This is a genomic window from Pseudomonas sp. URMO17WK12:I11, assembly GCF_007677725.1.
Taxonomy (GTDB): domain Bacteria; phylum Pseudomonadota; class Gammaproteobacteria; order Pseudomonadales; family Pseudomonadaceae; genus Aquipseudomonas.
In genome coordinates this window covers 57672-173014 of sequence record NZ_VEDF01000006.1, presented here as the reverse complement: position 1 = coordinate 173014, position 115343 = coordinate 57672, and the positions used below count along the sequence as shown (strand labels likewise).

Genomic DNA, 115343 nt, shown 5'->3' with positions numbered 1-115343 from the left:
GCGATGGCTTCTGGGTCGGCAAGCACTTTCTGCGCGTCAGCCGCGCGGGTGATGCCCAGGGCGGGGTACTCGCCCGCAGCCAGGAAATCGAACGCCTTGGCCAGCAGCAGCTGGAGTCCGAAGCGGCGCTGGAGCAGGTCGAACAGCACCTGCAGGCGACACGCGAACAGCAGCTGGAGCTTGAAGAGCAGCGTGAGCAACTGCGCCGTCAGGCTCAGGAAGAAGCCCGCCGGCAGGCCGAGCTCAAGGCCAGCCTCAGCGCCAGCCGTGCCCGCGCCGAACAACTCGAGCTGCGCCATCGGCGCTTGCAGGAAGAGCTCGGCGAACTCGAACAGCAACAGGCGCTGGAGCAAGAACAGCTCGGCGAAGCCCGTCTACTGTTGCAAGACGCTTTGGAACTGATGGCGCAGGACACCGAGCAGCGTGAGCAACTCATGGCGCGCCGCGACACCTTGCGCGAAGGCCTCGACCGCATCCGCCAGGAGGCCCGTCAGCACAAGGACCACGCCCATCAACTGGCTGTGCGTCTGGGGTCGCTACGCGCCCAGCACGACTCCACCCGGCAGGCGCTCGAACGCCTGGAGCTGCAGGCTGCGCGGCTCAGCGAGCGTCAGGAGCAGTTGAACTTGAACCTGGAGGAGGGTGAGGCCCCGCAGGAAGAGCTGCGCCTGAAGCTTGAAGAGTTGCTCGAGCGGCGCATGGGCGTCGATGAAGAAATGCGCTTGGCCCGCCTGCACATGGACGAGGCCGACCGTGAGCTGCGCGATGCCGAGAAGCGCCGTACCCAGGCCGAACAGCAGGCGCAGATGCTGCGCGGCCAGCTCGAGCAGATGCGTCTGGAAAGCCAGGGGCTGGATATTCGCCGCAAGACCCTGCAGGAACAACTGCTGGCTGACGGTTACGACTTACAGGGTGTACTGGCCACGGTCGCCGCCGATGCCAGCGAGCAGAGCACCGAGCAGGCCCTCGAGCAATTGGAAGCGCGTATCCAGCGCCTGGGCGCCATCAACCTGGCGGCCATCGAAGAGTATGAACAGCAGTCCGAGCGCAAGCGCTACCTGGATGCCCAGAACGACGACCTGGTCGAGGCCCTGGATACCCTGGAAAACGTCATCCGCAAGATCGACAAGGAAACCCGCAGCCGCTTCAAAGATACCTTTGATCAGATAAATGCCGGATTACAGGCACTTTTTCCAAAAGTTTTCGGTGGCGGCAGCGCTTATCTGGAACTGACGGGCGAAGATTTACTCGATACAGGGGTGACAATCATGGCGCGTCCACCGGGTAAGAAGAACAGCACCATCCATTTGCTGTCCGGTGGCGAGAAAGCATTGACCGCATTGGCGCTGGTGTTTGCCATTTTCAAGTTGAACCCGGCACCGTTCTGCATGCTCGACGAAGTCGATGCGCCGCTGGACGATGCCAACGTCGGACGCTATGCACGCCTGGTCAAGGAAATGAGTGAAAGCGTGCAGTTCATCTACATCACCCACAACAAGATCGCCATGGAAATGGCCGATCAGTTGATGGGGGTCACCATGCATGAGCCGGGTTGCTCGCGGCTGGTGGCGGTGGATGTGGAGCAGGCACTGGCCATGGTCGATGCCTGATGCGGGAAGAGAGGGTGAAAACTGTAGGTAAATGCCCCTGTCATGTGCGACAGACGGTGTAAAGTTGTCTTTGGTCGTGCTAGCTTAATGTCACTCGTTTCTAACGTGGATAAAACGCCTGTCAGAACATAGAGTTGGCGCCACGTGTTAAAGGGCTTTGAAGCCTTTGTTTTCAAGCATATTTTTATAGAGGCACGGGATTACATGGAAATCGGTCTGCGCGAGTGGCTGATCGTCATCGGCATCATTGTCATCGCCGGGATTCTTTTCGACGGCTGGCGCCGCATGCGCGGCGGCAAGGGCAAGTTGAAATTCCGTCTGGATCGCAGCTACTCCAACCTGCCTGATGAAGAGGGCAGCGCCGAAGTGCTCGGCCCGTCGCGAGTGCTGGAAGGCCAGAAGGAACCTGAGTTGGATGAAGCCGACCTGCCTTCGATGAGTGCGCCAGCACGTGATCGCGAACGCGAGCGCGAGCCTAAACCGGCCAAGGTCAACAAGCGCGCCAAGCGTGGCGTGCCGCCAGCTGCCGACCTGGGCCTGGCCGCCGAACCGCGCGAAGCGCAGCTGTATACCGAGACCGAGGACGACTTCGCCGCCGACAATACCCGCAACAGTTTTGCCGCCAGCGGCAACGCTGCCAAGGAACTGCCACCGGTTGACGAAGTGCTGGTGATCAGCGTCATTTCCCGTGATGAGGGTGGTTTCAAAGGCCCGGCGCTGTTGCAGAACATCCTCGAAAGCGGCCTGCGCTTCGGCGAGATGGATATCTTCCATCGCCACGAAAGCATGGCGGGTCACGGCGAGGTGCTGTTCTCCATGGCCAACGCGGTCAAGCCCGGCATCTTCGACCTGGACGATATCGACCACTTCAGCACCCGTGCGGTGAGCTTCTTCCTCGGCCTGCCTGGCCCACGTCACCCGAAGCAGGCCTTCGATGTGATGGTGGCGGCAGCGCGCAAGCTGGCCCATGAGCTCAACGGCGAATTGAAGGATGATCAACGCAGTGTCCTGACTGCCCAGACCATCGAACATTATCGCCAGCGCATCGTCGAGTTCGAGCGCCGTGCGCTGACGCAGAAACGCTGATAGATCCAGACTAAAGAGCAGCCTCTGGGGTGTGCTGGTGGGTTCGGGGCGAGGTCTGCCCAAACCCCAGGCAGTCCAGGGGCTGCTTTTTTGCTTTGCCAGAGAACCTGAACCATGACCGCCGAAACCCGAATCCACGCACTGCGCGCCGAACTCGACCAGCACAACTACCGCTACTACGTGCTCGACGAGCCGAGCGTGCCCGATGCTGAATACGACCGCCTGTTCAATGAGCTCAAGGCGCTCGAAGCGCAAAACCCGCACCTGGTCACCCCCGATTCACCGACCCAGCGTGTCGGTGGCAGTGCCTTGGCTGCCTTCAGCCAGGTGCGTCACGAAGTGCCGATGCTGAGCCTGGGCAATGCCTTCGAAGAGGCCGACCTGCGTGAGTTCGGCAGGCGCGTTACCGATGGGCTCGATCAGCCGGGGACCGTGGATTTCAGCTGTGAGCCGAAGCTCGATGGCCTGGCGGTCAGCTTGCTGTACCGCGACGGCCAACTGGTGCAGGGCGCTACCCGTGGCGATGGCACAACGGGCGAAGACATCAGCGCCAATGTGCGCACGGTGCGTAATATCCCGCTGAAGCTGCAAGGTACGGGCTGGCCAGCTGTGCTTGAAGTGCGTGGCGAGGTGTTCATGAGCAAGGCCGGCTTCGACCGTCTCAATGCCGCCCAGGCCGAAGCCGGGGGCAAGACCTTCGCCAACCCACGCAACGCCGCTGCCGGCAGCTTGCGCCAGCTGGACTCGAAGATCACGGCCAGCCGCCCGCTGGAGTTCTGCTGCTACGGTGTCGGGCAGGTGTCGGAGAGCATCGGCGACAGCCACATCGCCACCCTCGAGCAGCTCAAGCAGTGGGGCCTGCCGATCAGCCGCGAGCTCAGGCATGCTGCCGGGATCGAAGAGTGCCTGGCCTACTACCGCGATATCGGCGAGCGGCGTAACAGCCTGCCCTACGAGATCGATGGCGTGGTGTTCAAGGTCAATAGCCTGGCTTTTCAGCGTGAATTGGGTTTCCGTGCCCGCGAGCCACGCTGGGCCATCGCCCACAAGTTTCCGGCCATGGAAGAGCTCACCGAAGTGCTCGACGTTGAGTTCCAGGTCGGCCGCACCGGTGCGGTGACGCCGGTGGCGCGCTTGAAGCCGGTCAAGGTGGCGGGGGTGACGGTGTCCAATGCCACGTTGCACAACATGGACGAGATCGCCCGTCTGGGATTACGCATTGGCGATACAGTGATCATTCGCCGGGCTGGCGATGTGATACCACAGGTGATGCAGGTAGTGCCCGAGCGCCGTCCCGAACATGCACGCCAGGTCGAAGTGCCGAGCCAGTGCCCGGTGTGCGGCTCGCAAGTCGAACGGACCCAGCTGGTCAAGCGCAGCAAGGGCAGGGAAACCACCAGCGAGGGCGCGGTCTACCGCTGCGTTGGCCGCCTGGCCTGTGGTGCCCAGCTCAAGCAGGCGATCATTCACTACGTGTCGCGTCGCGCCATGGACATCGATGGCCTGGGTGAGAAGAGCGTCGAGCAGTTGGTGGACGAGGGCCTGATCGCTTCGCCCGCAGACCTGTACAAGCTGCAATTCGAGCAGGTGGTCGGGCTGGAAGGCTTCGCCGAGGTGTCGAGCAAAAAACTGCTCGATGCCATCGAGGCGAGCAAGCGGCCAAGCCTGGCGCGGTTCATCTATGCCTTGGGTATCCCGGACGTCGGCGAGGAAACCGCCAAGGTCCTGGCTCGCTCGCTGGGCAGCCTGGCGCGCGTGCAGCAGGCGCTGCCGCAGGTACTGACGTACCTGCCGGACATCGGTCTGGAGGTGGCCTACGAGATCCACAACTTCTTTGAAGACGAGCACAACCAGAAGGTCATCGAGCAGTTGCTGGGCAGCGGCATGCAACTGCAGGACGAAGGCGAGCTGGCGGCCGAATTCGCCGCCAGCACCAGCCTCGCCGGCCTGATCGCCAAGCTCGATATTGCCTCGGTCGGCCCGACTGGCGCGGAAAAACTGGTGGCCAAGCTCGACAGCCTGGACAAGATCATCGCTGCCGATGGCATCGACTTGCGCCAGGCCCTGGCGGCCAAGCAGGCCGATGCGGTGCGTGAGTTCTTCAAGGACCCCGCCAACCAGCAGTTGGCGCGCAATATCGAGGCGCAACTGCTGGCGTTCGGCATGCACTGGCACAGCGAGAAGAAAATCGCCGAAGGACTGCCGCTGGCCGGCCAGACCTGGGTCCTGACCGGCTCGCTGGAGCGCATGAGCCGCGACATCGCCAAGGACAAGCTGGAAAGCCTTGGCGCCAAGGTGGCCGGCTCCGTCTCCGGCAAGACTCACTGCGTGGTAGCCGGGCCGGGCGCTGGCTCGAAACTGGCCAAGGCCAGTGAGCTGGGGGTCAAGGTGCTCGATGAAGACGCCTTCGTCGCCTTCCTGGGCGAGCATGGCATTGCCGTGGACGCTTGAAGATGGCCTGGCTGGGGCGAGGGGCGATGGCCAGAAACCGCCCTGGCCAGACAAGTCATTGAGAAATGATGACTTTTTCTGCTTCAGAGGTTGTATCTGCGTTCAGGACCGGTACAATGGCGCCACTCGCTGCTCAGCGAGCTCTGTAGTGGTGGCCCCATCGGTCCCCCCGCATTGATTACCCGTTAACCTGGTCAGGCCCGGAAGGGAGCAGCCATAGCGGGAACATCGAGTGCCGGGGTGTGGCTGGTGGGGCCGCCTCCATTTCGCGATCCGTCATCGCCATCCCATTGCCCACACGTGCGCATCGCGCAACACTCGCCAGTCCAGCCATTCGCTGCGCTTGCTGTATACCGCCTGCAATTCCACGCGCAGCAATTCGCCGCTGTGCTCATCATGCTCGAGGTCAGTCACCAGGAAGTGCTTTTCGCGGTTCTGCGGCTGCGTCGCGGTCCATTTCGACAGCTTGAGTTTGGCGGGGTTGAAGCGGTTCATGGGACACTCCTCGGAAATCTTTTCGGCCTGCCTTCGCTATGACAGTCGCCGCGGTCAGACGTCCGCTGCACGACGCAGCCTGTCATCACCGGGCACCCGCCGCCGTGTAGTCGGCCGCCCCATACCGCTGCACGATGCGGTCGATCTGCCCCGATTCCTTCATCCGCACCAAGGCCCGCAGAAGCCGCTGGGTCGGCACCGCCGGGTCGTTGCGCACCAGGCAGCCCAATGCCTGTTCCTCGAGCACGGCTTGCTGGGTCAGACGTTGGCCCGGCGGCACTTGCTGGTTGAACCAGCGCAGCGACAGCTCGTTGCTCACCGCATGCTGATAGCGCCCGGCCTGCAGTTTCTGCAACGCCAGTTGCTGGCTGCGGCTGTCTTCGCGCAGCAAGCGGCCTTGGTCGAACAACGGCTCGAGGGTGTCGTAGGCATACCCCAGCACGGTGCCGATCGCCTGCGTGGGCAATTGCGCGGCAACCACAGGCTGGGTATCACCCGGCCGGCCGACCAGCACATCGCGCTGTGCGATCAGCGGAATGCTCCAGACGAAATTGCCGGGGCGATCATTGAACCAGCGTGTGCTCACATAGCAGCGCACGTCGATGTCACCGTCATCCATCGCCTGTTGCAGGCGCAGCCGGGCCAGCACGTGGTATTGCGGGCGCACCTCGGCCTCGCGGGCCAGGGCCTGCATCAGATCGAACAGCAGGCCTTCAACGGGCTGGTCGTCTACCACCCGCACCAGCGGCATGCTCCAGCTCTCGGCCACGGAGAAACGCAGCACCGGTTGCTCGGCCTGCGCCCAGGTGCAGTACAGCATCAGTGCGGTCAACAATCGTCGCAATGCGCATCCTCCCTGATCAGCGCGCTCTTTGCATAGCGTAGACGAGCCACGCAGGGTGCAATTTTGCCCTCGCTCCGCTAGCATTAGCGATCTTTGGGCTGGATCAGGCTGCGATGGTTTTTCGATGAGTTATCAGGTTCTTGCACGTAAATGGCGTCCGCGCTCGTTCCGCGAAATGGTCGGCCAGACCCATGTGCTCAAGGCCTTGATCAATGCCTTGGACAATCAGCGCCTGCACCACGCCTACCTGTTCACCGGCACGCGTGGGGTCGGCAAGACCACCATCGCCCGTATCATCGCCAAGTGCCTGAACTGCGAAACCGGCATCACCTCGACCCCCTGTGGCACCTGCTCGGTGTGCCGCGAGATCGACGAGGGCCGCTTCGTCGACCTGATCGAGATCGACGCCGCCAGCCGCACCAAGGTCGAAGACACCCGCGAACTGCTCGACAACGTGCAGTACGCACCCAGCCGTGGGCGCTTCAAGGTTTATCTGATCGACGAAGTGCACATGCTGTCCACGCACTCGTTCAACGCGCTGCTCAAGACCTTGGAAGAGCCGCCGCCCTACGTCAAGTTCATCCTCGCCACCACCGACCCGCAGAAACTGCCGGCCACCATCCTGTCGCGCTGCCTGCAGTTCTCGCTGAAGAACATGAGCCCTGAGCGGGTGGTCGAGCACCTGAGCCATGTGCTGCAAGCCGAAAACGTGCCGTTCGAGGCCGACGCGCTGTGGCTGCTGGGTCGCGCGGCGGACGGGTCGATGCGCGATGCCATGAGCCTGACCGACCAGGCGATCGCCTTTGGCGAAGGCAAGGTGCTGGCCGCCGACGTGCGCGCCATGCTTGGCAGCCTCGATCACGGCCAGGTCTACGGCGTTCTGCAAGCGCTGCTCGAAGGCGATGCGCGGGCCTTGCTCGAGGCGGTGCGCAACCTTGCCGAGCAGGGGCCCGACTGGAGCGGTGTGCTGGCTGAAATGCTCAATGTGCTGCACCGTGTGGCGATTGCCCAGGCACTGCCTGAAGCGGTGGACAACGGCCAGGGCGACCGTGATCGCGTGCTTGCGCTGGCAGCGGCGCTGCCGGCAGAAGATGTGCAGTTCTATTACCAGATGGGCCTGATAGGCCGGCGCGATCTGCCATTGGCCCCAGACCCGCGCGGTGGCTTCGAGATGGTGCTGCTGCGCATGCTGGCGTTCCGCCCAGCTGATGCCGAGGACGCGCCAACCCCTGTGCTAAAGCCAGCGGGGATCAGCCAGGCCACAGCTGACCCAGTAAAGCCGGTGGCCCCAGCAGTTCAGGTTGAGCCGGTTGCGGCCCAGGCGCCTGCGCCCGAGGCGCCGCTGGCTGATGCTGCGCCGCTGGAAGTGCCGCCTCCGGCAACTGCCGACCATGAGCCGGAAACCAAGGCTGACGTGCAGCTCAAGGCCGAGATCGAGGCCATTTCGGTGCCCGAACCGGCTGCCGACGTCATCGACCTGCCTTGGGACGAGCCGCAAGGCGCGCCTGCGCCGTTGCCAGCCGCTGCCCCGGCACCGCAACTGACCCCGTTGCCAGCCCCTGCTGCGGCGCCCGCAGCGGCACCGGCAGTGCACGACGAGCCGCCGTTCGACCCGACCGCCTACGTCAGCGCCGGCATGGAACGTGACGACGAACCACCGTTGGACGAGGACTACTACGGCGGCGAAAGCGACCCGGTGGGCTTCACCTACCTGGACGAACTGGCCGAGCATGTGCAGGAGCAACCTGCGGCCGCCCCCGAGCCGCTGCCAGCCGCGCAGCCAGCCACGGGCCTGGCCTTGCAATGGCTGGAATTATTCCCACAATTGCCTATCTCCGGGATGACAGGCAACATCGCTGCAAACTGTACATTGATAGCCGCTGACGGTGACGACTGGTTGCTGCACCTGGATCCGGGGCAGGGCGCGCTGTTCAATACCACACAGCAACGGCGTTTGAACGAGGCGCTCAATCAGCATTTGGGGCGTACCCTGAACCTGCGCATCGAGCTGATCCGCCCGGAGCAGGAAACCCCTGCCCAGGCGGCCTCGCGCAAGCGTGCCGAGCGTCAGCAGGATGCGGTGTCGTCGATCGAGCACGACCCGTTGATCCAGCAGATGATCAAGCTGTTCGGCGCCACGGTGCGACAGGATACTATTGAGCCTGTAGACGCCCTGGTCAGCCAGGGCCAGTAATCGATAACCATGCGCCCGGACCCGTGCCGTGGCGCAGCACATGACCCAATCGAGGTATACCCCATGATGAAAGGTGGCATGGCCGGCCTGATGAAGCAGGCCCAGCAGATGCAGGAAAAAATGCAGAAGATGCAGGAAGAACTGGCCAACGCCGAAGTCACCGGCCAGTCCGGTGGCGGCCTGGTGAGCGTGGTGATGACCGGTCGTCACGATGTCAAGCGCGTCAGCATCGACCAGAGCCTGATGTCGACCGAGGAAGACGACAAGGAAGTGCTCGAAGACCTGATCGCCGCCGCGTTGAACGATGCCGTGCGCAAGATCGAACAGAACAGCCAGGACAAGATGGGCAACATGACCGCAGGCATGCAATTGCCCCCAGGCTTCAAGATGCCGTTCTAAGGCATCGGCCTGCACCGAACCGCCGCTGCCCCACAGCGGCGGTTTTTTTCGCCTGTGCACATTGCGCTGCGCCAAGGTCTACCGATTTGACGCCCATGCCTGTGCTGGGTATAAACCGCCCCTCATTGATTTTCAGGCCATACCCATGAGCTTCAGCCCCCTGATCCGCCAACTGATCGACGCCTTGCGCACCCTCCCAGGCGTGGGCCAGAAAACCGCCCAGCGCATGGCCCTGCAGCTGCTCGAGCGCGACCGCAGTGGTGGTCTGCGCCTGGCCCAGGCGCTGGGCCAGGCGATGGAGGGCGTTGGCCATTGCCGTCAGTGCCGCACGTTGACCGAGCAGGAGCTGTGCCCGCAGTGCAGTGACCCGCGCCGCGACGACACCCAGTTGTGCGTGGTGGAGGGGCCGATGGACGTGTATGCCGTGGAGCAGACCGGTTATCGCGGCCGCTACTTCGTGCTCAAGGGGCACTTGTCTCCCCTTGACGGGCTGGGGCCAGAGGCGATCGGTGTGCCGCAATTGATGGCACGCATCGAAGAGCAGGGCAGCTTCACGGAGGTGATCCTGGCGACCAACCCTACGGTCGAGGGTGAAGCCACCGCGCACTACATCGCGCAGCTGCTGGCCGAGAAAGGCCTGGTCGCCTCCCGCATCGCCCACGGCGTACCCCTGGGCGGCGAGCTGGAACTGGTAGACGGCGGCACCCTGGCCCATGCCTTCGCAGGTCGCAAGCCCATCGCGCTCTGAGCTGCAAGCTGCAAGCTGCAAGCCAAAGCAAATCTGCTTTTTCTCGCCGCTCGCAGCTGGTTCTCTCAGCGCTCGCTGAGGGAAAACGCGGTGAGGCAGAAGGTGGGCACGCCGGCCGCTTGCAGGCGGCGTGAGCCGTCGAGTTCGGGCAGGTCGATGATCGCGGCGGCCTCGAAGACCTCAGCGCCTGTGCGGCGCACCAGGTTGGCGGCAGCCAGCAGGGTACCGCCGGTGGCGATCAGGTCGTCGAAGATCAGCACCGAGTCGCCCTCGCAGAGGCTGTCGGCGTGCACCTCGAGGAACGCTTCGCCATATTCGGTCTGGTAACCTTCGCTCAGCACGTCAGCCGGCAGCTTGCCCTGCTTGCGGAACAGGATCAGCGGCTTGTTCAGTTGGTGGGCGATGATCGAGCCGATCAGAAAGCCCCGCGCGTCCATGGCGCCGATATGGCTGAACTGCGCCTCGACATAACGCTCGATGAACTGGTCGGCCACGTAGCGCAGCCCCCGCGGCGACTGGAACAGCGGCGTGATGTCGCGAAAGATCACACCCGGCTTGGGGAAATCCACTACCGGGCGGATCAGGGCTTTGAGGTCGAAGGCGTCGCTGTGCATTATTGCGGGTATCCTGGAGTAACGAATGCGCCAGTATACCTGCTAATGCCAGCTGTCAGGCCTCCATCGCCCCACCGGCCAGCGCGCACAGCTGGATGGGGTCGAGAATGTGCACTTCTTTGCCCTCGGCATGCAGCAGGCCGTTCTGCTGGAAGCGGGTGAACACGCGCGAGACGGTTTCGACTGCCAGCCCCAGGTAATTGCCGATTTCGTTGCGCGACATGCTCAGGCGGAACTGGTTCGCCGAATAGCCGCGGGCGCGGAAGCGTGCCGAGAGGTTGACCAGGAACGTCGCGATGCGCTCATCGGCGGTTTTTTTCGACAGCAGCAGCATCATCTGCTGGTCATCGCGAATCTCGCGGCTCATGACTCGCATCAGCTGGCGACGCAGCTGCGGCAGCTGGACCGACAGTTCATCGAGGCGCTCGAAGGGAATTTCGCAGACTGACGTGGTTTCCTGGGCTTGGGCCGACACCGGGTAGGTTTCGGTGTCCATGCCGGAGAGGCCGACCAGCTCGCTGGGCAGGTGGAAGCCGGTGATCTGCTCCTCGCCGCTGTCGCTCAGGCTGAAGGTCTTGAGGGCGCCGGAGCGTACTGCGTAGACCGAGCCGAAATTGTCACCCTGGCGGAACAGGAACTCGCCTTTTTTCAGCGGTCGACCGCGTTTGACGATTTCATCCAGTGCATCCATGTCTTCCAGATTGAGTGAAAGAGGCAGGCACAGGGGCGCCAGGCTGCAATCCTTGCAATGGGCCTGGGCATGGGTGCGCAGTTTGACTGGCTCGGACATTTGGATCGATCCTTGTGGGAAAGCACACATAAGTCGTAAGGGTAACCCACGACATAGGGTGTAGGCCAGCGTCCGCTAGACGTGTGCGAATCGACAAAGCCCCGGCAGGATGGTTGCCGGGGTGCTTAAAGGGCCTTGGGTGCCTGGCAGGCGTTAACGGCCAAGGGCAGTATGGCGCGTGATCAGATCACCCGCGAGAAACGCTGTTGGTTGTGCAGCGTCAGATAGGCATCGAACACCATGCACACCGAGCGGGCCAACAGGCGGCCGGCTGGGAGAATGCGGATGCCCTTGTGATCGAGGCTGATCAGGCCGTCGCGCTGCAGGGTCTGCAATTGCGGCCACAGGTCGCTGAAGTAGCCACGAAAATCGACGGTGAAGGCCTCTTCGATCGGCTCGAAATCCAGCTGGAAATGGCAGATCAGCTGCTGGATCACCGCGCGGCGCAGACGGTCGTCATGGCTGCAGATCAGCCCGCGCTGGGTAGCCAGTTGGGCATTGCTCAAGCTTTCCTGGTACGTGTTGAGGTCGCTGCTGTTCTGACAGTACAGGTCGCCGATCTGGCTGATTGCGGAAACCCCCAAGCCGATCAGGTCGCAATGGCCATGGGTGGTGTAGCCCTGGAAATTGCGCTGTAGCGTGCCTTCTTCCTGGGCCATCGCCAACTCGTCATCGGGCAGGGCGAAGTGGTCCATGCCGATGTAGCGGTAGCCCGCGGCGGTCAACTGCTCGATGGTGTTGTGCAGCATTTCCAGTTTTTGTGCGGGTGGCGGCAGGTCCTGGCTATCAATGCGCCGCTGGGGCATGAAACGCTCGGGCAAGTGGGCGTAGTTGAACACCGACAGGCGGTCGGGCTGCAGGCGGATCACTTCATCGACAGTGCGTGCGAAGCCTTCGACGCTCTGTTTCGGCAGGCCGTAGATCAGATCGAGGTTGATCGAGCGAAACTGCAGCGTGCGTGCCGCGTCGATCAGGTTGCGGGTCTGCTCCAGGCTTTGCAGACGGTTGACCGCCCGCTGCACGGTCGGGTCCAGGTCCTGCACGCCAAGGCTGACGCGGTTGAAGCCCAGCTCGCGCAACAGCCCCATGGTCGACCAGTCAGCCTCGCGCGGGTCCAGCTCGATGCCGTAGTCGCCGGAATCGTCATCCAGCAAGGTGAAATGATGACGCAGGGTGGCCATCAATTGGCGCAGCTCGACGTGACTGAGGAAGGTGGGGGTGCCCCCTCCGAAATGCAGCTGCTCGACACGCTGTTTAGGGTCCAGGTGACAGGCGATCAGCTGGATCTCCTGCTCCAGGCGTTGCAGGTAAGGTGCGGCGCGGCCACGGTCCTTGGTGATGACCTTGTTGCAGGCGCAGTAGTAGCAGATGTTGGCGCAGAACGGCACGTGCACGTACAGCGACAGCGGCCGCACTGCGCGGCGGCTCTCGCGCAAGGCATGCAGCAGGTCGAACGAGCCTACCTCGCTGTGCAGTTGCACCGCGGTCGGGTAGGAGGTGTAGCGTGGGCCGGCCAGATCGTAGCGACGGATCAGGTCAGCATCCCAGCGTAGGTCGTCGAGCATGTGGGCGTTCCCCGGAGAATGCAGCGGTAGCCGCAGTCTAGGGATGTCTGTAGGAAACTGTGTTGATTTGTATCAAGGCGCGCAGGGGCGAGGATGGCGTGCCGATCAATGCCCCATTAGCCAATGCTGGTGCGGGCCGGGTAACGTCCACAGGCCAAACAGCATGATCAGCACGCCACTGACGACCCGTACCCGGCGTTGCCTCAACAGCGTGTTTAGCCGCCGGGCGGCGAGCCCGGTGAGCAACAGCAGCGGCCAGGTCCCCACACCAAAGGCCAGCATCAACGCTGCACTGTAGCCGGCGTTGCCTTGGCTGGCCGCCCACAGCAAGGTGCTGTACACCAGGCCGCAGGGCAGCCAGCCCCACAATGCACCCAGCAACACTGCGCGCGGCACGCTCGATACCGGGAGCAGGCGCGAGGCCTGTGGCTGAATGTGCCGCCACAGCCCCCGGCCCAGGGCTTCGATACGGGTCAAGCCGCTCCACCATCCCGCCAGGTACAGGCCCATGGCGATCAGCAAGAGTGCGGCGATCACCCGCAGGAGCATGGCGCCCGGGCTGTTGGCCAGCGCCACCCCGGCTATGCCCAGCAGCAGGCCGGCGCCGGCATAGCTCAATACCCGTCCCAGGTTGTACGCCAGCAGCAGGCGCCAACGCCGAGCGCGTTGTTCGGGCGGAATAGCCAGGGTCAGGGCGCCCATCAGCCCGCCGCACATGCCCAGGCAATGGCCGCTGCCCAGCAGGCCAAGGATCAGCGCTGAGCCCAGCAAAGGCAGCAGGTCATGCACGGGGCGGTCGTTCCTGTTCGTCGGTCGAGACAGTTTCGTCGTTTTTGACCGCAGCCTGATGCCGCGGATCCTGGTCATCGAACAGGATGCTGTGGGCAGGGCTCTCGAGGTCGTCGTATTGGCCGCTGTCGACCGCCCAGAAGAAGATATACACAGCCACGCCGACCAGCAGCAGGGCGGCCGGGATCATCACATAGAGGGCGGGCATGGTGATTTCCTCGCAAAGGGCGCCGGATCGCGCGCGGGTAACCACGTGCTTGCCGCCTTGGGCAGGCGGGTCAGACGCAGGGCATTGAGTACCACGATCAGCGAACTGACCGACATGCCGATGGCTGCCCACACCGGGGTGACCCAGCCCAGGGCGGCGAACGGCAGCATCAGGCCATTGTACAGGGTTGCCCAGAGCAGGTTCTGGTGGATGGTGCGGCGGGTGCGGCGGGCCAGGACGAAGGCCTGTATCAGAGCCTGCAAGCGGTTGGACAGCAGCACGGCATCGGCGCAGGTCTTGGCCAGGTCGGTGGCGCTGCCCATGGCGATGCTGATATCGGCCGCCGCCAGCACTGGCACGTCGTTGACCCCGTCGCCCAGCATCAGCACCTTGCAACCGGACGACTGCAGGGTACGCAGATGCTCCAGCTTGTCATCCGGGCGCAGACCGCCAATGGCTTGGTCGATGCCCAGTTGCACAGCCACTTCGGTGACCATCGGCGAGCTGTCGCCGGACAACAGCAGGGTACGCCAGCCGCGTGCCTGGCAGGCTGCAAGCAGGGCGGGGGCGTCATCGCGCAGGCGGTCGTCCAGGCCGAACCAGGCCAAAGGGCCATCAGCGTCGCCGAGCAACAGCCATTGGCCGCGTGGCTCGGGCGCAGCGGGCGCCGCGGCGCCGCTCAGGGCGCAGACGAAGGTGGCTTGGCCGATACGCAGCGATTGCCCCTCAACCTCACCTTGCAGCCCCAGCCCTGGCACGTTCTGTACCTGCCCGGCCTGCGCAGCTGTACGGCCGAAGGCGCGGGCGATGGGGTGCTCTGAGCGCTGCTCGAGGGCGGCGGCCAGGGCCAGGCAGCGGTCGGCGGGTAGGGTTGCCAGTGGACGGATGCTGTGCAAGGTCAGGCGGCCTTCGGTCAGAGTGCCGGTCTTGTCGAAGACCACCGTATCGATCTGGTCGAGGCCTTCGAGCACGTGGCCGCGGGTCACCAGCAGGCCGAGCTTGTGCAAGGTGCCGGTGGCGGCGGTCAGTGCGGTCGGCGTGGCCAGCGACAGGGCGCACGGGCAGGTCGCCACCAGCATGGCGAGGACGATCCAGAAGGCCCGTGCCGGGTCCAGGTGCCACCACCACAGGCCAATCGCCACGGCAGCCAACAGCGAGAAGAGCAAGAACCATTGCGACGCGCGGTCGGCGATTTGCGCCAAGCGCGGTTTTTCCGTCTGCGCCCGTTCCAGTAAGCGCACGATGGCCGACAGGCGCGAGTCGGGGCCCAGGGCCTCGACGCTCACGTTCAGGGTGCTTTCGACATTCAACGTACCGCCCGTGACGCGCTCGCCCCTCTGTCGCGGTTGCGGCAGGTATTCGCCGGTCAGCAGTGATTCATCGACGCTGGAGCGACCTTCGACGACACGTCCATCCGCCGGTATCACTGCCCCGGGCAGCACTTGCACGGTGTCGCCGCGCTGCAATTCACTGAGCAGGATGCGTTCGGTTTGACCGTGACTGTCCAGGCGCAGGCACGATGCCGGCAGCAGGTTGACCAACTGCGCAGTGGCGGCGGCGGTGCGTTCGCGTGCGCGCCGCTCCAGGTAGCGACCGCTGAGCAGGAACAGGGCGAACATGCCCACGGTGTCGAAGTACAGCTCACCGCTACCGGTGACGGCGGTCCAGATGCCGGCAGCGAAGGCCAGAGCGATGGCCAGCGAAACCGACACGTCCATGGTCAGGTGGCGGGTGCGCAGATCACGGGCGGCACCTTTGAAGAAGGGCGCACAGCTGTAGAACACGATGGGGATGGTCAGAAACAGCGCAACCCAGCGCAGGATGGTGTGCAGCTGTGGTGACAGGTCGATGTTGAATTCAGGCCAGGTGGCCATGGTTGCCATCATCGCCTGGAACCACAACAGCCCGGCGACACCCAATCGGCGCAAGGCGCTGCGATTCTCCTTGGCCAGCTGTTCGGTGGCCTGGTCGGGTTGGTAAGGGTGGGCGACATAGCCGATCTGGCGGAGCTCGTCGAGCAGCTGCGAAAGCGGCAGTTGCTGGTCGTCCCACCTGAGCCGCAAACGGTGGTTGGACAGGTTCAGGCACGCCTCGGCCACACCGGGCAGGTTGCGCAGGTGCTTTTCGATCAGCCAGCCACAGGCGGCGCAACTGATGCCCTCAACCAGCAGGGTGGCTTCGGCCAGCGCGTCGGCGTGGCGCACGAAGCGTTGCTGCACGTCATGGCGGTCATACAGCGCCAGTTCGTCGCGCAGCTGCTTAGGCAGCGCTTCAGGGTTGGTGCTGCTTTGGCTACGGTGCTGGTAGTAATGCTCCAGCCCACTGGCGACGATCGATTCGGCCACCGCCTGGCAGCCAGGGCAGCACAGCGCCCGCGGTTGGCCGAGCACCACGGCACTGAAGCGGCTGCCGGCCGGGACCGGCAAGGCGCAATGGTAGCAGGGGGTGGGTTGGGTCATTTTGCAGCGCTCTCATATCGTGACGGCGCGCGAGGCTCGCGAGGCGCCCTGAGTCATCACAGGCTTCATGGCTGATGTTCGGCACCTTGCAGTGCTTCATCGCCAAGCTGCAACGTGACGCCATGCGCGACCTTCTCTTCCTCGAACAGGCGCCAGACCTGACCGTCCTGGTTGCCCAGCAGCTCGACGAAACGCCGTCCTTCGACCTGGTCGTCCAACTGCCCGACGTAGCGCCCGGCTTCGATCCGATTCAACGACACCTTGCGGTCCTTGTCCGGCTGGGTCGGCGAAATCAGGTTCAGTTCCAACTGCTGCGGGTCGCTGGCGCCAGTCAGCCGCAGTTGCACCTCGCCAGTCACTTCGTCCAGGTGCACGCTGGCTTTCAGGCCAAGGCCCTGGGCCAGCCATTCGCGGTCCAGCGAGCGGTTGATGCCCTTGCCGGCCTCGTAATAGTTGTCGTTCACCAGATTATCCGGGTTGTGCACGGCAATGCTCACCATGGTCAGGCTCAGGCACACCGAGGTGGTGAGGATGGCGATGATGATCCAGGGCCAGAGGTGCTTGTACCAGGGGCTGGCGGCGGTAGCGGCAGGCATGTTCAGGGTTTCTCTCTGTCAGCGGATCTGGGGGCCGATGAAACGGCTCTGGGCTTGCACCTCGGCAGCGCTGTCGTCCGCGCTCTTGAGGGTGAAGGTGATGTCGTTGGTGGTCGAGGGCAGCTGCTCGGGCGCAACCGAGAGCTGTACCGGCAGGCTGACGATATCGCCGGCGGCGACGCGGATCTCGCGCTGACCGTCGAGGCGCAAGCCCGGCAAGCCGCTGGCGTCGAGCACGTAGACGTGGTCGCGCTGGTCCTTGTTCATGACCTTGAGGCTGTAGACGTTTTCGATCCAGCCTTGAGCGTTCTCACGGTACAGCACGCGATCCTTGCTGACGTCGAAGCCGACCAGCGAGCGGGTAGCGAAGGCCGTGGCCAGGGCGATGATCATCACCAGCAGCACCACGGCGTAGCCGATCAGGCGCGGCCGCAGCATGTGGGTCTTCTGCCCCGAGAGGTTATGCTCGGTGGTGTAGCTGATCAGGCCCTTGGGGTAATGCATCTTGTCCATGACGTTGTCACAGGCATCGATGCAGGCGGCGCAGCCGATGCACTCGATCTGCAAGCCATCGCGGATGTCGATACCGGTGGGGCAGACCTGCACGCACAGGGTGCAATCGATGCAGTCACCCAGGCCCTGAGCCTTGTAGTCGGCGCCTTTCTTGCGCGGCCCGCGCACCTCACCGCGGCGCGGGTCGTAGGAGACGATCAAGGTGTCCTTGTCGAACATCACGCTTTGAAAACGCGCGTAGGGGCACATGTGCACGCACACTTGTTCGCGCAGCCAACCGGCATTGCCATAGGTGGCCAGGGTGAAGAAGCCGACCCAGAAGTACGCCCAGCCATCGGCTTGGCCGGTGAAGAACTCGATGACCAGCTCGCGAATCGGCGAGAAATAGCCGACGAAGGTCATGCCGGTGACGAAACCAATCAGCAGCCACAGGCTGTGCTTGGCGAACTTGCGCACGAACTTGTTGCCGCTCATGGGGGCGCGGTCGAGCTTGATGCGTTGGTTGCGATCACCCTCGGTGATTTTCTCGCACCACATGAAAATCCAGGTCCACACGCTTTGCGGGCAGGTGTAACCACACCACACGCGCCCGGCGAACACGGTGATGAAGAACAGGCCGAAGGCGGCGACGATCAACAGGCCCGACAGCAAAATGAAATCCTGCGGCCAGATGGTGGTGCCGAATATGTAGAACTTGCGCTCCGGCAGGTTCCACCACACCGCCTGATGGCCACCCCAGTTCAGCCACACGGTGCCGAAATACAACAGAAACAGCAGCGCGCCGCCGACCATGCGCAGGCGGCGGAACAGGCCGGTAAAAGCCCGGGTATAGATTTTCTCGCGCGAGGCGTAGAGATCGACGGATTCCTTCCCATTGCTGGCAGGCGGGGTAACGTCATGTACCGGAATGTGTTTGCTCATCATCAAGTCCCACGGCAGTGGAAAAACTGCCGCGGCCAGTACATGCCGGCCGCGGTCGTATCAAGCTGGCGCCTGCGGGCATGATACGCCTGTCAGGTCGCTCCAAGTTGCAGTGCGGCATTCAGTCGCATTGGTGCCGAATGCATTTTGCTGTAAGCGCGTGCGCCTTGACGCAGGTCAATTGACAGGCCGCTAAGCGCCTGTCAGGCAGCGGCCAGCGCGCTCAGTAAAGCTTGATTCGGCCTATTTGCGGCGCGGCGGCCCAGTCATTGTCGCTGGCCAGCTTGATGCTGAGAAATTCGGCGTGGTCGTCCAGCTCGGCCAGCAGGTAGGTGCGCTGTGAGGCAGACCCGCTCAGGTACACCGGCACGTTGCCGTAGTGGCCGACAGCGAAGGAACAGCGGCCCGCTTCCTTGTGATAATGACCAGCAAATACGGCATTGACCTGGTAATGCTCGACCATGGCCTTGAAACGCTGCTGCTGCTCCTTGCTACCGTGCCACTGATCATGTTGATGCAGATTCAGCAGCAGCACCTGGCCATGTTCGTAGCTTTCCTGGAGCTGCGATTCCAGCCAGTCCAGCGCATCTGTGATGACGAAGCGGGCGCGCTGTGCGAGCAGACCGCTGTTGAACGTCACGCGGTAGGTCGGCTCGTTGTTCAGCTGAATCAGCCGCACCCTGCCAAAGCTGACGCTGTAGGCCAGAGAGCCCTCATAGCGGATTTCATCGGCGCCCCGGGCGATGTGTAGTTGCATCGCATCGGCCCGCTCCTTGTGATGATCGATCAGGGCGAGCACGCTGTCGCGGGCGGCGCCATCGTTCAAGGTGTCGTTGATGTTGTTCTTGTAGTCATGATTGCCCAAGCCGAAGTAGTAGTTTTCCTGCAGATGCTCGCGCAGGATCGGGTATAACACCTTGCGTTGCCAGTCGTGGCCAAAGGCGGTCATGTCGCCGTTGATCATCACCGGGATGGCGTTGCCGCCTCGGCTGGCACGGTATTGCGCAATGCTCGCGTACTGCTGCTCGATCAACTGCCGCGACTCACGGTCACGCTCGGCGCTGGTTTGTTCCAGGCCATCGTCGCTGGCAGGCGTCCACGGGTACTGCGGATCTGATGCGAATACAAAGGCTCTGGGTGTGCCTCGATTACCGAAATGTCCGGGCTGTTTGGCGGGCAGGGCATCGGGATAGATAGAGGTAGTCATCGCTTCGAGTGTCTCCATGAACAGGCGGGCTGCCTGTTCACGGAGCATTGCCGAAGGACTGCGCGCGCGGCACGCTGCACTGCTTCCAGTCTGGGTAAGCGGACAACGGCCTGCCCACTCGCCAGCGTAGCCGTTGCTGATCAATCACTGGCCTGCGGTGGTGGCTGCCGGCTGCTGCGACAGGCTGTAGACGTAGGCGGCGAGCAAATGCACTTTGTCGTTGCCTTGCAACTGCTCCTGGGCCGGCATCTGGCCCTGGCGGCCGTAGCGGATGGTCTGCTGCAGCTGGGCGAAGCTCGAACCGTAGATGAACGCCTGTGGGTGGGTCAGGTTCGGCGCACCCATCGCGGGTGTACCTTTGCCCTCGGGGCCATGGCAGGCCACGCAGTTGGCCGCGAACAGCTTCTGGCCATTGGCTGCATCGGCTTTGGCGTGCTCCGGCAGGCTGCGGCCATCGAGCTGACTGAGGACGAAGGCTGCCACGTCGGCCACGCCTTGTTCGCCCAGCACTTCGCCCCAGGCCGGCATCACGCCGTGGCGGCCGCCCATGATCGAGGCCTTGATGGTTTCCGGCTCACCGCCCCAGCGCCAATCATTGTCGGTCAGGTTAGGGAAGCCGTAGGCGCCCTTGGCGTCGGAGCCGTGGCACACCGAGCAGTTGGAGGCGAACAGCCGTGAGCCCATTTTCAGCGCCTGCGGATCCTTGGCCACCTCTTCGATGGGCATGGCGGCGAACTTGGCGAAGATCGGGCCGAAGCGCGCCTGGGCCTTGGCCATTTCCTTTTCCCATTCGTGGACACCGGTCCAGCCGGCCTGGCCATCACCGAACTCGGTCTGCTTGTCGTTATCGACATAGCTGTAGCCGGGCAAAATACCCTTCCAGTTACCCAGGCCCGGGTACAGCACCAGGTAGCCCAGGGCGAACACGATGGTGCCGATGAACAGCCAGAACCACCACTTTGGCAGTGGGTTGTCGTATTCCTCGATGCCGTCGAAGGCATGCCCGACGGTTTCGTCCGTGGCCTCTTCACGCTGGCCCTTGCGGGTCGACAGCAGCAGCCAGGTCAGGGCGAAGATGGTGCCCAGGGTCAGGACGGTGACGTACAGACTCCAGAAGATTGTCATTGTTGTTTGCTCCCAGACGCTTTGGCTTTGTCGACGTGCTTGCGGTCCTGCGGATCATCCGCGAAAGGCAGCTGGGTCGCTTCGTCGAAGTCTTTCTTGCGCCGCGGGCTGAACACCCACAGGGCCAGGCCCACGAAGGCCACCATCACCACCACGGTGCCGAGGCCGCGAATCATCCCGATATCCATCAGCGTCACCGTTTGCTCTTGATGAGGGTGCCTAGACCCTGCAAGTACGCCACCAGGGCGTCCATCTCGGTCTTGCCCTTGACCGCGTCCCGCGCGCCGGCGATGTCGGCATCGGTATAGGGGGTGCCGAGGGTGCGCAGCACTTCGAGCTTTTTCGCCGTGTTCTTGCCATCGAGGGCGTTCTCGACCAACCAGGGGTAGGCCGGCATCTTCGACTCCGGCACGACATTGCGCGGGTTGTACAGGTGCGCCCGGTGCCAGTCGTCCGAATAGCGCCCGCCGACCCGGGCAAGGTCTGGCCCTGTACGTTTGGAGCCCCACAGGAACGGGTGATCCCAGACGCTTTCACCAGCGACCGAGTAATGCCCGTAGCGCTCGGTTTCGGCGCGGAACGGGCGGATCATCTGCGAGTGGCAGCCCACGCAGCCTTCGCGGATATAGATGTCGCGGCCTTCGACCTCCAGTGCGGTGCGCGGCTTCATGCCTTCGACCGGTTTGTTGGTCACGTCCTGGAAAAACAGCGGGACGATCTGGGTCAGGCCACCGATGCTGACGGCGATGACCATGAAGAAGGCCAGCAGGCCGATGTTCTTCTCGACGGCTTCATGCTTCATCAGTGCGCTCCCACGACGACGATCTTGGCGGCTTGTTCAGCCTCTTGCGGGTTGGCGGCACGCACCGTGCGCAACACGTTGTAGGCCATCAGCAGCATGCCGCTGGCAAAGAACGCACCGCCGACGGCGCGCACGATATAGCCAGGATGGCTGGCCTGCAGCGCCTCGACGAAGGAGTAGGTGAGCGTGCCGTCATCGTTGATGGCGCGCCACATCAGGCCTTGGGTGATGCCATTGACCCACATCGAAGCGATGTACAGCACGGTGCCGATGGTCGCCAGCCAGAAGTGTGCGTTAATCAGGCCGATGCTGTGCATCTGCTCGCGGCCATACAGGCGCGGGATCATGTGGTACACCGCACCGATCGAGATCATCGCCACCCAGCCCAGGGCGCCTGCGTGCACGTGGCCGATGGTCCAGTCGGTGTAGTGGGAGAGGGCGTTGACCGTCTTGATGGCCATCATCGGGCCTTCGAAGGTGGACATGCCGTAGAAGGCCAGCGACACCACCAGAAAGCGCAGGATCGGGTCGGTGCGCAGTTTGTGCCAGGCACCGGAGAGGGTCATCATGCCGTTGATCATGCCGCCCCAGCTCGGTGCCAGAAGGATGATCGACATCACCATGCCCAACGACTGGGCCCAGTCGGGCAGGGCGGTGTAGTGCAGGTGGTGGGGGCCGGCCCAGATGTACAGGGTGATCAGCGCCCAGAAATGCACGATCGACAGCCGATAGGAGTAGATCGGCCGCTCGGCCTGCTTGGGCACGAAGTAGTACATCATGCCCAGGAAGCCCGTGGTCAGGAAGAAGCCCACGGCGTTGTGGCCGTACCACCACTGGATCATCGCGTCAGTGGCGCCGGCGTAGGCCGAATAGGACTTGAACAGGCTCACCGGCAACGAGATATGGTTGACGATGTGCAGCATCGCGGTCACCACGATGAAGGCGCCGTAGAACCAGTTGCCGACATAGATGTGCTTGGTCTTGCGCTTGACGATGGTGCCGAAGAACACCATGGCGTAGGTGATCCAGACGATGGCCAGCAGGATCGCCAGCGGCCATTCCAGCTCGGCGTACTCCTTGGTGGTGGTGTAACCCATCGGCAGGGTGATCAAGGCGCCGACGATCACCGCTTGCCAGCCCCAGAAGGTGAACGCCGCCATGCTGTCGGAAATCAGCCGTGTCTGACAGGTGCGCTGGACCACGTAGTAGCTGGTGCCGAACAGCGCACAGCCGCCGAAGGCGAAGATCACCAGGTTGGTGTGCAGCGGACGCAGGCGACCGAAGCTGGTCCAGGGCAGGTCCAGGTTCAGTTGCGGCCACACCAGCTGCGAGGCGATGAAGACGCCCAGGCCCATGCCAAGGATCCCCCAGACCACCGTCATGATGGCGAACTGGCGGACGACCTTATAGTTATAAGCAGTCGGACTGATAGCTGTGCTCATGCTAAGGTTCCACGGTTTTATGTTCTTGTTGGTTTGGCTGTCGCGATTGTACACAAATAAATATTTGTTATGTGTACCGTTTTTCGCCTTTTTCTGATCGATCGGTCAAGCTTTTTTTTGCCGCTGGCGACGAGCGATACACCAACACGGCTACGCCTCGCCGCTGGCAGGCGCACTGTGGCAACAAGCTTAGTTAGGTTCGCAGGGGAGGCAAGAAGGGGCGGTTAGGGGCGGGCAGCAAAGCGGGGCCGCGAGGCGGCCCCGGCGGGGTTAACGCTGAACGTTGCGGGTGTCGGCCTCCTGCGACAGGCTGTACACGTAAGCGGCCAGCAGATGCACCTTGTCGTTGCCTTGAATCTCGGCCTGGGCTGGCATCTGCCCCTGGCGGCCGTAGCGGATGGTCTGCTGCAACTGGGCGAAGCTCGAGCCGTAGATGAAGGCGCCCGGGTGGGTCAGGTCGGGTGCACCCATGGCGGGCGTGCCTTTGCCTTCAGGGCCGTGACAGGCTACGCAGTTGCTGGCAAAGATCGCCCTGCCGTGCTCGGCGTCGGCCTTGGCGCCCTCGGGCAGGCTGCGGCCATCGAGGTTGACCAGCAGGTAGGCCGCGACGTCGGCAACCCCTTGCTCGCCGATCACGTCGGCCCATGCCGGCATCACGCCATGGCGGCCGTTCATGATCGAGGCCTTGATCGTTTCCGGTTCGCCACCCCAGCGCCAGTCCCGGTCGGTCAGGTTGGGAAAGCCGTAGGCGCCCTTGGCGTCGGAGCCGTGACAGACCGCGCAGTTGGAGGCGAACAGACGGCTGCCCATCTTCAGCGCCTGCGGGTCCTTGGCCACCTCTTCGACAGGCATGGCCGCGTACTTGGCGAAGATCGGGCCGAACTTGGCCTCGGCCTTGTCCATTTCCTTCTGCCATTCGTTGGCGCCGGTCCAGCCGTTCTCATAACCGGGCAGCAGGCCCTTCCAGTTACCCAGGCCGGGGTACAGCACCAGGTAACCCGCGCCGAATACCAAGGTGCCGACGAACAGCCAGAACCACCACTTTGGCAGCGGGTTGTCGTATTCCTCGATGCCGTCGAAGCTATGGCCCATGGTCTGATCGGTGGTGCTGTGGCTCTGGCCCTTGCGCGTCGACAGCAGCAGCCAGGTCAGGCCGATCAGGCTGCCGATGGTCAGCACGCTGATATAGATACTCCAGAAGGTGGTCATGGTGCGTCGCTCCTAACAGCAGCAGTCATCCCAGCAGGATCCTGCCCGGCGGGGGGCAGGCGATCGTCGACGAACGGCAGCAGCCGTGCCTCGGCGAAGTCATTGTCGCGGCGACGGTTGCACACCCACAGTGAGAGGCCGATGAACGCGACCAGTACCACCAGGGTGCCGAGGCCGCGGATCATGCCGATGTCCAGTTCCATCGTCAGTTACCTCTTGTTCTTGATCGCGGTGCCGAGCACCTGCAGATAGGCGACCAGGGCGTCCATCTCGGTCTTGCCGCTGACCGCCTCGCGGGCGCCGGCGATGTCCTCGTCGCTGTACGGCACGCCCAGGGTGCGCAGCGCGCGCATCTTGGCGTCGGTATGGCTGTTGTCGACTTTGTCCGCCACCAGCCAGGGGTAGGCCGGCATCTTCGACTCGGGCACTACGTTGCGCGGGTTGTACAGGTGCGCACGGTGCCAGTCGTCCGAGTAACGCCCGCCCACCCGTGCCAGGTCTGGCCCGGTGCGTTTGGAGCCCCACAGGAACGGGTGGTCCCAGACGCTTTCGCCGGCCACCGAGTAATGGCCATAGCGCTCGGTCTCGGCGCGGAACGGGCGGATCATCTGCGAGTGGCAGCCCACGCAGCCTTCGCGAATGTAGATATCGCGGCCTTCGAGTTGCAGCGCGGTGTAGGGCTTCATGCCCTCGACGGGCGTGTTGGTGACGTCCTGGAAAAACAGCGGGACGATCTGCGTCAGGCCGCCGATGCTGACGGCCAACACCATCAGCAAGGCCAGCAGGCCGACGTTCTTCTCGATGACTTCATGTTTCATCAGGCGGATCTCCTCAAGCCAACTGGGCGTTCGCAGGGACGGCGTCGAGCGCCGGCGAACGCACCGTGCGCCAGGTGTTCCAGGCCATCAGGAGCATGCCGGCGAGGAAGATCGCGCCGCCGACGAAGCGCACGATGAAGCCTGGGTGGCTGGCCACCAGGGTTTCCACGAACGAGTAGGTGAGCGTGCCGTCGCTGTTGACTGCGCGCCACATCAGGCCCTGGGCGATGCCGTTGACCCACATCGAGGCGATGTACAGCACGGTGCCGATGGTCGCCAGCCAGAAGTGCGCGTTGATCAGGCCGATGCTGTGCATCTGCTGCTTGCCGAACACCTTCGGGATGGTGTGGTACAGCGCGCCGATGGAAATCATCGCTACCCAGCCCAGGGCGCCGGCGTGCACGTGGCCGATGGTCCAGTCGGTGTAGTGGGAGAGGGCGTTGACGGTCTTGATGGCCATCATCGGGCCTTCGAAGGTGGACATGCCGTAGAACGCCAGCGATACCACCAGGAAACGCAGGATCGGGTCGCTGCGCAGTTTGTGCCAGGCGCCGGAGAGGGTCATCATGCCGTTGATCATGCCGCCCCAGCTCGGGGCCAGGAGAATCAGCGACATCACCATGCCCAGCGACTGTGCCCAGTCAGGCAGGGCGGTGTAGTGCAGGTGGTGCGGGCCGGCCCAGATGTACAGGGTGATCAAGGCCCAGAAGTGCACGATCGACAGGCGATAGGAATACACCGGCCGTTCGGCTTGCTTGGGCACGTAGTAGTACATCATGCCCAAAAAGCCTGCGGTGAGGAAAAAGCCCACGGCGTTGTGGCCGTACCACCACTGCACCATGGCATCGGTCGCGCCGGCATAGATCGAGTACGACTTGGTCAGGCTGACCGGCAGTTCCAGATTGTTGACCACGTGCAGCATCGCCACGGTCAGAATGAAACCGCCGAAGAACCAGTTGCCTACATAGATATGCTTGGTGTTGCGCTTGATCAACGTGCCGAAGAACACCACGGCGTAGCTCACCCAGACGATGGTGATGAGGATGTCGATCGGCCATTCCAGCTCGGCGTATTCCTTCGAACTGGTGTAGCCCAGCGGCAGGGTGATGGCGGCCAGGAGGATCACCAGTTGCCAGCCCCAGAAGGTGAACGCGGCCAGGCGCGGGGCGAAGAGGGTGGTCTGGCAGGTGCGTTGCACCGAATAATAGGAGGTGGCGAACAGCGCGCAGCCGCCGAACGCGAAGATCACCGCATTGGTGTGCAGCGGTCGCAGGCGGCCGAAGCTGGTCCACGGCAGGTCGAAGTTGAGGGACGGCCAGGCGAGCTGGGCGGCGATGAAGACGCCGAGCCCCATCCCGACGATTCCCCACACCACCGTCATGATGGCGAATTGGCGGACCACCTTGTAGTTATAGGCGGTACTGCTGGTTGTGTTCATGTATGGGTTCCCATCCACGGTTATTTGGCAGGCTTTGAAGCGAGGCAAGAATGAGAGAAGGGCAAAGTGCCGGTATTGACGGGGATCAATGGGCGCAAGTCGGAAATGTCCCAGGCTTGCATTGCGATCCGCCTGCCGCACCGGCAGCCAATGGCGCGCAACCGTGCCTGATCCTGGCCCATGGCGCGGGTGCGCCGATGGACAGCGGGTTCATGGCGGAAATGGCGCTAAGGCTGGCGGCGCTTGGGGTTGGCGTGGTGCGCTTCGAGTTTCCATACATGGCCCAGCGGCGCCATGGAGGCGGCAAGCGCCCGCCGAATCCGCAGCAGGTGCTGCTCGAATGCTGGCGTGAGGTGTATGCCCAAGTGCGACCATTGGTCACGGGCAAGCTGGCCATTGGCGGCAAGTCCATGGGCGGGCGCATGGCCAGTCTGCTGGCCGACACGTTGCAGGCCGATGCCCTGGTGTGCCTGGGCTATCCGTTCTACGCCGCGGGCAAACCCGAGAAGCCGCGGGTCGAACACCTGGCTGAGCTGCGCACCCCCACGCTGATCGTTCAGGGCGAGCGCGACGCGCTGGGTAACCGCGAAACCGTGCAGCAGTATGCGCTGTCGGCGTCCATCGAGGTCAGCTGGTTGGTGGCGGGAGATCACGATCTGAAGCCGTTGAAGGCCTCGGGGTTCAGCCATGAGCAGCATCTGCAGGCGGCGGCTGAGCAGGTCGCGCGGTTTCTTGGGCAATGATGCCGGCTTCTTCGCAAGGCGCGTGCGGCGAAGAAGCCGCTAACGCCGGTGCTTAGTCGACGTACTCGCACAGGTAGGCGGTGTCGACCTTCACCTGCAGCTGGAACTTGCTCTCGGCCGGGACATTGAACGAGGCGCCGCTGGTGAAGGTTTCCCAGCTGTCGCTGCCTGGCAGCTTGACGGTCAGCGCACCGGCCACGACGTGCATGATTTCGCGCTTGGCGGTACCGAACTCGTATTCGCCCGGGGCCATGACACCGACCGTGGCAGGGCCTTGCTCGCCTGCGAAGGCGATCGATTTGACGCTGCCGTTGAAGTACTCGTTGACCTGGAACATGCGCGACTCCTGAAACAAAGCAAGTGGAAAAATGGGCTGGCCAGTATGCCCAAGCCCATTGTCTGCGTCATCTGCTTTCAGGTGCCCGCGGCAGGCAGGCTCAAGGGCAACAGGCGTGCTGTGTTGCGGGCATCTTCCAGGGCCCGGTGCTGTTGCCCGCAAAAGTGCATGCCCGCCAGTTGCAGGGCGCCGTTGAGGCCGGTCGGGCGCTGCAGGTGACGCGCCTTGGCAAAGCGCTGCTTGAGATTGATGTGCGGCACGTGCAGCAGCAGGCTGTCGAGGGTGTGCTGCCGCCACTCCTGCAGCAATTGCTGGCGGTCGTAGTCGCCCCAGCTCACCCACGCCTGCAATTGCCCACGGTGGTGCCCGAGCCAGCGCTCGAAGCGTGCCCATACCTCGGGGAACACCGCCGCGCCGTCCACGTCGGCCTGAGTGATATGGGTCAGCTCACGGCAGAACGGCGTCAACTGTGGTCGCCGGCGCGGCCGCACAAAGCGCTGGAAGTGGTCCACCTCGCGTCCTTCGCGGGTCACCAGACTGGCGCCGATTTCGATGATTTCCATTTCCGTGACCGGCCAGCCACCGTCATCGGTGGTGGCTTCCAGGTCGATCACCAACCAGTGGCCCATACCAGGCTCCTCGCCATGTCTGCTCAAGCAGCGTAGTCAATCCGCAGCCATACGGCATCCTGTGGCAAAATGCCGTCACTTGGACTTAAGCAGCAGTTGTGCACCGCTAGGAAAACGCCTAGCTTAAGCGCATCCAGGTATGACCGTATGAGCATCCGTTTTGACTCCAGCGCCGGGCCGCAAGGCCATTTTCACTTTGTCGATGCTGACAGCAGCCTGGCTGGGAGTGCCAGCGTGGGCCGCCGACGCCATTGACGTCAAGATCGGTGCTGCGCATTTCCCGCCCTATACCGTGCGCCCCGAGCAGGGCGCCGACACCGGCTTGTTGCCGCAGTTGGCAGAGGCCTTGAATCGCCTGCAGACCGATTACCGTTTCATTCTGGTGCCCACGTCCATCCAGCGGCGCTTCGGCGATTTCCAGCAAGGCCGCACCGACATGGCGATCTTCGAAAACCCCCAGTGGGGCTGGCAACAAATCCCTCACCAGCAGGTGGACATGGGCCTGGAGGACGCCGAGGTTTTCGTCGCGCGCCGGGCCAATGGCCGCACGCCCGGTTATTTCGACAGCCTCGGCGGCAAGCGCCTGGCGCTGTTCAACGGTTACCACTATGCCTTTGCCGGGTTCAATTCCGACCCTGGTTACCTGCGCCAGGTGTACAGCGCGACATTGACCTACTCCCACGACAGCAATCTGCTGATGGTGCAGGCCGGGCGTGCCGACATCGCCCTGGTCACCCGCTCGTACCTGAGCGACTTTCTCACCCGCCATCCCGACAGCCGCAACCAGCTGATCGCCTCGCAGCGCATCGACCAGGTCTATCATCACTATGCCTTGCTGCGCCCGGCAGCGCCGATCAGCGGGCGCGAGTTCGCCAAGCTGTTGGGGCAACTGCGCGAGTCGGGCGAGCTGACGCGGATCTTCCAGCCTTATCGGATCAGCGTCGCGGTGCCGAGCGACTAAATTGCGCCAGTAGGGGCACGTCTTCACCAGTGAGCCTTTCCTCCCTAACGTGAGCCCAGACCATGCCGTTCGATGCCGCTTCGCCGCCCCTGTCCTTACCCCGCTGGCCGGGCCTGTGCGCCGAGGAAGGCGAGGGCAGGTTGAACCTGACGCTGGACGATCGAGCGTTGGCGCAGGCTCAGGTGATAGCTGATGACCCCTTGCGCGTCCAGGTCCAGCACGTGTGCCCGGAGCGCGTGCAGCAGGCGCTGTGGGCGTTGTGCTACTGGTTGCTGGCCCGCGAACCGTCGCGCCAGCGCCTGCAGGTAGAGCTGAGCGAACCTGCACCGCAGGCCGTGGCCAGTGGCTTGCTGGTGGCCACCGAGCAGGCGCGGGTGTACCTGTGCGAACGTGCGCTGTTCTGGCAACTGCCGCAACCGTGGCTGAGCCAGCCGGCTGCTCCTGTCTACCCGCAGCAGATGGTGATGAGCGAGGGCAAGCGCCACCCGCGCCGGGCGCCGAAACCCCTGGGTGAGGTGTACCGCCGTTTCGATGCCCGCCTGGGCGCCTGGGTGTCGTTGCGCACCTTGGATGTCGAGCACGACCTCGAGCGTTTCAGTCGTTGGCAGAACAACCCTCGGGTCGAGCAGTTCTGGCAGGAGGGCGGCTCGCTCGACCAGCACCGCGCCTACTTGAGCAAGCTTGAAGCCGACCCGCACACCGTAACGTTGATCGGCTGCTTCGATGACCAGCCGTTCGCCTACTTCGAGGCCTACTGGGCCAAGGAAGACCGCATCGCACCGTTCTATCCGGCCGGTGATTACGACCGCGGCATCCACATGCTGGTCGGTGAAGAGGCCCACCGCGGCCCGCACAAGGTCGCCAGCTGGCTATCAGCGCTGGTGCACTATCTGTTCCTGGACGATCCGCGCACCCAGCAGGTGGTTGCCGAGCCGCGTGCCGACAATGCCAAGATGATCGGCTACATGCACAACCAGTGCTTCCACTGCGAGAAGGAATTCGACTTCCCGCACAAGCGCGCGGCACTCATGCTGCTGGGCCGCGAACGCTTCTTCGACCACTGCCGCCTGGGTTGAGGCAGCTCGCAGTTGCAGCTGGAGGGAGCCAGAGGCTCCCGCACCTCTCAGGCTCCCGAGCGCTTGCGGCAATGAATCAGGGCGTCGCGGATCATGAAGTTGACCAAGGTCGGCGATACCCCCAGCTCCTTGGCGATGTCTTTTTGCGGCACGCCATGCAGGCGGTACATCTCGAAGGCGTAGCGGGTGCGTTGCGGCAGCTCGTTGAGGGCCTGGGCAATGTGCTCGAGCGCCGCCAGGTTGATGTGCGTGGCTTCCGGGGACGCGTTGGGGATGACCACGTTCAGGCCTTCCTCCTCGCTGCCCGAGTACTTGAGCTCCATCGCCTGCTTGCGGTAGTGATCGATGGCCAGGTTGCGCACGATCTGGAACAGATAGCTGAGCTGCGCCTTGAACGACGAGGTGATCTGCGGGGCGGCACTGAGCCGGAAGAAAGCGTCCTGCACCACATCCTCGGCACGCGAGCGGCAGCCGGTGATGCGCGCCGCGATCTTGACCAGAATGTTGCGATTGTCGACGAACGCCTGGAGTAACGGTGAATCGCACTTACTTGTGGATAGTTGTTCCGCCATGGAAATCACCTTGTCACGAAAGGGGAAGAAAGCTCAGCGATTGATGAAGCTTCCTACGACGTGCGACAAACTATTCATAATGATAATGATTGTCAAATACGAAAGTTAATGAGTTTCCATTGGTTTCAGTTCTAAGCCACTGCGACCTACCCTGCGCCGCCGCGCCAGGCCGCTGGGGCTCAGGCGTGCCGGTAATTTCTTCTCACCTCCATCCGTTCCCCTGTGTACATCCGGCTGCAGCCACTGCTCCGACCCGGCGTCGGACAGCAGCCCGCCCCATCCAGACACTGGCAGGAACCCCCCATGACGGACGCCTTCGAACTCCCGCTCTCGCTGGTCCAGGCCCTGGCGCAACGCGCCGCCTCGACTCCGCACCGCATCGCCCTGCGCTTTCTGGCAGATGCGCCGGGCGAGCAGGCCGTGCTCAGCTACCGCGACCTGGACGCGCGTGCGCGCACCATCGCCGCAGCCTTGCAAGCGCGTGCCGGGTTCGCCGAGCGGGCAGTGCTGCTGTTTCCCAGTGGGCCTGACTATGTCGCGGCGTTCTTTGGTTGCCTGTACGCCGGTATCATCGCCGTGCCAGCCTATCCGCCGGAATCGGCCCGTCGTCATCACCAGGAGCGTCTGCTATCGATCATCGACGATGCCGAGCCGCGTCTGCTGCTGACCGTTGCGGCGCTGACCGACAGCCTACGCGAGTTGGAGGCCCTCAACGGCGCTGACGCCCCACAGTTGCTCGCCGTGGACCAGCTCGACCCGAGCCTGGCGGCGGATTGGCGCGAACCTGCGCTGATGCCCGACGACATCGCCTTCCTGCAGTACACCTCAGGCTCGACCGCGCTGCCCAAGGGCGTGCAGGTCAGCCATGGCAACCTGGTGGCCAACGAGCAACTGATCCGCGCAGGCTTTGGGATCGACCTGAACCCGGATGATGTGATCGTCAGTTGGTTGCCGCTGTACCACGACATGGGCTTGATCGGCGGGTTGCTGCAGCCGATCTTCAGCGGCGTGCCCTGCGTGCTGATGTCGCCGGGCTACTTCCTGGCGCGTCCGCAGCGCTGGTTGCAGGCCATCAGCGAATACGGTGGCACCATCAGCGGCGGGCCGGACTTCGCCTACCGCCTGTGCAGCGAGCGCATCAGCCAGGCAGCCATGGCCGGCCTCGACCTGAGCCGCTGGCGCGTGGCCTACTCGGGCTCTGAGCCGATTCGTCAGGATAGCTTGAGCAGCTTCGCCGACAAATTCGCGGCCTGCGGTTTCCAGCCAAACAGTTTCTTCGCCAGTTACGGCCTGGCCGAGGCGACCTTGTTCGTCAGCGGCAGTCGCCGCGGCCAAGGCATCCCGGCCTTGGAGGTGGACGCCCAGGCGCTGGCGGCCAATCGTGCCGAGGCTGGATCCGGCAGCGTGCTGATGAGCTGCGGCTATCCGCAACCTGGCCACCGCGTGCGTATCGTCGAGCCGCAGCAGTTGCAGCCGGTGGCGGACAACTGCATCGGCGAAATCTGGGCCGCAGGCCCCAGTATCGCCCTGGGTTACTGGCGCAACCCGCAAGCCACGGCGCGCACCTTCGTCGAAAGCGACGGCCAGACCTGGCTGCGCACTGGCGATCTGGGCTTCATGCGCGGCGGTGAGGTGTTCGTCACCGGGCGCTTGAAAGACATGCTCATCGTCCGTGGCCAGAACCTCTACCCTCAGGATCTGGAAAAGACCCTGGAGCGCGAGGTCGAGGTCCTGCGTAAGGGCCGCGTGGCGGTGTTCGCCGTCGACGATCAGGGCGAGGAGGGCATCGGCGTGGCGGTGGAAATCAGCCGCAATGTGCAGAAGTCGGTGCTGCCTGACGAGCTGATCAAGCGCCTGCGTCAGGTCATCGCCGAGGCCTGCCGGCAGGCGCCGGCGGTCGTGCTGCTGCTCAACCCTGGCGCCTTGCCCAAGACCTCCAGCGGCAAACTGCAACGCTCGGCCTGCCGCCTGCGCCTGGAAGACGGCAGCCTGGATTGCTATGCGCGCTTCCCGACGGCTGCCTCGCGCGCGGTGCCCGCAGCGGCTGGTGATGACCTGCAGGCCCTGGTCGCCGCCACTTGGTGCGAAGTGCTCAAGCTCGAAACGGTCGCTGCGGACGATCATTTCCTATTGTTGGGGGGAAACTCGATCGCCGCCACCCAGGTCACGGCGCAGCTGGGCGAAACCCTTGGGGTGGCGCTGAGCCTGCGCACCCTGTTCGAAACCCCGATCCTGGCCGAATACAGCGCGGCGGTCGCCGCCAGCGTTGCGCAAGGCGGCGGCGAAGCGGCAGCCATCGCGCTGCACAGCCGCGATCAGGCCCTGCCGCAGTCATTGGCGCAGAACCGTTTATGGCTGACCTGGCAACTGCAACCGCAGTCTGCCGCCTACAACATTCCGGCTGGCCTGCACTTGCGCGGCGAGCTGGACCAGTCCGCCTTGGAAGGCGCCTTGCAGGCCTTGGTGGCGCGCCATGAGTCGTTGCGCACGCGCTTCAGCGAAGTGGATGGCCAGGCGCTGCAGCACATACTGCCGGCCCAGGCGCTGCACGTGCAGCGCCTGGATCTGCATGGCCTGGATGCGCAGCACGTGGCTGCGCGCCGTGAGCAGGAGGCGCAGCAACCGTTCGACCTGATCCAAGGCCCGCTGCTGCGTGTGACCCTGGCACGCCTGGACGATGAAGAGCACCAACTGTGGCTGACCCTGCACCACATCGTCGCCGACGGCTGGTCGCTGAACATCCTGCTCGAGGAATTCGCCCAGCTGTATGCCGCCCATTGCCAAGGCACGGATGCCAAGCTGGCGCCGCTGGTCCTGGGCTACGCCGACTATGGCAGCTGGCAGCGCCAGTGGCTGGCCGAGGGCGAGCGCGCACGGCAACTGGCCTACTGGCAAGCGGCGCTCGGCGACAGCTTGCCGGTACTGGACCTGCACACCGACCAGCCGCGCGCCAGCCAGCGCAGCCACCGCGCTGCCCGCCTGAGCGTGAAGGTGCCCGGCGGACTGGCCGATGCCCTCAAGGCCCTGGCCCGCGAGCAAAATGCCAGCCTGTTCATGGTGCTGCTGGCCGGTTGGCAAGCATTGCTGCATCGCCACACGGGCCAGCAGGACATCCGTGTCGGGGTGCCCAACGCCAACCGCCCGCGCCAGCAAACCCAGGGCCTGGTCGGCTTCTTCATCAATACCCAGGTCCTGCGCGCGCAGTTGCACGGGCGCATGCCGTTCGCCCAATTGCTTAGCCAGGTGCGCGAAACCACGCTCGATGCCCAGGCCCACCAGGACCTGCCGTTCGAGCAACTGCTCGAAGCGCTGCCCGAGGCCCGTGAGCAGGGCCTGTTCCAGGTCATGTTCAACCACCAGCAGCGTGACCTGTCGGCGCTGCGCCGCTTGCCCGGGCTGTTGGCTGAAGAGCTGCCCTGGCACAGCCGCGAAGCCAAGTTCGACCTGCAACTGCACAGTGAGGAAGACCACCACGGCCGTTTGCGCCTGTCGTTCGACTACGCCGCCGAACTGTTCGACCGCGCCACCATCGAGCGTCTGGCCCAGCAGCTGCTGGCACTGCTCGAGCAAGTCAGCACGCAGGCGCGATTACCCCTGGCTGAAGTGCAATTGCTCGATGAGCAAAGCCGTGCGCAGTTGCTTGACTGGGGCCAGGCGCCGATGCCTGGCGCGCAGCGCCTGCTGGTGGAGCAACTCAACGAGCAAGCGCGCCTGACCCCGCAGCGCACGGCGCTGGTCTGGGACGGGGGCAGCCTCGATTATGCCAGCCTGCACCAACAGGCCAACCGCCTGGCCCATTACCTGCGCGATAAAGGCGTCGGCCCCGACACCTGTGTGGCGATCGCCCTCGAACGCTCGCCGCAGTTGTTGGTCGGCGTGCTGGCCATTCTCAAGGCCGGCGGCGCCTATGTGCCATTGGACGTCGACTACCCGGCAGAGCGCCTGGCCTACATGCTCGGTGACTGCCAGGCCGCGCTGCTGCTCAGTCACAGCAGCTTGCTCGGCACGTTGCCGCAGGTGGACGGGGTCAGTGCCATCGCCCTGGACCAGTTGCACCTGGACAGCTGGCCCAGCCATGCGCCAGGCCTGCGCTTGCACGGCGAAAACCTGGCTTATGTGATCTATACCTCCGGCTCCACCGGCCAGCCCAAGGGCGTGGGTAACACCCATGCGGCGCTGGCTGAACGCCTGCAATGGATGCAGGCCACCTATGCGCTGGATGCCAGTGATGTGCTGATGCAAAAAGCGCCGATCAGCTTCGACGTGTCGGTGTGGGAATGCTTCTGGCCGTTGCTCAGCGGCTGCAAGCTGGTGCTGGCCGGCCCTGGTGAGCACCGTGATCCGCAGCGAATCGCCGCCCTGGTGCAAGCCCACGGCGTGACCACGCTGCACTTCGTGCCGCCGCTGTTGCAGGTGTTCGTGCAGGAGCCCCAGGCCGCTGCGTGCACCAGCCTGCGCCGCCTGTTCAGTGGCGGCGAGGCACTGTCGGCGCCACTGCGCGACCGTGTGCTGCAGCTGCTGCCGCAGGTGCAATTGCACAACCGCTACGGGCCGACCGAAACCGCCATCAACGTCACCCACTGGCACAGCCGCGCTGAAGATGGCGCGCGCGCGCCGATTGGCCGCCCGCTGGGCAACGTGCTGTGCCGGGTGCTGGACGATGAACTGCAACTGAGCGCGCCGGGTGTGCCCGGCGAGCTTTACCTGGGTGGCGCCGGCTTGGCCCGCGGTTACCTGGGGCGCCCCGGCTTGACCGCCGAACGCTTCGTACCGCAGACCGATGGCAACGGCGCCCGCGTGTACCGCAGTGGCGACCGCGCTCGCTGGCTGGTGCCAAGTCAGGCCTTGGAGTACCTGGGTCGTCTTGACCAGCAGGTGAAAGTGCGTGGTTTCCGGGTCGAGCCCGAAGAAGTGCAAGCGTGCCTGCTGGCCCAGCCGGGTGTGGAGCACGCTGTGGTGCTGGTTCATCAGGATGCCCTCGCGGCGCAGCTGGTCGGCTATTTCAGTGGCGTTGCCCAGGCGCAGACGCTGCTGGCGGCCCTGGCCGAGCAGCTCCCGGCCTACATGGTACCGGCGCAGCTGATCAGCCTCGCACAGATGCCGCTCGGACCCAACGGCAAGCTCGACCGTAACGCCTTGCCGGCGCCAGTCTGGCAGCAGCGGGCGCATGTCGCGCCGCAGACCGCGCTGCAGCAGCAGGTCGCCGGCATTTGGCGCGAGGTGCTGGGCCTGAACGAGATCGGCCTGAATGATGACTTCTTCGCCCTCGGTGGACATTCGTTGCTCGCTACCCAGATTGTCTCGCGGACCCGCCAGGCGTGCGATGTGGAGCTGCCGCTGAAGGTGCTGTTCGAGGCCAGCGAGCTGGGCGCATTCTGTGCCCAGGTCGAACGCATACGCGCGGCAGGTGAACACGATCGGCAAGGCCCGATCGCCATCGTCGACCGCCGCCAGGCGGTGCCGCTGTCGTATTCCCAGCAGCGCATGTGGTTCCTCTGGCAGATGGAGCCGGACAGTCCCGCCTACAACGTCGGTGGCATGGCGCGGCTGCGCGGGGCACTGCATGTGGATGCCTTCGAACGCGCGTTGCAGGCGTTGATAATGCGCCACGAGACCCTGCGCACCACCTTCCCGAGCATCGACGGGGTGCCTTACCAGTGTGTGGCCAGCGACGCCGGCCTGCAGCTGCACTGGGAGGACTTCACCGCCTTGTCCGACGCGCATCGCCAGCAGCGTTTGCAGCAGCTGGCCGACGACCAGGCGCACCAGCCTTTCGACCTGGAGCGTGGCCCGCTGCTGCGCGCCTGCCTGGTCAAGGCGCAGGAGCGCGAGCACTACTTGGTCCTGACCCTGCATCACATCGTCACCGAAGGCTGGGCCATGGACATCTTCGCGCGCGAGTTGGGCGAGCTGTATGAGGCCTTCGTCGACGACCGCGAGTCGCCTTTGCTGCCGCTGCCCGTGCAGTACCTGGACTACAGCGTGTGGCAACGGCAATGGCTGGAGGGCGGCGAGGGCGCACGGCAGTTGGCCTACTGGCAGGCGCGCCTGGGCGATGAGCACCCGGTGCTGGCACTGCCTGCCGACCGCCCGCGTCCAGCGGTGCAGAGCCACCAAGGCGAGCTGTACCGCTTCGATCTGGATCCGGCGCTGGTGGCCCGCGTGCACGCGTTCAACCAGCAGCACGGGCTCACCTTGTTCATGACCATGACCGCCACCTTGGCCGCGCTGCTGCACCGCTACAGCGGCCAGCGCGACCTGCGCATCGGTGCGCCGGTGGCCAACCGCATTCGCCCGGAGAGCGAAGGCCTGATCGGCGCCTTCCTCAACACCCAGGTGCTGCGCTGCGAGCTGGACGGGCAGATGAGCGCCGCTGCCTTGCTCGAGCAAGTACGCCAGGCCGCCATCGAAGGCCAGTCGCACCAGGACCTGCCCTTCGAACAACTGGTCGAAGCCCTGCAGCCACCGCGCAGCAGCGCCTACAATCCGCTGTTCCAGGTGATGTGCAACGTGCAGCGCTGGGCTTTCCAGCAAAGCCGCACGCTGGCCGGCATGCAGGTCGATTACCTGGTCAACGATGCCAGTGCGACCAAGTTCGACCTGTACCTGGAAGTCACCGATCTGGATGGCCGTCTGGGTTGCTGCCTGACCTACAGCCGCGACTTGTTCGACGCACCCCGCATTGCGCGCATGGCCGAACACTGGCAGCAGCTGTTGGTGGGGCTGCTCGATGATCCGCAGCGACGCCTGTGCGAGTTGCCGATGCTCAGCGAGGCCGAACGGCACGTGCTGATCGGTCAGCTGCAAGGCGAGCAGGGCCTGTCCCTCGAACACACCGTGCATGGGCTGTTCGCCGCCCAGGCTGCACGTACCCCGCATGCCCAGGCGCTGACCTTCGCCGGGCAGCACATGAGCTATGCCGAGCTCGATCAGCAGGCCAACCGCCTGGCCCGCGCCCTGCGCGAGCGTGGTGTCGGCCCGCAAGTACGGGTGGGCTTGGCGCTCGAGCGCTCGTTGTCGATGGTGGTGGGCCTGCTGGCGATCCTCAAGGCCGGCGGTGCCTACGTGCCGCTCGACCCCGAGTACCCGCTCGACCGCTTGCGCTACATGATCGAGGACAGCGGCATCGGCCTGCTGTTGAGCCAGCGCGGGCTGCTGCAGGCTTTGGGCGAGTTGCCGTCCGGCGTGACCCGCTGGAGCCTGGAAGACGATGCGCCAGCGCTTGAGGCCTACAGCGCAGCGCCGCTGGATAACACCAACCTTGCACAGCATCAGGCGTACCTGATCTACACCTCAGGCTCGACTGGCCAGCCCAAGGGCGTGGTGGTCAGCCACGGTGAAATCGCCATGCACTGCCAGGCGGTGATCAAGGCATTCGGCATGCGCAGCGATGACTGCGAATTGCATTTCTATTCGATCAACTTCGATGCCGCCAGTGAGCGCCTGCTGACGCCGCTGCTGTGCGGTGCGCGGGTCGTGCTGCGCGGCCAGGGCCAGTGGGGCGCCGAGGAAATCTGCCAGCTGGTGCGCGAGCAGCAGGTGAGCATTCTTGGTTTCACCCCAAGCTACGGCAGCCAGTTGGCGCAGTACCTGGCCAGTCAGGGCGAGCAGTTGGCGGTGCGGCTGGTGATCACCGGTGGCGAAGCATTGACCGGCGAGCACCTGCAGCGGATCCGCCAGGCCTTTGCCCCGCAGCAGGTGTTCAATGCCTACGGCCCCACTGAAACCGTGGTCATGCCGCTGGCCTGCCTGGCCCCGCCGACCCTGCCTGGCGACGCTGGCAGCGTGCCGATCGGCCGGGTGATCGGCGCGCGCAGCGCCTACATTCTCGATGACGACCTGGCCTTGCTGGCGCAAGGCGGCATCGGCGAGCTGTACATTGGCGGTGCAGGCCTGGCCCAGGGTTATCACCAGCGGCCTGGCCTGAGCGCCGAGCGTTTCATTGCCGACCCGTTCAGCCGCGACGGCGGGCGGCTGTACCGCACCGGCGATCTGGTGCGCCTGCGCAGCGATGGCCTGGTCGAATACATCGGCCGCGCCGACCAGCAGGTGAAGATTCGCGGTTTCCGGATCGAGCTGGGGGAAATCGAAAGCCGCTTGCAGGCCCATGCCGAGGTCGATGAAGCCGTGGTTCTGGCCTTGGATCTGCCGGGCGGCAAGCAGCTGGTGGGCTATCTGGTGTGTCGGCACGCCAACGCCGCAAGCGAGCGGCAAGCGCAGCTGCGTGAAGCGGTGAAGGCCGAGGCCCGCTTGCATTTGCCTGACTACATGGTGCCCGCGCACCTGGTGCTGCTCGACAGCCTGCCGCTGATGGGCAACGGCAAGCTCGATCGCCGGGCCTTGCCAATGCCTGACCTGGAACAGGCGCGCTGGCATTACCAGGCCCCGACCAGCGAGCTTGAGCGCCAGCTGGCCCACGTCTGGGCCGAGGTGCTGAATCTGCCGCGGGTGGGTGTGCAGGACAACTTCTTCGAATTGGGCGGCGATTCGATCCTGTCGATCCAGGTGGTCAGCCGTGCCCGTCAACTGGGCTTGCAGTTCACGCCCCGCGACCTGTTCCAGCACCAGACCATCCAGGCCTTGGCGGCGGTGGTCAGCGTCAGCGTGGCGCCCAGCAGCATCGACCAGGGCCTGCGGGTCGGCAGCAGCGCATTGACACCGATTCAACACTGGTTCTTCGACAGTGATGTGGTGCAGCCGCAGCACTGGAACCAAGCCGTGCTGCTGCAAGCCGTGCAGCCACTGGACGCGGCGACCCTGGAGCGCGCGCTGGACGCGCTGGTGGCGCATCACGACAGCTTGCGCCTACGCTTCCACGGCCGTCAGGCGACCTTCACCCAGGCTGCCACCGAGCAATTGCTGTGGAGCGCGACGGTGAGCGACTTCGACAGTTGCCAGGCGCTGTACACCGATGTGCAGCGCAGCCTCGATCTGCAGCGCGGCCCGCTGCTGCGCGCGTTGCTGGTGAGCGACGCCAGCGGCGCCCAGCGCTTGCTGTTGGCGATTCACCACCTGCTGGTCGATGGGGTTTCCTGGCGGGTACTGCTCGAGGATGTGCAGGCGCTGTACCGTGGCCAGGCGTTGGCGGCCAAGAGCCACGCCATGGCCGACTGGGCCGCGCGCCTGCACAGCTATGCGGGCAGCGATTCGCTGCGCGACGAGGCGCGGTGGTGGCAAACGCAGCTCGCCGAGGTCGGTTTCGAGCTACCGTGCGACCACCCCCAGGGCGGTAATCTGCAGCGTCATGCCCAGACCCTGAGCATCGGCCTGGATGCCGAGCAGACCCGGCAACTGTTGCAACAGGCGCCTGCGGCGTATCACACCCAGGTCAACGACCTGCTGCTGACCGCACTGGCGCGCACCCTGTGCCGCTGGAGCGGGCATTCGCAGGTGCTGGTGCAGCTCGAAGGCCACGGCCGCGACGGTCTGTTCGAAGACATGGACCTGACCCGCAGCGTTGGCTGGTTCACCAATGCCTATCCCCTGCGCTTGAGCCCCCTGGCCGGCGACGACGATGGCGCACGTGCCAGCTCGATCAAGGCGATCAAGGAGCAATTGCGCCAGGTCCCGCACAAGGGCCTGGGCTATGGCGTGCTGCGCTACTTGGCCGAGGCCCCGGTACGTGAGCAGATGGCGGCGCTGCCCCAGGCGCGTATCACCTTCAACTACCTCGGGCAGTTCGACCAGCAGTTCGCCGAGGATGCCTTGCTGCTGCCGTTGGACGCCCCCGCCGGGCTTGCCCATGATGCGGATGCTGCGCTGCCCAACTGGCTGAGCGTCGACGGCCAGGTCTATGGCGGGGCGTTGCAACTGCGCTGGACCTACAGTGGCGAACGCTACGAACACAGCACCATCGCAGGCTTGGCCGACGCCTACCGCCTGGAGTTGCTGGCGTTGATCGAGCATTGCCTGGCCGATGGCAATGGCAGTTTCACGCCCTCGGACTTCCCACTGGCGCACCTGACCCAGGAGCAGATCGATCAACTGCCGGTAGCGCCGGCCTGCATCGAAGATGTCTATCCGCTGACGCCCATGCAAGAGGGCATGCTGCTGCACACCCTGCTCGAACCCGGCACAGGCCTGTACTACATGCAGGACCGTTATCGCATCAACAGCGCCCTGGACCCTGCACGTTTTGCCCAGGCCTGGCAGGCCGTGGTGGCGCGTCACGAAGCCTTGCGCGCCTCGTTCAGCTGGAACGCCGGGCAGACCATGCTGCAGATCATCCACAAGCCAGGCCACACCGAGGTGGATTATCAGGACTGGCGTGAGCTGGACGACGCTGCGCAGGAAGCGCGTTTGCAAGCGCTGCACCAGCAAGAGCGCGAAGCCGGTTTCGACTTGCTGCGCGAAGCGCCCTTCCACCTGCGCCTGATACGTGTTGCCGACGCACGCTACTGGTTCATGATGAGCAACCACCACATCCTCATCGATGCCTGGTGCCGCTCGCTGTTGATGAACGATTTCTTCGAACTCTACCAGGCCCTGGGCGAGGGCCGTGCGGCGCAACTGCCGGCGCCGCCACGCTACCGCGACTACATCGGCTGGCTGCAACGCCAGGATCTGGCTGAGGCGCGCCACTGGTGGCAAACCAACCTGGCCGGTTTCGAGCGGGCCACGGCGCTGCCCAGTGACCGTCCGCTGCGCCACGACCACGCCGGTGACGGCATGCGCGTCGGCGACTGCTACACCCGCCTGGAGGTCAGCGATGGTGTGCGCCTGCGGGAACTGGCCCAGGCGCACCAGCTGACCGTCAACACCTTCGCCCAGGCCGCTTGGGCCTTGGTCCTGGCGCGCTACAGCGGCGAGCGCGACGTGGCCTTTGGGGTGACCGTGGCCGGACGACCGGTCAGCATGCCGCACCTGCAGCGTACTGTCGGCTTGTTCATCAACAGCATCGCCCTGCGTGTGCAACTGCCGCAGCTGGGCCAGCTGTGCAGCGTCCGGCAATGGCTGCAAGGACTGCTGGAGCGCAACATGGAGCTGCGCGAGTACGAGTACCTGCCGCTGGTGGCGATCCAGGATTGCAGCGAACTGCCCAAAGGCCAGCCGCTGTTCAACAGCCTGTTCGTGTTCGAGAACGCCCCGGTGGAAACCGCCGTGCTCGACCATGCCCAGCACCTGAACGCCAGCTCCGATTCAGGGCGCACGCACACCAATTTCCCCTTGACCGCCGTGTGCTACCCAGGCGACGACCTGGGCCTGCACCTGTCGTTCGACCAGCGCTATTTCGACTACCCGACGGTCGAGCGCCTGCTGGCTGAGTTCAAGCGCCTGCTGCTGGCGCTGGTGCACGGCTTTGACGGCCAGGTCAGTGCCTTGCCACTGCTTGGCGAGGCGGAACAGCGCTTTGTGCTCGAACACTGCAACCGCACCGAGCGCGTCTACCCCCTGACGCAGAGCTACGCCGCGCTGTTCGAAGCGCAGGTCGCGGCGCATCCGCAGCGCACCGTGGCCCGCTGCCTGGAAGGTGCCTACGATTACGCTGGGTTGAACCTGGCCGCCAACCGTCTGGGTCATGCCCTGCTGGCAGCGGGCGTCGCTATCGATCAACCGGTGGCGCTGCTGGCCGAGCGCGGTCTGTCGTTGCTGGGCATGATCGTCGGCAGCTTCAAGGCCGGCGCCGGCTACCTGCCGCTCGACCCTGGGCTGCCGTCAGCGCGCCTGCAACGCATCGTCGAACTGAGCCGCACACCGGTTCTGGTGTGCAGTGCCGCTTGTGCCGAGCAGGCGCGGTCGTTGCTCGATGAGCTGGCCGGAGTAGCCAGGCCGCAGTTGCTGGTCTGGGAAGACGTCCAGGCAAGCACGGTCGCCAGCCATGACCCCGGCATCTACAGCGGGCCGGAAAACCTCGCCTATGTGATCTACACCTCCGGATCGACCGGGTTGCCCAAGGGCGTGATGGTCGAGCAGCGCGGCATGCTCAACAACCAACTGAGCAAAGTGCCGTACCTGGCCCTGAGCGAGCACGACGTGATCGCCCAGACCGCTTCGCAAAGCTTCGACATCTCGGTCTGGCAGTTCCTGGCCGCACCGTTGTTCGGTGCGCGGATCGAGATCGTGCCGAATGCCATCGCCCACGACCCGCAAGGCCTGCTGGCGCATGTGCAGGCCACCGGCATCACCGTGCTCGAAAGCGTGCCGTCGTTGATTCAAGGCATGCTGGCCAGCGATCACCAGGCGCTGGGGGGCCTGCGCTGGATGCTGCCGACCGGCGAAGCGATGCCGCCTGAGCTCGCCGCCCAGTGGCTGCAGCGATATCCGCAGGTCGGCTTGGTCAACGCCTATGGCCCGGCCGAATGCTCGGACGACGTGGCTTTCTTCCGTGTCGACCAGGCCTCGACCCAGGGCAGCTACCTGCCGATCGGCACGCCGACCGACAACAACCGCCTGTACCTGTTCAGCGAGGCGCAGACGCTGGTCCCGCTGGGTGCGGTGGGTGAGCTGTGCGTGGCAGGCACCGGCGTGGGCCGTGGTTATGTCGGCGACCCGGTGCGCACCGCCCTGGCCTTTGTGCCGCACCCGCACGGTGCCCCGGGCGAGCGTCTGTATCGCACCGGCGACTTGGCGCGTCAGCGTCCGGACGGGGTGTTCGAGTACGTCGGTCGCATCGACCATCAGGTGAAGATTCGCGGCTATCGCATCGAGCTGGGCGAGATCGAGGCGCGCCTGCATGAGCATGCGCAAGTCCGCGACGCCGCGGTGGGCGTGCAGGAGGGCGCCAATGGCAAGCACCTGGTCGGCTATCTGGTCGCTCATTGCGCGGCGGGCGAGCAGCCCGTGTTGCTGGAGCAGATCAAGCAACGCCTGCGCGCCGAGCTGCCGGAGTACATGGTGCCGCTGCATTGGGGCTGGTTGCCCGCTCTGCCGCGCAACGCCAACGGCAAGCTCGACCGCAAGGCGCTGCCCGCACTCGCCATTGGCGCTCAGCACGGCCAGGCTTATCTGGCCCCACGTGATGAGCTCGAACAGACCCTGGCCGAAATCTGGGCAGAAGTGCTCAAGGTCGAGCGGGTCGGGGTGCACGACAATTTCTTCGAACTGGGCGGGCATTCGCTGCTGGCCACGCAGATCGCCTCGCGCGTGCAGAAACAGCTGCAACTGAATGTGCCGCTGCGGGCGATGTTCGAATGCAGCACCGTGCAGGAGCTGGCCGAGTATGTGCGCGGCATGCAGGGCGCCGGGCTGGATGAAGCCAAGGCGGATCGGCTCAGTGACTTGATGGCCGAGTTGGAGGGGCTTTAAACACGTAGGGGCGCTTAGCGCCCCAGTGCCGGCGAGCGTTGCTGCTCGATGTCAGGCTTGAGCTGGCGATTGGCAGCTCACCGCTTACCGAGAATCTTCTCCAGGGCCTCAGGCCGCGGCGCGCCTTGCTGGCTCTGCAGGTTGCCCTGCTCATCTTGGTAGAAAATGGCGGGGGTAGCCTGCAAGCCCATCTCCTGCATCAGCGCCATGTTCGCCGCCAGCTTTGCTTGTACGGCGGGCGGCACTTGCTGCAGCGCTTTGAGGCTGCTCGCCTTGCCCGCCTTTTCATGCTCGTGCAGGGCCTTGGCGGGATCTTTGGCGGCCAGCAAGGCGGCGGATTTGCCAGGGCTGTCCTCGCGAATGATGCCGACCATGATGTGGCGCAGCTGCACCTTGCCCGACTCGACCCACGGGCGGGCCTGTTCCCAGAACATGTTGCAGTACGGGCAATTGGGGTCACTGAACAGATAGACCTTGCGTGGGGCGCTGTCCTTGCCGTCGGCGATCCAGGCGGTCTTTTCCATCTTGGCCCAGATTTCCTTGCTCATCGGCGCATAGACCAGCTTTTGCAGCGGTTCGGCGCTCAGGTCCTTGCCCTGTTCATCGAACAGGTTACCCACCAGCACGTGCTTGCCGTCGGCGGTGAGGTACAGCGCCAGGGCGTTGTTGTGGTATTGCGCGGCGTAGCCACGCAGGCCGTTGGGGGCATCGAAGCTGCCTTTGATCTCGGCACCCTTGGCTTGCAGTCGCTGGATAGCCATGGGCAGGTCTTCGGCCTGCACCAGCGGAGCGGCCAGCAGGGCCAAGGTCAGGGGCAGCAGAGCAGTCAATCGCATGTCAGTTTCCTTGTGCGGCAGAGGCGGGCGACTTGGCCCGTTCGAAAGGTTCCAGGGCATGGCGCAGGCTGGCCCGGGACAGCTCGCCGAGATGGCTGCCGATCAGGCGGCCATCGGCGTCGTAGAACAAGGTGGTTGGCAAGGCCATCGAACCCACCCGCTGGGCCAGAGAGCCCGTGCCGTCGAACAGCACATGGGTCAGGCTCAGGCCGGTGGTGGCGAGGAAGGTGCTGACGTTTTCCGGGGTTTCGCCCTGGTTGACGAAGATGAACGTGACGTGGGGGTATTCGCCCTGGGCTTGCTGCAGCACCGGCATTTCCCGTCGGCAGGGCGGGCACCAGGTGGCCCAGATATTGATCACCAACGGCTTGCCGCGGTAATTGTGCAGCGCCACCGATTGGCCGGCAGCGTCGCGCAGGCTCAGCGCCGGCAGCTCGGTACCCTTGCTGTACAGGTGGCTGCCCAGGCTGGTCATGCCCCAGAACAACGCTCCGCTGAACAGCGCCCAGGCCAGCGGGCGGCGCAGGCCGGGCTGGCGCCAGCCTTGCCACAGGCTGGCCAGGACGATGCCGAGCAACCCGGACCACAGCAGGAAGCCGCCATCGCGGATGTCGATCATCTGCAGCGGATCGTTGCGGTACATCGGCCAGTAGGCCAGCACAAAGCCCAGGCGAGCGCACAGCACACCGATCACGAACAGGTTGAACAGGGCCGACTCAGGGCTTTGCCCGCCGCGCCGGGCGACCCGCCAGCCCACCAGGGTCGCGACCAGCAGGGCGCTGAGCATCAGCAGATGATTGAGGGCCAGGGTCAGCGGCCCGAGGGTTACGGTGAGCATCAGCCTTGGCTCCGGGTGGCGGTCCAGTGTTGCAGGAATGCATCGGCATCGACTTCCCCGGTGATGCGTCGAGCGCGACGCTCATCGCCTTCCGGGCCCAGCCAGACGATGCTGGGTGGGCCGGGTACTTGATAACGCTGCAGCAGGGCGCGGCTGGCGGCAGAGTCGGCGGTGACGTCCAGGCGCAGCAAGCGCACGCCGGTGAGGCTGGCCTGTACGTCCGCGCGGCTGAACACCTGCTTTTCCATGACTTTGCAGGATACACACCAGTCTGCGTAGTAATCGACCATGACCCATTGCCCGGCGGCACGGGCGGCATCGAGTTCGCGTTGCAGCGCCTCGGGGCTGTCGAGGGTGACGAAACCGTGCTCGCCAGGCGTGCGTGCAACCGGGGACGGCCCCCCGGCAAAGGGTTGCAGCGGTTGCCAGAGGTTGTCACCCCCAGCCGCTGCGCCAACCAACAGCAAGCTGCCCCACAAGCCGGCCAGCACGGGCAGCGCGCGTAACGCTGGCAGCCGCTGCAGCGCTGGCCACATCGCCCAGGCCAGGGCGATCAGCCAGGCGCCGCTCAAGGCCAGTACCAACGGTTCAGCAAGCAGGCTGCGCACGGTGTACAGCGCCATGGCGAGGAACACGAAGCCGAACACGCCCTTGACCCGGTTCATCCACGCGCCCGGGCGCGGCAGATATCGATTACCCAACGTCACCAACAGCAGCAGCGGCACGCCCATGCCCAGCCCCAGGCTGAACAGCACCAAGGCACCTTGTAGGACGTCGCCGCTCTGGGCGATATACAGCAGTGCCCCTGCCAACGGTGCGGTCATGCACGGCCCGAGCAGCAGGCCAGACAGCGCACCGAGCAGCGCTGCGCCGTACAAATTGCCGCCGCGGGTGCCTTGCCCGGCACGGTCGAGCCGATCGCGCAGGGCAGCCGGCAGTTGCAACTCGAAGGCGCCGAACATCGGCAAGGCAAGCAGGATGAACAGCGCCGCCAGGCTGCCGAGCAGCCACGGTTGCTGCAGCCATGCCTGCAGGCTGGCGCCGAGCAGCGCGGCCACTACACCCAGGCCTGCATAGACCAGGGCCATGCTCAGCACATAGACACCCGCCAGCAGCCAGCCGCGCCGGGCACTGGCGCCATTGCCCAGTACCAGCCCGGCCAGGATCGGCAGCATCGGCAGCGAACAGGGTGTGAAGGCCAGCAGCAGGCCCAGGCCGAAGAAGGCCAGCAGGCTCCAGGCCAGGCTCGCCCGTTGCAGGTCGCTGGCCAGCGCCTGGTCACTGGCCTGCTCGGCCACCGCAGCCGGCTTACCGCCCAGGTCGATCACCGTGGTCTGCGGCGGATAGCACAGCCCGGCGTCGGCGCAGCCCTGCCAGCCCAGGCGCAGCTGGCCTTGAGCAGTGGCCGGAATCACCAGCTCGAGCTGCTCGCGGTATACGGCGCTGTCGCCGAAGAATTCGTCGTTATGGTTCAAGGCAGGGGGCAACTGCGGCTGTTGATCGGCTGACAGGCCGTCGAATTTCAGGCGTTTCTGGTACAGGTAGTAACCGGGCTTGATCTGGAAATACACGCGCATCTGGCCGTCGGCCTGACGGTCGTGAGTCAGCACGAAGGCCTGTTCCACGGGCAGGAAATCAGGCTTGGTCTCGAACGGATTGGCCTGCAACGGGCCGATCACGAACAACGTCAGCAACAGCAGGAAAATGCGCATGTCTCCGCCTTGGCAGTTCTTCAATGCTGGCCATGCTGGCGGGCATCGATTAACCCATGGTTAACCATGGACATCGAGTGCAAGCGCGGTGCTGCAGACACACCGCGACATAATGTCGACTTGACTTTGCTTATCGCCCCCCACTTGCGTTAAAGTTGACGCACAAGTCAGATTTTACTGACCCGCGTGACAAGATTCGCACCCTTCCGAGTCCCCGCACAAGAATCAGAAAAAAAGTGGGCAGACCCTCTCTGCCCAGAGGAACAAGCATGTCCAACCGTGATATTTCCCGGCGCGCCTTCTTGCAGGGCGGCCTGATCGCTGGTGTCGGCGTGACCATGGCGCCGCTTGGCAGCCAGGCCTTCGCCGCTCTGATGGAGGAGCGCGTCACCACTTCGCCGCAAAAATGGATGAACCATGATGGCAAGGCGCGTTTTCGCAATGACGCGTTGTCCAAGGTGTGCGGCCACAAGGTGTTCGCCCGCGACATTCGCGCCAAGGACATGCCCGGCTGGCCGACCCAGCAAGGTCACGCCCTGTTGCTCAAGACCACCAAGGCCGACCGCATTTATGCCGGGCATGACCTGAGCCTGCTGGGCGCCGATCTGCAGCCCGACCGCATCGTCACGGCAGCGGACCTGGAAAACGACGGCATCGCCTGGCCCGAGGCGCATTCGCCTGATCCGCTGCTGCCGCCTGGCAAGGTGCCGATGTTCATCGGCCACCCGGTGGCGATCTTGATCTGGCACGACTTCGAGCGCTTCCGCCAGGCCAAGCGCAAGTTGCAGTTCAACGACCAGGCGATCCGCTATGGCGCCCAGGCGGCGTTGTACCAGCGCGACCCGTATGGCAGCTTCCGCTTCGTGCGGGTCGGCGGCGCCACGCCGTTCGACGAGGATGAATTTTCCAGCCTGAAGAATTCCATGCTGTTCCCCACCATCCTCAACCGCAAGCCGGTGTGGTCCAAGGCGCCCAACCAGCATGGCGATCTGACCGAGCAAGGGCTGTTCTACGCCAAGCGCATGGCCGAGCAGCTGGAAAACCCGCCAGAAGACTGGCTGGTCTTCGATGAGCGCTACAAGACGCCCTCCATCGAGCCGGCGGCGCTCGAACCGGACAACGGCAATGGCTGGTACGACGCCGCCAGCGGCACCCTGCATTTTGTGGTCGCGACGCAGTGCCCGTTCGAGGCAGCGCAAGAATGCGTGCACATGATCAAGCCGTCGCGCTTCGCCTTGAAGTCGTTGAACATGCATCCTGGCTACACCGTTGGCTACGGCTCCAAGGACAACAACATCTTCGTTTTCTATGCCGCCGTGGCGGCGCTGTACGGCGCCGGGGTCCCGATTCGCCTGGCCAACGACCGCTACGAGCAGTTCCAAAGCGGTATCAAGCGCCACGCCTTCGATATCCGCTACCAACTGGCCGTGGATAAGAAGGACAACAGCTTCAAGATCTTCCGCGCCGACATGAGTTGCGACGGCGGCGGGCGCATCAACTACAGCCCGTCGGTGGCCGCAGTGGGAGCGACGGCGGCGCAGTCGATCTACTACATGCCGCAAAACGACCTCGCGGTCACCGCCTACCATTCGCGCGCTGTCGAGGCCGGCTCCATGCGCGGGTACGGCACGTTGCAGAGCATGGCGGCCACGGAAATGATGGTCGATGAAATCGCCGGTCGCCTGGGTGTCGATGCCATCGACCTGCGTCGCGCCAACGCGCTGAAGTCGGGCATGAAAAATACCCAGGGCGCGGTGCCTGCCGGGGCCTTGCGCTTGTACGAGATTCTCGACAAAGCCGCCGTCGACGAGCGTTGGCGCAACCGCGACGCGCGCAAGCGGCAAATGGATGCGCAGGATCAGGATCACTGGTACGGGGTGGGCTTCGCCATCTGTCAGAAAGACTTCGGCACCGGCGCCGAAGCGCCGATGGCCAGCGTGGAGTTCAGCCGCGATGGGCGCATCAGCCTGCGTCACATCGGTACCGAGCTGGGCACCGGCATGTCCACCTCGCAGGCGCTGGTGGTCAGCGATTTCCTCGGCCGCTCGGCCGATGAAGTGAAGACCGCGGTCACCGAATGGCCGGAACTGCAACTGGCCACCAGCGGCAATCCCTACCTGATCAGCCAGGCCGACCAGGATGGCGCACTGCGCAATCCGCGTTGGGTCGGCAAGCTGGCTTCGCCGTCGTCGGCGACCAACTCGGCTTTCTATTTCAGCCATGCCACGCGTGAAGCGGCGCGGGTGCTGTTCCACCATGGGCTGTGGCCAGCCGCGATGGCCATCTGGAGCCAGGGGCCGCATGGTGGTTCGGCCAACCCGCTGGTGGTGCGCCGCGAAAATGCGCGGTGGGTCAACGGCGAACTGACTGGCAATGGCATGGCGCCGATTCCGTTCGCCCAGCTTGCGCAGAAAGCCCATGACATGGGCCTGGTAACCGGCGTCAGCGTGCATGGTTTCAACCGCTGGAGCTGGGCCGAGGCCGACTTCGTCATCGACGGTGTGCGCGAGCGCTTCCCGCTCGATGCACTGGCGGTGAAATACGGCGACGGCGCGGTGAATGCCAAGAAAGCGCAGATGAACAGCCACGGCTATCACCTGCTCGATCGGCAGAACGCTGCCTATCCGGTCACTCAGTTGAACAACGCCATGGTGACCTATTACAGCCCGGTGGCGACCTTGGTCGAGGTCAAGGTCAACAAGGGCACCCACGCCGTGCAGGTGCTCAATCACCACAGCTGGATCGAGTGTGGCCGGGTGCTGGTACCGGAGCTGGTCAAGGGCCAGCTCGAAGGCGGCATCGCCATGGGCATCGGTCACGCCTTGACCGAAGAAATGCCGTTGTACGAGGGCGGGCCAGGGGAGGGCGACTGGAACTTCAACCGCTACCGCCTGCCGCATGCGCGGGATGTCGCGGTGTGGACACAGACCAGCGAAATTCTCCCGCCGCTGTCATCGACCGACCCGTCCAAGGGCATCGCCGAAGTGGTGATGATTCCGGTCGTCGGTGCCATCGGCAATGCCGTGGCACATGCCATTGGCAAGCGCGTGCGCGACCTTCCCATCACTCCAGCCCGTATCAAGGAGGCCCTCAATGGCTAACCGTCCACTGCAACTGACCCTCAACGGTCAACCGGTCGGTCCGGTCGAGGTCCCCGACGACCTGGCAATGATCGACTACCTGCACGAGCACCAGAACCTGACCGGCTCACGCCTGGGCTGCGGCCAGGGCATCTGCCACGCCTGCGTGGTGATCGTCGACCATCCCGACGGCACCAGCGAGGAAGTGCGCACCTGCATCACCGGCGCTCATTACTTCGAAGGCAAGACCGTGCGCACCATCGAAGGCCATGCCCAGGTCGATGAAGCCGGCAACCTGACGCTGAACCCGATCCAGCAGAAGTTCGTCGATCTGTTCGCCTTCCAGTGCAGCTACTGCGCGCCGGGCTTCGTCAATGCCGCCACGGTCCTGGTGGAAAGCGCCCAGCGTCAGCCGTTGAAGCAAAGTGAAGTGGAACAGCACATCGAGACGAGTCTGGGGCATCACATCTGCCGCTGCACCGGCTATGTGCGGTATTACGAAGCGACGCGCACCGTGCTCAACGATCTTGGCCTGGTCAAGGAGGGTTGAACATGGGCTTCGTTCGTAACGCCCTGGCGCTGGCCTTGGGGCTGACCTTGGCTGCGGCTGCCCAGGCGGCCGATCAGGATCAGGTCAAACGCGGTGAATACCTGGCCCGCGCGGCCGACTGCATGGCCTGCCACACTGCCGAAGGCGGCGCCCCTTATGCCGGTGGGCTGCCGATCCACTCGCCGTTCGGCACCATCTATGGCAGCAACATCACCTCGGACAAGCAGTACGGCATCGGTACCTATAGCGCCGATGAATTCTTCGCTGCCGTGACTCAAGGCAAGCGCAAGGATGGCGCCAATCTCTACCCGGCCATGCCATACACCTCGTACCACCTGATCAAGCGCGAAGATTCAGATGCCATCCTGGCTTACCTGATGACCACCGCGCCGATCAGCCGCCCGGCGCCGCGCACCCAGTTGAGCTTTCCGTTCAATGTACGCCTGGGCCTGACCGGCTGGAACATGCTCTACGGCAAGAGCGTGCAGTTGCAGCCGAGCGAGGGCAACAGCCCGGCCTGGCAGCGGGGTCAGTATCTGGTCGAAGTGATGGGCCATTGCGGCGAGTGCCATACCCCGCGCAACGCCATCGGCGCGCTGCAGCAGGACCAGCGCCTCAGCGGTGGCCTGCTGCTGGGCTACCTGGCGCCGAGCCTGTTGGCTCATGATTTGGCCGAGCGCGGCTGGAGCCAGCCGGACCTGACCACCTTCCTCAAGCACGGCATCAGCGCCCAGGGCAGCATGTTCAACGAGATGTACCCGGTCGTGCACCACAGCACCCAGCACCTAAGCGACGACGACCTGGGCGCCATGGCCACCTACCTGCTGGGCGACCAGCCGCCGGCGGCCAAGGTCATCGAGGCGGTAGCGCTGACCGGAATGAGCGACAGCGCCCGACGTGGCCGCCAGCAGTACCTGAACGTCTGCGCCGGCTGCCATGGGGTCGAGGGCGAGGGCAAGCCGCATATCGCCGTGGCCATGCGCGGCAACACCGTGCTGCGCCAGGGCGACTCGCGTAACTTGGTCAAGGCGATCGTCGACGGCATTCGTGAGCAGCAATTCACCGGCTTCGAGCGCATGCAACCGATGCCAGGCTTTGCCGACAAGCTCAGCGACGCCCAGGTCACCGACATGGTCAATTACCTGCGTCAGGCCTGGGGCGGCTTGCCGGGTGATCTGCAGCCGCAACAGGTTGCGGAGCTGAAAGCGGAGTAAGCCATGCAGCATCTGGATCTGCAGGTGATCCGCCAGGCTTTGCAGTGGTCGTGCAACGGCCAGCGCGTGTGGTTGTGCAGCGTTCTTGCCACTTATGGTTCGGCGCCGCGTGCTCCGGGTTCGCTGCTGGCGGTCAACGATAGCGGCCAATGGTTGGGGTCGTTGTCGGGCGGGTGCGTCGAGGATGACTTTCTCGAGCGCGTGGCCCACGGCGAATTCCCCGAGCCCGTTGCCATCGTGCGCTACGGCGATGGCAGCGACACGCGCACCAGCATTCGCCTGCCCTGCGGCGGTGTGCTCGAGGTGCTGGTGGAAAACCTGCCGGCCGACTGTGACGTACAGGCGCACCTGCGCGAGCTGGAAGGCGCGCTGCGGGGCCAACGCCGATTGTTGCGCGAGGTGAGCCTGCCGAATGGGGAACGCCACTTGCGCGACGGCCCCAGCCAGGGTTCGCGTGTGGAGCGCGAAAGTGGTCGCGTGCGCTTGCGGGTTGGCGCTGCCCAGCGGCTGCTGCTGGCAGGCTACTCGAGCGTTGCGCATTTTTGTGCCGAATTCGGTAAAGCCATGGGCTTTGAAGTCATCCTCTGCGACCCGCGCGACGAAGTGCTCGAAGGCCTGGTGCTGGACGGCATCGAGGTGCGCCGCGAGCTGCCGTCGGTGTTTATCGCCAATGGCGGTTGCCATGCCGACACGGCAGTGGTTGCATTGACCCATGATCCGAAAATCGATGACCTGGCCATGCTTGAAGCGGTGCGTACCGAAGCGTTTTACATTGGCGTGATGGGTTCCAAGGCCACCTCCGACAAGCGTCGCGAACGCTTGCAGCGCATCGGCGGCCTGGACCCCGAGGCGCTGGCGCGGATCCACGCCCCGATAGGCCTGAACCTGGGCAGCAAGACCCCGGCCGAGATCGCCCTGGCGGTACTCGCCGATATTCTGCGCCTGCGTAATGGCATCGGGCGGACGGCGCTGTGAGTGTGGTGGCGTTGGTATTGGCGGCTGGCAGCAGCGTGCGTTTCGGTGCTGACAAGCGCCGGGCCCTGATGGCCGATGGGCGCAGCTTGCTGGTACACAGCGTCGAACGTGCCTGTGCCGTGTTCGATGATGTGCGGGTGGTGCTGCGTGACGGCGAGCGGGGCGAGGCACTCGGCTTGCCATCGGCGTGCCGGGTCATCTGCAGCGCGGATCACGCGCAGGGCTTAGGTCATAGTCTGGCGGCGGGCGCCGCGTCGCTGCTGGACAGCGACGCGCAGGCGGTGGCGATCGTGCTGGGCGACATGCCCTGGGTGGAACTCGGTACCCTCGATCTGCTTGCGCGCGAGGCCTGCGTGTCGACGATCGTGCTGCCTTGTCTTGCCGGGCAGCAGGGCCATCCGGTGTTGTTCGGACGGGAGTTCTGGCCAGCGCTTGCGCAGCTGACGGGTGATGAGGGAGCGCGTTCGGTAGTGAAGGCGCATCCGGACCGTTGCATCAGGCTGGCCGTCGAAGATGCCGGAGTGCTGCGCGATGTCGATACGCCTGATGCACTGCGCCAGTGAACGCTGCTGTCGCAAGGGTTGGGCGGGAGGGTGGTGCCGTCCTTGAGATCGAGCGCCGCCCGTGCGGCGCATCGCGAGCTGCGCTCGCTCCTACGGTTGTTTCGGGCCAATAACGTTTGTGACAGGCGCGCGCGACCGCCTTGTTGGTGCGACGCGATAGCGCGTCAGGCGCCAAGGCGTATGCGCGCAAACGCCACAGGAATAATTGGCCCGAAACAAACGTAGGAGCGAGCAGAGCTCGCGATGCGCCGCGCGGGCGGCGCTCGATCTCCCAGGCGCTGAAAGCATCAAGGCAGCCACAAAAAGGTCCATAATTCCCCCTTAATCCCCCCATAGTGCAATACCAGCCACACCACTCCGGGAGCCTCACCATGCACGTTCTGCTCTGCGAGGACGACGACCTGATCGCCAGCGGCATCTGTGCAGGCCTCACTGCCCAAGGCCTGATCGTCGATCGCGTGGCCAACGCCGCCAGTGCCCGGGCATTGCTGCAGGCAGCGCGCTTCGACGTGATGATTCTCGACCTGGGCCTGCCCGATGAAGACGGCCTCAAGCTGCTGCGCCGCCTGCGCCAGCAAGGTATCGACCTGCCCGTGCTGGTGCTCACCGCACGCGATGCGGTCACCGACCGGGTCGACGGCCTGCAGGCCGGTGCCGACGACTATTTGCTCAAACCCTTCGACCTGCGCGAACTGGCAGCGCGGCTGCACACCTTGCTGCGCCGCGTGGCAGGACGGGCCGTCAACGTAATCGAACACGGTCCGCTGCGCTACGACCCCAGCAGCTGCGAAGCGACTCTGGCAGGGCAAACCGTGGATTTGTCGCGGCGTGAACAGGCGCTGCTCCAGGCATTGCTGCACAACCCCGGTCGCGTGCTGTCCAGCGAGCAACTCAAAGACTGCGTCTACGGCTTCAGTGACGAGGTCGAAAGCAACGCCCTCAACGTGCATATCCATCACTTGCGGCGCAAGCTTGGCAACGGCATCGTCGAAACCGTGCGCGGCCTGGGTTATCGGCTGGGGCCGGCGCAGGCCCAGCAGGACCCAGCACCATGAGCCTGCGGGTACGCCTGAGCCTGATCCTGGGCAGCGCGTTCATCATCATCTGGGCCCTGGCGGCAGCGTGGATGCTGCGCGACCTGCGCCAACAGATGATGTTTTCCCTCGACCAGCGCCTGGTGGCGTCGGCGCGCATGGTGGCCGGGTTGATCGACCAGCTGCCGCAACCGCTGACGGCCAAGGGCGAAGAGGCCCACATCGCTGCCGACCAGCTGAGCGTGCCTGACGGCATGGCCTGCCAGGTCAGTTCACTGCGCGGCGAAATCCTGGCCAGCAACCACAAGCACGATGGCGCCATGGATGACCAGCGCAGCGGCTTTGGCGACCAGACCATCGATGGCGCGTTGTGGCGCACCTTCACCTACAACCATGCCGACGTGCGCATCACCACCGCCGACCGGCACCTGGAGCGTGAGGCGCTGAACCAGTCGATCCTGCTGGCCGCCTCGGCCCCGGTGCTGATGGCCTTGCTGGGTAGCCTGGGCCTGCTATGGATCGGCCTGGGCAAGGGCCTGGAGCCGCTCAATCGCATGCGTGACGCCCTGCGCAGGCGGCGTGCCGACAGTGTCGAGCCGCTGCAGGTGGCGGGCTTGCCCAGCGAATTGCAGCCCTTGCTCGATACCCAGAACCAGCTGTTCCTGCGCATCGCCCAGACCCTCGAACGCGAGCGGCGCCTGACCGACGATGCCGCCCACGAGCTGCGCAGCCCGCTGACTGCGATCAAGACCCACCTGCAGGTGGCCCAGATGACCGATGGCGCAGTGCGCGAGCAGGCGCTGGCGCATGCCGAGCAGGGCGCCGACCGCATGCATCGCACCCTTGAGCAGTTGCTGATGCTGGCGCGGGTCGAGGGCAGCCTGTCGTTCGAGGACGGCGTGCAGTGCAGCGCTGAACAAGTCGTGCATCAGGCGCTACAGGATGCCGGCGCAGGAGACGACCGGCGTATCGTCCTGCGCCTGCCCGAGCAGGCTGCGCAAGTCTACCTGGCCATGCCCGCGCCGCTGGCGGTGGCGGCGCTGCGTAATTTGCTGGACAACGCCCTGCGCCATGGCGGGGACAGCGAAGTGGAAGTGCAGGTGCAAATGGCCGAAGGGCAGGTTGGATTCCTGGTGCGCGACCATGGCCCAGGCATTGCCGAGCACGACCTGCAGCATTTGACCCAGCGCTTCTGGCGCACCGGCCAGAGCAGCGGTTGCGGCTTGGGTCTGGCGATTGTGCAGGCCATCGCGCAACGCTGCGCGGGTAGCCTGCGCTTCGACAGCGACGACAGTGGGCTGCGGGTGCTGCTGCAGGTGCCGGCACAGTTGGGCAAAATCCCGTAACAACGGCTAAATCCTCTGCGCACTCAAGCGTTTTTCAAGCGATAACTGCCCATTCGCTTGCTTGCGAGGATTCACCCATGTCCACCGCCACCAGCCTGGCTCAGGTTGCACCGCCCGGGGCGCCGCAGCCGTTGTACGAATTCAGCGAATCGCCGCTGCTGCAGCGTCAGCAGCAACAGGAGTCGAACGCCCGGAGCTACCCACGGCGCCTGCCGCTGGCGCTCAAGCGCGCCCGCGGCATCTACGTCGAGGACGTCGAAGGCCGGCAGTTCATCGATTGCCTGGCCGGCGCCGGGACCCTCGCGCTGGGACACAATCATCCGGTGGTGATCGAGGCGATCCAGCGGGTCTTGGCCGACGAGTTACCCCTGCATACCTTGGACTTGACCACGCCGGTCAAGGACCGCTTCGTCCAGGACCTGTTCGGCATCCTCCCAGAGGCCCTGCGCCGCGAAGCCAAGGTCCAGTTCTGCGGCCCCACCGGCACCGATGCGGTGGAAGCGGCGCTCAAGCTGGTGCGCGGCGCCACCGGCCGCAGCACTGTGCTGGCCTTCCAGGGCGCCTACCACGGCATGAGTCAGGGTGCGCTGAGCCTGATGGGCAGTCACGGCCCCAAGCAGCCGCTGGGGGCACTGCTGAGCAACGGTGTGCAGTTCATGCCGTACCCTTACGATTACCGTTGCCCGTTCGGTCTGGGTGGCGAGGCGGGGGTCAAGGCCAACCTGCATTACCTGGAAAACCTGCTGCTCGACCCAGAAGGCGGCGTGCCATTGCCCGCAGCGGTGATCCTTGAGGTGGTGCAGGGCGAGGGAGGCGTGATCCCCGCCGATATCCAGTGGTTGCAAGGCGTGCGGCGCATCACCGAACAAGCCGGGGTGGCGATGATCGTCGACGAGATCCAGAGCGGCTTTGCCCGCACTGGGCGGATGTTCGCGTTCGAGCACGCCGGCATCGTGCCGGATGTGGTCACCTTGTCCAAAGCCATTGGCGGCAGCCTGCCACTGGCGGTGGTGGTCTACCGTGACTGGCTGGACACCTGGAAGCCGGGCGCGCACGCCGGCACCTTCCGCGGTAACCAGATGGCCATGGCCGCAGGCTCGGCGGTGATCGATTACCTGCTCGAGCACCGCCTGGCGGCGCATGCCGAGGCCATGGGGCAGCGTCTGCGTGAGCACCTGCTGCGCCTGCAGCGCGACTACCCACAGTTGGGCGATGTACGGGGCCGTGGCCTCATGCTGGGCGTGGAGCTGGTCGATCCGCTCGGCCAGCCCGACACGCTGGGCCATCCGCCGGCGCACCGCCTGCTGGCGCCGAAGGTGCAGCGCGAATGCCTGCGCCGTGGGCTGATTCTCGAGTTGGGCGGGCGCCACGGCGCGGTGGTGCGTTTCCTGCCACCGCTGATCATCAGCGCCGAGCAGATCGACGAAGTCGCACAACGCTTCGCGCAGGCGCTAGCCGCCGCCATTTGAGTGACAAGGGCCGCTGCGCGGCCCTTTTTTGCGTTCGCCAGCGCCTATTTTCGCCCCTGACCTACCGAGCCACACCCGCCAGTTGCCAACCGCCACCCAAGGCCTTGTACAACGCCACACTGGCTTGCAGGCGGGCCAGGCGCAAGGTGGCTTGCTGATCCTGGGCCTGGTACAGCGTGCGTTGGGTTTCAAGCACGCTGAGCAGGGTTTCGGCGCCAGCGGCATACCGCCGCTGGGCCAGGTCAAAGGCGACCTGCGCCTGTTCGACTTGCCGATCCTGCCACTGGCGCTGCCGATCGACCCCGTGGATGGCGTTGAGCGCTTTTTCCACATCGGCAAAGCCCGCCAGAATGCTCGCCCGGTAGCTTTCCAGCAGCTCGCTCTGCTCGGCCTCGGCGAGTTGTTGCGCCGCCCGCAGTCGACCATTGTTGAACACCGGCGCCACCAGCCCGGCAGCCAAGGTGTAGAAAGCGCTGTCAAAGACGTGGGGCAGGGTAGGGGCGCCGGTGCCCAGGTTGGCGCCCAAGGTCAGCTTTGGCAGCAGCGCGGCCCTGGCCACGTGGATGTTGGCGTGGGCGGCGGCCAGCCGCGCTTCAGCGGCGGCAATGTCAGGCCGGCGCGTCAGCAACTGGCTGGGTACACCGCTGCCGATGCCCGGCCAGTGCAAGGCGGCCAGGGTATCGCGGCTGGCAGGCAGCGCCTGCACCGGGTCCCCGAGCAGGGTTGCCAGGGTAATGCGGTTGTCTTGCCACTGCTGCTCGAGCAACGGCAGCTGGCGCTGCTGGGCCGCCACCAGGCTGCGCTGCTGGGCCAGCTCGAGACGGGTCGCCGAGCCTGCGCCTTGGCGGGTTCCGACCAGCGCCAGTACGTCACGGGCATTGCTCAGGTTGAGGCGGGCGATGCGCAGTTGTTCTTGCACGGCCAGGCCCTGCAGGTACGTGTTCGCCACGCTGCTGATCAGGGTCAGCTCGACCGTCTGGCGCTCGAAGCGACTGACCTCGAGGCTGTGCAAGGCGCTCGCCCGCGCAGCGCGCAGACTGCCCCAGAAGTCGATCTCGTAGCTGGCAGCCAGCTGCAGGCCGAACGAGGTGCTGGTGCGCTCGTAACGGCTGACGTCCAGCTGATCGTAGCCCTCGCCATGCAGCAGGCGCTGACGACTGCCGTCGAATTCGAATTTCAGCTCTGGTAGCAGTGGTGCGCCGGCGATCACCGCGCGCGCTTGCGCTTGGCGCACCCGCGCGGTAGCAGCGCCAAGGTCATGGGCATTGGTCCTGGCGCGCTCGACCAGCCGGCTTAGTTCGGCACTCTCGAAAGCCTGCCACCACTGGGACGAGGGCAGCTCGCCCGCGGCCTTGGCGCTGCCGCTTTGCCAGGCGGGCGGCGCGGTGATGCCGCTGGGTGGCGCGGGCGAGAGGCTGCAGGCGGTGAGGCCCAGGCACAGGGTCAACAGGCTGATGCGGCTTGGCAGGGTCATGGACTATTCGCTGGTAAGGGCTTTGACCGGGTCGAGTCGGGCGGCTTTGCGTGCCGGCATGAAGCCGAACACCACGCCGGTGAGCACGGCGCAGGAAAAGGCGCCGAGCATGGCGGGCAGGGTGAACGCCACCGCTACCTTGCCCAGCAGTAGTGCGCCGCCGATCAGCAGCGCCAGGGTGATGCCGGTGATGCCGCCGACCATCGACAGCAGCACCGCTTCGCTGAGGAACTGGCGCAGGATGTCGTGCTGGCGCGCGCCGGTGGCCATGCGGATGCCGATCTCGCGGGTTCGTTCGCGCACCGTCATCAGCATGATGTTCATCACCCCGATGCCGCCGACCAGCAAGGAAATGGCGGCGATGGCGCCGAGCATCAGCGACAGGCTGTTCTGGGTGCGCGCCTCAGCCTGGATCAGCGCTGCCGAGTTGGTCAGCTCGAAGTCGTCGCGGCCCTGGTGGCGTTGACGCAGCAGGCGGCCGACGGCGGCTTCGGTTTCATCGACACGGGTGGCGTCGGCTGCGGTGATGGTGATGTAGTCCGGCGCCCGTTGCCCGAACAGGCGGATCGCGGCGGCGGCGTAGGGCACCACGACGCGTCCGTCGGCATCGGTGTCGCCAGAGCTTGCGCCCTTGCCAGCCAGGATTCCGATTACCTGAAACGGCACATTGCCGATCAGAATGTACTGACCGAGCGGATCGCGATCAGGCGCCAACATCTGCTGGCGGACTTTTTGTCCGATCACTGCCACCGCTGCGCCGCTGGCTTCGTCGTCCTCGCTGAAGAAGTCTCCCTCGACCGCTGGCCAGTTGAAGATCGACGGGAACTGATTGTTGTTACCGCCCACGTAGTACTGCTGGCTCTGGTTGCCATTGCGCACCATGACCTTGGCGCCCAATACCGGCATGATCTGCCTGACTTGCGGCAGCTGGCCGATGGCGGCCACATCGTCGAGGGTGATGATGCCGGCCGGCTCGCCAAGGCTGGCCGGCTTGCCATCGAGGTAGAGGATGTTCGAGCCGAAGGCAGCCATCTGCGCCATGACCTGGCGCTTACTGCCTTCGCCGACCGCCAGCATGACCACCACCGACGCTACGCCGATGACGATGCCGAGCAAGGTCAGGGCGGTGCGGAAGCGGTTGACCCACATCACCCGCCAGGCCGCTTGCAGCGCTTCGAACAGCTCGCCTTTCCAGGCTCCGCGTTGCGTCGCACCGCAGTCCAGGCGCTGGCGCAGTTCGTCGGCCTGTAGGCCAGGATGCGGCGCGCCGGGTGTGGGTTGCTCGCCGGTGTCGCTGAGCAGTTGGCCGTCACCGATCTCGATCACCCGTTGGGCCCGGGCTGCGACCTTAGGGTCGTGGGTGATGAGGATGATGACGTGGCCCTGGCTGGCCAGCTCGTCCAACAGCGCCATGACTTCGGTGCCGCTGTGGCTGTCGAGTGCGCCGGTGGGTTCGTCGGCCAGGATGATATGCCCGCCATTCATCAGCGCGCGGGCGATCGACACCCGTTGCTGCTGCCCGCCCGAGAGCTGGTGCGGGCGGTTGCCACTGCGACTGGCCAGGCCCAGGCGCTCGAGCAGGGCGGCAGCCCGCGCGTGCCGCTCGGCGGCGGGGGTGCCGGCATAGATGGCCGGCATTTCGACGTTTTCCTGGGCCGAACCCGAGGCGATCAAGTGGTAGCCCTGGAACACGAAACCGAAGGCCTCGCGGCGCAGCCAGGCCAGCGCATCGTTGTCCAGCGCCGCCACATCCTTGCCGGCGAAGCGGTAACTGCCGGTGCTTGGGCGATCGAGGCAACCGAGGATGTTCATCAGGGTCGATTTGCCCGAGCCGGAAGCGCCGACGATGGCGACGAACTCACCGGGGTAGATGCTCAGGCTGATGCCGCGTAATACTTCGACTTCGGGGGTGTCGACCCCGCCGTAGCGCTTGCGGATATCAACCAGCTCGATCAATGGCGCCGTCATTCAGCCCCCACTGGCGCTGGGGGCGCCCATCAGCAATTGCTCGCCTTCGCTGAGCCCATCCACGACCTCGATGCGCAAGCGGTCGCTGATGCCGGTGCGAACCGGGCGTTGCACCACCTTGCCATGCGGTTCGAGCACGCGGGCCACGTAATGGCCGTCGACCTCCTCCAGCGCGGCCATCGGCACGTTGAGCACGGCGCTGGCCTGGCCGGCGACGAAAAACACCTGGGTGGTCATGTCGGCCATCAGTGCGCCGTCCGGGTTGTCGACGTCCAGCAGCACGGTGTACTGCACCACCTGGCTACCTGCGCTACCCGCGTTGGCCGGGCTGCCGCCGCCCTGACTGGCCTGCTCCAAGGGCTTGGGCGGCAGCGGCAGAATCTGCCGTACACGGCTGTGCCAGCGCCGTTTGCCGCCCGCCAAGGTGGTGAAGTAGGCGCTCATGCCGGGTTTGACCTTGCCGATGTCGGCTTCCGAAACCTGGGCCCAGACGGTCATCGGCGACAGCTTGGCGATGCGCAGGATCAGCGGCGTTTGTTGCTGGGCATTGAGGGTCTGGCCCTCGCGGGCATCGACCGCCACCACGGTACCGTCCATGGGTGCGTAGATACGCGTGTAGCCGAGCTGCGCCTCGGCGCTGCGCAGGCTGGCCTGGGCTTGCCGAATCTGTGCCTGGAACATGTCTATACGCGCCTGGGTAACCTTCGCCTGGGCCGCTGCGGCCTGCAGGTCTTCCTCGCGGGTTGCCCCGGCGGCGGCCAGGTCGCGCTGGCGTTTGAGCTGCTGGCCAGCCAGCTGGAACTGTGCGCGCTGTTCGGCGAGCTGGGCCTTGAGGTTGTCGATGGCGAAGCGCCCGGCATCGAGCTGCGCCTGCTGGGTGGAGGGGTCGATTTCGACCAGCAATTGGCCTTCGCGCACGGCGTCGCCGGCTTCCACGTGCAATTTGCGAATTTGCCCGGACGCCTGGGCGCCGACATCCACGTAACGGCGTGGTTGCAACGTACCCAGCGCGGTCACACTGCTCTCGATGTCGCCGCGTGTCACGGCGATGGTATCGAGCGACTGCTCAGCGAACGGCGAGGATTGCCAGGCAACCAGGCCGGCCAGGCTGAGCAAGCCCACGCTGGCAAGCGCCCAGCGGCGACGGGGGGAGGGTAAGCGGCTCATGCGGACTTCCAGCCTGGGTGGTGATGATGCGCGGTCTGTAGCGGTGCGCAGCGAAGTCCCAGATAAACGAAGCCTGGGCAAGCGGATTTAGCCTCAGGCCTGTTGATGGCGGCTGCGCGGCAGGGGTAAGGCTGATGCTCAGGTTAAATGCGCGTGAAAATTCTGTGTGATGGCCGCTTGATTTCTCGCAGGTTCACGACAACTATCTAGTTTGACCCCGCCAGGCAGCGCCCTGGTGTCTGCCTGTTGCTTGGGCGCGTGGTCAGGTAGCTGTGCTGACATTGACCCCAAGGCCCAGGTCCGACCATGACGAACAAGACCTTGCGCATCCTGATCGCCGACGAGCACCTGCACCAGCGCTTACAGCTGGAAAAGCTGCTCAACGGGCTGGGCTATTACCGAATCGCCCCGGTCGAGTCCTTCGACGAGTTACAGCGTTTGGTGCACTCGGCCTTGCAACCATTCAACCTGCTGCTGGGCAACATCGAGCTGGCCAGCCACGTGGGGGTCGACCTGGAGCGTTTTTGCCGGGTCAGCGCGCAGATTCAGCACGCCCTGCTGTATCACACCCAGCACCTGAAGGTGCCCGCAGTGCCGGCAACCGAGCGCCAAGCGGTCAGCGTGAGCCTGCCCCAGGCACCCGACAACGATGCCTTGCAGTCCTTCATGGCGATCATCGACAGCCCCGTGCTGGTGGGCAAGATCGCCCTGCCAGCAGGGCTGGCGCCAGGTGCCACACAGCGGCGCCGGTCTGGTCATTTCGCCCCCACCGTGTTCAGCCGTTAACCCCCGCGCTGGGGCAAGCCCCCGGGCATTTGGTATCCTCATGCCCTTTGCCGATTCGCGGAACCTGTCATGACTGCCATCGATACCGCTCGCCCGCCCCGGTTCAGCCGCGGCGATCACCGGACGCTGGGCCTTGCGGCCTTGGGCGGCGCGCTGGAAATCTATGATTTCATCATCTTCGTGTTCTTTGCCCTGACCCTCAGCCAGCTGTTCTTCCCGCCGCAGATGCCCGAATGGCTGCGCTTGCTGCAGAGCTTCGGCATCTTCGTCACCGGCTACCTGGCGCGACCGCTGGGCGGCATCCTGATGGCGCACTTTGCCGATCACCTGGGCCGCAAGCGGGTCTTCAGTCTGAGCATTCTGATGATGGCGCTGCCCTGCCTGTTGATCGGGGTGATGCCGACTTACGCCGAGATCGGTTATGCGGCGCCGTTGATCCTGCTGGCGTTGCGCATCCTGCAGGGCGCTGCGGTGGGCGGCGAGGTGCCAAGCGCCTGGACCTTCGTCGCCGAGCATGCGCCACCCGGGCGTCGTGGTTACGCACTGGGCTTTCTGCAGGCGGGGTTGACCTTTGGTTACCTGCTCGGTGCATTGACCGCGACACTGCTGGCGCAGCTGTTCACGCCGCAGGAAATCCTCGACTACGCCTGGCGCTACCCGTTTCTGCTGGGTGGCGTCTTCGGGGTGATCGGCGTCTGGCTACGCCGCTGGCTAAGCGAAACGCCTGTGTTCCTGGCCCTGCGCGAACGTCGCCAGGAGCCGGTCAGGTTTCCGCTGCGCCAGGTACTTGGGCAACACCGCTCAGCCTTGATCCCGGCCGCCTTGCTGACCTGCGTGCTGACCTCGGCGGTCGTGGTGCTGGTGGTCATCACCCCGACGGTGATGCAGCAACGTTTCGCCATGAGCGCAGGGCACACGTTTGCCCTGAGCAGCGTCGGCATCGTTTTTCTCAACGTAGGCTGCGTGCTGGCCGGGCTGCTGGTCGATCGCCTGGGCGCCTGGCGCGCATTGATGATCTACAGCGCGCTGCTGCCGCTGGGGATCGGCGCGTTGTACGCAAGCCTGGTGGGCCAGTGGGGCCTGACGGGGCTGGCCTACGCCCTGGCCGGGCTGGCCTGCGGCGTGGTCGGGGTGGTGCCGTCGGTGATGGTCGGGCTGTTTCCGGCGCAGATTCGGGTGTCGGGCATCTCGTTCACCTATAACGTGGCCTATGCCCTGTGGGCGAGCACCACGCCCTTGGCGTTGATTGCGCTGATGCCATGGAGCCCGTGGGTGTGTGTCGGCTTTTGCTTGATCATGGGCCTGGTCGGCGTGGTCACGGCGCTTCATTACGGGCGCCGCGAGCCGCTGGCATTCGCTGCCGAGCCAGGCATCGCACTGTGCGCTGACAAATAAGGCGCTGCAAAAAAAGCCCCCGGTTCTTGCGAGCCGGGGGCTTTTTCATGCCTTGCGAACGGCAGGGGCCTTACATGTTCGGGTAGTTAGGCCCACCGGCACCTTCAGGCGCGACCCAGGTGATGTTCTGCGCCGGGTCCTTGATGTCGCAAGTCTTGCAGTGCACGCAGTTCTGCGCGTTGATCTGGAACCGCTTGCTGCCGTCTTCCTGGGTAACCACCTCATAGACCCCGGCCGGGCAGTAGCGCTGGGCCGGCTCGTCGTACAAAGGCAGGTTGCTGGCGATCGGCACGCTCGGATCGGTCAGCTTCAGATGGCAGGGCTGCTCCTCTTCATGGTTGGTGCTGGAGAGGAACACCGAGCTGAGCTTGTCGAAGCTAAGCTTGCCGTCGGGCTTGGGGTAGTCGATCTTCTTCGAGTCGGCCGCAAGCTTGAGGCAGGCGTAGTCGGGCTTGTTGTCATGCAGGGTGAACGGCAGCTTGCCAGCGAACCAGTTCTGGTCGATGTAGTTGAAGGCGCCGCCAAGCAATGGACCGAACTTGTGGATCGCAGCGCCGAAGTTGCGGCTGGCGAACAGTTCCTCGTACAGCCAGCTAGCCTTGAAGGCGCTGACATAACCGTCGAGCTGATCACCCCCATCGCGGCCGGCGAACAAGGCATCGGCGACCGCCTCGGCGGCAAGCATGCCCGACTTCATTGCGGTATGGCTGCCCTTGATCTTGGAGAAGTTCAGGGTGCCCAGGTCGCAGCCGATCAGCGCGCCGCCGTCGAAAACCATCTTGGGCAGCGAATTCAGGCCACCTTTGCTGATGGCACGGGCGCCGTAGCTGATGCGCTTGCCGCCTTCGAGGTACTGGCTGATCACCGGATGGTGCTTCAGCCGCTGGAACTCGTCGAACGGCGAAAGGTAAGGGTTGGCGTAGGACAGGTCGACGATCAGGCCAACCACCACCTGGTTGTTTTCCAGGTGATACAGGAACGACCCGCCGGTGTTGTCCTTGCTGGTGACATCGAGCGGCCAGCCAGCGGTGTGGACCACCAGGCCCTGCTCGTGCTTGGCCGGATCGATTTCCCAGATTTCCTTGAGGCCGATGCCGTAGTGCTGGACGTCGGCGTCGCTGTCGAGGTTGAAGCGCTGGATCAGCTGCTTGCCGATGTGGCCGCGGCAGCCTTCGGCGAACAGGGTGTATTTGGCGCGCAGTTCCATGCCGGGGGTGTACAGACCCTCTTTGGGATTGCCCTCACGGTCGACACCCAGATCACCGGTGACGATGCCGCGGACCACGCCGTTATCGTCGAACAACGCTTCCTGGGCGGCGAAGCCCGGATAGATTTCCACGCCCAGGTTCTCGGCCTGCTGGGCCAGCCAGCGGCACAGGTTGCCCAGGGAAATGATGTAGTTGCCGTGGTTGTGCATGGTCTTGGGCACAAACAGGTCAGGGACCTTGGTCGAGCTGCCGGCATCCTTGAGCACATAGATGTCGTCACGCTTGACCTCGGTGTTCAGCGGTGCGCCGAGCGCCTTCCAGTCAGGGAACAGCTCGTTCAGCGCGCGCGGTTCGAACACGGCGCCGGAAAGAATGTGAGCACCGACTTCGGAGCCTTTTTCCACCACGCAGACGCTGATCTCGTTACCGGCTTCGGCGGCCTTCTGCTTCAGGCGGCAGGCGGCGGACAGGCCCGCGGGGCCTGCCCCGACGATGACCACGTCGAATTCCATGTATTCGCGTTCCACAGGTTCTCTCCTACTCATCAAGGCTCGTGCTGTTGCTTGGTCTTATGGGTGCTTGCGTGCGGCGGCGCTGCGAGGCGCAAAGCTGTAGCAACGCAATGGACGGACTACACCGCTTTGTCTTGGCGCGCATTATATCTACACCACTTGGCGGGTCCAATACAAACGTTTGTTTGAATTTGCCGCAGCCCAGTAAAATCACAGGAGTGCGGCTAGAAGGTGACCGATATGCCGTATTGACCGGATGGGGTGATCCGGTCAAGATACGAGCGGTTTTACGTTCGCCGTAGGCTTGCAGCCGGGTGCAGGTACACCTCTAAAGACAGGTGCGGAGCAGGCTGGCGTTCGATGCAGAGCGGTACAGGCCGGTTTGTAGTGGAGTTTACACTTCACGACAGCAAATGACCCGTGGGGATTTGCCGCAACAGTCGTGAAAGGACTGTTCGGTCACCATCAATTTTCCCGATGCCGGTACGTTTTTCAGAGGTGCCCTTGTACCCACGCGCATCGCAGGGCTTTGCCCCAGGCGACTATCTATTCACCGGAGAGTAACGAGGAATCCATGAAGGTTCTTGTAGCTGTCAAACGAGTGGTCGACTACAACGTCAAGGTTCGCGTCAAGGCGGACAACTCCGGCGTCGACCTTGCTAACGTCAAGATGTCCATGAACCCCTTCTGCGAAATCGCCGTGGAAGAAGCCGTACGCCTGAAGGAAAAGGGCATTGCCAGCGAAATCGTCGTGGTTTCCATCGGCCCGACCTCCGCCCAGGAGCAACTGCGCACCGCCCTGGCCCTTGGCGCCGACCGCGCCATCCTGGTCGAAGCGGCAGAAGAACTGAACTCCCTGGCGGTGGCCAAGGCGTTGAAAGCGGTTGTCGACAAGGAGCAGCCACAGCTGGTGATCCTCGGCAAGCAGGCCATCGACAGCGACAACAACCAGACCGGCCAGATGCTGGCTGCGTTGACCGGCTATGCCCAGGGCACCTTCGCCTCCAAGGTCGAAGTGGCGGGCGACAAGCTCACCGTCACCCGTGAAATCGACGGCGGCCTGCAGACCGTAGCGTTGAACCTGCCTGCCATCGTCACCACCGACCTGCGCCTGAACGAGCCACGCTACGCGTCGCTGCCCAACATCATGAAGGCCAAGAAGAAGCCACTGGAGACCCTCACCCCCGACGCACTGGGCGTTTCCCTGGCTTCCACCACCAAGACCTTGAAAGTCGAAGCCCCGGCTGCCCGCAGCGCTGGCATCAAGGTCAAATCGGTGGCCGAACTGGTCGAGAAGCTGAAGAACGAAGCGAAGGTAATCTAAATGACTATCCTGGTTGTCGCTGACCTTCTACAAGGTCCTGAGAACGTTGCCGTAGCCCCGGCCACCCTGAACACTGTTGCCGCCGCGGCCAAGATCGGTGGTGATGTCCACGTGCTGGTCGCAGGCGCAAATGTCGGCGCTGCTGCCGAAGCCGCTGCCAAGATCGCCGGTGTGGCCAAGGTGCTGGTGGCCGATAACGCCGCCTACGCCCACGCGCTGCCGGAAAACGTCGCGCCGCTGATCAAAGAGCTGGCCGGCGCCTACAGCCACGTGCTGGCTGCGGCCACCACCAATGGCAAGAACATCCTGCCGCGCGTGGCTGCACTGCTGGACGTCGACCAGATCTCCGAGATCATCTCGGTCGAGTCGGCCGATACCTTCAAGCGCCCGATCTACGCCGGTAACGCCATCGCCACCGTGCAATCGAGCGCTGCGGTGAAGGTCATCACCGTGCGTACCACCGGCTTCGACGCCGTGGCCAGCGAAGGCGGCTCGGCTGCCATCGAAGCCGTGGGCGCGGCTCACGATGCAGGTGTGTCGGCATTCGTCGGTGAAGAGCTGGCCAAGTCTGATCGTCCTGAACTGACCGCTGCCAAGATCGTGGTCTCCGGCGGCCGTGGCATGGGCAATGGCGACAACTTCAGCCACCTCTACAGCCTGGCCGACAAGCTCGGCGCCGCTGTCGGTGCCTCGCGCGCTGCGGTTGACGCAGGCTTCGTGCCCAACGACATGCAGGTCGGCCAGACCGGCAAGATCGTCGCGCCGCAGCTGTACATCGCCGTCGGTATCTCCGGTGCGATCCAGCACCTGGCTGGCATGAAGGACTCCAAAGTGATCGTTGCGATCAACAAAGACGAAGAAGCGCCGATCTTCCAGGTGGCCGATTATGGCCTGGTCGCCGACCTCTTCGAGGCCGTGCCAGAGCTGGAAAAGCTGGTCTGATCTGCCTGCTTCACTTATAAAGAAGCCCGGCCCTCGCTTCGAGGGCCGGGCTTTTTTCGTTGCAGGGCAAGGAGTGAGCGATGCTGTTACGCAAAGCGGGCAGAGGGCTGGCGTGTATGCTGGCGCTGCTGCCAGCGCTGGCCATGGCGGCTGGCAAGTGCGAGCGACTGGTGGCCACCGGCAGCCCGGACGCGCCGCCGTATGCCTGGCAAGATCCACAAGACCCCAAGCACCTGATTGGTGCCAACGTCGATCTCTTGCGCCAGGTGCTTGGCGAGCTGGGTATCAGTGTCGAGGTGCTCAACGCCGGACGGCGCGATGTGGCCTTGCAGGAGGTGCGCAGCGGGCGCATGGACCTGCTGCTCGACATGCCACTGCAGGTCGAGCAGCTGACCGCGATGGATTACCTGCACCCGCCATTGCAGCTCAACGAATACCTGGTATGGACGCGCCATGACGCGAGCCTGGTCTACGATGGCCCGGCAGATCTGGCCAAGTACCGCGGCAGCCTCTCCGAGCGTGCCCGCCTGACGCCTGCATTTTCTGCCTTCGCCAAGGCGCAACTGGACCTGGCGCCTGCGCAGAATCTCACCCAGGCGTTCCAGAAACTGATCCTGGGGCAGGTCGACTACGTACTGGCCGGGCGCTTCTCGGGCATGGCCATGACCCAGGGTCTGGGCATGAGCAATGACCTGATCGCCCGGGGTCTGCCTGTAGACCGCCCAGGGCTGTATCTGGCCTTGTCGCACAATTCAGCCTGCAATGACGCGTGGTTGCGTGGGCAACTGGCGAAAAAGCTGACAGAATTGCCGATCTCCGGCGTGTCCGAAGCTGTGCTGCAACGCAATGTCGAGCGCTGGGAAGCGCAAATGCAGGCGCAGGCCGACGCCCCAAAACAGTAGGAAGAATGCGTGAGAACCCAACCCTTTATCCTCGCCATGGTCATGCTCGCCATGGCCGGCTGTGCCAACGACCCGGCGCCTAATGAACAGATGCGTATTTCCGAGCAGGCCCTGGAGCAGGCCAGGGCGGTTGGTGCTACCGACCAGGTCGAAGCGCTGAAGTTGGCAGAAGACAAATTCGCTCGAGCCAAGACCAACATGCTGACCGCCGACTACCGTGACGCGCGCATGCGTGCCGAGCAGGCCGAGCTGGATGCGCGCCTGGCCGAGGCGCAGGTGCTGAACCAGAAGAGCGATGAGCAACTCGAGCTGCTGCAGGCGCGGATCAAGCGCTTGCACAAGCAGTTGGAGGTGCAGCCATGATGCGCTTGCAGCGTAAGGCGCTGCTGGCCCTGTTGGTCCTCAGCGCAGGCCTGCAGGGTTGCGCCAGCCAGCGCAGTTCGGCGGCGCTGGAAGACGCCAGCGCGGCCTTCCAGAAGGTCAAGGACGATTCCGACGTGCTGCGCAGCGCGCCGCGCGATGTGATACGCGCCGGTGAGTCGCTGGCGCGGGCCGAACGGCTATCGAGCTATATCGGCAGCGGGAGCGACGTGCGTCATTATGCCTACCTGAGCCAACGCTACAGCGAGATTGCCGGCGAGCATGCCAAACTTGCAGCGAACCAGGAGCGCCTGGCCAAGCTCGACCTGGAGCGTCAGCGTCTGCAGCTGGCATTGCGTGAGGCCAAGCTCGCCAGCGTGCAGCAACAGGGCAAATGGATCGAGAACCAAATTGCCGCATTGGCCTCCGAGCAGGCTGACCGTGGATTGGTGATGACCCTGGGCGATGTGCTGTTCGACACAGGCCGCGCCGAGCTGAAAAACTCGGCCAGCCGTACCGTGCTGAAACTGGTGCAGTTTCTGCAGTTGAACCCACGCCGTGTAGTGCGCATCGAGGGTTACACCGATAGCACCGGTACGCCTGAAGACAACCTCGCGTTGTCCCGCGACCGGGCCCAGTCGGTCGCCGACATGCTGGTCGACCTTGGGGTGGACGAGAAGCGTTTGCAGGTCGAGGGTTATGGCGACCAGTATCCCATCGAGGCCAATGCATCGGAGCGAGGCAGGGCGCAGAATCGCCGCGTGGAGATTGTTTTCTCCGACGACAAAGGCAAGCTGGCGCCTGCGCGCTGATGATGTGGGAGCGGGCTGGCGTCGCTTGAGGAGTGTGCAAAGCCCCCATGATGACAGCTTCGCCGCCGATAATGCCGGGGCCGCGTCGCGGCCCTTTCGCGACACGAGGCCGCTCCCACGGTGACCTCGCTGTGGGGGAGATCAATTAATCATTTCGCAAGGTCTCACGCCGCTGTATCGTTGTTTGAGCTGCAAACTGTCCCAGTACACTTTGCAACTGTTACGGTATGCTTAGCCGTCAGTCAGTCTTACAAGAACAACACGCCGCGCCGAGACTTCGCCATGACCAACCTGCTGCTGTACCAGCGTATCGCCCAGCAACTGGCCGATGATATTCGTCGCGGTGTCTACCAGCCCGGCGAGCGCGTGCCATCGGTGCGCAAGATGAGCGCCCAGCTCAACGTCAGCCATGCCACGGTGTTGCAGGCCTACGCCAATCTTGAAGACCAGGGGCTGATTCGCGCTCGGCCGCAGTCCGGCTACTACGTCCATCAGACACCCGCCCTGACCGCGCAGACCCCTGATATCGCGCGGGTCGAACGCCCAGGCTTGGTCACCCGCGCCAGTATCATCCAGCAAGTGCTGACCGAAGCGCGTCGCGATGGCGTATTCCCCTTTGGCGCCGCCGTGCCGCATGTCGACTATCTGCCCGTGAGGGCGCTGCATCAGCAGATAGCCAAGGTCACGCGGTTTCACAGCCCGCGGGCATTCAGCTACATGTTCAGCCCCGGTTTCGAACCCCTGCGTCGACAGATTGCCATCCGCATGCGCGACGCCGGTGTGTTGGTCGATCCGCGCGAAGTCATCGTCACCCATGGGTGCGTGGACGCCTTGCAGATGTCACTGCGCGTATTGACCCGCCCTGGTGACCTGATCGCCGCCGAGTCGCCGACTTATTACGGGTTGTTGCAATTGGCCGATTTGCTGGGGCTGAAAGTGATCGAGATCCCCAGCGACCCTGCGACCGGCATCAGCCTTGAGGCCCTGCAGCTTGCTGCCAACCAGTGGTCGATCAAGGCGCTGGTGTTGACCTCGCGCTTGAGCAACCCGCTGGGCGGCACTGTGCCCGAAGAGCGGCAGAAGCAACTGTTGCGCCTGGCCTCGGACTTCGATATCCAGATCGTCGAGGACGATATCTATGGCGAATTGATGTTCGAGCAAGGCAAGACCAAGGCGCTCAAGGCCTTCGACCGGCTTGACCGGGTGATCTACTGCTCGAGTTTCTCCAAGACGTTATCTCCTGGCGTGCGTGTCGGCTGGATGGTGGCGGGGCGTTATCAGGATGAGATTCAGCGTCTGCAGACCTTCACGACCCATTCGGCCTGCAGCGTCACCCAGATGGGCGTGGCTGCCTACCTGGAAAACGGCGGTTATGACCGGCATCTGCGCTTCATTCGTCAGGAGTACCGGAAAAACCTCAGTGCCTATCAATTGGCAGTGCAGCAGCATTTCCCCGAAGGCACGCAGATGACTCGGCCTACGGGCGGCTTCATTCTCTGGGTCAGCCTGCCTGGCCGGGTCAACACCCAGGAGCTGCACGTACGGGCCCTGGAGCAAGGCATCAGCATCGCGCCGGGGCTGATTTTCAGCAATACCGAGCAATTCAACCACTGCATTCGCTTGAACTGCGGTATTCCATGGAACAAGGAGGCCGAGCGGGCAGTCATTACCCTGGGGCTGCTGGCTCAGCAATTATGCCGGGAGTCACAGTCCTCACTAATGTAGGCTTGCCAGCGACCGATGGAGCGGTGAGCATATGCCTTCTTTTCGCTTGCGCCTTTCGTTGATGTCCATGAACCTTTTGCGTAGTGTCGCCCTGATTGTCCTTGCCATGCCGTTGTGTCTGCCTGCTGCCGTGGCGCAGGCCGCGCAGCCTGCCGTGCAGGCGGGGCAGGGCGGGACGGGCAACAAGCCTGCGGCAACGTCCAAGCCTGCAGCTAAGTCCAAGCCTGCCGCCAACAAGCGCAAGGGCAAGGCCAAGACCGTCAGCAAAGAGGTCAAGCAGCCGCTGCCCAAGGCCAAGCTCGACCTGAGCTTGCCAACCCACATGGTCGAGGAGCTCGACCCCGCCGTGGGTGACGCGACGCTGCGGCGCAAGCCTATCCTGCCGGCCATGTTTCCTGACAAGGCAGGCGACTCTGATAGCCCGTTTCAGCTCAATGGCCGCTTGATCAGCAATGAAATGCAGTTACAACTGCGCAATGACAGCCGGCGCGATGTAGAGGGTGCGGCCATTGAGTTTCAATTCCGCAATTGAGCGAGCGCAACTGACTGCAAAGTCACGGCAGATTTCATCCGCCTGGCAATTTCAAACGTCTGTTTGAGCGGTTACTATCCCAGGGCGTCCGCCCCATCCTGTTCCACGGAGTCTGTTTGACCATGAAGTGTCGTGAAGGCTGCGGTGCCTGCTGCATCGCCCCATCCATCTCTTCGGCGATGCCGCGCATGCCTGATGGCAAGCCCGCTGGCCAGCGCTGCCTGCACCTGACGGCGGACAACCTCTGCGAGCTGTTCGGCTTGCCCGAGCGGCCAGCGGTGTGCGGGGGCTTCAAAGCCGATGTCGAGGTGTGTGGCAGCGACCGTGACGAGGCGATCAGGATTCTGGGTTGGTGGGAGCAGATGACGGCGGCGTGAAAGGCTGGATCTTCGACAACAAGGATAAGCATGATGAGATCGTTCAAGCGTATTGCACTGCTGTGTGGCATGGGAGTTCTGCTGGCGCCGGCGGCCTGGGCCGAGAACTGGCAGGTGGCCAAGGACGAGGATGGCATCAAGGTTTCGCTCAGCGAGGTGCCGGGCTCCAAGTACAAGGCTTACCAGGGCATCACCCTGATCAAGGCGCCGCTGGCCAAGGTTCAGGCGCTGCAGGAAGACGTGGCGGGGGCTTGTGCCTGGATCCACGAGTGCAAGACACAGAAACTGCTCAAGCACGAAGGCGACCAGAGCTGGACCTACACGCAGTTCAACACGCCGTGGCCAGTGACGCCGCGTGACTCCGTGCTGCGGGTGACCACGGTCAAGGGTGCCGATGGCAGCCTGACCCGCAAGCTTGAGGAAGAGCCGACCTACATTGCGGAAGAAAAAGGCTTCGTGCGCGTGGCCAAGGTGGAGGGCTTCTGGAAGCTGGTGCCCAAGGGTGACGCTACCGAGGTGACTTACCAGGTGCACACCGAGCCTGGTGGCAGCGTGCCGGCGATGGTGGCGAACAAGTTCGTGGTCGATGCCCCGTTCAACACCCTCAAAGGGCTGCGCGAGCGCGCCGAGAAGCGCCAGTAGTCAGTCTCGTTGCGCAATGAAAAAAGGCTGCCCGAGGCAGCCTTTTGCGTTCGCGGTGGTGCTTACGCGCGGTCTTTCAGCTCGACGATATCGCGCTGCAGTTCGCCGGTATACAGCTGGCGAGGGCGGCCGATCTTGTACGGGCTCGAGAGCATTTCTTTCCAGTGCGAGATCCATCCGACGGTACGCGCCAGGGCGAAGATCACGGTGAACATGCTGGTTGGAATGCCGATCGCCTTGAGGATGATGCCCGAATAGAAGTCAACGTTCGGGTACAGCGAGCGTTCGATGAAGTACGGATCGGTCAGGGCGATCTCTTCAAGGCGCATGGCCAGTTCCAGCTGCGGGTCATTCTTGATGCCCAGCTCGCCGAGGACTTCGTCGCAGGTCTGCTTCATCACGGTAGCGCGTGGGTCACGGTTCTTGTAGACGCGGTGGCCGAAGCCCATCAACTTGAACGAATCGTTCTTGTCCTTGGCCTTGGCGATGTAAGTGTCGATGTTCGAGACATCGCCGATTTCATCGAGCATGGTCAGCACCGCTTCGTTCGCACCGCCGTGGGCAGGGCCCCACAGCGCAGCGATGCCGGCGGCGATACAGGCGAACGGGTTGGCGCCCGAGGAGCCGGCCAGACGCACGGTCGAGGTGGAGGCGTTCTGCTCGTGATCGGCGTGGAGGATGAAGATCCGGTCCATCGCCTTGGCCAGCACCGGGCTGATCGGTTTGATCTCGCAGGGGGTGTTGAACATCATGTGCAGGAAGTTTTCCGCGTACGACAGGTCGTTGCGCGGGTACATCATCGGCTGGCCCATCGAATACTTGTAAACCATCGCGGCCAGGGTCGGCATCTTGGCGACCAGGCGCACCGCGGAAATTTCGCGGTGTTGTGGGTTATTGATGTCCAGCGAGTCGTGGTAGAACGCCGACAGCGCACCGACCACGCCGCACATCACTGCCATCGGGTGGGCATCACGGCGGAAGCCGTTGAAGAACGATTTCAGCTGCTCGTGAACCATGGTGTGGTTCTTCACGGTGCTGACGAACTGCGCCTTCTGCTCGGCGTTGGGCAGCTCACCGTTGAGCAGCAGGTAGCAGGTTTCGAGGTAGTCCGATTTCTCGGCCAGTTGCTCGATCGGGTAGCCGCGGTGCAGCAGCACGCCCTGGTCGCCGTCGATGTAGGTGATCTTCGATTCGCACGAGGCAGTCGCCATGAAACCAGGGTCGAAGGTGAAGTGACCAGTGGCCCCCAACCCGCGGACGTCGATTACATCAGGACCAACGGTGCCGGTTAAAATGGGCAGCTCGACGGGGGCAGCGCCCTCGATGACCAACTGCGCTTTTTTGTCAGCCATGTGGCCTCCTATTAATGCTTGAAATCATCAGACAGCCCCCCACGCAGGGCCCGCACCACTATAGAGAAGTAAATTCGAATGTCAATTTGCCTAAAGGCTGCTTGAAACCGCTCCCCAGCCCTGATTTTTCACGAATTTCTCGCCCATTTACGCCTTTTGCTCGCTAAAGGCAATGCGCTATTTGGGCTACCCCCTCACGTTGTCATAAGCAGCCTAACTGTCTATACTCGGCACCCGACTCCCTGGGGCTTGCAAGCCCGAACTACTGGGGGTCGCCGTTCCCTGGGTGGTGGGTACCTGACCAGTACACTTACCAACAACTTTGCCCTGATTCGCTAGGGGCTCTTCAGTGTGAAAAAAGCCGTGAAAAGCCAACGACCTGTAAACCTAGACCTAAGGACCATCAAGCTTCCTGTCACCGCGTACACGTCCATCCTGCACCGTATCTCCGGCGTCATCCTGTTCATCGGCCTTGCCATCATGCTTTACGCACTGGGCAAGTCGCTGGGTTCGGAAGAAGGCTTCGGCGAGGTGAAGGCGTGTCTGACCAGCCCGCTGGCCAAGTTCGTGACCTGGGGCCTGCTATCCGCCCTGCTGTATCACCTGGTGGCCGGTGTACGCCACCTGATCATGGACATGGGCATCGGTGAGACGCTGGAAGGCGGCAAGCTGGGCTCGAAAATCGTGATTGTCATCTCCGTGGTGGTGATCGTTCTGGTGGGAGTTTGGGTATGGTAACCAATGTCACGAACCTGTCGCGTTCGGGCCTCTATGACTGGATGGCGCAACGCGTGTCTGCGGTCGTTCTCGCGGCTTACTTCCTCTTCCTGATCGGTTGGGTCATCGCTCACCCAGGTGTCGACTACGCCCAGTGGCATGGTCTGTTCTCCAATAACGCGATGCGCATCTTCAGTCTGCTGGCCCTCGTTGCCCTGGGCGCACACGCCTGGGTCGGCATGTGGACCATTGCCACCGACTACCTGACGCCGATGTCGTTCGGCAAGTCGGCGACTGCGATTCGTTTCCTGTTCCAGGCGGTATGCGGCGTTGCGATGTTCGCTTACTTCGTCTGGGGTGTGCAGATTCTCTGGGGTATCTGATCCATGGCTAGCATTCCAACCATTTCCTTCGACGCCATCATCATCGGTGGCGGCGGTGCCGGCATGCGCGCAGCGCTGCAGCTGGCCCAGGGCGGTCACAAGACTGCCGTCGTGACCAAGGTGTTCCCGACCCGTTCGCACACCGTATCGGCCCAGGGCGGCATCACCTGCGCCATCGCTTCGGCCGACCCGAACGATGACTGGCGCTGGCACATGTACGATACCGTCAAGGGTTCCGACTACATCGGTGACCAGGACGCTATCGAATACATGTGTCAGGAAGGCCCGGCCGCGGTCTTCGAGCTGGACCACATGGGTCTGCCGTTCTCGCGCACCGAAACCGGTCGTATCTACCAGCGTCCGTTCGGTGGTCAGTCCAAGGACTTCGGCAAGGGTGGCCAGGCGGCCCGTACCTGCGCCGCTTCCGACCGTACTGGTCACGCGCTGCTGCACACCCTGTACCAGGGCAACCTGAAAGCCGGTACCACGTTCCTCAACGAATACTATGCAGTCGACCTGGTGAAGAACCAGGACGGCGCGTTCGTGGGCGTGATCGCCATCTGCATCGAAACCGGCGAAACCGTCTACATCAAGTCCAAGGCCACCGTACTGGCCACCGGCGGCGCCGGGCGTATCTACGCCTCGACCACCAACGCCCTGATCAATACCGGTGACGGTATCGGCATGGCCCTGCGTGCTGGCGTACCGGTGCAGGACATCGAAATGTGGCAGTTCCACCCGACCGGCATCGCCGGCGCCGGTGTTCTGGTCACCGAGGGTTGCCGTGGTGAAGGTGGTTACCTGATCAACGCCCATGGCGAGCGTTTCATGGAGCGCTACGCGCCTAACGCGAAAGACCTGGCTGGCCGCGACGTGGTGGCCCGTTCCATGGTCAAGGAAATCATCGCTGGCAACGGCGTGGGCCCGAACAAGGACCACGTGCTGCTCAAGCTCGACCACCTCGGCGAAGAAGTGCTGCACAGCCGCCTGCCTGGTATCTGCGAGCTGTCCAAGACCTTCGCCCATGTCGATCCAGTGGTCGCGCCGGTGCCGGTCGTACCGACCTGCCACTACATGATGGGCGGCGTTGCCACCAACATTCATGGTCAGGCGATCACCATGGACGCCGACGGCAAGGATCACATCATCCCGGGCTTGTTCGCCGTGGGTGAAGTGGCCTGTGTATCGGTTCACGGCGCCAACCGCCTGGGCGGTAACTCGCTGCTCGACCTGGTGGTCTTCGGTCGTGCGGCCGGTCTGCACCTGGAGAAGGCACTGAGCGAAGGCGTAGAATATCGCGACGCCAGCGATACCGACGTCGATGTCGCGCTGAACCGCCTGAACAAGCTCAACGAGCGCACCACCGGCGAAGACGTCGCCAGCCTCAAGCGTGAGCTGCAAAGCTGCATGCAGAACTACTTCGGTGTATTCCGTACCGGTGAATACATGCAGAAGGGTATCGAGCAACTGGCTGGCCTGCGTGATCGCATCGCCAACGTCAAGATCAACGACAAGTCCCAGGCCTTCAACACCGCGCGTATCGAAGCGCTGGAGCTGCAGAACCTGCTGGAAGTCGCCGAAGCTACCGCCATCGCGGCCGAAGCCCGTAAAGAGTCGCGCGGCGCTCACGCCCGTGAAGACTTCGAAGACCGTGACGACGAGAACTGGCTGTGCCACACCCTGTACTACCCGGGTGAGAAGCGCGTGGCCAAGCGTGGCGTCAACTTTGCGCCGAAGACTGTTCCAGCCTTCGAACCAAAAGTCCGGACTTATTGAGGATGGCTGCTATGTTGAAAGTCGAAGTTTATCGTTACAACCCGGATACCGACTCGGCGCCCAAGATGGAGTCGTTCGACGTCGATACCGGCGGCAAGGACCTGATGGTGCTGGACGTCCTGGCGCTGATCAAGGAAAAGGACGAAGGGTTCTCCTACCGTCGTTCCTGCCGTGAGGGCGTTTGCGGCTCCGACGGCATGAACATGAACGGCAAGAACGGCCTGGCCTGCATCACCCCGCTGTCCGGCGTGGTCAAGGGCAACAAGCTGGTGCTGCGTCCGCTGCCTGGGCTGCCGGTCATTCGCGACCTGGTGGTCGACATGAGCATCTTCTACAAGCAGTACGAGAAGGTGAAGCCGTTCCTGCAGAACGACACGCCGGCACCGGCCATCGAGCGCCTGCAGTCGCCGGAAGACCGCGAGAAGCTCGACGGCCTCTACGAGTGCATTCTGTGCGCCTGCTGCTCGACCTCGTGCCCATCGTTCTGGTGGAACCCGGACAAGTTCCTGGGCCCAGCCGCGCTGCTGCAAGCCTACCGTTTCCTGGCCGACAGCCGTGACACCAAGACCCAGGAGCGCCTGGCGTCCCTGGATGATCCGTTCAGCGTATTCCGCTGCCGCGGGATCATGAACTGCGTCAACGTTTGCCCCAAGGGTCTGAACCCGACCAAGGCAATCGGTCACGTACGTAACATGCTGCTGCAAAGCGGCACCTGATTCAAAGCGTTGTACCTGCAGTAAGCCGAGGTGCGGGTGGTGAGCCCGCACTGAGGTAAAACCTGAGCAAGGGTTCACAAAGCCCGCGCTCGATACCTATGAAGATATGAGACCAGCAGGGGCTTTCCGGGCTGGTACCCGGAAAATCAGCAGGATCCAAGTGGCGTGGTTCAGTCGCTTTATTCGGACTTTTCCAGGTTTGCTGTGGCTCTCGCCGATCAGTCCCCTAACCGAGGGTGACCAAGCATGCAAGAAAGCGTGATGCAGCGCATGTGGGAAAGCGCCCACCTTTCAGGTGGTAACGCTGCATATGTGGAAGAGCTCTACGAGCTCTACCTGCACGACCCTAACGCTGTGCCAGAAGAGTGGCGCACCTACTTCCAGAAGTTGCCCGCCGACGGCAGCACCGCTACCGACGTATCGCACTCGACGATCCGCGATCATTTCGTACTGCTGGCAAAGAACCAGCGCCGCGCCCAACCGGTTTCAGCCGGGAGCGTGAGCACAGAACACGAGAAGAAGCAGGTTGAAGTACTGCGACTGATCCAGGCCTATCGTATGCGCGGCCATCAGGCTGCCAAGCTCGACCCCTTGGGGTTGTGGCAGCGACCAGCGCCCGTAGACCTGTCGATCAATCACTACGGCTTGACCAATGCCGATCTTGATACGACCTTCCGTGCCGGCGACCTGTTCATCGGCAAAGAGGAGGCGAGCCTACGCGAGATCATCGAGGCGCTCCAGAAGACATATTGTCGCACCATCGGCGCCGAGTTCACCCACATCGTCGATTCCGAGCAGCGCAGCTGGTTCCAGCAGCGCCTGGAGAGCGTGCGCGGCCGTCCGGAGTTTTCCGTCGACGTGCAGACCCACCTGCTCGAGCGCGTGACCGCCGGTGAGGGCCTGGAGAAGTACCTGGGCACCAAGTATCCAGGCACCAAGCGCTTCGGCCTCGAAGGTGGCGAGAGCCTGATTCCGATGCTGGACGAGATGATCCAGCGCTGCGGCTCCTACGGCACCAAGGAAGTCGTGATCGGCATGGCCCACCGTGGTCGTCTGAACGTGCTGGTCAACACCTTCGGCAAGAACCCGCGCGAGCTGTTCGATGAGTTCGAAGGCAAGAAGATGAACGAGCTGGGCTCCGGTGACGTCAAGTATCACCAGGGCTTCTCCTCCAACGTCATGACCCCGGGTGGCGAAGTGCACCTGGCCATGGCGTTCAACCCCTCCCACCTGGAAATCGTCTCGCCAGTGGTTGAAGGTTCGGTGCGCGCCCGTCAGGATCGCCGCAACGATACCGTGGGTGACAAGGTGCTGCCGATCTCGATCCACGGCGACGCTGCCTTCGCCGGTCAGGGCGTGGTCATGGAAACCTTCCAGATGTCGCAGACCCGCGGTTTCAAGACCGGCGGTACCGTGCACATCGTGATCAACAACCAGGTTGGCTTCACCATCAGCAACCCGGAAGACTCGCGTTCCACCGAGTATGCGACCGACGTCGCCAAGATGATTCAGGCGCCGATCCTGCACGTCAACGGCGATGATCCGGAAGCCGTGTTGTTCGTGACCCAGCTGGCCATCGACTATCGCATGCAGTTCAAGCGTGACGTGGTCATCGACCTGGTCTGCTACCGCCGTCGTGGCCATAACGAGGCCGACGAGCCGAATGGCACCCAGCCGTTGATGTACCAGCAGATCACCAAGCAGCGCACCACCCGCGAGCTGTACGCCGACGCACTGCTGCAGGCCGGACGCATCGACGCCGAGCGTGCCCAGTCCAAGATCGACGAGTACCGCAACGCGCTGGACAACGGTCTGCACGTGGTCAAGAGCCTGGTCAAGGAGCCGAACCGCGAGCTGTTCGTCGATTGGCGTCCATACCTGGGCCATGCCTGGACCGCGCGTCACGACACCCGCTTCGACCTCAAGACCCTGCAGGATCTGTCGGCCAAGCTGCTCGAGCTGCCCGAGGGCTTCGTCGTCCAGCGTCAGGTCGCGAAGATCTACGAAGATCGCCAGAAGATGCAAGCCGGTGGCTTGCCGATCAACTGGGGCTACGCCGAGACCATGGCCTACGCCACGTTGCAGTTCGAAGGTCACCCGATCCGCATGACCGGCCAGGACATCGGCCGTGGCACCTTCTCCCACCGTCACGCGGTGCTGCACAACCAGAAGGACGCCAGCACCTATGTGCCGCTGAAGAACCTGTTCCCAGGTCAGCCGCAGTTCGAGCTGTACGACTCGTTCCTCTCCGAAGAAGCGGTTCTGGCCTTCGAATACGGCTACTCGACCACCACGCCGAATGCGCTGGTGATCTGGGAAGCCCAGTTCGGCGACTTCGCCAACGGTGCCCAGGTGGTAATCGACCAGTTCATCACCAGCGGCGAGCACAAGTGGGGTCGCCTGTGCGGTCTGACCATGCTGCTGCCGCACGGCTATGAAGGGCAGGGCCCGGAGCACTCCTCCGCACGTCTTGAGCGTTACCTGCAGCTGTGCGCCGAGCACAACATCCAGGTGTGCGTGCCAACCACTCCAGCGCAGATCTATCACCTGCTGCGTCGCCAGGTCATCCGTCCGCTGCGCAAGCCGCTGATCGTCCTGACGCCGAAGTCGCTGCTGCGTCACAAGCTGGCCGTGTCGACCCTCGAAGACCTGGCCGAAGGCTCGTTCCAGACCGTGATCCCGGAAATCGACACCCTCGATCCGGCCAAGGTCGAACGCCTGGTCCTGTGCAGCGGCAAGGTCTACTACGATCTGCTGGAAAAACGCCGTGCCGAAGGCCGCGAAGACATCGCGATCCTGCGTCTTGAGCAGCTGTATCCGTTCCCTGAGGACGACTTGGTCGAAATCCTGGCGCAGTACAGCAACCTCAAGCATGCGGTGTGGTGCCAGGAAGAACCGATGAACCAGGGCGCCTGGTACAGCAGCCAGCACCACATGCGCCGTATCCTGGGCCGCCACAACAAGGCGCTGGTCCTGGAATACGCCGGCCGCGACGCCTCTGCTGCGCCAGCCTGTGGTTACGCATCGAAGCACGCCGAACAGCAGGAAAAATTGCTGCAAGACGCCTTCACCGTTTAATGCCTTCGCGCACCTGAAACCGAATTTAAGGAAACACAGATAATGGCTATCGAGATCAAAGCCCCAACCTTCCCGGAATCGGTTGCCGATGGCACCGTTGCCACCTGGCACAAGCAGCCAGGCGACGCCGTCAAGCGTGACGAGCTGATCGTCGACATCGAGACCGACAAGGTCGTCCTGGAAGTGCTGGCCACCGCCGATGGCGTGCTGGGCGCGATCGTCAAGGGCGAGGGCGACACCGTTCTGTCCGACGAAGTGCTGGGTTCGATCGTTGAAGGCGGCGCTGCCGCCGCCGCGCCGGCCGCCGCTCCTGCTGCTGCCGCGCCGGCTGCCGCCGCCGCCGGCACCGATGCCGCCGCCGCCGGCACCGATGCCGGCGAAGACGACCCGATCGCTGCACCGGCTGCGCGCAAGCTGGCCGAGGAAAGCGCCATTGACCTGGCCAGCATCACCGGCACCGGCAAAGGTGGTCGCATCACCAAGGAAGACGTGGTCGCTGCCGTGGCCAACAAGAAGTCCGCTCCAGCACCGGCTGCCAAGCCTGCTGCCGCCGCTGCCGCGCCTGTGGTGACCGCCGCTGGCGATCGCACCGAGAAGCGCGTGCCGATGACCCGTCTGCGTGCCAAGATCGCCGAGCGCCTGGTAGAAGCGCAATCGAACATGGCCATGCTGACCACCTTCAACGAAGTCGACATGACCGAAGTCATGGCCCTGCGTTCGAAGTACAAGGACCTGTTCGAGAAGACCCACAACGGCGTGCGTCTGGGCTTCATGTCGTTCTTCGTCAAGGCCGCCACCGAAGCCCTCAAGCGCTTCCCGGCAGTCAACGCATCGATCGATGGCAACGACATCGTCTATCACGGCTATGCCGACGTCGGCGTTGCCGTCTCCAGCGACCGTGGCCTGGTGGTGCCGGTGCTGCGCAATGCCGAGTCGATGAGCCTGGCTGAAATCGAAAACGGCATCGCCACCTTCGGCAAGAAGGCCCGTGACGGCAAGCTGGCCATCGAAGAGATGACCGGCGGCACCTTCACCATCACCAACGGTGGCACCTTCGGTTCGATGATGTCGACGCCGATCGTCAACCCGCCACAAGCCGCGATCCTGGGCATGCACAACATCATCCAGCGTCCGATGGCAGTCAACGGCCAAGTCGTGATCCGCCCGATGATGTACCTGGCGCTGTCGTACGACCACCGCCTGATCGACGGCAAGGAAGCGGTAACCTTCCTGGTCACCATCAAGAACCTGCTGGAAGATCCGTCTCGCCTGCTGCTGGACATCTAATCGCGCAGCTGTAAGCTGCAAGCGGCATGCTTCAAGCCGAAGCGTGCCTGTCTTGCGGCTTGCAGCTTGCCGCTTGAAGCTAACAAGGAATCTTTTATGACCCAGAAATTCGACGTAGTGGTGATTGGTGCAGGTCCTGGCGGCTATGTGGCTGCCATCAAGGCCGCCCAACTTGGTCTGAAGACTGCCTGCATCGAGAAGTACACCGACGCCGAGGGCAAGCTGGCCCTGGGCGGCACCTGCCTGAACGTAGGCTGCATCCCGTCCAAGGCGCTGCTCGACAGCTCCTGGAAGTACAAGGAGGCCAAGGAGAGCTTCAACGTTCACGGTATCTCCACCGGTGAAGTGAAGATGGACGTCGCCGCGATGGTTGGCCGCAAGGCTGGCATCGTGAAGAACCTGACCGGTGGTGTCGCCACCCTGTTCAAGGCCAACGGCGTGACTTCCATCCAGGGCCACGGCAAGCTGCTGGCCGGCAAGAAAGTCGAAGTGACCAAGGCTGACGGTACCAGCGAAGTCATCGAAGCGGAGAACGTGATCCTCGCTTCCGGCTCGCGTCCGATCGACATTCCACCGGCGCCGGTCGACCAGAACGTCATCGTCGATTCCACTGGCGCCCTGGAATTCCAAAGCGTACCGCAGCGTCTGGGCGTTATCGGTGCTGGCGTGATCGGCCTGGAGCTGGGTTCGGTCTGGGCTCGCCTGGGCGCGCAAGTGACTGTCCTGGAAGCGCTGGACACCTTCCTGATGGCTGCCGACACCGCGGTGTCCAAGGAAGCCCAGAAAACCCTGACCAAGCAAGGCCTGGACATCAAGCTGGGCGCTCGGGTCACTGGCTCGAAAGTCAACGGCGACGAAGTCGAAGTGACCTACACCAACGCCGAAGGCGAGCAGAAGATCACCTTCGACAAGCTGATCGTTGCCGTTGGCCGCCGTCCTGTGACCACTGACCTGCTGGCTGCCGACAGCGGTGTGAACATCGACGAGCGCGGCTACATCTATGTCGACGACCAATGCGCCACCAGCGTACCGGGCGTGTTCGCCATCGGTGACGTGGTGCGCGGCCTGATGCTGGCGCACAAGGCGTCGGAGGAAGGCATCATGGTGGTTGAGCGCATCAAGGGTCACAAGGCCCAGATGAACTACGACCTGATCCCATCGGTCATCTACACCCACCCGGAAATCGCTTGGGTCGGCAAGACCGAACAGTCCTTGAAGGCCGAGGGTGTTGAGGTTAACGTAGGCACCTTCCCGTTCGCCGCCAGCGGCCGTGCGATGGCAGCCAACGACACCGGCGGTTTCGTCAAGGTCATCGCCGATGCCAAGACCGACCGCGTCCTGGGTGTTCACGTGATCGGCCCATCGGCTGCCGAGCTGGTTCAGCAAGGCGCGATCGCAATGGAATTCGGCACCAGTGCCGAGGATCTGGGCATGATGGTCTTCAGCCATCCGACCCTGTCCGAAGCGCTGCATGAAGCAGCGCTGGCAGTGAATGGCGGCGCCATTCACGTGGCCAACCGTAAGAAGCGTTAATTATAAGAAACCACGGCGGGCTGCCCGTCGTGAGTCTTGCGTGCATGACTCACCGCGGAACGTCCGCCGGACCGGACTACACGGGAAAACCGGGGTTGACGGTCACAGGTGGTGCGGCGCCAGCAATGGCGCAGCGCCGAAGCGCAGTACCTAACGAAGACGGTAAAAAGCATGAATCTTCACGAGTATCAGGGTAAGCAGCTGTTCGCTGAGTACGGCCTGCCAGTTTCCAAGGGTTTCGCAGTCGATACCCCTGAGCAAGCTGCAGAAGCCTGCGACAAGATCGGCGGGAACGAGTGGGTGGTAAAGGCCCAGGTTCACGCCGGTGGTCGCGGCAAGGCGGGCGGCGTCAAGCTGGTTCGCAGCAAGGAAGACGCCAAGGCGTTCGCTGCACAGTGGTTGGGCAAGAATCTGGTTACCTACCAGACCGATGCCAACGGTCAACCCGTCTCCAAGATTCTGGTCGAATCCTGCACTGACATCGCCAAGGAGCTGTACCTGGGCGCTGTAGTGGATCGTTCGAGCCGCCGCATCGTGTTCATGGCTTCCACCGAAGGTGGCGTGGACATCGAAAAAGTCGCTCACGAAACGCCTGAGAAGATTCTCAAGGCCACCATCGACCCACTGGTCGGCGCTCAGCCGTTCCAGGGTCGTGAACTGGCGTTCCAGTTGGGTCTGGAAGGCAAGCAGGTTCAACAGTTCGCCAAGATCTTCGTGGGTCTGGCCAAGCTGTTCAAGGATCACGATCTGGCCCTGCTGGAAGTGAACCCGCTGGTGATCAAGGCTGATGGCGACCTGCACTGCCTCGATGCCAAGATCAACATCGACGCCAACGCGATGTACCGTCAACCGAAGCTCAAGACCTTCCATGACCCGTCCCAGGACGACGCCCGTGAAGCCCACGCTGCCAAGTTCGAACTGAACTACGTTGCCCTCGAAGGCAACATCGGCTGCATGGTCAACGGTGCTGGCCTGGCCATGGGTACCATGGACATCGTCAACCTGCACGGCGGCAAGCCAGCCAACTTCCTCGACGTAGGTGGCGGCGCTACCAAAGAGCGCGTTACCGAAGCGTTCAAGATCATTCTGTCCGACAGCAACGTCGCTGCAGTGCTGGTCAACATCTTCGGCGGCATCGTTCGCTGCGACATGATTGCCGAAGGCATCATCGGTGCAGTGAAAGAAGTTGGCGTCAAGGTTCCGGTGGTGGTTCGCCTCGAAGGCAACAACGCCGAACTGGGCGCTAAAGTACTGGCAGAAAGCGGTTTGAACATCATTGCGGCAACCAGCCTGACCGACGCTGCTCAACAAGTTGTCAAAGCTGCGGAGGGCAAGTAATGAGCGTCCTGATCAATAAAGACACCAAAGTCATCTGCCAGGGCTTCACCGGCTCGCAGGGTACTTTCCACTCCGAACAAGCCATCGCCTACGGCACCAAGATGGTCGGCGGTGTTACGCCAGGCAAGGGTGGTACCACCCACCTGGGCCTGCCGGTGTTCAACACCGTCAAGGAAGCCGTTGAAGCAACCGGCGCTGACGCGTCGGTGATCTACGTTCCGGCTCCGTTCTGCAAGGATTCGATCCTGGAAGCCGCGTTCGGTGGCATCAAGCTGATCGTGTGCATCACCGAAGGCATTCCTACCCTGGATATGCTCGATGCCAAGGTCAAGTGCGACGAACTGGGCGTGACCCTGATCGGCCCTAACTGCCCAGGTGTGATCACCCCGGGCGAGTGCAAGATCGGCATCATGCCAGGCCACATCCACTTGCCAGGCAAGGTCGGTATCGTTTCGCGCTCCGGCACCCTGACCTACGAAGCGGTCAAGCAGACCACCGACGCCGGCTTCGGCCAGTCGACCTGCGTGGGCATCGGTGGCGACCCGATCCCAGGCTCCAACTTCATCGACATCCTGAAGCTGTTCCAGGAAGATCCGAAGACCGAAGCGATCGTCATGATCGGCGAAATCGGCGGTTCGGCTGAAGAAGAAGCTGCGGCCTACATCAAGGCCCACGTGACCAAGCCAGTGGTCTCCTACATCGCCGGTGTCACTGCACCTGCGGGCAAGCGTATGGGCCACGCTGGCGCGATCATCTCCGGCGGCAAAGGCACTGCGGACGAGAAATTCGCCGCGCTGCAGGACGCTGGTGTGAAGACCGTGCGTTCCCTGGCTGACATCGGCAAGGCGCTGGCCGAGCTGACCGGCTGGGAAGCCAAGAAGTAATACCGCTACACCCCCCACGCGCACAAAGGCCACCTTCGGGTGGCCTTTGTCGTATCTAGGCAATCAAGAATTTTCGATGGAATTGATAGGAATTTTCACACAGACGGCATCCTCGATAGGAGGATAATCCCTGCTGTCTGCGTTCACAGAGACGACAAACATGTACGCACATCGGACAACCGGCACTGTGCCAGTGCGTTTGCTGGGTAAAACGGTTAATCTACGCGTTCACTCTGTGCCCGTACCCCAAAAGGGAACGACACGCTAAACGGGTCTGGCCTACCAAGCCGGGCAGCATTTCCCTCATCCACGGGGAAATCCCCTCTCGAATCCCGATTTCAGCAGTGTGGTACTACCCTAAATGAAAGTTCTCAAAGGCCAGGATATCCTGGCGCTTGGCTTTATGACGTTTGCGCTTTTCGTTGGCGCCGGCAATATCATCTTCCCGCCTATCGTCGGTCTGCAGTCTGGTCCGCACGTCTGGATGGCGGCGCTGGGCTTTTTGGTGACAGCCGTGGGCCTGCCCGTGATCACTGTGATCGCCTTGGCCAAGGTCGGTGGTGGCATGGACGCCCTGAGCAGCCCGATCGGCAAGTTCTTCGGTGGCCTGCTGGCAGCTGTGTGCTACCTGTCGGTCGGCCCGCTGTTCGCAACGCCGCGTACTGCGACCGTCTCGTTCGAGGTGGGCGTGGCGCCGTTGACCGGTGAAAGCCCGACGGCGCTGTTCATCTACAGCCTGGTGTACTTCGCCGTGGTGCTGGCGGTGTCGATGTATCCGGGCAAGTTGCTCGACACGGTCGGGCGCTTTCTCGCACCGTTGAAAATCCTCGCCCTGGCGGTGCTGGGCGTCGCGGCCTTCGCGCTGCCGGCGGGTACCGTTGGCGAAGCGCAGCCAGCCTATGCCGCTGCCGCGTTCTCCAAGGGCTTCTCCGATGGGTACCTGACCATGGATACCCTGGGCGCCCTGGTGTTCGGTATCGTCATCGTCAACGCCATCCGCTCGCGCGGCGTCGAGTCGCCTAAATTGATCACGCGCTACGCGATCATCGCCGGTCTGATCGCAGGTGTCGGTCTGGCCCTGGTCTATGTCAGCCTGTTCCGACTCGGCGCCAGCAGCCATGAAATCGCCGCCGGTGCCTCCAATGGTGCTGCGGTGCTGCATGCCTATGTGCAACATACCTTCGGCTGGTTGGGCAGCGGTTTTCTTGCCGTACTGATAGCCTTGGCTTGCCTGGTGACCGCGGTCGGCCTGACTTGCGCCTGTGCCGAGTACTTCAGCAAGATCCTGCCGTTGTCGTACCGCGCGCTGGTGGTGATCCTGGCCGGCTTCTCGCTGCTGATCTCCAACCTGGGCCTGACCAAGCTGATCATGTTCTCGATCCCGGTGCTCACCGCGATTTATCCGCCATGCATCGTGGTGGTGGGGCTGAGCTTCGTGAAGGATCTGTGGAACTCGCCGACGCGCATTCTGGCGCCGGTGATGCTGGTGTCGTTGCTGTTCGGTGTGGTCGACGCGGTCAAGGGCAGCAGCGTTGCCCACGTGCTGCCTGACTTCATGGCGCACCTGCCACTCAGTGATCAAGGCCTGGCCTGGTTGGTGCCTTCGGTGCTGACGCTGGTAGCCGCCGTGGCGTGCGACCGGATGCTCGGCAAGCCGCGCGAAGCGCTGGCGTGATGGGTTGATGGCTTGAGGCGGCGCCGGCCACAAGCCAAGGGGCGCCTGCCCAAGCTGTCAACGCCGAAGCCCCGTTCTCTGTTGAGAGGCGGGGCTTTTTCTTGCCTGGCTGTTGCTGCAGCAAGGCCTGCGCACCTCGCGCCGCTTTCAACCTCAGCCTGTGCCTTTTACCGCTAGCCAGCGTCGAACAGGCGACCTTATTCTCTGTGCACCTGCCGCTCGGGAACTCTGCATGCACTTCATCCAAAGCAACCTTCACAACCTGCTGGCCGTTTGCTGGTTCGCACTCTGCTGGGGCGGTTATACCCGCTACGCGATCTGGAAGGGCCGCGACACGGCGTGCCTGGCCAGCGTGCTGCACCTGTATCGCGAGGACTGGATGCGCCGCATGCTGCTACGGGACAACCGCATCGCCGACGCCAGCGTGATTGGCAATCTGGAGCGCAACGCGTCGTTCTTCGCCTCCAGCACGCTGATCATCCTGGCGGGCATTCTTACCGTACTGGGCGCCTCCGACCGAGCGCTGTCGCTCCTGGCTGACCTGCCTATGGTGCAGCAAGCCTCCCAGGGCATGTCGGAAATAAAATTGCTGTGCCTGGCCATGGTGTTCGTCTACGCGTTCTTCACATTCAGTTGGTGCATGCGCCAGTACAACTTCGCCGCAGTGCTGGTCGGCTCGGCACCCATGATCGGTGAACGCCTGGTCAATGAATTGGAGCGCAAGGCCTTCGCTTCACGGGCTGCGCGGGTGTTGTCACTGGCGGCCAACCAGTTCAACTTGGGCCTGCGCTCTTATTACTTCGGCATGGCCATGCTGACCTGGTTCATCAGCCCGTGGTTGTTCATGCTGGTGAGTGTCGGCGTGGTATTGATCTTGTACCGCCGCGAGTTTCATTCCGACGTGTTGGAGGTGATGGTTTTCACGCCCACCCAAAGCCTGCCACTGGAAGCGAGTAAAGATGCGCCTGTACTACCGACTGAAACGATTAATCGTTAATCTACCGGCATAAAAAAACCCGACACAGGTGTCGGGTTTTTTGTATCTGGCTTATTACTGCTTGGCAGGTTCGGCCGGAGCAGTTGCAGGGGCGGTGGCTGGAGTGGCCGGTGCGGCCTCTTCAGCGGCCTTCTGCTGGGCTTCAGCCTGATCTTTGGCAGCTTCGGCGTTTTCCTTGGCAGCGTCGTTCATCTTATCCTGAGCGTCGTCCATTTTTTCCTGGGCTTGCTCGCGGTGTTCTTGTGCGTCCTGGGCTTTGTCTTCGCTCGCTTTATCGCAAGCGGCCAGGCCCATGGCAGCAGCCAGCATCAGAGCAAAAGCAAAAGGTTTACGCATGAGGGTGTATCTCCTTGGTGGAATAATCGGCTTGTTCCTTCGAGTTCAGCCGTTTCGGATAAGTTCCGCTGCGGTTGCAGATATATAACAACTCATTCAAGCGCGCCTTGGCTACTGCTTTTATGTCCATGCGCAGTTAATGACGGAGCGGGATATGAACGACACTGAGTTAATGGCCATGGCCGAGCGATTTCTGTCGGCGTTGAAACACTGTCAGTTGTTGGGCATGCAGGTGGCCGCCGCCGGTCCTGCAGGTATCACACTCATGCTGCCGTGGTCACCGGCAATCGTCGGCAACCCGCAAAGTGGTGCGGTGCATGGAGGCGCGCTCAGCACGTTGATGGACACGACCTGCGGCATGGCAACCCTGTGCGTGCTACCGCGTTTCGAAGTGTGCCCAACCCTGGACCTGCGCATCGACTACATGCATGCCGCCACCCCGCACAAGCCGATCTACGGCCATGCACAGTGCTATCGAGTGACCCGCGACGTGATCTTCACCCGTGGCACAGCCTATCAGGACGACCCTACCCAACCGATCTGCCATGCGGTAGGCACCTTCATGCGCCTGGGGCAGGACATCAAGGGCGGTATTCGCTTCGGCAACAGCCTCAAGGCGGGGGAAGCATGATCCCGCAGGAGGTGCGCCAGCAACTCAGCGCCGCACACGCGGTCGGTGATTACCGGCCGCTGCTGGCGTTGATACCCTACGCCGGCTTGATCGGCGTCGAGTGCGAGCGGGTAGGGCAGGACTTGCTGTTTCGGCTCCCGGCCAGCGAAGACAACATCGGCAACCCATTGCTGCCGGCCATCCACGGCGGGGTCATCGCTGGTTTCATGGAGCTGTCTGCAGCCTTGTACCTGTTGATCTACAGCGAAAGCGCGAGCATTCCCAAGATCATCGACTTCTCCGTCGACTACCTGCGTGCCGGGCACTACCGCGACACCTACGCACGCTGCCAGCTGTGGCGCCAGGGGCGGCGTGTGACCAACGTCGCCATCACCGCCTGGCAGGCCGATGCGCAGGCGCCGATCGCCACTGCGCGCGCTCATTTCAAGATCGAACCGCAAAAGCCCTTGAATTCGTCAGGCCAGCCCCCATCTGAATGACATCCGCCGTCAAAGGCTGGCCGTAACGGCCGCCAGGCGCCATTGCCATCAGATCGGAGTTTTGAAGACCATGAGTGTGGAGACTCAAAAAGAAACGCTGGGCTTCCAGACCGAGGTAAAGCAGCTGCTGCACCTCATGATCCATTCGCTGTACTCGAACAAGGAAATCTTCCTGCGGGAGCTGATCTCCAACGCCTCTGACGCCGCCGACAAGCTGCGTTTCGAAGCGTTGGCCAAGCCTGAATTGCTCGAGAACGACGCCGACCTGAAAATCCGCCTGAGCTTCGACAAGGAGGCCGGCACCGTAACGCTCGAAGACAACGGCATCGGCATGAGCCGCGACGATGTGATCGCCCACCTGGGCACCATCGCCAAATCCGGTACCGCCGACTTCATGAAGAACCTCACCGGCGACCAGAAAAAGGACTCGCACCTGATCGGTCAGTTCGGTGTCGGTTTCTACTCGGCGTTCATCGTCGCCGACCAGGTCGACGTCTACAGCCGCCGCGCCGGTCAGCCCGCTGCAGAAGGCGTGCACTGGTCGTCCAAGGGCGAGGGCGAATTCGAAGTCGCCACCATCGACAAGCCACAGCGTGGCACCCGAATCGTCCTGCACCTGAAGAAGGACGAGCAGGAATTCGCCGACGGCTGGCGCCTGCGCAATGTGGTCAAGAAGTACTCCGACCACATCGCCCTGCCCATCGAACTGCCCAAGGAGCAGGCCGAAGCTGCGGAGGGTGAAGAGCAGCCTGCGCAGGAATGGGAAACCGTCAACCGCGCCAGCGCCCTGTGGACCCGTTCGCGCAGCGAGGTCAAGGACGAGGAATACCAGGAATTCTACAAGCACATCGGTCACGATTTCGAAAACCCGCTGGCCTGGAGCCACAACAAGGTCGAGGGCAAGCTCGAGTACAACTCGCTGCTCTACGTACCGGCCCGCGCCCCGTTCGACCTGTATCAGCGTGAAGCGCCGCGCGGCCTGAAGCTCTACGTGCAGCGCGTGTTCATCATGGACCAGGCTGAGTCGTTCCTGCCGCTGTACCTGCGCTTCATCAAGGGTGTGGTCGATTCCAACGACCTGTCGCTGAACGTATCGCGGGAAATTCTGCAGAAGGACCCGATCATCGACTCGATGAAGACGGCGCTGACCAAGCGCGTGCTGGACATGCTCGAGAAGCTGGCCAAGAACGAACCTGAGCAATACAAAGGCTTCTGGAAGAACTTTGGCCAGGTGCTCAAGGAAGGCCCGGCCGAGGACTTCGCCAACAAGGAAAAGATCGCCGGTCTGCTGCGCTTCGCCTCCACCCACGACGACAGCGGCGAGCAGAGCGTTGCCTTGGCCGACTACCTGGCGCGTGCCAAGGAAGGCCAGGACAAGATCTACTACCTCACCGGTGAGTCCTACGCGCAGGTGAAGAACAGCCCGCACCTGGAAGTCTTCCGCAAGAAAGGCATCGAAGTGCTGCTGCTGACCGATCGCATCGATGAGTGGCTGATGAGCTACCTCAATGAATTCGACGGCAAAGCGTTCGTCGACGTGGCCCGTGGTGACCTGGATCTGGGCAAGCTGGACTCCGAAGAGGACAAGAAAGCCCAGGAAGAAGTCGCCAAGGACAAGGAAGGCCTGGTCGAGCGCCTCAAAGGCGCGCTCGGTGACAGCGTGGCCGAGGTGCGGGTCTCGCATCGCCTGACCGACTCGCCGGCCATTCTGGCCATCGGTGAGCAGGATCTGGGTCTGCAGATGCGTCAGATTCTCGAGGCCAGCGGGCAGAAAGTGCCGGAATCCAAGCCGATCTTCGAGTTCAATCCAACTCACCCGCTGATCGAGAAACTCGATCATGAGCAAAGCGAAGATCGCTTCGCCGAACTGTCGCACATTCTCTTCGATCAGGCAGCCTTGGCCGCCGGTGACAGCTTGAAGGACCCTGCGGCGTATGTGCGTCGCCTGAACAAGCTGCTCGTCGAGCTGTCTGCATGAGTTGACGCACAGCAAAGCCCGCTTCGGCGGGCTTTTTTCATTGTGAGCAGTTAAGGAGCGCCTGATGAGCAAGGTAATCGTCGAATCGCTGGTCTATCACCTCTCCGGCAAGACCTATGAAAGCCGCCTGGTGTATGAACCCGGTGCCCTGGGCCGCCCCGGTCTGGTGATGGCGCCGAACTGGATGGGCATCGCCGAAGGCGCCGAGCGCATTGCCAAGGAAGTCGCCGCCCAGGGTTACGTGGTGCTGCTCGCCGACCTGTACGGCCAGTCGGTACGCCCCTCCACTGCCGAGGAAGCGGGCGCGGCGATGATGCCGCTGAAGAATGACCGTGCCGAGCTGCGCAAGCGCATGCAGGTAGCGCTCGAGCAGTTGCTTGGCCAGTCCAAGGCGCTGCTGGCGCCTGGCAAGATCGCCGCGTTCGGCTTCTGCTTCGGCGGCTGCTGTGCGCTGGAGCTGGCCCGCAGCGGCGCCGAGCTGCGCGCTGCTGTGTCGTTCCACGGCACCCTCGATACGCCCAATCCTGAGGATGCCAAGCACATCAAAGGCTCGGTGTTGGTGCTGCATGGGGCGAGCGATCCCCTCGTGCCGAAAGAGCAGCTGCCGGCCTTCGAGGACGAAATGAATGCAGCCAAGGTTGATTGGCAGCTCCTGAGCTACGGCGGCGCGGTGCACTCGTTCACCGACCCGAATGCCAATGTCCCCGGCAAGATGCAGTACGACCGACGCACCAGTGAGCGTGCGTTTCGCTCGATGCACAACCTGCTCAGCGAAGTGTTCGCCCGCTGATGGCACCCAGGGGCTGCCTGGCAGCCCCTGCGCGGCTTGCTCGGCGACTAGCGCCACAGCGCCTGAGTAGCTGGCAGGGCTGAACCGTTGCGCTTGCCGCTCGGTCTATTCTGTTCATGCCCAGATAAGGAAGTTATCGATGATCGCCAGAGTACTGGCCTGCCTGGTGGTGTCTGGCTGCTTGTGTCAGGCAGTCCAAGCCCGTGACTACCGCTATAGCGATGCTCACCTTCATTACGTGGATTTTTTCCAGGAAACCGAGGGCATGCCGGCGCTGATCGAGGCCATGGACCGTGCGGGCGTCGAGCATTCGATGATCTCCGGGATCCCGGTGGCCAAGAAATGGCACGAGGACGAGCCCAAGCGCCCGCGCTACTACGCAGGCGATGACGCCGATGCCTATTGGTACAGCGCCACCGACACCTACGTCGCCGCGGCGCTGCAGAAACTGTCGGCCGAGCAACGCAAGCGCTTCCATCCGTTCCTGACCGGCTTCAACCCGGTCGACAAGAACGCCGTCAGCCACATCGAGCGCATGCTCGAGCTCAATCCAGGGTTGTGGCAGGGCATCGGCGAAGTGTTCACCCGCCATGACGACCTGACTGCGCTGACCGTTGGCGACACACCGCGGGCCAATAACGAAGCCATGACCCGTATCTACCACCTGGCCGCCGAACGCGACATGCCCGTACTGGTGCATTCGAACATCACCTCCAAGCGTGAACGCAACCCGCTGTACCTGGCCGAAATCGAAGAGCCGTTGCGCAATCACCCGCACACCCGCTTCATCTGGGCGCACGCTGGCAGCAGTGCCGAGATCCATCGCCATCAGACGCAAATGGATTTCCTGCTGCCAGTGCTGACGCGCTTGTTGGCCGACTACCCCAATCTGTACGTCGACCTTTCATGGAGCGTGCTGCAACCCTACCTGCTCGACGAGCAGGGCGTTCCGCGCAAGCAATGGCTGGCACTGGTCGAGCAGCATCCGGATAAATTCATGCTGGGCTCGGACGTGGTCGGCCGCTTTGGCAGCCTGGGGGAGCAGATGCACGGCTTCAAGCCGTTCCTCGATGCCTTGCCAACGGAAGTCGCCTACAAAGTCGCCCGGGATAATTTCCTCGCCGTGCTGCCCAAGGCCCGCTAAGCGGGCGCCGGCGATGCCGGAAACGAAAACGCCCCGAACCAGTCGGGGCGTTTTCGTTGCAGCGGCGGGGTATTACTTGCCAGTCCAGCGCTTGAGCACCAGAGTGGCGTTGGTGCCGCCGAAGCCGAAGCTGTTGCTCATGACCGTATCGATCTTGGCGTTTTCTTCGGTCTTGCGCAGGATCGGCAAGTCGGCGACTTGCGGATCCAGCTCGTCGATGTTGGCCGAGCCGGCAATGAAGTTGTTCTCCATCATCAGCAGGCAGTAGATTGCCTCGTGCACGCCCGCAGCGCCCAGCGAGTGACCCGACAGGCTCTTGGTCGAGCTGATCTTCGGCGCATTGGCACCGAACACTTCGCGCACACCCTTGATTTCGGCAACGTCACCGACCGGGGTCGAGGTGCCGTGGGTGTTCAGGTAGTCGATCGGGGTATCGACCGTGGACAGCGCCTGCTGCATGCAGCGGATGGCGCCTTCGCCGCTTGGCGCGACCATGTCGTAGCCATCGGAGGTAGCGCCGTAGCCGACGATTTCAGCGTAGATCTTGGCGCCACGGGCCAGGGCGTGCTCCAGCTCCTCGACCACCACCATGCCGCCGCCGCCCGCGATGACGAAGCCGTCACGGTCGGCATCGTAGGCACGCGACGCCAGCTCTGGGGTCTCGTTGCGCTTGGTCGACAGGGCGCCCATGGCATCGAACAGGAACGACTGGCTCCAATGCTCTTCTTCACCACCACCGGCGAAGACGATGTCCTGCTTGCCCCACTGGATCTGCTCCAGAGCGGTGCCGATGCAGTGTGCAGAAGTGGCGCAGGCCGAGGAGATCGAGTAGTTGATGCCCTTGATCTTGAACGGGGTAGCCAGGCAGGCCGACACGGTGCTGCCCATGGTGCGGGTGACGCGATAAGGGCCGACACGCTTGACGCCTTTTTCGCGCAGGGTATCGAGCGCTTCCATCTGATTCAGGGTCGAGGCGCCGCCGGAGCCGGCCACCAGGCCGGTGCGCGGGCTGGACACCTGCTCTTCGCTCAGGCCCGCGTCCTTGATCGCATCCTGCATCGCCAGGTAGGCGTAGGCAGCGGCGTGACCGACGAAGCGGTAGACCTTGCGGTCGATCAGTTCTTCGAGGTTGAGGTCGATCGAGCCGGACACCTGGCTACGCAGCCCCTGTTCCTTGTACTCCGGGTTGTAACGGATACCCGGACGGCTGTTGCGCAGGTTTTCGGTGACGGTAGCTTTGTCATTGCCCAGGCACGACACGATGCCCAGACCAGTGATAACGACGCGGCGCATGCGAATAACCCTTAGAAATTGTCAGTGGAGGTGAACACGCCGACCCGCAGGCCTTCGGCGGTGTAGATCTCGCGGCCATCGACGCTGACCGAGCCATCGGCGATGGCCATGTTCAGCTTGCCCTTCAGGACGCGCTTGATATGGATGTTGTAGGTGACTTTCTTGGCGGTCGGCAGGACCTGGCCGAAGAACTTCACTTCGCCCGAGCCCAGTGCGCGACCGCGACCTGGCAGGCCTTGCCAGCCCAGGAAGAAGCCAACCAGCTGCCACATGGCATCGAGGCCCAGGCAGCCCGGCATCACCGGATCGCCTTCGAAATGGCAGGCGAAGAACCACAGGTCCGGGGTGATATCCAGCTCAGCGACCAATTCACCTTTGCCGTACTTGCCGCCTTCTTCGCTGATATGGGTGATGCGATCGACCATCAGCATGTTCGGCGCGGGCAGTTGCGCATTACCCTGGCCGAACAGCTCACCGCGACTGCAGCGCAGCAGGTCTTCCCGAGTAAAGGCGTGTTGTTTGGTCATGCGAGCTCCTCAATAACCCCCTGTGGCAGGGGATGAATCTTCCCGACCGGCCTGACGTACGCTCAGGGCGGCAGCCTACAGGTAGACTATTGCGTTGTGGTGAAAGTCACAGTGCACCCGACGAAAGAAGTACAGGTGTGCACTGAAACGTCTATTTTCAGGTCCGAATCAGGTCCTGTCCAGTCCTTAAGACTGCCGCACTTTAGCATTTATCGCCAGTCGCAGCTGTGCGGCCGGGCAACCAGCGCTGCAATACCCGTTGCAGCTCGTTGCGGCGAAACGGTTTGCTCAGGTAATCGTTCATGCCGGCAGCCATGCAGCGCTCGCGATCGCCCTGCAGGGCGTTAGCGGTCAAGGCGATGATCGGCAGGTCGGCGTGATCGGGCAACAGGCGGATGCGCCGGGTCGCTTCGTAGCCATCGACCTGCGGCAAGCGGCAATCCATCAACACGGCGGCGAACGACTGGCTGCTGACCTGCTCGACGGCCTGCAGGCCGTCATGGGCCACGCTGACTTCCAGGCCCAGACTGCGCAACATGGCTTCGATGACGCTCTGGTTGACCGGGTTGTCTTCGACCAACAGGATGCGCGTGCCGTGATTGAGCGCTGCGCTGGCCGGTGACGTGCCAGGTTGTCTGCTCGCTGCGCTGGCGGCCAGGGCCAGCGGAATTTCCAGCGTGAAGGTCGAGCCCAGGCCTGCGCGGCTCTCACCGCGCAGCTTGCCGCCCATGCGTTCGGCGAGGGTGCGTGCGATGGACAGGCCCAGGCCGGTGCCGCCATAGCGCCGCGAGATCGAGCTGTCGGCCTGCTGGAAGGCGACGAACATGGTTTCCAGGCGCTCGCTGTCGATGCCGATGCCGGTGTCACGTACGCTGCATGTCACCCACAGCAGCTGGCGATCGAGCACTTGCCAGCGCGCCTGCACCTGCACCTGGCCACGCTCGGTGAATTTCAGCGCATTGCCGATCAGGTTGAGGAGAATTTGCCGGATACGCGTCGGGTCGCCCACCACCTGCGGCTGCGCGCCGTCCGTCGGCAGCTGCAGATGCAGCTCCAGCCCGCGCTGTTGGGCATTGTGCTGGAACGACTGCACGCAACTGCTGACCAGTTCGCACAGGTTGAAGTCGATGTGTTCGAGCTCAAGGGTGGTGCGCTCGATCCGCGAGAAGTCGAGGATGTCATTGATGACCTTGAGCAAGTGCCCGGTCGATTCGCTGGCCACGGCCGCGTAATCGGCCTGCTCGGCAGTCAGCGGCGTGGTTTCCAGCAACTGCAGCATGCCCAATACCCCGTTCATCGGCGTGCGCAGCTCGTGGCTCATCATGGCCAGGAAATCCGACTTGGCGCCGTTGGCCTGCTCGGCTTCCTCGCGGGCCTGGATCAATTGGGCGATGGCTTTCTTCTGTTCTGCGCTGGCCTGTTCCAGGGCGCTGGCGAGGTTGTTGATGTGGCGTGCCAGATGACCCAGCTCGCTGTCGTCGACCACCGGCAACGGCACGTTGTACTGGCCTTGCTGAATGGCTTTGACCGCATGGCCCATGTCGCTGATCGGCTTGGCCAGGCTCATGGCCAGGCGGCGGGCCAACAGGAAGGTGAACAGCAAGGCGAACAGCGCGAGAATGCCGGCCTTGATCACGATTTCCTGCTGCCGCTGGCTGAACGCGTCATCGGACATGCCGACGATGACCCTGCCCAAGTAGTCGTCGCCAATGGCTGGCAGTGCCTTGCCTTGTTGCAGAAAGTCGCTGTCCAGGCGAATCTGCTGCAGGCGAATCGGCGCCTGGAACACTTCTACCTGCTGCGCGCGGTTGCTGCTTTCACCCTGTTGTTCGACGTACACCAGGATGTGGTTGCGGCTGTCCTGCACTTCCAGAAAACGCACGTGCGGTATGCTCAACGTGGCGCGCATCAGGCCTTCGAGCACTTCGTTGTTGCCGGAGATGACGCCGTATTCAGAGGCCGGAGCCAGCTGATTGGCGATCAACTGCCCAGTGTGATTGAGCTCTTGACGCAAGTCCTGAATGCGCACGAAGGTGAAGAAACTGATCAACAGCAATGTCAATAGCAATGCCGGGCCAAGGCTGATGATCTGCGTGCGGGTGTGGATGTCCCAGCTCAGGCGTTTGCTCATGGGGTGGGCTCTCCTTCGGCCAAAGCCTTGGCGGTGGCAGTCGGATCGATCGGCTCAAGGCCCAGGGCGCGCGCAACCTGCTGGTTGCCGTTGACGCCGTAATGCTGGGGATAGAGGCTGCGCGGCCAGCGCGCTGGCGGCTGGTCGAGCAACTGGTCGAGTACGGCCAGCCAATCCTCTTGATCGCTGTAGGTGCTGGCCAGTGCCCCGGCCCGCACGAACCCTGCATTCGGCCCGATCATCGCCATTTGCCGCCCATAGCTGCTGAGCAGCAGGTTCTTCGCCGTCTTGGAGTTGTACAGCTCGGGGTCGTCAAGGCCCAGCAATACGTCACTGTGCCCCAGCAGATGCTGCAGCGGGCGGCTGTCGCGGGGGTCCGGCCAGGCCTGCGCGACAATTTCCAGACCCAGGGAATGGGCCGCCTCGCGCAGCTCGTCGAGCAGAAAATGGCTGTGCTCACCGTACAGCACGCCAACACGCTGGGCCTGCGGGAGCAGGTAACGGGCCAGGCGCAATTGGCGCTGCACGGGCGGATCGCTCCACAGCAGGGTGAGGAAGGCCGGGCGGGACTTTCCCAGGCGGCGTTCAGCCTGCACCCGGCTGATGCGCATGGCCAGGGCAGGGGGACCACTGGCGTCGGCCAGGCGCCAGTCCATGGCGGCGCTGTCGAGCAGGACCAGCCGCAGGTCATTCTTCAGCTGACTGGGGCGCGGCGCCTGGGCGACGCGTTGGAAGCGTACCTGATCGTGCCCACGACGGGCTTGCAGGGCTTCGACGAAGCTGCGGATGCCGGGTTGGTCTTCACCGCCGAGCAGCAGGATTTCACTGGCCGAGAGCGAACCCAGCGGCCACAGGCACAGCAGCAGCAGGCGCAGCATGCGCACCATCAGAACTCCAGCTCCGCGCTGACACTCAAGCGCTGGCGGCTGTCGTAGCGGTTCTGCTCCACGGTAGTGGGCTGATCGTCCAGGCGCTGTTGCCACAGTGCCGCCAGTTCCAGGGTGCTGCCGTGCAGGCGAAAACGCTTGGCCACGCGCAGATCGACGCGCTCGTAGCGGTACTGATTGAGCGCATCGTCACCGTAGTAGAACAGCGCGCTCGACCACCCTGCACCCCAGTCGCGCATCCACCCGGCCGAGCCGCTGTTGCGCGCACTGAGCCGGCGATCGGCCGGGTTGCTGGCCCAGGCGTCGACGTAGGCGTAGGTCATGCGCAAGCGGTCGCGCGGGCTCAGGCGCCAATCCAGTTGCGCTTCACTGCCGCTGAAGCGGGCCCGGTTGGCGTTGCTGGCGATGTACTGGTTGTTCTTCAACGGTTCGCTGATCATGCCGGTGATCTCGTCGTAGAACAGCTTGAGGTCGACACTCAGGTCCAGGTCGCTGAAGTAGCCGTTGTACCCCAGCTCGCGCGAACGCATGCGCTCCTGTTCGAGGTCGCCCGGTCCTCGGGTCTTGACGAAGTATTCGGCATTGCGTTGGCCGAACGCGGCAGGGGCCAGGTTCTTGACCGTGTAGCTCCAGTTGACGTTGTTCTCGAACATGTCGGGCGAGCGTACGGCTTCGGAATACACCGCGCGCAGGCCGTGCCGTGGCGTGATCAGGTAGTTGACCGCCAGGCGCGGCGTCAGGGAACTGCCGGACAGGCGCGAGTCTTCGAGCATGGCGCCGCCCTGGATGATCCAGTGCTCGTCGGCGCGCCATTCGAGCTGGCCGAACAGACGCCAGGTCTGGTCGTCGAGGCTGCCATTGAAGTAGGTCTGCGAATCGGCCCGATCGTAGCGATAGTTCATGCCGCTGAGCAGGCGCAGGCTGTCGGTCAGGCTGAGGGTGTCCTGGATTTCCAGATCGTAGCGGGTTTCGCGCGTGCTCTGATCGACATCGCCGCATACCACGTTCTTGCCGCCCTGGTTGTTCCACTGGTCCCTGATTGCATCGACCAGCGCCTGCTCTTCAGGGTTAGTGCTGCTGGGCGGGTCGTTGGCGCCGCGCGCGACTTTTTCCGCGAAGTCAGGATTGAGCTGCCACAGGCGGGTCAGTTCAGGGCTGAACGACAGTGCCGCGTCGCAGGCGCGCCACACCTGCTGGCGATCGAAGTGCTGCGCCGAGCCTTGCACGTACAGGCTGTGCTCGGGGTTGAAGTCGATGTTCCAGCGCACCGACCCGGCGTAGTCCTTGGCGGTGACGTCGGCGTCGTCGCCGCGTTGGGTGACGTAGGGAAACACCGGCTGGTAGGTGTAGGGCCGCTGGTTGCTGCCTTCCTTGGCCGCCAGCTGCCATTCCAAAGTCTGGTCGGGGGCGAGCACATGGGTGGCGCTGAGATTGAAGCGGTTCAGGCGTCGGCTGTCCCGATAGTGTTGGCCGAACTGGTCTTCGTCGAAGCCGTCGTCCTGCTGCCCCGAAAGCGACAGGCGCAGGTCGCCGCCGTCCCAGCCGAAGCCGTGGCTGAGGTAATAATCGTTGATGCCGTCCTGGCCGCGCGTCAGTTTCACCCGGGTGCCATGACTGTCAGCCGGGTTGCGGGTGAGGATGTTGACCACCGCCATCAGCGCGTTGGCGCCATAGCTGACCGTGTTGGGGCCGCGAAACACCTCGATGCGCTCGATATCCTCGATGGCCAGCGGAATATCGCTCCAGTCCACCGTGGCCAGGCCTGCGCGGTACACCGAGCGGCCATCGATGAGCACCTGCATGCGCCGTGCATCGCTGACATTGCTGCCGTGGTAGTTGACCGTCGGCTGATTGCCGGCGCCGTAGCCGATCATCATGCCCGGCACCAGGCGCAGCAGTTCGGGAATGTCGCGTGCGCCGCTGGCGCGGATCAGCTGGGTGTCGAGCACGGTCATGCTGCCTGGCACCGCAGCCGGCGATTGCTTCAAGCGCGTGGCGGTCAGAACCTGTGGCAAGTCACTGTTGTCGATGAACAGATCATCGGCCAGGGCCGGGCCGCCAAGCAGGGCAGTCAGCAAGAGCAGGCGCGGGTAAGGGGGCGGGCCAGGGAACACAGGACAGCCTTGTTTCACGATTGAAACGGCGATGTTAACCGACCGTGACGGTTTTGCCAGCAATGCCAGTGGATTGCCTGGCACTGGTTCTGTCGCGGACGAGCCGTATAATGCCCCGGTCGCCACTTAACTTATGGCTTTAACGGATTGGATATGACTGAACAGCAACCTGTTGCGGTTCTGGGGGGCGGCAGCTTCGGCACCGCCGTGGCGAACCTGCTGGCCGAGAACGGCGTGCCCGTGCGCCAGTGGATGCGCGACCCGGCGCAGGCCGAGGCGATGCGCGTCAACCGCGAGAACCCGCGCTATCTCAAGGGCGTTCGCCTGCAGCCAGGGGTGGAGCCGGTCAACGACCTGCTGTCGACCTTGCAAGGCAGCGACCTGATCTTCGTCGCCTTGCCGTCCAGTGCCTTGCGCAGCGTGCTGGCCCCGCATGCCGAACTGCTTGGCGGCAAGCTCCTGGTAAGCCTGACCAAGGGCATCGAGGCGCAGAGCTTCAAGCTGATGAGTCAGATTCTCGAAGAAATTGCCCCGCAGGCGCGTATCGGCGTGTTGTCCGGCCCCAACCTGGCGCGGGAGATCGCCGAGCACGCGCTGACCGCGACCGTGGTGGCCAGCGAGGACGACGAGCTCTGCCAGCGCGTGCAGGCGGTCCTGCACGGTCGCACGTTCCGCGTCTACGCCAGCAGCGATCGCTTCGGCGTCGAGCTGGGCGGGGCACTGAAGAACGTCTACGCCATCATCGCCGGCATGGCCGTGGCCCTGGACATGGGCGAGAACACCAAGAGCATGCTGATCACCCGTGCCTTGGCCGAGATGACGCGCTTTGCCGTAAGCCTTGGCGCCAACCCCATGACCTTCCTTGGCCTGGCCGGCGTCGGCGACTTGATCGTCACCTGCTCCTCGCCCAAGAGCCGCAATTATCAGGTCGGCCATGCGCTCGGCCAGGGCCTGAGCCTGGAGCAGGCCGTCAGCCGCTTGGGCGAGGTCGCCGAAGGCGTCAACACGCTCAAGGTGCTCAAGGCCAAGGCTCAGGAAGCCCAGGTCTACATGCCACTGGTGGCTGGTCTGCATGCCATCTTGTTCGAAGGCCGTACGCTCAATCAGGTGATCGAGCACCTGATGCGCGCCGAGCCCAAGACCGACGTCGATTTCATTTCCATCAGCGGTTTCAATTGAGCCAAGGAGCAGCACGTGAACGATACCCCTGAACGCGCCGAGCGCGAGTCGATCATCCTGCGAGTGCTGTGGATGCTGGTGTTCCTGGTGGTCTGGCAACTGGCCGAGCTGCTCCTGGGTGCGCTGGTCCTGGTGCAGTTGATCTACCGCCTGATCTACGGTGCGCCGAGCGCCAGCCTGATGAACTTCGGTGACAGCCTGAGCCAGTACCTGGCACAGATCGGCCGCTTCGGGATCTTTCACACCGACCAGAAACCTTGGCCGTTCGCCGACTGGCCGGCCCCGCGCGCGGCCCAAGGCGAGGCGCCGCACAGCGTACCCCCGGCGCCGCACCCGGTGCGTGACGAGGAACCGAAGCTGTGAGGCTGTGGGTACTGCGCCACGGCGAGGCGGAGCCGCGCGCCAACACCGATGCCGAACGACGCCTGACCGCGCATGGCCGCGAACAGGTCCTGCACAGCGCAGCGCACCTGCTGGGCCAGCCCTTGCAGGCGATCATTGCCAGCCCCTATGTGCGCGCGCAGCAGACCGCGGCACTGGTGCATGACACCCTGGGCTTTGCCCAGCCGGTGCAGACGGTGCCTTGGTTGACGCCGGAAAGCGACGCGCAGACGGTGATCGCTGAGATCGAGCGGCTGGGCCTGGAGCATGTGCTGCTGGTCAGCCATCAGCCGCTGGTGGGCAATCTGGTCGGTCTACTCGAGCACGGCCATGCTCGCCAGCCGGCGCCGTTGAGTACAGCCAGCCTTGCCGAGCTTGAAGGCGATTGGCCTCTCGCGGGGCTGATGACGCTACGCAACCTGCTTCACACACCGTGAGGGCGTGGGCAACTGACAAATTTGCCAGTTGCCCACATTTTGGATCCATTGGTAGCGTTGCACCCAGGAATCGATTTTCGGGCCAGCCAGGGAGCACGCTATGCCAGTACCACGTTTGGAGTTGGTAGCCTCGCTGGATCTGGGCCCCACCGTGGACAAGGTGAAAAATGACATCGCCTTGGATTTCGTGCACTACAGCCTGCTGCGCGATGCCGCAGACGCCAAGCTGTATCAATTGATGGGGCACCTGCACAAGACAGGCAGCCCGCATGCCCATGATCAGCACGCCCAGGAACAGCTGCGCAAACTGCAGGATGCCTGCTTGCGCGTCTCGCATCTGATTCAGACCAGCTGCCTGGCGCTGCGCCGGGTGCAGTTGTCCGCCAAGGACCAGGACCTGGCGCGCCAGACGCTGGAGGCCCAGGTGGCGCTACTGCAGGCGTGCCTGCGCCGCTCTCGCGGCAGCTTCGATCAGTCGGCATGACCTGAACGCCCTTGGCGATGACCTATACGGACGTTGCCCGAGCGAGGCGCGATGCCGACAATAAGCCATCATCCCCCTCCGGACATGGCGCCATGTCGCAGCAGATATTCTTCGCCCACGCCAACGGTTTTCCGTCTGCCACCTATGGCAAGCTGTTCGCCGCCCTGGCGCCGGATTATCAAGTCACGCACCTGACTCAGCATGGTCATGACCCGCGCTTTCCGGTAGATGACAACTGGCACAACCTGGTGGATGAGCTGCTGCACCACTTGGTGCAACAGCGCGCGCCGGTCTGGGGCGTGGGCCACTCGCTGGGCGGCCTGCTGCACCTGCATGCGGCCTTGCGCCGCCCGGAGCTGTACCGCGGGGTGGTGATGCTCGATTCACCGGTGCTGACCCGCGCCGACCAGTGGCTGCTGCGCACCGCCAAGCGCTTGGGCTTCATCGACCGTATCACCCCGGCTGGCCGTACCCTGGGTCGGCGCGAAACATTCAGCGACCGTGACAGCGCGCGGGCCTACTTCGCCGGTAAGTCGTTGTTTCGCCATTTTGACCCGGACTGCCTGGAAGCCTACCTCGAGCACGGCCTGCAAGCGGCCGAGCACGGCTTGCGGCTGCGTTTCGATCCGGCCACGGAAATCAGTATCTACCGCAGCATCCCGCATGCCAGCCCGGCACCTGCGCGGCAGTTGCAGGTGCCGCTGGCCATGGTGGGCGGTGATCGCAGCAAGGTCGTTAGGCGCCACCACGCCTTGGCAGTGCGCGGCATGCCGCGCGGCGAGTACCACAGCGTTGCGGGTGGGCACATGTTCCCACTGGAACGGCCAGCCGATACAGCCAGCCTGCTCAAAGGCCTGTTCGACCGCTGGAGCCAGGCATGAGCGCCCAGGTCGAGGAGGTGCGCCTGAGCCTTGGGCATATCGAGCTGGCCGCACACCTGTTTGGCCCCGAGCAGGGCTTGCCGGTGATCGCCTTGCACGGTTGGCTGGACAACGCCAATAGCTTCGCTCGCCTGGCGCCGCGCTTGAAAGGCCTGCGTATCGTTGCCCTCGACCTGGCTGGCCACGGCTATTCCGAGCACCGCCCGCCAGGGGCTGGCTACGCCTTGGCCGACTACGCCCACGATGTGCTGCGCGTGGCCGAGCAACTGGGTTGGCAGCGCTTTGCCCTGATGGGCCATTCGCTGGGTGCGATCATCTGCGTGCAACTGGCCGCAGCGTTGCCCGAGCGGGTCAGCCACCTGGCGCTGATCGACGGCGTCATTCCTCCGACGGCGGCCGAGCAGGATGCCGGCGAGCGCCTGGGTGTGGCGTTGCAGGCGCAGTTGCGCCTGGATGGCAAGCGCAAGTCGGTCTATCCGACCCTGGAGCAAGGCGTGCAAGCGCGCATGAAGGGCATGGTGGCCGTCAGCCGTGAGGCGGCCGAGCTGTTGGCCCAGCGCGGGCTGATGCCGGTGCCCGGCGGTTTCAGCTGGCGCAGCGACAGTCGCCTGACCTTGCCCTCGCCGCTGCGCCTGAGCCAGGGCCAGGCGATGGCCTACGTGCAACGGGTCAGTTGTCCGGTAAGCCTGGTGGTGGCGGCCGACGGCATGCTGGTGCAGCACACCGACCTGCTGGAGCAGCTACCCTTTGAGCAGACGGTGCTGCCGGGTGGGCATCACCTGCACGTTAACGACGAGCAAGGCGCGACCCTTGTCGCAGACTGTTTCAATCGCTTCTTTGGCTTTGCTTGACTTGCACCGGACAAGTGTCGAGGCTGGGCGGGTTGAACAGGGAGACAACCATGCAACTGCCAGACATCCTGGAGCTTCAACCCGGCGCGTTGCGCCGCATGGGCCGCCCATGAGCGCACCTACCGCCATGCGTGGCACATTCGCTGCCTGCCTGATCCTTGCCAGCCCGCTGCTGTGGGCCGGCAGTTTGCCGGTGCCGGTCGACGCCAAGGTCGTCGACCAGCGCCCGGCCGTGGAGCAGGAGCGCATCTATCCCATGGGACCGTTGCGCAAGATCAGCGGTCGGCTGCGCGTTGACGACAAGGTCGAGAGCCGTGGCCAGGTCAGCTCGGTGACCTACGAATTGCCGGTGGAGCGCAGCGCCCGCGAAGCCTTCACCCGTGCACGCGAGACCCTGCAAAGCGAAGGCGGCTATCCGCTGTTCTGGTGTCAGGGCCGTGATTGCGGCGAAGCCAGCCTGTGGGCCAACGACGTGTTCGCCAATGCCCGGCTCAATGGCGGTGACGAGCGCCAGGCGTTCATCCTGCTGCGCCGCTCGGCCGAAGAGGCAGACACCCTGGTCGCGCTGTACAGCGTGACCCGTGGCAACCGCCGCGCGTACCTGCATGTCGAAGAGTTCGTCGCAGCGCAGCCGCTGGGCGAAATCTTGCCGACTGCCGCCACGGTGCTGCGTGAAATGCGCGATACCGGCAAGCTCGACTACCCGGACCTGGGCGAGCCGCAAGCCAGCTGGGTAACCTTACTGTCCCGCAGCCTGAACCTGGACAGCACCTTGCGCGCCAGCCTGAGCGGCGCCGAGGCCGAGGCCTGGCGCGAGCAGCTGGTCAAGGCCGGGGTCCGCGCCGGCCGTCTCGAGATCGGCAACGCCGCGACCGATGGCCTGCACCTGGAGCTGATCCGCTGAATGAGCGCCGCCATCAACAATGATCGCCTGCTGATCCAGATTCTCTTGCTGGCCTTGCTCGGCGCCGGCCTATGGGTGATGGCGCCGTTCATCTCCGCGCTGCTGTGGGGCGCCATCCTGGCTTTCGCCAGCTGGCCGCTGATGCGCTTGCTGACGCGCGCCCTGGGCGGGCGCGAAACCTTGGCTGCCAGCCTGTTGACCACGGCCTGGATCCTCATCGTGGCGCTGCCGCTGGTGTGGTTGGGTTTCAACCTGGCCGATCATATCCGTGATGCAACGGCGTTCGTGCGCGACGTGCAGGTCGATGGCCTGCCCGATGCCCCGGCGTGGCTCGGGGCGATACCGTTCGTGGGCGAGCGCCTGGTCAGCGGTTGGCAGTCGCTTGACCAACAGGGCGCGGCCTTGCTGGCCTCGCTCAAGCCTTACCTAGGGCAGGTCGGCAACTGGCTGCTGGCGCGCAGTGCACAGATTGGCAGCGGCATACTCGAGCTCACCCTGAGCCTGGTCTTCGTGTTCTTTTTCTATCGCGACGGCCCACGCTTGTCGGCCTTCGTGCTGCGGTTGCTGAACCGCCTGGTGGGCGCCCGCGCCGACTACTACCTCGAACTGGTGGCCGGCACCGTGCAGCGGGTGGTCAACGGCGTGATCGGCACGGCCGCCGCCCAGGGCCTGCTGGCACTGATCGGTTTTCTGATCGCCGGTGTGCCTGGGGCCATCGTGCTGGGCCTGGTGACCTTCATGCTCAGCCTGATCCCCATGGGACCGCCGTTGGCATGGATCCCTGCCACTGGCTGGCTGGTGTGGAAGGGGGAGTATGGCATGGCGGTGTTCCTGGGTATCTGGGGCACCTTCGTCATCAGCGGCGTGGACAACGTGCTCAAGCCCTACCTGATCAGCCGTGGCGGCAATCTGCCGTTGGTGATCGTGCTGCTGGGTGTGTTCGGCGGTTTGATCGCCTTTGGCTTCATCGGCCTGTTCATCGGGCCGACGTTGCTGGCGGTGGGTTACAGCCTGTTGCTGGACTGGAGCCGCAATACCGCCCAGGTACAGCCTTGAAGCGAACGCGTAAAAAGTAGACTTTACGCTTTCTTTATTCCTCCCTCGCGGTTTCGCTCTCGTTCCTTTACGCCCCTCGCACCGACAATTCCCCCACAGCGGCTGACGCCGCATCCTGGGGGATTTGCATTCATGTACATGCTCGATGGTCTGTCACTGCTTTTGGCAGTGGCGTTGGCGGTATACCTGCTGGTGGCGCTGCTGCGCGCCGATCGCAGCTAGGGAGCGGCCATGCACAGTTACGACTACGCATTGCTGCTGGCCTTCCTGGTGATCGTGCTGCTGCCAGCGCCTTGGCTTGGACGTTTTTACTATCAGGTGATGGAGGGTAATCGCACCTGGCTGACACCGCTGCTGGGCCCGATCGAGCGCGGCTGCTACCGCCTTGCCGGGGTCAATACCGAGCAACAGAACTGGCAGCAGTACGCACTGGCGCTGCTGGCGTTCAACCTGGCCGGTTTCGTGTTGCTATTCAGTGTCCTGCTCCTGCAGGGCCATCTGCCGCTCAATCCGCAGCATCTGCCCGGTCTGGACTGGTCACTGGCATTCAACAGCGCCGTCAGCTTCGTCACCAACACCAACTGGCAGGCCTACAGCGGGGAGGCATCGATCAGCTACCTGAGCCAGATGCTGGGTTTGACGGTGCAGAACTTCGTCAGCGCTGCCACGGGCCTGGCAGTGCTGGTCGCGCTGTGTCGCGGTATCGCCCGGCGCTCTACCAGCAGCCTGGGCAACTTCTGGGTCGACATGACCCGCGCCACCCTCTATGGGCTGCTGCCGTTGTGCCTGCTGTTGGCTTTGCTGCTGGTGTGGCAGGGCGTGCCGCAGACCTTCGCCGATTACGCCCATGCCCTGACCTTGCAGGGCAACGAGCAGACCCTGCCGTTGGGTCCAGTCGCCAGCCAGATCGCGATCAAGCAACTGGGCACCAATGGCGGCGGCTTTTTCGGCGTCAACTCGGCGCACCCGTTCGAGAACCCTACCGCCTGGAGCAACTTGTTCGAAGTCGCCGCCATCATCCTCATCCCGGTGGCGCTGGTATTCACCTTCGGTCATTACGTCAAGGACCTGCGCCAGAGCCGAGCGATCCTGGCCTGCATGTTCAGCCTGTTCCTGCTTGGTGCTGGCACGGCGCTGTGGTCGGAGCAGCAGCCAAACCCGGCGCTGCGCAGTGCCCAGGTCGAGCAGAGCGCCCCGCTCGAGGGCAAGGAGAGCCGTTTCGGCACCACAGGCTCGGTGCTCTGGACGGTGACCACTACGGCGGCCTCCAACGGCTCGGTCAACGCCATGCATGACAGTCTCAACCCGCTTACCGGCATGGTGGCGATGATCAACATGATGGTCGGTGAAGTGATTTTCGGCGGCGTGGGCGCAGGTCTCTACGGCATGCTCCTGTTCGTGCTCATCGCGGTATTCCTCGCCGGGTTGATGATTGGCCGCACACCTGAATACCTGGGCAAGAAACTGCAGGCCCGCGAGGTCCAGCTGCTGGTGGCGACCCTACTGGTGATGCCGGTCGGCGTGCTGGCGTTCAGCGCCACCGCGGCCAGCCTGCCAGGCTCGGCCGCTGCGGTAAGCAACCCGGGTGCCCATGGCTTCAGCCAGCTGCTGTACGCCTACACCTCCGGCACCGCCAACAACGGCTCGGCGCTGGCCGGTTTTTCGGCCAACACGGTGTATCACAACCTGATGATTGGCCTGGCGATGCTGATCGGCCGGTTTGGCTACATCCTGCCGATTCTCGCCCTGGCCGGCAGCCTGGCGGCCAAGAACAGTGCACCTCAAGGGCTGAACAGCTTTCCCACGCACGGTCCGTTGTTCACCGGCCTGCTCCTGGTGAGCATCCTGCTGATCGGCGGCTTGACCTTCTTGCCGGCCTTGGCCCTGGGGCCGATTGCCGAGCACCTGAGCCTGGGTTTCTGAGGAACCATTGATGAACATGCCCATTCCCGAAGTAACAGCCCGGTCCCACGCAGGCGACCGCACACGCCTTCGCGCATTGTGGCGCCCGGCCTTGATCCAGGCGTTGATCAAGCTCGATCCGCGTCAGCTCAAGCGCTCGCCGGTGATGCTGGTAGTGGCCCTGACCGCGTTGCTGACCACGCTGCTGTGCCTGGTCCCCGATCCGCGCGTCAGCCGCTTGGTGGCGCTGCAGATCGCCCTGTGGCTGTGGTTCACCGTGCTCTTCGCCAACTTTGCCGAAGCCCTGGCCGAAGGCCGCGGCAAGGCCCGGGCCGACAGCCTGAAGGCCGGGAGTCGAGGGCTGAGTGCCCAGCGCCGGCAGCGCGACGGCAGTTTCGAGACCGTGGCCGCCAGCGCGCTGCGTCGCGACGATGTGGTGCGGGTGGTGGCTGGCGAAATGATCCCTGCCGATGGTGAAGTCATCGAGGGCATCGCGGCGGTCAACGAGGCGGCCATCACCGGGGAGTCCGCCCCGGTGATCCGCGAGTCCGGTGGCGACCGCTCGGCGGTTACCGGCAACACCCAGGTGGTGTCGGACGCGCTGTTGATTCGCGTCACCAGCAATCCCGGCGAATCGACCCTGGATCGCATGATTGCGCTGGTCGAAGGCGCCAAACGGCAGAAGACGCCGAATGAAATTGCCTTGGACATGCTGCTGATTGGCCTGACGCTGATTTTTCTGATCGTCGTGGTCACCCTGCAGCCGTTCGCCCATTTCTCCGGCGGCAGCCTGCCGTTGATCTTCCTCGCCGCTTTGCTGGTGACGCTGATCCCCACCACCATTGGTGGATTGCTCTCGGCCATCGGCATCGCCGGCATGGACCGGCTGGTGCGGTTGAACGTAATCGCCCGCTCCGGGCGCGCGGTAGAAGCCGCCGGTGATGTGCACACCTTGCTGCTCGACAAGACCGGCACCATCACGTTCGGCAACCGTCGCTGCGCGGCGCTGCACGCAGCGCCGGGCATCACCGCAAAGGCCCTGGGGGAGGGGGCCTTGCTCGCCTCCTTGGCCGATGAAACGGCAGAAGGCAAGTCGATCGTCGAGTTCTTGCGGCAATTGCATGATTTCATCGAGCCGTCGTCGGGCCAGTACGAGGCCGTCGCGTTCAGCGCGCAGACGCGGCTGTCGGGGATCGATTTCCAGCAGCATCGCTATCGCAAAGGTGCTGTGGACGCGGTCCTGGCCTTCGTTGGCCTGCAGCGCCTGGACATGCCGCCTGCCCTGGCCCGTGAGGTGGAACGCATTGCACAAAGTGGTGGCACACCGCTGCTGGTGTGCCTGGACAAACGGCTGCTCGGCGTGATCCACCTCAAGGATGTGGTCAAACCGGGCATTCGCGAGCGCTTCGCCGCGTTGCGCAAGCTGGGCATTCGCACCGTCATGGTCACCGGCGACAACCCGCTGACCGCTGCCGCCATCGCCGCCGAGGCCGGCGTTGACGATGTTCTGGCGGAAGCGACCCCACAGAAAAAACTCGAGCGTATCCGCCAGGAGCAGCACGACGGGCGCCTGGTGGCGATGTGTGGCGATGGCGCCAACGATGCTCCGGCCCTGGCCCAGGCAGATGTCGGCATGGCCATGAACGACGGCACACAGGCGGCACGGGAGGCGGCCAACATGGTCGACCTGGACAGCGATCCGACCAAATTGCTGGACGTAGTGCAGGTCGGCAAGGAACTGCTGGTGACCCGCGGCGCGTTGACCACCTTTTCCATCGCCAACGATGTTGCCAAGTACTTCGCCATCCTGCCGGCGTTGTTCGCGGCTATCTACCCGCAGCTGGGTGTGCTCAACCTGATGCAGCTGGCCAGCCCGCAAAGCGCGATTCTATCGGCCATCGTGTTCAACGCACTGATCATCATCGCGTTGATTCCCCTGGCGCTGCGCGGTGTGCGCGTCCAGGCGGCGAGCGCCGCGCAGCTGCTGCGGCGCAACCTGCTGATCTATGGCGTGGGCGGCATCGTCGTGCCGTTCGCCGGGATCAAGTTGATCGACCTGTTGCTCAATGCCTTGCACCTGGTCTGAGGAGGCCATCATGACTCGCTATCTACGCCCGGCCGTGAGCCTGATCCTGCTGATGACCGCCATTACCGGCGGGCTTTATCCCCTGGCGGTGACCGGCATCGCCCAGCTGGCATTCCCCGAACAGGCCAATGGCAGCCTGGTGCGCGATAACCAGGGGCAGGTTCGCGGCTCGGCCTTGATCGCCCAGGGTTTCGAGGGGCCTGAGTGGTTCCACCCGCGGCCATCGGCCGGAGCCTTCGCCACGGTGGCCAGCGCTGCCAGCAACCTGGCCCCCAGCAACCCGACGCTGGCCCAACGGGTCATGGACGACGCGGCGAGGTTGTTCGAGCCCCAGCTCGGGCCGGTGCCCCAGGCGCTGCTGACCACCTCGGGCAGCGGCCTGGACCCGCATTTGCCGCCTGCCGCAGCGGCCTACCAGATCCCGCGGGTGGCAGCGGCGCGGAAACTATCGCCACAGCGCTTGCAGGCCCTGCTGGAAGAGGCCACCCTGCATCCGCTGATCGGGCCACCGGTGGTCAACGTGCTGGCCTTGAACCAAGCATTGCAACGGCTTTGAGGAGATGTTCGATGAGTGATCGCGGCAGGCGTACAGCGGCGCAAGGGATCGACCATGAGTGATGCCACGCGCGCCGATGCGCTGCTGGCCGGGTTGCCGCGCAGCGGCCGGGGCCGGCTCAAGGTGTTTTTCGGCGCAGCGCCAGGGGTTGGCAAGACCTACGCCATGCTCCAGGCCGCGCACGCCCATCAGCGCCAGGGCCTGCGCGTGCTGGCCGGAGTGGTCGAGACCCATGGCCGGGCCGAGACCGAGGCGCTGCTCGCAGGTTTGGCTCAGCAACCGCTGCTGCGCAGCGAGTACCGTGGCGTCACCCTGGAAGAGATGGACCTTGACGGCTTGCTCGAGGCCGCACCGCGCTTGGTGCTGGTCGATGAGCTGGCGCACAGCAATGCCCCCGGCAGCCGTCACGCCAAGCGCTGGCAGGACGTGCAGGAGCTGCTGGCCGCAGGCATCGACGTCTATACCACGGTCAACGTCCAGCACCTGGAAAGCCTCAACGATAAAGTGCGCGATATCACTGCCGTACAGGTGCGCGAAACCGTGCCCGACTGGGTGCTGCAGGAGGCGTTCGAGCTGTTGCTGATCGACCTGCCGCCGCGCGAGCTGCTCGAGCGCCTGCGCGCGGGTAAGGTGTACGTGCCGGAGCAGGCGCGCGCGGCAATCGATGCATTCTTTACCCAGACCAACTTGAGCGCCCTGCGCGAACTGGCCTTGCACACCGCTGCCGCCCAGGTCGACGCGGACCTCGCACAGGGCTACCGTCAGCGCGGCGAAGCGCCGCCAGCCCTGCGCGGGCGCCTGCTGGTCGGGGTGGAGGGGGATGCCCAAGCCGAGCGTCTGGTGCGCCATGCCAGTCGGGTAGCCCAGCGCCGTCATCTGCCGTGGAGCCTGGTGCACGTGGATAACGGCCAGCTGCGCGACGAGGCGGCCCGCCAGTATTTGCAAGCGGCCCAGCAACTGGCTGAACGGCTGGGTGCAGAGGTGGTGGTGCTGCGTGCGGGCGAGGTGGCACGCACCTTGATTCAGCACGCCCAGCAGCGTCGGGCCAGCCTGATATTGGTCGGCCAATCGCGCGACCGCGTGCGCCGGCGTCTGTTCGGCGCCGGCGTCGCCACGCGCCTGCTGCGCGAACGCCACGGCCTGGAGATCAATGTGCTGGACCGCGACAGCCGCGCCCGAACTGCGCCGCGGGCGGTGGGGCAGGCCTGGGCGTGGCGTCACTACCTGTGGGCAGTGCTGGCCACGCTAAGCGCCGCGGCGGCAGCCTGGGGCGTATCGCAGGTGCTGGAGCTGCCGAACATCTCCCTGGTGTTTCTCGCCGCCGTGCTACTGGTGGCAGTGCGCAGCAGCCTGGGACCTGCGCTGTTCTGCGCGACCTTGTCGTTCCTGGCCTACGACTACCTGTTCATCGCACCGAATTTCTCGCTGAGCATCCAGCGCGAGGAGGACGTGCTGACGCTGGTGTTCTTCATGCTCATGGCCGCGCTCACCGGCAACCTGGCGGCGCGCCAACGCCGACAGGTGCAGGCCCTGCGCGAGACCCAGGCGCAGACCAGTCAGCTGCTCGACTTGTCTCGACGCCTGACGGTCGCCACCGACCGTCAGGCCGTATTCAGTGCCGCCGGGCAGCACTTGGGCGGTTGGCAGCAGGTCCAGGTGTGCCTGCTGGAGCGTGATGGTAACGACCAGTTGCAGTTGGCCAGCGGTGAGGGCGGCACGTTCACCGACACCGAGCGCGCCGCTGCCGACTGGGCCTGGCAGCATGGCCAGGCTGCGGGCCACGGCACTGACACGCTACCCGATGGCCGCTGGTGGTGGTGGCCGCTGACGGTGGAGGAACGGCCCTTGGCCCTGCTTGGGGTGCGTTCGCGCGCCGGCGAGCCGCTGAGTGGCCAGCGTCGCCGTCTCCTCATGGCCCTTGGCCAACCGTTGGCGCAGGCCCTGGCCCGCGTGCACCTGGCCGAGCAGTTGGAAGCGGCGCGTCTGCATGGCGAAACCGAGCAGCTGCGCAGTGCCTTGCTCGCTTCAGTTTCCCATGACTTGCGCACCCCTTTGACTGCCATGCGCGGCAGCATCGACAGCCTGCTGGCGCTGGGCGAGGCGATCCCCGTCGATGACCGCCGCGAGCTGCTCGAAGGCACCCGCGACGAGGCCGAGCGCCTGGACCGCTATATCCAGAATCTGCTGGACATGACCCGGCTCGGCCACGGTGCCCTCAAGCTTGCCCGGGACTGGGTGGCGCCGGCCGATATCATCGCCAGCGCGCTGCAGCGTCTGCGCGTGCTGCTGGCACCGCTGCAGGTGCAGACCGAAGTGCCGCCGCAGTTGCCTTTGCTTTACGTCCATGCGGCATTGATCGAGCAGGCGTTGGTCAACGTGCTGGAAAATGCCGCGCGCTTTTCGCCAGCCCAAGGGCGTCTGCTGCTGCAGGTCACACTGCAGGAAGAGCACCTGCTGATTGCCGTCAGCGACCAGGGGCCGGGCATACCGGCAGAGGAGCGCGAGCTGATCTTCGACATGTTCTACACCGCCGCCCGGGGTGATCGCGGCGGGCAAGGCACGGGCTTGGGCCTGGCAATCTGCCAGGGCATGGTCGGCGCTCATGGGGGGCAGGTGCGGGTCGGCGAAGGCCTCGATGGCCAAGGCACGTGCATCACCCTATGCTTGCCACTGCCCCAGCAGCCGACTGCCGAAAGTGAACGCCCATGAGCCAGCCCGCGACCTTGTTGGTCATCGACGACGAAGCGCAGATCCGCAAGTTTCTGCGTATCAGCCTGAGCGCCCAAGGCTACCGGGTGATCGAAGCCGCCAACGGCACCGAAGGTCTGGCCCAGGCTGCGCTGGCCAGGCCGGACCTGGTGGTGCTCGACCTTGGTTTGCCCGACATGGACGGCCAGCAGGTGCTGCGTGAGTTGCGCGAGTGGAGCGCGGTACCGGTCATGGTGCTGTCG

Annotated in this window: 95 protein-coding genes and 1 other RNA gene (2 of these 96 cut by a window edge); 60 read left to right on the top strand and 36 right to left on the bottom strand. The window is 63.9% G+C overall.

Going from position 1 to position 115343, the window contains the following annotated elements:
• The 4 genes from smc to ffs form a co-directional block, all read left to right on the top strand.
• Positions 1-1610, top strand: the end of a protein-coding gene (gene smc, locus FS665_RS13715; RefSeq protein WP_145189144.1) for a chromosome segregation protein SMC. It extends 1879 nt beyond the left edge of the window; only the last 1610 of its 3489 coding nucleotides appear in the window; its start codon lies off the left edge, out of view; the stop codon is at positions 1608-1610.
• Between the two features lie 204 nt (positions 1611-1814).
• The gene (gene zipA, locus FS665_RS13710; protein ID WP_145189141.1) at positions 1815-2696 is read left to right on the top strand and encodes a cell division protein ZipA; all 882 of its coding nucleotides are present in this window, start codon (positions 1815-1817) and stop codon (positions 2694-2696) included.
• A gap of 114 nt (positions 2697-2810) precedes the next feature.
• Positions 2811-5147, top strand: a complete 2337-nt coding sequence (ligA, locus tag FS665_RS13705) for an NAD-dependent DNA ligase LigA (RefSeq protein ID WP_145189138.1) — start codon at positions 2811-2813, stop codon at positions 5145-5147.
• Between the two features lie 158 nt (positions 5148-5305).
• Positions 5306-5402, top strand: an RNA gene (gene ffs, locus FS665_RS13700) — signal recognition particle sRNA small type.
• A gap of 21 nt (positions 5403-5423) precedes the next feature.
• On the opposite strand, the gene FS665_RS13695 is transcribed toward ffs, so the two are convergent.
• Together FS665_RS13695 and FS665_RS13690 are read right to left on the bottom strand one after the other, a co-directional pair.
• Positions 5424-5642 (bottom strand): TIGR02450 family Trp-rich protein, encoded by a 219-nt coding sequence (locus FS665_RS13695; protein ID WP_145189135.1) that lies wholly within the window; start codon positions 5640-5642, stop codon positions 5424-5426.
• An 85-nt stretch (positions 5643-5727) separates the two neighbouring features.
• Positions 5728-6486: an ABC transporter substrate-binding protein gene (locus tag FS665_RS13690; RefSeq protein ID WP_145189132.1), complete on the bottom strand. Its 759-nt coding sequence runs from the start codon at positions 6484-6486 to the stop codon at positions 5728-5730.
• A 124-nt stretch (positions 6487-6610) separates the two neighbouring features.
• On the opposite strand from FS665_RS13690, the gene dnaX reads away from it, so the two are divergent.
• From dnaX to recR, 3 genes are all read left to right on the top strand, one after another.
• Complete coding sequence (gene dnaX / locus FS665_RS13685; RefSeq protein WP_145189129.1) at positions 6611-8680, top strand: DNA polymerase III subunit gamma/tau; 2070 nt, start codon at positions 6611-6613, stop codon at positions 8678-8680.
• Positions 8681-8743: 63 nt separating this feature from the next.
• Positions 8744-9079 (top strand): YbaB/EbfC family nucleoid-associated protein, encoded by a 336-nt coding sequence (locus FS665_RS13680; RefSeq protein ID WP_145189127.1) that lies wholly within the window; start codon positions 8744-8746, stop codon positions 9077-9079.
• A 145-nt stretch (positions 9080-9224) separates the two neighbouring features.
• Positions 9225-9827: a recombination mediator RecR gene (gene recR / locus FS665_RS13675; protein WP_145189124.1), complete on the top strand. Its 603-nt coding sequence runs from the start codon at positions 9225-9227 to the stop codon at positions 9825-9827.
• A 65-nt stretch (positions 9828-9892) separates the two neighbouring features.
• Here the strand turns inward: recR and FS665_RS13670 are convergent, their stop codons facing one another.
• From FS665_RS13670 to ccoN (FS665_RS13590), 17 genes are all read right to left on the bottom strand, one after another.
• Complete coding sequence (locus FS665_RS13670) at positions 9893-10441, bottom strand: adenine phosphoribosyltransferase (protein WP_145189121.1); 549 nt, start codon at positions 10439-10441, stop codon at positions 9893-9895.
• Between the two features lie 55 nt (positions 10442-10496).
• Positions 10497-11231: a Crp/Fnr family transcriptional regulator FnrA gene (gene fnrA, locus FS665_RS13665; protein WP_145189118.1), complete on the bottom strand. Its 735-nt coding sequence runs from the start codon at positions 11229-11231 to the stop codon at positions 10497-10499.
• Between the two features lie 182 nt (positions 11232-11413).
• Positions 11414-12796, bottom strand: a complete 1383-nt coding sequence (hemN, locus tag FS665_RS13660; RefSeq protein ID WP_145189115.1) for an oxygen-independent coproporphyrinogen III oxidase — start codon at positions 12794-12796, stop codon at positions 11414-11416.
• Between the two features lie 105 nt (positions 12797-12901).
• Positions 12902-13585 carry a sulfite exporter TauE/SafE family protein gene (locus tag FS665_RS13655; protein ID WP_145189112.1) on the bottom strand — a complete coding sequence of 228 codons (684 nt, stop codon included), beginning with the start codon at positions 13583-13585 and terminating at the stop codon, positions 12902-12904.
• Positions 13578-13793 (bottom strand): cbb3-type cytochrome oxidase assembly protein CcoS, encoded by a 216-nt coding sequence (gene ccoS / locus FS665_RS13650; protein WP_145189109.1) that lies wholly within the window; start codon positions 13791-13793, stop codon positions 13578-13580. The genes FS665_RS13655 and ccoS overlap by 8 nt, the downstream gene beginning before the upstream one ends.
• On the bottom strand, positions 13775-16252 hold the full coding sequence (locus tag FS665_RS13645) for a heavy metal translocating P-type ATPase (RefSeq protein ID WP_145189107.1): 2478 nt from the start codon (positions 16250-16252) through the stop codon (positions 13775-13777). The genes ccoS and FS665_RS13645 overlap by 19 nt, the downstream gene beginning before the upstream one ends.
• Before the next feature lie 65 nt (positions 16253-16317).
• Positions 16318-16848: a FixH family protein gene (locus tag FS665_RS13640; protein WP_145189104.1), complete on the bottom strand. Its 531-nt coding sequence runs from the start codon at positions 16846-16848 to the stop codon at positions 16318-16320.
• 18 nt (positions 16849-16866) lie between these two features.
• Positions 16867-18282, bottom strand: coding sequence for a cytochrome c oxidase accessory protein CcoG (gene ccoG, locus FS665_RS13635; protein ID WP_145189101.1), 1416 nt, complete (start codon positions 18280-18282; stop codon positions 16867-16869).
• Between the two features lie 223 nt (positions 18283-18505).
• Positions 18506-19489 (bottom strand): metallophosphoesterase, encoded by a 984-nt coding sequence (locus tag FS665_RS13630; protein ID WP_178108346.1) that lies wholly within the window; start codon positions 19487-19489, stop codon positions 18506-18508.
• A gap of 144 nt (positions 19490-19633) precedes the next feature.
• Positions 19634-20614, bottom strand: coding sequence for a cytochrome-c oxidase, cbb3-type subunit III (gene ccoP / locus FS665_RS13625; protein WP_145189094.1), 981 nt, complete (start codon positions 20612-20614; stop codon positions 19634-19636).
• Positions 20611-20802: a cbb3-type cytochrome c oxidase subunit 3 gene (locus tag FS665_RS13620; protein ID WP_145189091.1), complete on the bottom strand. Its 192-nt coding sequence runs from the start codon at positions 20800-20802 to the stop codon at positions 20611-20613. The genes ccoP (FS665_RS13625) and FS665_RS13620 overlap by 4 nt, the downstream gene beginning before the upstream one ends.
• A 5-nt stretch (positions 20803-20807) precedes the next feature.
• Positions 20808-21416, bottom strand: a complete 609-nt coding sequence (ccoO, locus tag FS665_RS13615) for a cytochrome-c oxidase, cbb3-type subunit II (RefSeq protein ID WP_145189088.1) — start codon at positions 21414-21416, stop codon at positions 20808-20810.
• On the bottom strand, positions 21416-22858 hold the full coding sequence (gene ccoN, locus FS665_RS13610) for a cytochrome-c oxidase, cbb3-type subunit I (protein WP_145189085.1): 1443 nt from the start codon (positions 22856-22858) through the stop codon (positions 21416-21418). The genes ccoO (FS665_RS13615) and ccoN (FS665_RS13610) overlap by 1 nt, the downstream gene beginning before the upstream one ends.
• Positions 22859-23128: 270 nt before the next feature.
• Positions 23129-24067: a cytochrome-c oxidase, cbb3-type subunit III gene (ccoP, locus tag FS665_RS13605; RefSeq protein ID WP_145189082.1), complete on the bottom strand. Its 939-nt coding sequence runs from the start codon at positions 24065-24067 to the stop codon at positions 23129-23131.
• Entirely contained in the window at positions 24064-24270 is a 207-nt protein-coding gene (locus FS665_RS13600) for a cbb3-type cytochrome c oxidase subunit 3 (RefSeq protein WP_145189078.1), read from the bottom strand. Before FS665_RS13600 ends, ccoP (FS665_RS13605) begins: the two co-directional genes overlap by 4 nt.
• Before the next feature lie 6 nt (positions 24271-24276).
• On the bottom strand, positions 24277-24885 hold the full coding sequence (gene ccoO, locus FS665_RS13595) for a cytochrome-c oxidase, cbb3-type subunit II (protein WP_145189075.1): 609 nt from the start codon (positions 24883-24885) through the stop codon (positions 24277-24279).
• A 13-nt stretch (positions 24886-24898) separates the two neighbouring features.
• Complete coding sequence (gene ccoN / locus FS665_RS13590; RefSeq protein WP_145189072.1) at positions 24899-26323, bottom strand: cytochrome-c oxidase, cbb3-type subunit I; 1425 nt, start codon at positions 26321-26323, stop codon at positions 24899-24901.
• 50 nt (positions 26324-26373) lie between these two features.
• On the opposite strand from ccoN (FS665_RS13590), the gene FS665_RS13585 reads away from it, so the two are divergent.
• On the top strand, positions 26374-27066 hold the full coding sequence (locus FS665_RS13585; RefSeq protein ID WP_145189069.1) for an alpha/beta family hydrolase: 693 nt from the start codon (positions 26374-26376) through the stop codon (positions 27064-27066).
• Positions 27067-27118: 52 nt separating this feature from the next.
• On the opposite strand, the gene FS665_RS13580 is transcribed toward FS665_RS13585, so the two are convergent.
• Complete coding sequence (locus FS665_RS13580; RefSeq protein WP_145189066.1) at positions 27119-27403, bottom strand: pyrimidine/purine nucleoside phosphorylase; 285 nt, start codon at positions 27401-27403, stop codon at positions 27119-27121.
• 77 nt (positions 27404-27480) lie between these two features.
• Complete coding sequence (locus FS665_RS13575) at positions 27481-28032, bottom strand: exonuclease domain-containing protein (protein WP_145189062.1); 552 nt, start codon at positions 28030-28032, stop codon at positions 27481-27483.
• A 160-nt stretch (positions 28033-28192) separates the two neighbouring features.
• Here FS665_RS13575 and FS665_RS13570 point away from each other — a divergent pair, with 160 nt between their 5' ends.
• Positions 28193-28993, top strand: a complete 801-nt coding sequence (locus FS665_RS13570; protein WP_145189060.1) for an ABC transporter substrate-binding protein — start codon at positions 28193-28195, stop codon at positions 28991-28993.
• 62 nt (positions 28994-29055) lie between these two features.
• On the top strand, positions 29056-30069 hold the full coding sequence (locus FS665_RS13565) for a GNAT family N-acetyltransferase (RefSeq protein WP_145189057.1): 1014 nt from the start codon (positions 29056-29058) through the stop codon (positions 30067-30069).
• A 47-nt stretch (positions 30070-30116) separates the two neighbouring features.
• On the opposite strand, the gene FS665_RS13560 is transcribed toward FS665_RS13565, so the two are convergent.
• On the bottom strand, positions 30117-30641 hold the full coding sequence (locus FS665_RS13560) for an RNA polymerase factor sigma-70 (protein ID WP_145189054.1): 525 nt from the start codon (positions 30639-30641) through the stop codon (positions 30117-30119).
• A 303-nt stretch (positions 30642-30944) separates the two neighbouring features.
• Here FS665_RS13560 and FS665_RS13555 point away from each other — a divergent pair, with 303 nt between their 5' ends.
• Complete coding sequence (locus FS665_RS13555) at positions 30945-43886, top strand: non-ribosomal peptide synthetase (RefSeq protein ID WP_145189051.1); 12942 nt, start codon at positions 30945-30947, stop codon at positions 43884-43886.
• A gap of 77 nt (positions 43887-43963) precedes the next feature.
• Here FS665_RS13555 and dsbG read toward each other — a convergent pair whose 3' ends face one another.
• The 3 genes from dsbG to dsbD are packed head-to-tail and all read right to left on the bottom strand — an operon-like array spanning position 43964 to position 47272.
• Positions 43964-44722 (bottom strand): thiol:disulfide interchange protein DsbG, encoded by a 759-nt coding sequence (gene dsbG / locus FS665_RS13550; RefSeq protein ID WP_145189046.1) that lies wholly within the window; start codon positions 44720-44722, stop codon positions 43964-43966.
• A 1-nt stretch (position 44723) separates the two neighbouring features.
• Entirely contained in the window at positions 44724-45560 is an 837-nt protein-coding gene (locus FS665_RS13545; RefSeq protein WP_145189043.1) for a TlpA family protein disulfide reductase, read from the bottom strand.
• Entirely contained in the window at positions 45560-47272 is a 1713-nt protein-coding gene (gene dsbD, locus FS665_RS13540; RefSeq protein ID WP_145189040.1) for a protein-disulfide reductase DsbD, read from the bottom strand. Before dsbD ends, FS665_RS13545 begins: the two co-directional genes overlap by 1 nt.
• Positions 47273-47541: 269 nt before the next feature.
• Between dsbD and FS665_RS13535 the strand changes: the two genes are divergently transcribed.
• The 8 genes from FS665_RS13535 (at position 47542) to FS665_RS13500 (ending at position 57503) form a co-directional block, all read left to right on the top strand.
• Complete coding sequence (locus FS665_RS13535) at positions 47542-50373, top strand: xanthine dehydrogenase family protein molybdopterin-binding subunit (protein ID WP_145189037.1); 2832 nt, start codon at positions 47542-47544, stop codon at positions 50371-50373.
• The gene (locus tag FS665_RS13530; RefSeq protein ID WP_145189034.1) at positions 50366-50902 is read left to right on the top strand and encodes a (2Fe-2S)-binding protein; all 537 of its coding nucleotides are present in this window, start codon (positions 50366-50368) and stop codon (positions 50900-50902) included. The genes FS665_RS13535 and FS665_RS13530 overlap by 8 nt, the downstream gene beginning before the upstream one ends.
• A gap of 2 nt (positions 50903-50904) precedes the next feature.
• Positions 50905-52116, top strand: a complete 1212-nt coding sequence (locus tag FS665_RS13525) for a cytochrome c (protein WP_145189031.1) — start codon at positions 50905-50907, stop codon at positions 52114-52116.
• Positions 52117-52119: 3 nt separating this feature from the next.
• A complete protein-coding gene (locus FS665_RS13520; RefSeq protein ID WP_145189028.1) occupies positions 52120-53091 on the top strand; it encodes an XdhC family protein in 972 nt (323 codons plus the stop codon).
• On the top strand, positions 53088-53654 hold the full coding sequence (locus FS665_RS13515) for an NTP transferase domain-containing protein (protein WP_145189025.1): 567 nt from the start codon (positions 53088-53090) through the stop codon (positions 53652-53654). Before FS665_RS13520 ends, FS665_RS13515 begins: the two co-directional genes overlap by 4 nt.
• A gap of 371 nt (positions 53655-54025) precedes the next feature.
• Entirely contained in the window at positions 54026-54709 is a 684-nt protein-coding gene (locus FS665_RS13510; protein ID WP_145189022.1) for a response regulator transcription factor, read from the top strand.
• A complete protein-coding gene (locus FS665_RS13505; protein WP_145189019.1) occupies positions 54706-56034 on the top strand; it encodes an ATP-binding protein in 1329 nt (442 codons plus the stop codon). The genes FS665_RS13510 and FS665_RS13505 overlap by 4 nt, the downstream gene beginning before the upstream one ends.
• Positions 56035-56111: 77 nt before the next feature.
• On the top strand, positions 56112-57503 hold the full coding sequence (locus tag FS665_RS13500) for an aspartate aminotransferase family protein (protein WP_145189015.1): 1392 nt from the start codon (positions 56112-56114) through the stop codon (positions 57501-57503).
• A gap of 61 nt (positions 57504-57564) precedes the next feature.
• Here FS665_RS13500 and FS665_RS13495 read toward each other — a convergent pair whose 3' ends face one another.
• The 3 genes from FS665_RS13495 to FS665_RS13485 are packed head-to-tail and all read right to left on the bottom strand — an operon-like array spanning position 57565 to position 62112.
• On the bottom strand, positions 57565-58977 hold the full coding sequence (locus tag FS665_RS13495; RefSeq protein WP_145189012.1) for an efflux transporter outer membrane subunit: 1413 nt from the start codon (positions 58975-58977) through the stop codon (positions 57565-57567).
• Positions 58978-58980: 3 nt separating this feature from the next.
• Positions 58981-60945, bottom strand: coding sequence for a MacB family efflux pump subunit (locus FS665_RS13490; protein ID WP_145189009.1), 1965 nt, complete (start codon positions 60943-60945; stop codon positions 58981-58983).
• The gene (locus FS665_RS13485; protein ID WP_145189005.1) at positions 60946-62112 is read right to left on the bottom strand and encodes an efflux RND transporter periplasmic adaptor subunit; all 1167 of its coding nucleotides are present in this window, start codon (positions 62110-62112) and stop codon (positions 60946-60948) included. It lies immediately after the preceding gene.
• A gap of 306 nt (positions 62113-62418) precedes the next feature.
• Here FS665_RS13485 and FS665_RS13480 point away from each other — a divergent pair, with 306 nt between their 5' ends.
• A complete protein-coding gene (locus FS665_RS13480) occupies positions 62419-62898 on the top strand; it encodes a histidine kinase (RefSeq protein WP_145189002.1) in 480 nt (159 codons plus the stop codon).
• Positions 62899-62967: 69 nt separating this feature from the next.
• Positions 62968-64293 (top strand): MFS transporter, encoded by a 1326-nt coding sequence (locus FS665_RS13475; RefSeq protein ID WP_145189000.1) that lies wholly within the window; start codon positions 62968-62970, stop codon positions 64291-64293.
• Between the two features lie 70 nt (positions 64294-64363).
• Here FS665_RS13475 and FS665_RS13470 read toward each other — a convergent pair whose 3' ends face one another.
• Positions 64364-66046 (bottom strand): electron transfer flavoprotein-ubiquinone oxidoreductase, encoded by a 1683-nt coding sequence (locus tag FS665_RS13470; RefSeq protein ID WP_145188997.1) that lies wholly within the window; start codon positions 66044-66046, stop codon positions 64364-64366.
• Positions 66047-66587: 541 nt separating this feature from the next.
• Between FS665_RS13470 and FS665_RS13465 the strand changes: the two genes are divergently transcribed.
• From FS665_RS13465 to FS665_RS13425, 9 genes are all read left to right on the top strand, one after another.
• Positions 66588-67337 carry an electron transfer flavoprotein subunit beta/FixA family protein gene (locus FS665_RS13465; protein WP_145188994.1) on the top strand — a complete coding sequence of 250 codons (750 nt, stop codon included), beginning with the start codon at positions 66588-66590 and terminating at the stop codon, positions 67335-67337.
• Positions 67338-68279 carry an electron transfer flavoprotein subunit alpha/FixB family protein gene (locus FS665_RS13460; RefSeq protein ID WP_145188991.1) on the top strand — a complete coding sequence of 314 codons (942 nt, stop codon included), beginning with the start codon at positions 67338-67340 and terminating at the stop codon, positions 68277-68279.
• A gap of 80 nt (positions 68280-68359) precedes the next feature.
• Positions 68360-69181 (top strand): ABC transporter substrate-binding protein, encoded by an 822-nt coding sequence (locus FS665_RS13455; protein ID WP_145188988.1) that lies wholly within the window; start codon positions 68360-68362, stop codon positions 69179-69181.
• A 9-nt stretch (positions 69182-69190) separates the two neighbouring features.
• Positions 69191-69544 (top strand): DUF4398 domain-containing protein, encoded by a 354-nt coding sequence (locus tag FS665_RS13450; protein WP_145188985.1) that lies wholly within the window; start codon positions 69191-69193, stop codon positions 69542-69544.
• Complete coding sequence (locus FS665_RS13445; RefSeq protein ID WP_145188982.1) at positions 69541-70353, top strand: OmpA family protein; 813 nt, start codon at positions 69541-69543, stop codon at positions 70351-70353. The genes FS665_RS13450 and FS665_RS13445 overlap by 4 nt, the downstream gene beginning before the upstream one ends.
• A gap of 282 nt (positions 70354-70635) precedes the next feature.
• On the top strand, positions 70636-72078 hold the full coding sequence (locus tag FS665_RS13440) for a PLP-dependent aminotransferase family protein (protein WP_145188979.1): 1443 nt from the start codon (positions 70636-70638) through the stop codon (positions 72076-72078).
• A 67-nt stretch (positions 72079-72145) separates the two neighbouring features.
• Positions 72146-72610 carry a hypothetical protein gene (locus FS665_RS13435; protein ID WP_145188976.1) on the top strand — a complete coding sequence of 155 codons (465 nt, stop codon included), beginning with the start codon at positions 72146-72148 and terminating at the stop codon, positions 72608-72610.
• A 122-nt stretch (positions 72611-72732) separates the two neighbouring features.
• Positions 72733-72987, top strand: a complete 255-nt coding sequence (locus tag FS665_RS13430) for a YkgJ family cysteine cluster protein (protein WP_145188973.1) — start codon at positions 72733-72735, stop codon at positions 72985-72987.
• Between the two features lie 33 nt (positions 72988-73020).
• On the top strand, positions 73021-73629 hold the full coding sequence (locus tag FS665_RS13425) for an START domain-containing protein (RefSeq protein WP_145189557.1): 609 nt from the start codon (positions 73021-73023) through the stop codon (positions 73627-73629).
• A gap of 62 nt (positions 73630-73691) precedes the next feature.
• Here FS665_RS13425 and gltA read toward each other — a convergent pair whose 3' ends face one another.
• Positions 73692-74981, bottom strand: coding sequence for a citrate synthase (gene gltA / locus FS665_RS13420; protein WP_145188970.1), 1290 nt, complete (start codon positions 74979-74981; stop codon positions 73692-73694).
• Between the two features lie 351 nt (positions 74982-75332).
• Here gltA and sdhC point away from each other — a divergent pair, with 351 nt between their 5' ends.
• The 11 genes from sdhC (at position 75333) to FS665_RS13365 (ending at position 89365) form a co-directional block, all read left to right on the top strand.
• Positions 75333-75719 carry a succinate dehydrogenase, cytochrome b556 subunit gene (gene sdhC / locus FS665_RS13415; protein WP_178108345.1) on the top strand — a complete coding sequence of 129 codons (387 nt, stop codon included), beginning with the start codon at positions 75333-75335 and terminating at the stop codon, positions 75717-75719.
• On the top strand, positions 75713-76081 hold the full coding sequence (sdhD, locus tag FS665_RS13410) for a succinate dehydrogenase, hydrophobic membrane anchor protein (RefSeq protein WP_145188967.1): 369 nt from the start codon (positions 75713-75715) through the stop codon (positions 76079-76081). The genes sdhC and sdhD overlap by 7 nt, the downstream gene beginning before the upstream one ends.
• Positions 76082-76084: 3 nt before the next feature.
• On the top strand, positions 76085-77857 hold the full coding sequence (sdhA, locus tag FS665_RS13405) for a succinate dehydrogenase flavoprotein subunit (protein WP_145188964.1): 1773 nt from the start codon (positions 76085-76087) through the stop codon (positions 77855-77857).
• An 11-nt stretch (positions 77858-77868) separates the two neighbouring features.
• Positions 77869-78573, top strand: a complete 705-nt coding sequence (locus FS665_RS13400; protein WP_060478582.1) for a succinate dehydrogenase iron-sulfur subunit — start codon at positions 77869-77871, stop codon at positions 78571-78573.
• Between the two features lie 246 nt (positions 78574-78819).
• Positions 78820-81651 (top strand): 2-oxoglutarate dehydrogenase E1 component, encoded by a 2832-nt coding sequence (locus FS665_RS13395; protein ID WP_145188961.1) that lies wholly within the window; start codon positions 78820-78822, stop codon positions 81649-81651.
• A gap of 42 nt (positions 81652-81693) precedes the next feature.
• On the top strand, positions 81694-82938 hold the full coding sequence (gene odhB / locus FS665_RS13390; protein WP_145188957.1) for a 2-oxoglutarate dehydrogenase complex dihydrolipoyllysine-residue succinyltransferase: 1245 nt from the start codon (positions 81694-81696) through the stop codon (positions 82936-82938).
• Positions 82939-83034: 96 nt separating this feature from the next.
• Entirely contained in the window at positions 83035-84471 is a 1437-nt protein-coding gene (gene lpdA, locus FS665_RS13385) for a dihydrolipoyl dehydrogenase (protein WP_145188954.1), read from the top strand.
• 171 nt (positions 84472-84642) lie between these two features.
• Positions 84643-85809 carry an ADP-forming succinate--CoA ligase subunit beta gene (sucC, locus tag FS665_RS13380; RefSeq protein ID WP_003254205.1) on the top strand — a complete coding sequence of 389 codons (1167 nt, stop codon included), beginning with the start codon at positions 84643-84645 and terminating at the stop codon, positions 85807-85809.
• Positions 85809-86693 carry a succinate--CoA ligase subunit alpha gene (sucD, locus tag FS665_RS13375; RefSeq protein ID WP_003254203.1) on the top strand — a complete coding sequence of 295 codons (885 nt, stop codon included), beginning with the start codon at positions 85809-85811 and terminating at the stop codon, positions 86691-86693. Before sucC ends, sucD begins: the two co-directional genes overlap by 1 nt.
• A 361-nt stretch (positions 86694-87054) precedes the next feature.
• The gene (brnQ, locus tag FS665_RS13370) at positions 87055-88368 is read left to right on the top strand and encodes a branched-chain amino acid transport system II carrier protein (protein ID WP_145188951.1); all 1314 of its coding nucleotides are present in this window, start codon (positions 87055-87057) and stop codon (positions 88366-88368) included.
• A 232-nt stretch (positions 88369-88600) separates the two neighbouring features.
• Positions 88601-89365: a DUF599 domain-containing protein gene (locus FS665_RS13365; protein WP_145188948.1), complete on the top strand. Its 765-nt coding sequence runs from the start codon at positions 88601-88603 to the stop codon at positions 89363-89365.
• Between the two features lie 54 nt (positions 89366-89419).
• Here the strand turns inward: FS665_RS13365 and FS665_RS13360 are convergent, their stop codons facing one another.
• Positions 89420-89701 carry a hypothetical protein gene (locus FS665_RS13360; protein WP_145188946.1) on the bottom strand — a complete coding sequence of 94 codons (282 nt, stop codon included), beginning with the start codon at positions 89699-89701 and terminating at the stop codon, positions 89420-89422.
• Between the two features lie 154 nt (positions 89702-89855).
• On the opposite strand from FS665_RS13360, the gene FS665_RS13355 reads away from it, so the two are divergent.
• The 5 genes from FS665_RS13355 to FS665_RS13335 all read left to right on the top strand — a co-directional run bounded on the left by FS665_RS13355 (position 89856) and on the right by FS665_RS13335 (position 94723).
• Positions 89856-90332, top strand: a complete 477-nt coding sequence (locus tag FS665_RS13355; RefSeq protein WP_145188943.1) for a PaaI family thioesterase — start codon at positions 89856-89858, stop codon at positions 90330-90332.
• A complete protein-coding gene (locus FS665_RS13350; RefSeq protein WP_145188940.1) occupies positions 90329-90811 on the top strand; it encodes a PaaI family thioesterase in 483 nt (160 codons plus the stop codon). The genes FS665_RS13355 and FS665_RS13350 overlap by 4 nt, the downstream gene beginning before the upstream one ends.
• Before the next feature lie 70 nt (positions 90812-90881).
• A complete protein-coding gene (gene htpG / locus FS665_RS13345; RefSeq protein WP_145188938.1) occupies positions 90882-92789 on the top strand; it encodes a molecular chaperone HtpG in 1908 nt (635 codons plus the stop codon).
• Between the two features lie 64 nt (positions 92790-92853).
• Entirely contained in the window at positions 92854-93579 is a 726-nt protein-coding gene (locus FS665_RS13340; RefSeq protein ID WP_145188935.1) for a dienelactone hydrolase family protein, read from the top strand.
• 139 nt (positions 93580-93718) lie between these two features.
• Complete coding sequence (locus FS665_RS13335; protein ID WP_145188932.1) at positions 93719-94723, top strand: amidohydrolase family protein; 1005 nt, start codon at positions 93719-93721, stop codon at positions 94721-94723.
• Positions 94724-94795: 72 nt separating this feature from the next.
• Here the strand turns inward: FS665_RS13335 and fabB are convergent, their stop codons facing one another.
• The 5 genes from fabB to FS665_RS13310 all read right to left on the bottom strand — a co-directional run bounded on the left by fabB (position 94796) and on the right by FS665_RS13310 (position 101675).
• Positions 94796-96016, bottom strand: coding sequence for a beta-ketoacyl-ACP synthase I (fabB, locus tag FS665_RS13330; protein WP_145188930.1), 1221 nt, complete (start codon positions 96014-96016; stop codon positions 94796-94798).
• A gap of 11 nt (positions 96017-96027) precedes the next feature.
• A complete protein-coding gene (fabA, locus tag FS665_RS13325) occupies positions 96028-96543 on the bottom strand; it encodes a 3-hydroxyacyl-[acyl-carrier-protein] dehydratase FabA (RefSeq protein ID WP_145188927.1) in 516 nt (171 codons plus the stop codon).
• A gap of 202 nt (positions 96544-96745) precedes the next feature.
• Positions 96746-98674 (bottom strand): ATP-binding protein, encoded by a 1929-nt coding sequence (locus FS665_RS13320; RefSeq protein ID WP_145188924.1) that lies wholly within the window; start codon positions 98672-98674, stop codon positions 96746-96748.
• A complete protein-coding gene (locus FS665_RS13315; protein ID WP_145188921.1) occupies positions 98671-99561 on the bottom strand; it encodes an ABC transporter substrate-binding protein in 891 nt (296 codons plus the stop codon). The genes FS665_RS13320 and FS665_RS13315 overlap by 4 nt, the downstream gene beginning before the upstream one ends.
• Positions 99561-101675, bottom strand: coding sequence for a TonB-dependent siderophore receptor (locus FS665_RS13310; protein ID WP_145188919.1), 2115 nt, complete (start codon positions 101673-101675; stop codon positions 99561-99563). The genes FS665_RS13315 and FS665_RS13310 overlap by 1 nt, the downstream gene beginning before the upstream one ends.
• A 153-nt stretch (positions 101676-101828) precedes the next feature.
• Here FS665_RS13310 and FS665_RS13305 point away from each other — a divergent pair, with 153 nt between their 5' ends.
• The 14 genes from FS665_RS13305 to FS665_RS13240 form a co-directional block, all read left to right on the top strand.
• Positions 101829-102854 carry an NAD(P)H-dependent glycerol-3-phosphate dehydrogenase gene (locus FS665_RS13305; protein WP_145188916.1) on the top strand — a complete coding sequence of 342 codons (1026 nt, stop codon included), beginning with the start codon at positions 101829-101831 and terminating at the stop codon, positions 102852-102854.
• Positions 102855-102869: 15 nt separating this feature from the next.
• Positions 102870-103217 carry a DUF4389 domain-containing protein gene (locus FS665_RS13300; protein ID WP_145188913.1) on the top strand — a complete coding sequence of 116 codons (348 nt, stop codon included), beginning with the start codon at positions 102870-102872 and terminating at the stop codon, positions 103215-103217.
• The gene (gene sixA / locus FS665_RS13295; RefSeq protein WP_145188909.1) at positions 103214-103672 is read left to right on the top strand and encodes a phosphohistidine phosphatase SixA; all 459 of its coding nucleotides are present in this window, start codon (positions 103214-103216) and stop codon (positions 103670-103672) included. Before FS665_RS13300 ends, sixA begins: the two co-directional genes overlap by 4 nt.
• A 100-nt stretch (positions 103673-103772) precedes the next feature.
• Positions 103773-104156 carry a hypothetical protein gene (locus FS665_RS13290; RefSeq protein ID WP_145188903.1) on the top strand — a complete coding sequence of 128 codons (384 nt, stop codon included), beginning with the start codon at positions 103773-103775 and terminating at the stop codon, positions 104154-104156.
• A 92-nt stretch (positions 104157-104248) separates the two neighbouring features.
• A complete protein-coding gene (locus FS665_RS13285) occupies positions 104249-105037 on the top strand; it encodes an alpha/beta fold hydrolase (protein WP_145188900.1) in 789 nt (262 codons plus the stop codon).
• On the top strand, positions 105034-105888 hold the full coding sequence (locus FS665_RS13280; RefSeq protein WP_145188897.1) for an alpha/beta hydrolase: 855 nt from the start codon (positions 105034-105036) through the stop codon (positions 105886-105888). The genes FS665_RS13285 and FS665_RS13280 overlap by 4 nt, the downstream gene beginning before the upstream one ends.
• A 109-nt stretch (positions 105889-105997) precedes the next feature.
• A complete protein-coding gene (locus FS665_RS13275) occupies positions 105998-106792 on the top strand; it encodes a DUF4892 domain-containing protein (RefSeq protein WP_145188894.1) in 795 nt (264 codons plus the stop codon).
• Positions 106793-107848, top strand: a complete 1056-nt coding sequence (locus FS665_RS13270; protein ID WP_145188891.1) for an AI-2E family transporter — start codon at positions 106793-106795, stop codon at positions 107846-107848.
• Between the two features lie 132 nt (positions 107849-107980).
• Complete coding sequence (gene kdpF / locus FS665_RS13265) at positions 107981-108070, top strand: K(+)-transporting ATPase subunit F (RefSeq protein ID WP_033696222.1); 90 nt, start codon at positions 107981-107983, stop codon at positions 108068-108070.
• A 9-nt stretch (positions 108071-108079) separates the two neighbouring features.
• The gene (gene kdpA / locus FS665_RS13260; protein WP_145188889.1) at positions 108080-109771 is read left to right on the top strand and encodes a potassium-transporting ATPase subunit KdpA; all 1692 of its coding nucleotides are present in this window, start codon (positions 108080-108082) and stop codon (positions 109769-109771) included.
• A 10-nt stretch (positions 109772-109781) separates the two neighbouring features.
• Entirely contained in the window at positions 109782-111836 is a 2055-nt protein-coding gene (kdpB, locus tag FS665_RS13255) for a potassium-transporting ATPase subunit KdpB (RefSeq protein ID WP_145188886.1), read from the top strand.
• A gap of 10 nt (positions 111837-111846) precedes the next feature.
• On the top strand, positions 111847-112392 hold the full coding sequence (gene kdpC / locus FS665_RS13250; RefSeq protein ID WP_145188883.1) for a potassium-transporting ATPase subunit KdpC: 546 nt from the start codon (positions 111847-111849) through the stop codon (positions 112390-112392).
• A 54-nt stretch (positions 112393-112446) separates the two neighbouring features.
• Entirely contained in the window at positions 112447-115101 is a 2655-nt protein-coding gene (locus FS665_RS13245; RefSeq protein WP_145188880.1) for a sensor histidine kinase KdpD, read from the top strand.
• Positions 115098-115343 carry the start of a response regulator gene (locus FS665_RS13240; RefSeq protein ID WP_145188877.1) on the top strand. It continues 450 nt past the right edge of the window, so the window shows 246 of its 696 coding nt (coding positions 1-246); its start codon is at positions 115098-115100; its stop codon lies beyond the right edge, outside the window. Before FS665_RS13245 ends, FS665_RS13240 begins: the two co-directional genes overlap by 4 nt.

Excerpts from the sequence above, each read along its gene's own strand:
- zipA (WP_145189141.1), top strand. The coding sequence starts at position 1,815 with ATGGAAATCGGTCTGCGCGAGTGGCTGATCGTCATCGGCATCATTGTC.
- ligA (WP_145189138.1), top strand. The coding sequence starts at position 2,811 with ATGACCGCCGAAACCCGAATCCACGCACTGCGCGCCGAACTCGACCAG.
- FS665_RS13695 (WP_145189135.1), bottom strand. The coding sequence starts at position 5,642 with ATGAACCGCTTCAACCCCGCCAAACTCAAGCTGTCGAAATGGACCGCG.
- dnaX (WP_145189129.1), top strand. The coding sequence starts at position 6,611 with ATGAGTTATCAGGTTCTTGCACGTAAATGGCGTCCGCGCTCGTTCCGC.
- FS665_RS13680 (WP_145189127.1), top strand. The coding sequence starts at position 8,744 with ATGATGAAAGGTGGCATGGCCGGCCTGATGAAGCAGGCCCAGCAGATG.
- recR (WP_145189124.1), top strand. The coding sequence starts at position 9,225 with ATGAGCTTCAGCCCCCTGATCCGCCAACTGATCGACGCCTTGCGCACC.
- FS665_RS13670 (WP_145189121.1), bottom strand. The coding sequence starts at position 10,441 with ATGCACAGCGACGCCTTCGACCTCAAAGCCCTGATCCGCCCGGTAGTG.
- fnrA (WP_145189118.1), bottom strand. The coding sequence starts at position 11,231 with ATGTCCGAGCCAGTCAAACTGCGCACCCATGCCCAGGCCCATTGCAAG.
- hemN (WP_145189115.1), bottom strand. The coding sequence starts at position 12,796 with ATGCTCGACGACCTACGCTGGGATGCTGACCTGATCCGTCGCTACGAT.
- ccoS (WP_145189109.1), bottom strand. The coding sequence starts at position 13,793 with ATGCCCGCCCTCTATGTGATGATCCCGGCCGCCCTGCTGCTGGTCGGC.
- FS665_RS13645 (WP_145189107.1), bottom strand. The coding sequence starts at position 16,252 with ATGACCCAACCCACCCCCTGCTACCATTGCGCCTTGCCGGTCCCGGCC.
- FS665_RS13640 (WP_145189104.1), bottom strand. The coding sequence starts at position 16,848 with ATGCCTGCCGCTACCGCCGCCAGCCCCTGGTACAAGCACCTCTGGCCC.
- ccoG (WP_145189101.1), bottom strand. The coding sequence starts at position 18,282 with ATGAGCAAACACATTCCGGTACATGACGTTACCCCGCCTGCCAGCAAT.
- FS665_RS13630 (WP_178108346.1), bottom strand. The coding sequence starts at position 19,489 with ATGACTACCTCTATCTATCCCGATGCCCTGCCCGCCAAACAGCCCGGA.
- ccoP (WP_145189094.1), bottom strand. The coding sequence starts at position 20,614 with ATGACAATCTTCTGGAGTCTGTACGTCACCGTCCTGACCCTGGGCACC.
- FS665_RS13620 (WP_145189091.1), bottom strand. The coding sequence starts at position 20,802 with ATGGATATCGGGATGATTCGCGGCCTCGGCACCGTGGTGGTGATGGTG.
- ccoO (WP_145189088.1), bottom strand. The coding sequence starts at position 21,416 with ATGAAGCATGAAGCCGTCGAGAAGAACATCGGCCTGCTGGCCTTCTTC.
- ccoN (WP_145189085.1), bottom strand. The coding sequence starts at position 22,858 with ATGAGCACAGCTATCAGTCCGACTGCTTATAACTATAAGGTCGTCCGC.
- ccoP (WP_145189082.1), bottom strand. The coding sequence starts at position 24,067 with ATGACCACCTTCTGGAGTATCTATATCAGCGTGCTGACCATCGGCAGC.
- FS665_RS13600 (WP_145189078.1), bottom strand. The coding sequence starts at position 24,270 with ATGGAACTGGACATCGGCATGATCCGCGGCCTCGGCACCCTGGTGGTA.
- ccoO (WP_145189075.1), bottom strand. The coding sequence starts at position 24,885 with ATGAAACATGAAGTCATCGAGAAGAACGTCGGCCTGCTGGCCTTGCTG.
- ccoN (WP_145189072.1), bottom strand. The coding sequence starts at position 26,323 with ATGAACACAACCAGCAGTACCGCCTATAACTACAAGGTGGTCCGCCAA.
- FS665_RS13585 (WP_145189069.1), top strand. The coding sequence starts at position 26,374 with ATGAGAGAAGGGCAAAGTGCCGGTATTGACGGGGATCAATGGGCGCAA.
- FS665_RS13580 (WP_145189066.1), bottom strand. The coding sequence starts at position 27,403 with ATGTTCCAGGTCAACGAGTACTTCAACGGCAGCGTCAAATCGATCGCC.
- FS665_RS13575 (WP_145189062.1), bottom strand. The coding sequence starts at position 28,032 with ATGGGCCACTGGTTGGTGATCGACCTGGAAGCCACCACCGATGACGGT.
- FS665_RS13565 (WP_145189057.1), top strand. The coding sequence starts at position 29,056 with ATGCCGTTCGATGCCGCTTCGCCGCCCCTGTCCTTACCCCGCTGGCCG.
- FS665_RS13560 (WP_145189054.1), bottom strand. The coding sequence starts at position 30,641 with ATGGCGGAACAACTATCCACAAGTAAGTGCGATTCACCGTTACTCCAG.
- FS665_RS13555 (WP_145189051.1), top strand. The coding sequence starts at position 30,945 with ATGACGGACGCCTTCGAACTCCCGCTCTCGCTGGTCCAGGCCCTGGCG.
- dsbG (WP_145189046.1), bottom strand. The coding sequence starts at position 44,722 with ATGCGATTGACTGCTCTGCTGCCCCTGACCTTGGCCCTGCTGGCCGCT.
- FS665_RS13545 (WP_145189043.1), bottom strand. The coding sequence starts at position 45,560 with ATGCTCACCGTAACCCTCGGGCCGCTGACCCTGGCCCTCAATCATCTG.
- dsbD (WP_145189040.1), bottom strand. The coding sequence starts at position 47,272 with ATGCGCATTTTCCTGCTGTTGCTGACGTTGTTCGTGATCGGCCCGTTG.
- FS665_RS13535 (WP_145189037.1), top strand. The coding sequence starts at position 47,542 with ATGTCCAACCGTGATATTTCCCGGCGCGCCTTCTTGCAGGGCGGCCTG.
- FS665_RS13530 (WP_145189034.1), top strand. The coding sequence starts at position 50,366 with ATGGCTAACCGTCCACTGCAACTGACCCTCAACGGTCAACCGGTCGGT.
- FS665_RS13525 (WP_145189031.1), top strand. The coding sequence starts at position 50,905 with ATGGGCTTCGTTCGTAACGCCCTGGCGCTGGCCTTGGGGCTGACCTTG.
- FS665_RS13520 (WP_145189028.1), top strand. The coding sequence starts at position 52,120 with ATGCAGCATCTGGATCTGCAGGTGATCCGCCAGGCTTTGCAGTGGTCG.
- FS665_RS13510 (WP_145189022.1), top strand. The coding sequence starts at position 54,026 with ATGCACGTTCTGCTCTGCGAGGACGACGACCTGATCGCCAGCGGCATC.
- FS665_RS13505 (WP_145189019.1), top strand. The coding sequence starts at position 54,706 with ATGAGCCTGCGGGTACGCCTGAGCCTGATCCTGGGCAGCGCGTTCATC.
- FS665_RS13500 (WP_145189015.1), top strand. The coding sequence starts at position 56,112 with ATGTCCACCGCCACCAGCCTGGCTCAGGTTGCACCGCCCGGGGCGCCG.
- FS665_RS13495 (WP_145189012.1), bottom strand. The coding sequence starts at position 58,977 with ATGACCCTGCCAAGCCGCATCAGCCTGTTGACCCTGTGCCTGGGCCTC.
- FS665_RS13490 (WP_145189009.1), bottom strand. The coding sequence starts at position 60,945 with ATGACGGCGCCATTGATCGAGCTGGTTGATATCCGCAAGCGCTACGGC.
- FS665_RS13485 (WP_145189005.1), bottom strand. The coding sequence starts at position 62,112 with ATGAGCCGCTTACCCTCCCCCCGTCGCCGCTGGGCGCTTGCCAGCGTG.
- FS665_RS13480 (WP_145189002.1), top strand. The coding sequence starts at position 62,419 with ATGACGAACAAGACCTTGCGCATCCTGATCGCCGACGAGCACCTGCAC.
- FS665_RS13475 (WP_145189000.1), top strand. The coding sequence starts at position 62,968 with ATGACTGCCATCGATACCGCTCGCCCGCCCCGGTTCAGCCGCGGCGAT.
- FS665_RS13470 (WP_145188997.1), bottom strand. The coding sequence starts at position 66,046 with ATGAGTAGGAGAGAACCTGTGGAACGCGAATACATGGAATTCGACGTG.
- FS665_RS13465 (WP_145188994.1), top strand. The coding sequence starts at position 66,588 with ATGAAGGTTCTTGTAGCTGTCAAACGAGTGGTCGACTACAACGTCAAG.
- FS665_RS13460 (WP_145188991.1), top strand. The coding sequence starts at position 67,338 with ATGACTATCCTGGTTGTCGCTGACCTTCTACAAGGTCCTGAGAACGTT.
- FS665_RS13455 (WP_145188988.1), top strand. The coding sequence starts at position 68,360 with ATGCTGTTACGCAAAGCGGGCAGAGGGCTGGCGTGTATGCTGGCGCTG.
- FS665_RS13445 (WP_145188982.1), top strand. The coding sequence starts at position 69,541 with ATGATGCGCTTGCAGCGTAAGGCGCTGCTGGCCCTGTTGGTCCTCAGC.
- FS665_RS13440 (WP_145188979.1), top strand. The coding sequence starts at position 70,636 with ATGACCAACCTGCTGCTGTACCAGCGTATCGCCCAGCAACTGGCCGAT.
- FS665_RS13435 (WP_145188976.1), top strand. The coding sequence starts at position 72,146 with ATGAACCTTTTGCGTAGTGTCGCCCTGATTGTCCTTGCCATGCCGTTG.
- FS665_RS13430 (WP_145188973.1), top strand. The coding sequence starts at position 72,733 with ATGAAGTGTCGTGAAGGCTGCGGTGCCTGCTGCATCGCCCCATCCATC.
- FS665_RS13425 (WP_145189557.1), top strand. The coding sequence starts at position 73,021 with ATGAGATCGTTCAAGCGTATTGCACTGCTGTGTGGCATGGGAGTTCTG.
- gltA (WP_145188970.1), bottom strand. The coding sequence starts at position 74,981 with ATGGCTGACAAAAAAGCGCAGTTGGTCATCGAGGGCGCTGCCCCCGTC.
- sdhD (WP_145188967.1), top strand. The coding sequence starts at position 75,713 with ATGGTAACCAATGTCACGAACCTGTCGCGTTCGGGCCTCTATGACTGG.
- sdhA (WP_145188964.1), top strand. The coding sequence starts at position 76,085 with ATGGCTAGCATTCCAACCATTTCCTTCGACGCCATCATCATCGGTGGC.
- FS665_RS13400 (WP_060478582.1), top strand. The coding sequence starts at position 77,869 with ATGTTGAAAGTCGAAGTTTATCGTTACAACCCGGATACCGACTCGGCG.
- FS665_RS13395 (WP_145188961.1), top strand. The coding sequence starts at position 78,820 with ATGCAAGAAAGCGTGATGCAGCGCATGTGGGAAAGCGCCCACCTTTCA.
- odhB (WP_145188957.1), top strand. The coding sequence starts at position 81,694 with ATGGCTATCGAGATCAAAGCCCCAACCTTCCCGGAATCGGTTGCCGAT.
- lpdA (WP_145188954.1), top strand. The coding sequence starts at position 83,035 with ATGACCCAGAAATTCGACGTAGTGGTGATTGGTGCAGGTCCTGGCGGC.
- sucC (WP_003254205.1), top strand. The coding sequence starts at position 84,643 with ATGAATCTTCACGAGTATCAGGGTAAGCAGCTGTTCGCTGAGTACGGC.
- sucD (WP_003254203.1), top strand. The coding sequence starts at position 85,809 with ATGAGCGTCCTGATCAATAAAGACACCAAAGTCATCTGCCAGGGCTTC.
- brnQ (WP_145188951.1), top strand. The coding sequence starts at position 87,055 with ATGAAAGTTCTCAAAGGCCAGGATATCCTGGCGCTTGGCTTTATGACG.
- FS665_RS13365 (WP_145188948.1), top strand. The coding sequence starts at position 88,601 with ATGCACTTCATCCAAAGCAACCTTCACAACCTGCTGGCCGTTTGCTGG.
- FS665_RS13360 (WP_145188946.1), bottom strand. The coding sequence starts at position 89,701 with ATGCGTAAACCTTTTGCTTTTGCTCTGATGCTGGCTGCTGCCATGGGC.
- FS665_RS13355 (WP_145188943.1), top strand. The coding sequence starts at position 89,856 with ATGAACGACACTGAGTTAATGGCCATGGCCGAGCGATTTCTGTCGGCG.
- FS665_RS13350 (WP_145188940.1), top strand. The coding sequence starts at position 90,329 with ATGATCCCGCAGGAGGTGCGCCAGCAACTCAGCGCCGCACACGCGGTC.
- htpG (WP_145188938.1), top strand. The coding sequence starts at position 90,882 with ATGAGTGTGGAGACTCAAAAAGAAACGCTGGGCTTCCAGACCGAGGTA.
- FS665_RS13340 (WP_145188935.1), top strand. The coding sequence starts at position 92,854 with ATGAGCAAGGTAATCGTCGAATCGCTGGTCTATCACCTCTCCGGCAAG.
- FS665_RS13335 (WP_145188932.1), top strand. The coding sequence starts at position 93,719 with ATGATCGCCAGAGTACTGGCCTGCCTGGTGGTGTCTGGCTGCTTGTGT.
- fabB (WP_145188930.1), bottom strand. The coding sequence starts at position 96,016 with ATGCGCCGCGTCGTTATCACTGGTCTGGGCATCGTGTCGTGCCTGGGC.
- fabA (WP_145188927.1), bottom strand. The coding sequence starts at position 96,543 with ATGACCAAACAACACGCCTTTACTCGGGAAGACCTGCTGCGCTGCAGT.
- FS665_RS13320 (WP_145188924.1), bottom strand. The coding sequence starts at position 98,674 with ATGAGCAAACGCCTGAGCTGGGACATCCACACCCGCACGCAGATCATC.
- FS665_RS13315 (WP_145188921.1), bottom strand. The coding sequence starts at position 99,561 with ATGGTGCGCATGCTGCGCCTGCTGCTGCTGTGCCTGTGGCCGCTGGGT.
- FS665_RS13305 (WP_145188916.1), top strand. The coding sequence starts at position 101,829 with ATGACTGAACAGCAACCTGTTGCGGTTCTGGGGGGCGGCAGCTTCGGC.
- FS665_RS13290 (WP_145188903.1), top strand. The coding sequence starts at position 103,773 with ATGCCAGTACCACGTTTGGAGTTGGTAGCCTCGCTGGATCTGGGCCCC.
- FS665_RS13285 (WP_145188900.1), top strand. The coding sequence starts at position 104,249 with ATGTCGCAGCAGATATTCTTCGCCCACGCCAACGGTTTTCCGTCTGCC.
- FS665_RS13280 (WP_145188897.1), top strand. The coding sequence starts at position 105,034 with ATGAGCGCCCAGGTCGAGGAGGTGCGCCTGAGCCTTGGGCATATCGAG.
- FS665_RS13275 (WP_145188894.1), top strand. The coding sequence starts at position 105,998 with ATGAGCGCACCTACCGCCATGCGTGGCACATTCGCTGCCTGCCTGATC.
- FS665_RS13270 (WP_145188891.1), top strand. The coding sequence starts at position 106,793 with ATGAGCGCCGCCATCAACAATGATCGCCTGCTGATCCAGATTCTCTTG.
- kdpF (WP_033696222.1), top strand. The coding sequence starts at position 107,981 with ATGTACATGCTCGATGGTCTGTCACTGCTTTTGGCAGTGGCGTTGGCG.
- kdpA (WP_145188889.1), top strand. The coding sequence starts at position 108,080 with ATGCACAGTTACGACTACGCATTGCTGCTGGCCTTCCTGGTGATCGTG.
- kdpB (WP_145188886.1), top strand. The coding sequence starts at position 109,782 with ATGAACATGCCCATTCCCGAAGTAACAGCCCGGTCCCACGCAGGCGAC.
- kdpC (WP_145188883.1), top strand. The coding sequence starts at position 111,847 with ATGACTCGCTATCTACGCCCGGCCGTGAGCCTGATCCTGCTGATGACC.
- FS665_RS13245 (WP_145188880.1), top strand. The coding sequence starts at position 112,447 with ATGAGTGATGCCACGCGCGCCGATGCGCTGCTGGCCGGGTTGCCGCGC.